General features: G+C 61.3%; 104 protein-coding genes, 2 pseudogenes and 1 riboswitch (1 of these 107 cut by a window edge). Of the genes and pseudogenes, 63 read left to right on the top strand and 43 right to left on the bottom strand.

The annotated features are described in order from the left end of the window. Positions 1–186: 186 nt before the first annotated feature. Positions 187–1794 (bottom strand): fumarate hydratase, encoded by a 1608-nt coding sequence (locus RHE_RS12185; protein WP_020921459.1) that lies wholly within the window; start codon positions 1792–1794, stop codon positions 187–189. A gap of 256 nt (positions 1795–2050) precedes the next feature. Between RHE_RS12185 and RHE_RS12180 the strand changes: the two genes are divergently transcribed. Then, on the top strand, positions 2051–2878 hold the full coding sequence (locus RHE_RS12180) for a VCBS domain-containing protein (protein WP_011425643.1): 828 nt from the start codon (positions 2051–2053) through the stop codon (positions 2876–2878). 295 nt (positions 2879–3173) lie between these two features. Here RHE_RS12180 and fumC read toward each other — a convergent pair whose 3' ends face one another. Then, positions 3174–4565, bottom strand: a complete 1392-nt coding sequence (gene fumC, locus RHE_RS12175) for a class II fumarate hydratase (RefSeq protein WP_011425642.1) — start codon at positions 4563–4565, stop codon at positions 3174–3176. Between the two features lie 401 nt (positions 4566–4966). Here fumC and RHE_RS12170 point away from each other — a divergent pair, with 401 nt between their 5' ends. Next, positions 4967–6868: a L,D-transpeptidase family protein gene (locus RHE_RS12170; protein WP_011425641.1), complete on the top strand. Its 1902-nt coding sequence runs from the start codon at positions 4967–4969 to the stop codon at positions 6866–6868. Between the two features lie 287 nt (positions 6869–7155). Here RHE_RS12170 and RHE_RS12165 read toward each other — a convergent pair whose 3' ends face one another. Beyond that, positions 7156–7860 carry an HAD family hydrolase gene (locus RHE_RS12165; RefSeq protein ID WP_011425640.1) on the bottom strand — a complete coding sequence of 235 codons (705 nt, stop codon included), beginning with the start codon at positions 7858–7860 and terminating at the stop codon, positions 7156–7158. A gap of 246 nt (positions 7861–8106) precedes the next feature. Between RHE_RS12165 and rpiA the strand changes: the two genes are divergently transcribed. The 3 genes from rpiA (at position 8107) to RHE_RS12150 (ending at position 9775) form a co-directional block, all read left to right on the top strand. Further along, positions 8107–8805 (top strand): ribose-5-phosphate isomerase RpiA, encoded by a 699-nt coding sequence (rpiA, locus tag RHE_RS12160; protein WP_011425639.1) that lies wholly within the window; start codon positions 8107–8109, stop codon positions 8803–8805. 15 nt (positions 8806–8820) lie between these two features. After that, positions 8821–9396 (top strand): DUF2059 domain-containing protein, encoded by a 576-nt coding sequence (locus RHE_RS12155; protein WP_011425638.1) that lies wholly within the window; start codon positions 8821–8823, stop codon positions 9394–9396. Positions 9397–9490: 94 nt separating this feature from the next. Further along, positions 9491–9775, top strand: coding sequence for an acylphosphatase (locus RHE_RS12150; protein ID WP_011425637.1), 285 nt, complete (start codon positions 9491–9493; stop codon positions 9773–9775). A gap of 39 nt (positions 9776–9814) precedes the next feature. Here the strand turns inward: RHE_RS12150 and RHE_RS12145 are convergent, their stop codons facing one another. Then, a complete protein-coding gene (locus tag RHE_RS12145) occupies positions 9815–10033 on the bottom strand; it encodes a hypothetical protein (RefSeq protein ID WP_041678876.1) in 219 nt (72 codons plus the stop codon). 203 nt (positions 10034–10236) lie between these two features. Here RHE_RS12145 and gor point away from each other — a divergent pair, with 203 nt between their 5' ends. Continuing rightward, positions 10237–11622, top strand: coding sequence for a glutathione-disulfide reductase (gene gor, locus RHE_RS12140; RefSeq protein ID WP_011425636.1), 1386 nt, complete (start codon positions 10237–10239; stop codon positions 11620–11622). A 6-nt stretch (positions 11623–11628) separates the two neighbouring features. Here the strand turns inward: gor and RHE_RS12135 are convergent, their stop codons facing one another. Then, entirely contained in the window at positions 11629–12912 is a 1284-nt protein-coding gene (locus RHE_RS12135; RefSeq protein WP_011425635.1) for a pilus assembly protein TadG-related protein, read from the bottom strand. A gap of 188 nt (positions 12913–13100) precedes the next feature. Here RHE_RS12135 and RHE_RS12130 point away from each other — a divergent pair, with 188 nt between their 5' ends. Next, the gene (locus tag RHE_RS12130) at positions 13101–14474 is read left to right on the top strand and encodes a class II 3-deoxy-7-phosphoheptulonate synthase (protein ID WP_011425634.1); all 1374 of its coding nucleotides are present in this window, start codon (positions 13101–13103) and stop codon (positions 14472–14474) included. Between the two features lie 57 nt (positions 14475–14531). Here RHE_RS12130 and RHE_RS12125 read toward each other — a convergent pair whose 3' ends face one another. Continuing rightward, positions 14532–16370: an ABC transporter ATP-binding protein gene (locus RHE_RS12125; protein WP_011425633.1), complete on the bottom strand. Its 1839-nt coding sequence runs from the start codon at positions 16368–16370 to the stop codon at positions 14532–14534. Between the two features lie 276 nt (positions 16371–16646). Here RHE_RS12125 and RHE_RS12120 point away from each other — a divergent pair, with 276 nt between their 5' ends. Beyond that, complete coding sequence (locus tag RHE_RS12120) at positions 16647–17048, top strand: GFA family protein (RefSeq protein WP_011425632.1); 402 nt, start codon at positions 16647–16649, stop codon at positions 17046–17048. Positions 17049–17065: 17 nt separating this feature from the next. Here RHE_RS12120 and RHE_RS12115 read toward each other — a convergent pair whose 3' ends face one another. Next, entirely contained in the window at positions 17066–17596 is a 531-nt protein-coding gene (locus tag RHE_RS12115) for a DUF1003 domain-containing protein (protein WP_020921452.1), read from the bottom strand. A gap of 189 nt (positions 17597–17785) precedes the next feature. Between RHE_RS12115 and RHE_RS12110 the strand changes: the two genes are divergently transcribed. Next, on the top strand, positions 17786–19465 hold the full coding sequence (locus RHE_RS12110; protein ID WP_011425630.1) for an NAD+ synthase: 1680 nt from the start codon (positions 17786–17788) through the stop codon (positions 19463–19465). A 26-nt stretch (positions 19466–19491) separates the two neighbouring features. Then, complete coding sequence (locus tag RHE_RS12105) at positions 19492–20319, top strand: TolB family protein (RefSeq protein ID WP_011425629.1); 828 nt, start codon at positions 19492–19494, stop codon at positions 20317–20319. Here RHE_RS12105 and RHE_RS12100 read toward each other — a convergent pair. Beyond that, positions 20316–21380 (bottom strand): 3-deoxy-7-phosphoheptulonate synthase, encoded by a 1065-nt coding sequence (locus RHE_RS12100; protein ID WP_011425628.1) that lies wholly within the window; start codon positions 21378–21380, stop codon positions 20316–20318. The two genes, RHE_RS12105 and RHE_RS12100, sit on opposite strands and share 4 nt — an antisense overlap. Before the next feature lie 371 nt (positions 21381–21751). Next, positions 21752–21937, top strand: a riboswitch (cobalamin riboswitch). 42 nt (positions 21938–21979) lie between these two features. On the opposite strand from RHE_RS12100, the gene bluB reads away from it, so the two are divergent. Continuing rightward, positions 21980–22669 carry a 5,6-dimethylbenzimidazole synthase gene (bluB, locus tag RHE_RS12095; protein WP_011425627.1) on the top strand — a complete coding sequence of 230 codons (690 nt, stop codon included), beginning with the start codon at positions 21980–21982 and terminating at the stop codon, positions 22667–22669. Between the two features lie 3 nt (positions 22670–22672). Here bluB and RHE_RS12090 read toward each other — a convergent pair whose 3' ends face one another. Next, positions 22673–23770 (bottom strand): DUF2865 domain-containing protein, encoded by a 1098-nt coding sequence (locus tag RHE_RS12090; RefSeq protein ID WP_011425626.1) that lies wholly within the window; start codon positions 23768–23770, stop codon positions 22673–22675. Positions 23771–24049: 279 nt separating this feature from the next. Here RHE_RS12090 and RHE_RS12085 point away from each other — a divergent pair, with 279 nt between their 5' ends. The 4 genes from RHE_RS12085 (at position 24050) to RHE_RS12070 (ending at position 26796) form a co-directional block, all read left to right on the top strand. Further along, complete coding sequence (locus tag RHE_RS12085) at positions 24050–24412, top strand: YciI family protein (RefSeq protein ID WP_042118568.1); 363 nt, start codon at positions 24050–24052, stop codon at positions 24410–24412. Next, positions 24409–25647: an RNA polymerase sigma factor gene (locus RHE_RS12080; RefSeq protein WP_011425624.1), complete on the top strand. Its 1239-nt coding sequence runs from the start codon at positions 24409–24411 to the stop codon at positions 25645–25647. The genes RHE_RS12085 and RHE_RS12080 overlap by 4 nt, the downstream gene beginning before the upstream one ends. A 77-nt stretch (positions 25648–25724) precedes the next feature. Beyond that, the gene (locus RHE_RS12075) at positions 25725–26096 is read left to right on the top strand and encodes a VOC family protein (protein WP_011425623.1); all 372 of its coding nucleotides are present in this window, start codon (positions 25725–25727) and stop codon (positions 26094–26096) included. 166 nt (positions 26097–26262) lie between these two features. Further along, positions 26263–26796 carry a ribonuclease H family protein gene (locus tag RHE_RS12070; protein ID WP_042118566.1) on the top strand — a complete coding sequence of 178 codons (534 nt, stop codon included), beginning with the start codon at positions 26263–26265 and terminating at the stop codon, positions 26794–26796. A gap of 465 nt (positions 26797–27261) precedes the next feature. On the opposite strand, the gene RHE_RS12065 is transcribed toward RHE_RS12070, so the two are convergent. Further along, positions 27262–28257: a LacI family DNA-binding transcriptional regulator gene (locus RHE_RS12065; RefSeq protein ID WP_011425621.1), complete on the bottom strand. Its 996-nt coding sequence runs from the start codon at positions 28255–28257 to the stop codon at positions 27262–27264. A 178-nt stretch (positions 28258–28435) separates the two neighbouring features. Between RHE_RS12065 and RHE_RS12060 the strand changes: the two genes are divergently transcribed. The 6 genes from RHE_RS12060 to RHE_RS12035 all read left to right on the top strand — a co-directional run bounded on the left by RHE_RS12060 (position 28436) and on the right by RHE_RS12035 (position 33702). Next, the gene (locus tag RHE_RS12060) at positions 28436–29389 is read left to right on the top strand and encodes a sugar ABC transporter substrate-binding protein (RefSeq protein WP_011425620.1); all 954 of its coding nucleotides are present in this window, start codon (positions 28436–28438) and stop codon (positions 29387–29389) included. Positions 29390–29514: 125 nt separating this feature from the next. Beyond that, entirely contained in the window at positions 29515–30636 is a 1122-nt protein-coding gene (locus RHE_RS12055) for an ABC transporter permease (RefSeq protein WP_011425619.1), read from the top strand. Then, complete coding sequence (locus tag RHE_RS12050) at positions 30636–31424, top strand: ATP-binding cassette domain-containing protein (RefSeq protein WP_011425618.1); 789 nt, start codon at positions 30636–30638, stop codon at positions 31422–31424. The genes RHE_RS12055 and RHE_RS12050 overlap by 1 nt, the downstream gene beginning before the upstream one ends. An 87-nt stretch (positions 31425–31511) precedes the next feature. Next, entirely contained in the window at positions 31512–32306 is a 795-nt protein-coding gene (locus RHE_RS12045) for a TIM barrel protein (RefSeq protein WP_011425617.1), read from the top strand. A gap of 28 nt (positions 32307–32334) precedes the next feature. Beyond that, complete coding sequence (locus RHE_RS12040) at positions 32335–33354, top strand: Gfo/Idh/MocA family oxidoreductase (RefSeq protein WP_011425616.1); 1020 nt, start codon at positions 32335–32337, stop codon at positions 33352–33354. Between the two features lie 54 nt (positions 33355–33408). After that, positions 33409–33702, top strand: a complete 294-nt coding sequence (locus RHE_RS12035; protein WP_011425615.1) for a MurR/RpiR family transcriptional regulator — start codon at positions 33409–33411, stop codon at positions 33700–33702. A gap of 23 nt (positions 33703–33725) precedes the next feature. On the opposite strand, the gene RHE_RS12030 is transcribed toward RHE_RS12035, so the two are convergent. After that, complete coding sequence (locus RHE_RS12030; RefSeq protein WP_011425614.1) at positions 33726–36038, bottom strand: NADP-dependent malic enzyme; 2313 nt, start codon at positions 36036–36038, stop codon at positions 33726–33728. 439 nt (positions 36039–36477) lie between these two features. On the opposite strand from RHE_RS12030, the gene RHE_RS12025 reads away from it, so the two are divergent. Continuing rightward, positions 36478–37917 carry an FAD-binding oxidoreductase gene (locus RHE_RS12025; protein ID WP_011425613.1) on the top strand — a complete coding sequence of 480 codons (1440 nt, stop codon included), beginning with the start codon at positions 36478–36480 and terminating at the stop codon, positions 37915–37917. Between the two features lie 127 nt (positions 37918–38044). On the opposite strand, the gene RHE_RS12020 is transcribed toward RHE_RS12025, so the two are convergent. Then, on the bottom strand, positions 38045–38794 hold the full coding sequence (locus tag RHE_RS12020) for a histidine phosphatase family protein (protein WP_011425612.1): 750 nt from the start codon (positions 38792–38794) through the stop codon (positions 38045–38047). 192 nt (positions 38795–38986) lie between these two features. Between RHE_RS12020 and RHE_RS12015 the strand changes: the two genes are divergently transcribed. Beyond that, on the top strand, positions 38987–39829 hold the full coding sequence (locus RHE_RS12015; protein ID WP_042118563.1) for a UDP-2,3-diacylglucosamine diphosphatase: 843 nt from the start codon (positions 38987–38989) through the stop codon (positions 39827–39829). A gap of 163 nt (positions 39830–39992) precedes the next feature. Next, entirely contained in the window at positions 39993–41210 is a 1218-nt protein-coding gene (locus tag RHE_RS12010; protein ID WP_011425610.1) for an MFS transporter, read from the top strand. Here RHE_RS12010 and dgcA read toward each other — a convergent pair. Continuing rightward, positions 41162–42145 carry an N-acetyl-D-Glu racemase DgcA gene (gene dgcA, locus RHE_RS12005; RefSeq protein ID WP_011425609.1) on the bottom strand — a complete coding sequence of 328 codons (984 nt, stop codon included), beginning with the start codon at positions 42143–42145 and terminating at the stop codon, positions 41162–41164. The genes RHE_RS12010 and dgcA overlap by 49 nt on opposite strands. Before the next feature lie 100 nt (positions 42146–42245). Between dgcA and RHE_RS12000 the strand changes: the two genes are divergently transcribed. From RHE_RS12000 to RHE_RS11980, 5 genes are all read left to right on the top strand, one after another. After that, complete coding sequence (locus RHE_RS12000) at positions 42246–43415, top strand: MlaE family lipid ABC transporter permease subunit (RefSeq protein ID WP_011425608.1); 1170 nt, start codon at positions 42246–42248, stop codon at positions 43413–43415. A gap of 1 nt (position 43416) precedes the next feature. After that, positions 43417–44262, top strand: coding sequence for an ABC transporter ATP-binding protein (locus RHE_RS11995; protein WP_011425607.1), 846 nt, complete (start codon positions 43417–43419; stop codon positions 44260–44262). Positions 44263–44270: 8 nt separating this feature from the next. Then, positions 44271–45641 (top strand): MlaD family protein, encoded by a 1371-nt coding sequence (locus tag RHE_RS11990; protein WP_011425606.1) that lies wholly within the window; start codon positions 44271–44273, stop codon positions 45639–45641. A gap of 25 nt (positions 45642–45666) precedes the next feature. After that, positions 45667–46278: an ABC-type transport auxiliary lipoprotein family protein gene (locus RHE_RS11985; protein WP_011425605.1), complete on the top strand. Its 612-nt coding sequence runs from the start codon at positions 45667–45669 to the stop codon at positions 46276–46278. Between the two features lie 148 nt (positions 46279–46426). Continuing rightward, a complete protein-coding gene (locus RHE_RS11980; RefSeq protein WP_011425604.1) occupies positions 46427–47680 on the top strand; it encodes a sensor domain-containing diguanylate cyclase in 1254 nt (417 codons plus the stop codon). A 9-nt stretch (positions 47681–47689) separates the two neighbouring features. Here RHE_RS11980 and RHE_RS11975 read toward each other — a convergent pair whose 3' ends face one another. Continuing rightward, the gene (locus RHE_RS11975) at positions 47690–48562 is read right to left on the bottom strand and encodes a D-alanyl-D-alanine carboxypeptidase family protein (RefSeq protein WP_020921433.1); all 873 of its coding nucleotides are present in this window, start codon (positions 48560–48562) and stop codon (positions 47690–47692) included. Positions 48563–48869: 307 nt separating this feature from the next. Here RHE_RS11975 and RHE_RS11970 point away from each other — a divergent pair. Together RHE_RS11970 and RHE_RS11965 are read left to right on the top strand one after the other, a co-directional pair. Continuing rightward, a pseudogene (locus tag RHE_RS11970) lies at positions 48870–49197 on the top strand (aminoacyl--tRNA ligase-related protein); the annotation flags it as partial. Between the two features lie 141 nt (positions 49198–49338). After that, positions 49339–49855: pseudogene (locus RHE_RS11965) on the top strand (AAA family ATPase). A gap of 20 nt (positions 49856–49875) precedes the next feature. On the opposite strand, the gene RHE_RS11960 reads toward RHE_RS11965, so the two are convergent. Then, positions 49876–50436: a cysteine hydrolase family protein gene (locus RHE_RS11960; RefSeq protein ID WP_011425600.1), complete on the bottom strand. Its 561-nt coding sequence runs from the start codon at positions 50434–50436 to the stop codon at positions 49876–49878. 101 nt (positions 50437–50537) lie between these two features. Further along, positions 50538–57512 (bottom strand): apolipoprotein A-IV repeat region-like domain-containing protein, encoded by a 6975-nt coding sequence (locus RHE_RS11955; protein WP_011425599.1) that lies wholly within the window; start codon positions 57510–57512, stop codon positions 50538–50540. Positions 57513–57976: 464 nt separating this feature from the next. Between RHE_RS11955 and RHE_RS11950 the strand changes: the two genes are divergently transcribed. Then, positions 57977–58360: an Hpt domain-containing protein gene (locus RHE_RS11950; protein WP_011425598.1), complete on the top strand. Its 384-nt coding sequence runs from the start codon at positions 57977–57979 to the stop codon at positions 58358–58360. A gap of 205 nt (positions 58361–58565) precedes the next feature. Continuing rightward, positions 58566–58886 carry a 2Fe-2S iron-sulfur cluster-binding protein gene (locus RHE_RS11945; RefSeq protein WP_011425597.1) on the top strand — a complete coding sequence of 107 codons (321 nt, stop codon included), beginning with the start codon at positions 58566–58568 and terminating at the stop codon, positions 58884–58886. 357 nt (positions 58887–59243) lie between these two features. Here the strand turns inward: RHE_RS11945 and RHE_RS11940 are convergent, their stop codons facing one another. Next, entirely contained in the window at positions 59244–59870 is a 627-nt protein-coding gene (locus tag RHE_RS11940) for a DUF922 domain-containing Zn-dependent protease (RefSeq protein ID WP_020921428.1), read from the bottom strand. Between the two features lie 102 nt (positions 59871–59972). Here RHE_RS11940 and folP point away from each other — a divergent pair, with 102 nt between their 5' ends. From folP to folK, 3 genes are read left to right on the top strand one after another with little or no spacing between them, the layout of a single operon-like run. Then, the gene (gene folP, locus RHE_RS11935; protein WP_041678874.1) at positions 59973–60842 is read left to right on the top strand and encodes a dihydropteroate synthase; all 870 of its coding nucleotides are present in this window, start codon (positions 59973–59975) and stop codon (positions 60840–60842) included. Beyond that, positions 60839–61204, top strand: a complete 366-nt coding sequence (gene folB / locus RHE_RS11930; RefSeq protein WP_008525873.1) for a dihydroneopterin aldolase — start codon at positions 60839–60841, stop codon at positions 61202–61204. The genes folP and folB overlap by 4 nt, the downstream gene beginning before the upstream one ends. Then, positions 61197–61715 (top strand): 2-amino-4-hydroxy-6-hydroxymethyldihydropteridine diphosphokinase, encoded by a 519-nt coding sequence (folK, locus tag RHE_RS11925; RefSeq protein ID WP_011425594.1) that lies wholly within the window; start codon positions 61197–61199, stop codon positions 61713–61715. The genes folB and folK overlap by 8 nt, the downstream gene beginning before the upstream one ends. 62 nt (positions 61716–61777) lie before the next feature. On the opposite strand, the gene RHE_RS11920 is transcribed toward folK, so the two are convergent. The 4 genes from RHE_RS11920 to RHE_RS11905 form a co-directional block, all read right to left on the bottom strand. After that, positions 61778–62329 (bottom strand): hypothetical protein, encoded by a 552-nt coding sequence (locus RHE_RS11920; RefSeq protein WP_011425593.1) that lies wholly within the window; start codon positions 62327–62329, stop codon positions 61778–61780. Between the two features lie 209 nt (positions 62330–62538). Then, entirely contained in the window at positions 62539–63618 is a 1080-nt protein-coding gene (locus RHE_RS11915; RefSeq protein WP_011425592.1) for a YcjF family protein, read from the bottom strand. Beyond that, complete coding sequence (locus RHE_RS11910) at positions 63615–65087, bottom strand: YcjX family GTP-binding protein (RefSeq protein WP_011425591.1); 1473 nt, start codon at positions 65085–65087, stop codon at positions 63615–63617. Before RHE_RS11910 ends, RHE_RS11915 begins: the two co-directional genes overlap by 4 nt. 75 nt (positions 65088–65162) lie before the next feature. Then, positions 65163–65657, bottom strand: coding sequence for a SixA phosphatase family protein (locus RHE_RS11905; RefSeq protein WP_011425590.1), 495 nt, complete (start codon positions 65655–65657; stop codon positions 65163–65165). Between the two features lie 275 nt (positions 65658–65932). Here RHE_RS11905 and dksA point away from each other — a divergent pair, with 275 nt between their 5' ends. Then, a complete protein-coding gene (gene dksA / locus RHE_RS11900; RefSeq protein ID WP_008525884.1) occupies positions 65933–66352 on the top strand; it encodes an RNA polymerase-binding protein DksA in 420 nt (139 codons plus the stop codon). A 91-nt stretch (positions 66353–66443) separates the two neighbouring features. Here the strand turns inward: dksA and RHE_RS11895 are convergent, their stop codons facing one another. Further along, the gene (locus RHE_RS11895) at positions 66444–67079 is read right to left on the bottom strand and encodes a DUF1062 domain-containing protein (protein WP_042118554.1); all 636 of its coding nucleotides are present in this window, start codon (positions 67077–67079) and stop codon (positions 66444–66446) included. Between the two features lie 405 nt (positions 67080–67484). Continuing rightward, on the bottom strand, positions 67485–68510 hold the full coding sequence (locus RHE_RS11890; RefSeq protein WP_011425587.1) for a flagellar biosynthetic protein FliO: 1026 nt from the start codon (positions 68508–68510) through the stop codon (positions 67485–67487). Between the two features lie 306 nt (positions 68511–68816). On the opposite strand from RHE_RS11890, the gene cckA reads away from it, so the two are divergent. Further along, complete coding sequence (gene cckA, locus RHE_RS11885; protein ID WP_011425586.1) at positions 68817–71420, top strand: cell cycle histidine kinase CckA; 2604 nt, start codon at positions 68817–68819, stop codon at positions 71418–71420. A 138-nt stretch (positions 71421–71558) separates the two neighbouring features. Here cckA and RHE_RS11880 read toward each other — a convergent pair whose 3' ends face one another. Together RHE_RS11880 and RHE_RS11875 are read right to left on the bottom strand one after the other, a co-directional pair. Continuing rightward, positions 71559–72485, bottom strand: coding sequence for a pseudouridine-5'-phosphate glycosidase (locus RHE_RS11880; RefSeq protein WP_011425585.1), 927 nt, complete (start codon positions 72483–72485; stop codon positions 71559–71561). An 89-nt stretch (positions 72486–72574) separates the two neighbouring features. Next, on the bottom strand, positions 72575–73534 hold the full coding sequence (locus RHE_RS11875; RefSeq protein WP_011425584.1) for a carbohydrate kinase family protein: 960 nt from the start codon (positions 73532–73534) through the stop codon (positions 72575–72577). Between the two features lie 214 nt (positions 73535–73748). Between RHE_RS11875 and recA the strand changes: the two genes are divergently transcribed. From recA to RHE_RS11860, 3 genes are all read left to right on the top strand, one after another. Continuing rightward, complete coding sequence (gene recA, locus RHE_RS11870; protein WP_011425583.1) at positions 73749–74837, top strand: recombinase RecA; 1089 nt, start codon at positions 73749–73751, stop codon at positions 74835–74837. 155 nt (positions 74838–74992) lie between these two features. Next, positions 74993–77647, top strand: a complete 2655-nt coding sequence (gene alaS / locus RHE_RS11865; RefSeq protein WP_042118550.1) for an alanine--tRNA ligase — start codon at positions 74993–74995, stop codon at positions 77645–77647. Between the two features lie 378 nt (positions 77648–78025). Beyond that, on the top strand, positions 78026–78877 hold the full coding sequence (locus RHE_RS11860) for an AraC family transcriptional regulator (protein ID WP_020921417.1): 852 nt from the start codon (positions 78026–78028) through the stop codon (positions 78875–78877). A 52-nt stretch (positions 78878–78929) separates the two neighbouring features. Here RHE_RS11860 and RHE_RS11855 read toward each other — a convergent pair whose 3' ends face one another. The 3 genes from RHE_RS11855 to RHE_RS11845 form a co-directional block, all read right to left on the bottom strand. Then, entirely contained in the window at positions 78930–79556 is a 627-nt protein-coding gene (locus RHE_RS11855; RefSeq protein ID WP_011425580.1) for a glutathione S-transferase family protein, read from the bottom strand. A gap of 88 nt (positions 79557–79644) precedes the next feature. Beyond that, complete coding sequence (locus RHE_RS11850) at positions 79645–80091, bottom strand: GNAT family N-acetyltransferase (RefSeq protein ID WP_011425579.1); 447 nt, start codon at positions 80089–80091, stop codon at positions 79645–79647. 70 nt (positions 80092–80161) lie between these two features. After that, positions 80162–81373 (bottom strand): NADP-dependent isocitrate dehydrogenase, encoded by a 1212-nt coding sequence (locus RHE_RS11845; RefSeq protein ID WP_020921416.1) that lies wholly within the window; start codon positions 81371–81373, stop codon positions 80162–80164. A gap of 192 nt (positions 81374–81565) precedes the next feature. On the opposite strand from RHE_RS11845, the gene RHE_RS11840 reads away from it, so the two are divergent. The 10 genes from RHE_RS11840 (at position 81566) to RHE_RS11795 (ending at position 92000) form a co-directional block, all read left to right on the top strand. Beyond that, on the top strand, positions 81566–82108 hold the full coding sequence (locus RHE_RS11840) for a hypothetical protein (RefSeq protein WP_011425577.1): 543 nt from the start codon (positions 81566–81568) through the stop codon (positions 82106–82108). A gap of 90 nt (positions 82109–82198) precedes the next feature. Then, positions 82199–84238 carry an FUSC family protein gene (locus RHE_RS11835; RefSeq protein WP_011425576.1) on the top strand — a complete coding sequence of 680 codons (2040 nt, stop codon included), beginning with the start codon at positions 82199–82201 and terminating at the stop codon, positions 84236–84238. Positions 84239–84242: 4 nt separating this feature from the next. After that, positions 84243–85073: an RNA methyltransferase gene (locus RHE_RS11830; protein WP_011425575.1), complete on the top strand. Its 831-nt coding sequence runs from the start codon at positions 84243–84245 to the stop codon at positions 85071–85073. After that, a complete protein-coding gene (gene murI / locus RHE_RS11825; RefSeq protein ID WP_011425574.1) occupies positions 85054–85854 on the top strand; it encodes a glutamate racemase in 801 nt (266 codons plus the stop codon). The genes RHE_RS11830 and murI overlap by 20 nt, the downstream gene beginning before the upstream one ends. A 128-nt stretch (positions 85855–85982) precedes the next feature. After that, positions 85983–87494 (top strand): ATP-binding protein, encoded by a 1512-nt coding sequence (locus tag RHE_RS11820; RefSeq protein WP_042118546.1) that lies wholly within the window; start codon positions 85983–85985, stop codon positions 87492–87494. A gap of 225 nt (positions 87495–87719) precedes the next feature. Then, positions 87720–88337, top strand: coding sequence for a 30S ribosomal protein S4 (gene rpsD / locus RHE_RS11815; RefSeq protein ID WP_011425572.1), 618 nt, complete (start codon positions 87720–87722; stop codon positions 88335–88337). 72 nt (positions 88338–88409) lie between these two features. Continuing rightward, on the top strand, positions 88410–89339 hold the full coding sequence (locus RHE_RS11810) for a glutaminase (protein ID WP_011425571.1): 930 nt from the start codon (positions 88410–88412) through the stop codon (positions 89337–89339). A 58-nt stretch (positions 89340–89397) separates the two neighbouring features. Further along, entirely contained in the window at positions 89398–90270 is an 873-nt protein-coding gene (ttcA, locus tag RHE_RS11805; RefSeq protein WP_011425570.1) for a tRNA 2-thiocytidine(32) synthetase TtcA, read from the top strand. A gap of 44 nt (positions 90271–90314) precedes the next feature. After that, on the top strand, positions 90315–91142 hold the full coding sequence (locus tag RHE_RS11800; RefSeq protein WP_011425569.1) for an inositol monophosphatase family protein: 828 nt from the start codon (positions 90315–90317) through the stop codon (positions 91140–91142). A 33-nt stretch (positions 91143–91175) separates the two neighbouring features. Beyond that, entirely contained in the window at positions 91176–92000 is an 825-nt protein-coding gene (locus RHE_RS11795; RefSeq protein ID WP_011425568.1) for an inositol monophosphatase family protein, read from the top strand. 398 nt (positions 92001–92398) lie between these two features. On the opposite strand, the gene RHE_RS11790 is transcribed toward RHE_RS11795, so the two are convergent. From RHE_RS11790 to RHE_RS11770, 5 genes are all read right to left on the bottom strand, one after another. Further along, on the bottom strand, positions 92399–92872 hold the full coding sequence (locus RHE_RS11790; protein WP_011425567.1) for a GNAT family N-acetyltransferase: 474 nt from the start codon (positions 92870–92872) through the stop codon (positions 92399–92401). Between the two features lie 34 nt (positions 92873–92906). After that, complete coding sequence (locus RHE_RS11785; RefSeq protein ID WP_011425566.1) at positions 92907–94187, bottom strand: multidrug effflux MFS transporter; 1281 nt, start codon at positions 94185–94187, stop codon at positions 92907–92909. Positions 94188–94222: 35 nt separating this feature from the next. Further along, positions 94223–95428 (bottom strand): multidrug effflux MFS transporter, encoded by a 1206-nt coding sequence (locus tag RHE_RS11780; protein WP_011425565.1) that lies wholly within the window; start codon positions 95426–95428, stop codon positions 94223–94225. Positions 95429–95565: 137 nt separating this feature from the next. Further along, positions 95566–95901, bottom strand: coding sequence for a Grx4 family monothiol glutaredoxin (gene grxD / locus RHE_RS11775; RefSeq protein WP_011425564.1), 336 nt, complete (start codon positions 95899–95901; stop codon positions 95566–95568). A 166-nt stretch (positions 95902–96067) separates the two neighbouring features. Beyond that, positions 96068–96298 (bottom strand): hypothetical protein, encoded by a 231-nt coding sequence (locus tag RHE_RS11770; protein WP_042118542.1) that lies wholly within the window; start codon positions 96296–96298, stop codon positions 96068–96070. A gap of 164 nt (positions 96299–96462) precedes the next feature. Here RHE_RS11770 and RHE_RS11765 point away from each other — a divergent pair, with 164 nt between their 5' ends. Further along, positions 96463–97653: a hypothetical protein gene (locus RHE_RS11765; protein ID WP_011425562.1), complete on the top strand. Its 1191-nt coding sequence runs from the start codon at positions 96463–96465 to the stop codon at positions 97651–97653. A 96-nt stretch (positions 97654–97749) separates the two neighbouring features. On the opposite strand, the gene RHE_RS11760 is transcribed toward RHE_RS11765, so the two are convergent. The 4 genes from RHE_RS11760 to RHE_RS11745 are packed head-to-tail and all read right to left on the bottom strand — an operon-like array spanning position 97750 to position 100951. Next, on the bottom strand, positions 97750–98469 hold the full coding sequence (locus RHE_RS11760) for a transporter substrate-binding domain-containing protein (RefSeq protein ID WP_011425561.1): 720 nt from the start codon (positions 98467–98469) through the stop codon (positions 97750–97752). A 12-nt stretch (positions 98470–98481) separates the two neighbouring features. Next, positions 98482–99246, bottom strand: a complete 765-nt coding sequence (gene hpaI, locus RHE_RS11755) for a 4-hydroxy-2-oxoheptanedioate aldolase (protein ID WP_011425560.1) — start codon at positions 99244–99246, stop codon at positions 98482–98484. Positions 99247–99253: 7 nt separating this feature from the next. Beyond that, positions 99254–100036, bottom strand: coding sequence for a 2-oxo-hept-4-ene-1,7-dioate hydratase (hpaH, locus tag RHE_RS11750; RefSeq protein ID WP_011425559.1), 783 nt, complete (start codon positions 100034–100036; stop codon positions 99254–99256). A gap of 21 nt (positions 100037–100057) precedes the next feature. Continuing rightward, positions 100058–100951, bottom strand: a complete 894-nt coding sequence (locus tag RHE_RS11745; protein ID WP_011425558.1) for an intradiol ring-cleavage dioxygenase — start codon at positions 100949–100951, stop codon at positions 100058–100060. A 253-nt stretch (positions 100952–101204) separates the two neighbouring features. Here RHE_RS11745 and RHE_RS11740 point away from each other — a divergent pair, with 253 nt between their 5' ends. Genes RHE_RS11740 through RHE_RS11695 form a run of 10 tightly spaced genes read left to right on the top strand, consistent with a single transcriptional unit; the run spans position 101205 to position 108572 of the window. Further along, a complete protein-coding gene (locus tag RHE_RS11740; RefSeq protein WP_011425557.1) occupies positions 101205–101939 on the top strand; it encodes a GntR family transcriptional regulator in 735 nt (244 codons plus the stop codon). After that, positions 101939–102760 (top strand): sugar phosphate isomerase/epimerase family protein, encoded by an 822-nt coding sequence (locus RHE_RS11735; RefSeq protein ID WP_011425556.1) that lies wholly within the window; start codon positions 101939–101941, stop codon positions 102758–102760. The genes RHE_RS11740 and RHE_RS11735 overlap by 1 nt, the downstream gene beginning before the upstream one ends. A gap of 48 nt (positions 102761–102808) precedes the next feature. Further along, positions 102809–103477 carry an amino acid ABC transporter permease gene (locus tag RHE_RS11730; RefSeq protein WP_011425555.1) on the top strand — a complete coding sequence of 223 codons (669 nt, stop codon included), beginning with the start codon at positions 102809–102811 and terminating at the stop codon, positions 103475–103477. Positions 103478–103486: 9 nt separating this feature from the next. Beyond that, a complete protein-coding gene (locus RHE_RS11725) occupies positions 103487–104137 on the top strand; it encodes an amino acid ABC transporter permease (RefSeq protein WP_011425554.1) in 651 nt (216 codons plus the stop codon). A gap of 44 nt (positions 104138–104181) precedes the next feature. After that, the gene (locus RHE_RS11720) at positions 104182–105006 is read left to right on the top strand and encodes a transporter substrate-binding domain-containing protein (protein WP_011425553.1); all 825 of its coding nucleotides are present in this window, start codon (positions 104182–104184) and stop codon (positions 105004–105006) included. A 7-nt stretch (positions 105007–105013) separates the two neighbouring features. Next, positions 105014–105787, top strand: coding sequence for an amino acid ABC transporter ATP-binding protein (locus RHE_RS11715; RefSeq protein WP_011425552.1), 774 nt, complete (start codon positions 105014–105016; stop codon positions 105785–105787). An 18-nt stretch (positions 105788–105805) separates the two neighbouring features. Then, positions 105806–106666, top strand: a complete 861-nt coding sequence (locus RHE_RS11710) for a shikimate dehydrogenase (RefSeq protein ID WP_011425551.1) — start codon at positions 105806–105808, stop codon at positions 106664–106666. Between the two features lie 15 nt (positions 106667–106681). Further along, positions 106682–107050 (top strand): 5-carboxymethyl-2-hydroxymuconate Delta-isomerase, encoded by a 369-nt coding sequence (locus tag RHE_RS11705; RefSeq protein WP_011425550.1) that lies wholly within the window; start codon positions 106682–106684, stop codon positions 107048–107050. 31 nt (positions 107051–107081) lie between these two features. After that, positions 107082–107531, top strand: coding sequence for a type II 3-dehydroquinate dehydratase (gene aroQ / locus RHE_RS11700; RefSeq protein WP_011425549.1), 450 nt, complete (start codon positions 107082–107084; stop codon positions 107529–107531). Between the two features lie 3 nt (positions 107532–107534). Further along, complete coding sequence (locus tag RHE_RS11695) at positions 107535–108572, top strand: Gfo/Idh/MocA family protein (RefSeq protein ID WP_011425548.1); 1038 nt, start codon at positions 107535–107537, stop codon at positions 108570–108572. Positions 108573–108707: 135 nt separating this feature from the next. On the opposite strand, the gene RHE_RS11690 is transcribed toward RHE_RS11695, so the two are convergent. The 4 genes from RHE_RS11690 to RHE_RS11675 all read right to left on the bottom strand — a co-directional run bounded on the left by RHE_RS11690 (position 108708) and on the right by RHE_RS11675 (position 113483). Beyond that, entirely contained in the window at positions 108708–108941 is a 234-nt protein-coding gene (locus RHE_RS11690; RefSeq protein WP_011425547.1) for a BolA/IbaG family iron-sulfur metabolism protein, read from the bottom strand. Positions 108942–108960: 19 nt separating this feature from the next. Beyond that, positions 108961–111192 carry a phosphoribosylformylglycinamidine synthase subunit PurL gene (gene purL / locus RHE_RS11685; RefSeq protein ID WP_011425546.1) on the bottom strand — a complete coding sequence of 744 codons (2232 nt, stop codon included), beginning with the start codon at positions 111190–111192 and terminating at the stop codon, positions 108961–108963. A gap of 171 nt (positions 111193–111363) precedes the next feature. Continuing rightward, complete coding sequence (locus RHE_RS11680) at positions 111364–111942, bottom strand: acyloxyacyl hydrolase (protein WP_011425545.1); 579 nt, start codon at positions 111940–111942, stop codon at positions 111364–111366. Between the two features lie 122 nt (positions 111943–112064). Continuing rightward, positions 112065–113483 carry an aminotransferase-like domain-containing protein gene (locus tag RHE_RS11675; RefSeq protein WP_011425544.1) on the bottom strand — a complete coding sequence of 473 codons (1419 nt, stop codon included), beginning with the start codon at positions 113481–113483 and terminating at the stop codon, positions 112065–112067. An 81-nt stretch (positions 113484–113564) separates the two neighbouring features. Between RHE_RS11675 and RHE_RS11670 the strand changes: the two genes are divergently transcribed. Next, positions 113565–113819, top strand: a complete 255-nt coding sequence (locus RHE_RS11670; protein ID WP_011425543.1) for a DUF1127 domain-containing protein — start codon at positions 113565–113567, stop codon at positions 113817–113819. A gap of 21 nt (positions 113820–113840) precedes the next feature. Here RHE_RS11670 and RHE_RS11665 read toward each other — a convergent pair whose 3' ends face one another. Together RHE_RS11665 and purQ are read right to left on the bottom strand one after the other, a co-directional pair. Continuing rightward, on the bottom strand, positions 113841–114239 hold the full coding sequence (locus tag RHE_RS11665) for a hypothetical protein (protein WP_011425542.1): 399 nt from the start codon (positions 114237–114239) through the stop codon (positions 113841–113843). Between the two features lie 88 nt (positions 114240–114327). Beyond that, a protein-coding gene (gene purQ, locus RHE_RS11660; RefSeq protein ID WP_011425541.1) for a phosphoribosylformylglycinamidine synthase subunit PurQ crosses the window boundary here: on the bottom strand, positions 114328–114865 show its 3' portion. The gene runs 134 nt beyond the window's last position; 538 of the gene's 672 nt are visible here — the last part of the coding sequence; its start codon lies beyond the right edge, outside the window; it ends in the stop codon at positions 114328–114330.

Raw genomic sequence — 114865 nt, 5'->3', positions numbered from 1 at the left:
CACATTTCGGACGGAGATTCTGGCGCGGGTGGATAACGGAGATGTGACAAGCGCTGCAGAGGTTCAGTAAGGGCGAAAATATCGGAAGGGCGCGCCGTGCGGCGCCTTCTCCGGCAGGCGGATAAGGGGGCTTTACGGCAAGCCGTCAGTTGCCCTTCACCTGCCTCCAAAGACCAAGCCAGATAATCATCCCAAATTCAACTCTTGGAAGAAATCATTGCCCTTGTCGTCGATGACGATGAAGGCGGGAAAGTCTTCGACCTCGATCTTCCAGACTGCTTCCATGCCGAGCTCGGGGTATTCGAGTACTTCGACCTTGCGGATGCAGTCCTTGGCGAGACGGGCGGCGGGGCCGCCGATCGAACCTAGGTAGAAGCCGCCATGTTTCTTGCAGGCTTCGCGCACGGCGCGCGAGCGGTTGCCCTTGGCGAGCATCACCATCGAGCCGCCGAAGGACTGGAACTGGTCGACGTAACTGTCCATGCGGCCGGCCGTCGTCGGGCCGAAGGAGCCGGAGGCATAACCCGCCGGCGTCTTGGCGGGGCCGGCATAATAGACCGGGTGATTTTTCAGGTAGTCGGGCATACCTTCGCCCTTTTCCAGCCGTTCGCGGATCTTGGCATGGGCGAGGTCGCGGGCGACGATAATGGTGCCGGTCAGCGAGAGGCGCGTCTTGACCGGATGCCGTGAGAGTTCGGCGAGCACTTCGGCCATCGGCTTGTTGAGATCGATATGCACGGTCGATTCCGACAGTTTCGCCTCGTCGATCTCGGGCATGTATTTCGACGGATCGATTTCGAGCTGCTCGATGAAAATCCCGTCGCGGGTGATTTTGCCCTTGGCCTGGCGATCGGCGGAACAGGAGACGCCGAGGCCGATCGGCAGCGATGCGCCATGGCGGGGCAGGCGGATGACGCGTACGTCATGACAGAAATACTTGCCGCCGAACTGGGCCCCGACGCCCATCTGCTGCGTCAGCTTGTGGATTTCCTTTTCCATATCGACGTCGCGGAAGGCATGGCCGCTCTCCGAACCTTCGGTCGGCAGCTCGTCGAGATAACGGGTCGAGGCAAGCTTGACCGTTTTCAGGTTCATCTCCGCCGAGGTGCCGCCGATGACGATCGCCAGATGGTAGGGAGGACAGGCTGCCGTCCCCAACGTCAGGATCTTCTCCTTAAGGAAATCGATCATCCGGTCGTGGGTCAAAAGCGAAGGCGTACCCTGATAGAGGAAGGTCTTGTTGGCCGAGCCGCCGCCCTTGGCGACGAAGAGGAATTCGTAGGCGTCAGTGCCTTCCTCGTAAATGTCGATCTGGGCCGGCAGGTTGTTCCTGGTGTTCTTCTCCTCGAACATCTTGACCGGCGCGAGCTGCGAATAACGCAGGTTCTTCTTCTCGTAGGCGTCCATGACGCCGCGGGCGAGCGCGGCCGTATCCCCGCCCTCGGTCCAGACCCTGCGGCCCTTCTTGCCCATGATGATTGCCGTGCCGGTATCCTGGCACATGGGCAGCACCCCGCCAGCGGCAATATTAGCATTCTTCAAGAGGTCGTAAGCGACGAAGCGGTCGTTGTCCGTAGCCTCCGGGTCGTCAAGGATCGAGGCGAGCTGCTTCAGATGGCCGGGGCGCAGCAGGTGATTGATGTCGGCAAAGGCGGTTTCGGCAAGCAGCCGGATGCCCTCCGGCTCCACGGTCAGGATCTCCTGGCCCTTGAAAGTATCGACCGAGACATAATCGCTGCTGATCTTGCGATAAGGGGTGGTGTCTTTGCCGAGCGGGAAGAGATCGTCAGCCATCAATGTGACCTTTCTGGTGGGCGCGTCGCTAAATTGGAACCGATCTAAATGCCCTGTCGGGCAAAAGCAATCTGCATGCGGCGGAGTTTGACCGTTGCGGTCATGTCGTGCCGCATTTTGCCGTCGGCAGGCCACACGTGATAGGCGAGCAAAAGAAAGGGAGTGCCAGACATTTGGCGCAAAAAGACCGACTTCAGGTTGCTTTCAGTTCAAGCCCGGTTCATATTCCCGCAGCGTTAACCTGCCGGGGCTTCCAATGACAAATGCAAAGCCAACTGCTGTCGACGACCTTCTCGTTTTTTTCGAACATGACTGGATCAGGGGCGATCTGCTGCGCCTCGCCAGCGATCCCGAGGGAGCGGACATGTATGTTCGCTTCGTGAACGGCATCCGTATCGACGCCAAACATGGGCCTGACCATGAAACGATCATTGAGGGCAAGTACGGAACCTTCAAGGTGAAACCTGACGGTCACTTCACATATGAGCTGGATTACACGCTCGACGTGGTGAAGAAATTAGGGAAGTCTGATCAGCTCATCGAAAAGCTGAGCTACAAGATGTCGGACGGCTCGGGGGGCACGGACCTCGGCGTGCTGACGCTTGCGATCGACGGCGTCAACGAAGACGAAAAATACCACGAGGTCCTGGATTTCGATGATATGGGGGTTTTATCGAGGGCAGACAGTTTCTCTCTGCCCAATTACCGGGGCTTTGCTCTTTCCGTGAACGGCAGCCACGATGTGACGCTTCTGAACGGCATCGTCTATGATAGCATCCCGGGCGTCGACGCCATTACCGAGGACGGTTTTAGCGATACCGTTCTATCCCCGGGTTCTGCGCCTGTAAGCTTGAAATTACTCGATGGCGGGGAATTCACCTTTCAGAGCGTTTCGATCGCCGAACTGTCGGCATCGCCCTTTCACCTGACACTCACAGCCCTGAACGACGGCCAGATCGTCTATCAGCACGAGCTTGAGGTCACCGGCCCCAGTCTCGAGCTCAATATCGAAGACATCGAAGAAATCCGTTTCGATTTCATGGGGAATTCTGTCGTGCTGGACAATTTTTCGTTGTGGGTTTGAGGCTGCCGGATGTGACCCCGTCCGGTGCCGGGAGGCGGCGGGGGTTTGACCGCGATGGCAGGAAATAGGGGGGCCCACTCACCCTTCCTTATTCTTGTGCTCGTCACAGGAATCCGGTGCGTCCAAGTCCTTGGGCGCGACAGACTCTTTTCCTTGAAGTACGGATTCATTCACGGGGCGGACGCGCCGTGGCTGGATTCCTGTGACAGGCATAGGAATGAGGGAGCAAGTGGCAAGCTTGTCCGCTCCCTCTTGCTTCGGCCGTGGAGAAGTGAGGCAGACCTCCTCAACCCTCCTATTTCGGCCCGAGCATCGTTTCCGGGCGGACGATCGCGTCGTAATCCTCAGCCGAGACCAGACCGCTGGCAAGCGCCTCTTCCTTCAGGGTCGTGCCGTTTTTATGGGCGGTTTTGGCGATCTTGGCGGCGGCGTCGTAGCCAATCTTGGGTGCGAGGGCGGTGACCAGCATCAGCGAGCGTTCGAGGCCGGCCTTGATGTTGTCCTCGCGCGCCTCGATGCCGACGACGCAATTGTCGGTGAAGGAGACGGCGGCGTCGGCAAGCAGCTGCACAGACTGCAGGAAATTATAGGCCATCATCGGATTGTAGACGTTGAGCTCAAAATGGCCCTGGCTGTCGGCGAAGGTCAGGGCGGCGTGGTTGCCGAAGATGTGGATGCAGACCTGGGTCAGGGCTTCGCATTGGGTGGGGTTGACCTTACCGGGCATGATCGAGGAGCCCGGCTCGTTTTCCGGCAGCGCCAGTTCGCCGAGCCCGGCGCGGGGGCCGGAGCCGAGCAGGCGGATGTCGTTGGCGATCTTGAAGAGAGCGGCAGCCGCCGCATTGATGGCTCCATGCGAAAAGACCATGCTGTCATGCGAGGCGAGCGCCTCGAACTTGTTCGGCGCGGTGACGAAGGGCATGTCCGTGATGGCGGCGATCTCTTCCGCCACCTTTTCGGCAAAACCTACTGGCGCATTGAGGCCGGTGCCGACGGCGGTGCCGCCCTGGGCGAGTTCGCAGAGGCCGGGCAGTGTCATCTCGATGCGCTTGATGGCCGAGCCGAGCTGGGCGGCGTAGCCGGAAAATTCCTGGCCGAGCGTCAACGGTGTGGCGTCCTGGGTATGGGTGCGGCCGATCTTGATGATGTGGCTGAACTCGGTGACCTTCATATCCAGGGCGGCATGCAGGTGCTTCAGCGATGGTAGCAAGTGATGGGCGATCCGTTCGGCGCAGGCAATGTGCATGGCCGTCGGATAGGTGTCGTTCGACGACTGGCTCATATTGACGTGATCGTTCGGATGCACCGGCTTCTTGGAACCCATGACGCCGCCGAGCATTTCTATGGCACGATTGGAGATCACCTCGTTGGCATTCATGTTGGACTGTGTGCCGGAACCGGTCTGCCAGACGACCAGCGGAAAGTGCTCGTCGAGCTTGCCGTCGATCACTTCCTGGGCGGCGTCGACGATGGCTTTGCCCAACGCCGGATCGAGTTGCCCGAGCGACATGTTGGCGCGGGCGGCCGCCTGTTTGACGATGCCGAGTGCGCGGACGATCGACAGCGGCTGCTTTTCCCAGCCGATCTTGAAATTGCCGAGCGAACGCTGCGCCTGGGCGCCCCAATATCGGTCGGCGGCTACGTCGATGGGGCCAAAAGTATCGGTTTCGGTGCGGGTCGCGGTCATGAGCATTGCCTTCCTGTCACATGCTGTTTTCTGGCATCTTCGAAAGATGTGGTCTTATAGGTTGGAAACCAGGGCAAGAAAACCGCATGCTGTGCGAAATATTGATGATCACAGTCATGTTTGCGCCCGCCGGCGGCGTGCTTTTTCGGCCACGTTGGAAATTTTATGCATCGGCACGTTCTTGCCGTACTGGTTCGGCGGCGAAAATTCGGTAAAAAATTAACTAATAATTTCATAATTTTGTGTGAACTGCTGTGCGGCGGCGCGCAGGATTCCTCTCACATGAAATGAGTCCGCCGGCGCTGGCGGCGAAGGCCGGTTTCTGATCAATTAGGCCCCACGCTGCTTGAGTTTCGCGGGATTTGAGCTGAGAACAGCATGACATCGGGACTGGAATATATATGACGTTCGTTTTGAAAAGCGCGGTATCCGCATTGGCAGTTTCTTGCGGCCTGGCAATGATGGCCGCTCCCGCGCATGCCTATACGCTGATGGATATGCTGCGCGGCGACAGGCAGCGGACCCAGAGCACCATTTTCATGGATCAGATGCCGCCCGGGCGTGTGGCGCCGCGTGGCGGCGAAGGCGGACCGCTTGGCGGGCTTGACCCGGAGGCGCCGCTGCCGAAGGTCAGCGGTCCGCGTTATTACACCTACAGGACCGAAGCCCTGCAGTTCGTCGATACCAGCAAGTTCGCCGATCCCATCGTCACGGGTGCGGTTGCTGAGGTTTCGCCTGGGAGCGATTCCGAACCGGTGGTGCAGCGCCGCTTCCTGGCGCAGGCCAAGGTTCGCGCCAATGCCGACGTCGCCAAGGCGCTGGAAACCTATTACAGCGATAGCCGCAATCCGCTCGTCTGGGTCGACGGCAACCAGATCAACGAGCGCGCCCAGTCGGCAATGGCGGCGCTGGCCGATGCGGCTTCCGTGGGCCTCGACCCTGCCGATTACGCCGTGCAGGCGCCGGCGGTCGATCCGGCCAATCCCGATCCTGCCGCGCGCGACCGAGCGCTGACGCAGTTCGAGCTGGAACTTTCGGCCAAGGTGCTTGCCTTCGTGCAGGACACGGTCCGCGGCCGCATCGATCCGAACAAGATTTCTGGCTATCACGATTTCCAGCGCAAGGTCGTCAATCTGGCACCGGTGCTGAAGCTTGCGCGCATGAGCCCGAATGCCGGCGCCTATATCGCCAGCCGTTCGCCCGATAGCCCGCAGTTCGAGGCGCTGAAGGCGGAGCTTGCCAAGCTTCGCGCCGCCGACAGCAATGAGGAGCAGATCGTCATTTCGCTCCAAGGGCTGCTCAAACCCGGCGAGAGCTCGTCCGAGATCGCCAATATCGTCAAGGCGCTGCAGAAGCACGGGTCCGAGACGCTGAAGACGGATCATGCGGCGACGTTTGCAGCCTACGCGGGCAGCAGCGACTATTCGCCCGACATCGTCTCGCTCGTCGAGGACTTCCAGAAAGAGCACGGCCTGAAGCCGGATGGCGTCATCGGCCAGGCGACGGTGCGCGCCATGACCGGCGGCGACACCAATACCTCGAAGATCGACAAGCTCGTCGTTGCCATGGAACAGGTGCGCTGGCTGCCGGAAGATCTGGGTTCCCGCTATGTCATGATCAATCAGCCGGCCTACATGGCCTACTACCACAATGACGGTAAGGAACAGCTGTCGATGCGCGTGGTGGTCGGCGGCAAGAACAACCAGACCTATTTCTTCAACGATGAGATCGAGACGGTGGAGTTCAACCCGTTCTGGGGCGTGCCGCAGTCGATCATCATCAACGAAATGCTGCCGAAGCTGCGCTCGGATCCCAATTACCTCGATCAGCTTGGTTACGAGGTTGAGGTGAATGGCCATGCCGTCGCCTCATCCAGCGTCGACTGGTACGGCTCGACCGCGAATGTTTCGGTGCGCCAGCCGCCAAGCAGCGATAACGCCCTCGGAGAACTGAAGATCCTGTTCCCGAACAGCCACGCGATCTACATGCACGATACGCCCTCGAAGAGCTTCTTCAAACGCGACATGCGGGCACTGAGCCACGGCTGCGTGCGCCTTGCCAATCCGCGCGCGATGGCAGCCGCGGTGCTCGGCACGACGGCTGACGATGTCGCCAGGCAGATCGCGAGCGGCCAGAATCATGCGGTGAAGGTGCCGCAGAAGATTCCGGTCTACGTCTCCTATTTCACCGCCTGGCCGAACAAGGATGGCGTGGTGGAGTATTTCGACGATGTCTACGGTCGCGACGCCTATGTCGACAAGGCTTTCGATGCGACGACCAAGGCGCGTGGGGCGCAGATCTGATAATAGGATTTGATTGTTATACGGGCGGGCGGTCTTGGGCCGCCCGTTTTGTTTTTGGCGTGGTGGTGTCTCAGAGAGTACTGGCCGTGTGGCCCCCTGATCCGACCCTACGGGCCATCTTCTCTCCCCGGTGGGAAGAGAGAGCAAGCGGCAGGGCTATAACCATATGAAAAAAGCCTAGATTGGGGAGCGAGGCTTCGCGGTAACGTCCTTCTACCCCAGCGGGGAGGTGTCGGCAGGCGGATGGGGGGCAGCGACCGTAAAGGCATCGGCTTGATCGCCACGCCTCAGACAGCAACCTTGGCCGCAGAACCCTTCAGCAAACCTTCCACCAGTTCCGGCGTCAGTTCATCATAATGGGTGATGATGACATCCGGATCGAGGCTTGAAACCGGCACATCCGAATAGCCGAAGGGAACGGCGATCGATGGTACGGCGGCGTTTCTGGCCACGGCGATATCGTTGATGCTGTCGCCGATCATCACGGTTCGGGAAATATCGCCGCTGGCGCGCTCGATGGTGCCGGTGAGGTGGCGGGCGTCGGGTTTGCGGTATTGGAAGGTGTCGCCGCCGGTGATTGCTTCGAAATAGCTGACAAGGTCGAGCTTGTCGAGCAGACCGACCGCGAGGCTCTCCATCTTGTTGGTGCAGACGGCGAGGCGGTAGCCAGTGGATTTCAGGCGGTTCATCGCGGCGACCAGACCGGGGTAGGGTTCAGTATGGCCGGGCATATTGCCTGCATAATGGGCGACGAAGCGTTCCACCAGTAGCGGCAGGCCGTCTTCCGCGAGGGAATGGCCGCGCAGCCGGCAGGCGCGCTCGATCATCACCCGCGCCCCCTGGCCGACGAGATGGGTGAGGTCGTCATAACTGACCGGTTCGAGGCCGAGGGCTGCGATCGTATGGTTCAGGCTTTCGACGAGATCGGCATGGGTGTCGAGAAGGGTGCCGTCGAGATCGAAGACGACGAGCGGGGCGGGGGCAGGGGTCAAGGATTTGCCTCTTGGTGCGATGGGCGTCTTGCGAGCGGCGTCGATGGAGTGACGCGTCGTTCCCGGGAATGATGATATCGTTCCTGAGGTAGGCGATCGTGGGGCGGAAAGCAACGGTCTGACGATTACCGGGAAGCCGCAGGCGTTTGTTTCGGCTTTTCATTTTCCGTGATGATTTTGACTTTCGTTTGCCAGGCGAGCCGTGTAAACAGCACATCCAATGCAATAATTCGGAGCTGGCGGCGCATGGATGCGCGCGAAATGAAGATCAAGGCCGCCGAGGCCGCGCTCGCCCACGTCGAAAGCGGGATGCGTCTCGGCATCGGAACTGGGAGTACAGCGGAGGAATTCGTCCGCCTGCTGGCGGAGAAGGTCGCGGGCGGCTTCCAGGTCGAAGGTGTTCCGACGTCCGAACGAACGGCGCGGCTCTGTGTCGAGCTCGGTGTTCCGCTGAAGTCGCTTGACGAGCTGCCGGCACTCGATCTGACGGTTGACGGCGCCGACGAGGTCGATCCGGCGCTCAGGCTGATCAAGGGCGGCGGCGGTGCGCTGCTGCGCGAAAAGATCGTCGCCGCCGCTTCGCAGAGGATGATCGTCATCGCCGACGAGAGCAAGCTGGTCGAAACACTCGGCGCCTTCGCGCTGCCGATCGAGGTCAATCCGTTCGGTCTCGTCTCGACGCGGATCGCCATCGAAAAGGTTGCCGCCCGGCTCGGCCTTTCCGGCGAACTCAACCTGCGCCAGTCCGGTGACGGAGAGTTTACCACGGACGGCGGCCATCACATCATCGATGCATCTTTTGGCCGCATTCCTGATGCAGAGGCGCTTTCGAGCGAGCTGAATTCCATACCCGGCGTCGTTGAACACGGGCTCTTTATCAATATGGCGGCACTTGCGATCATCGCCGGTCCTGCGGGTGCGCGCACACTGCAGGCGAACAGATAACAGGAGCATACACTCATGATGAACATTGCAGGTCTTGGCCGTTTTGCCGCTGCGACGATTGTTCTTTCCGGGCTTGCCTTCGGCCCCGCCGTCAAGGCGCAGGAAGTTTCCGAAGAGCAGCTGAAAGCTGCGCGCGCGGCGATCGACGCGATCGGTGCTACGGCCCAGTTCGACAACATCCTGCCCGGCCTTGCCGAGCGCCTGAAAGCCGGCCTGATCCAGGATTCCCCGAACTACCAGGACGTTATCTCGTCGACGGTCGACGCGCAGGCGCTGAAGCTGGCGCCGCGGCGCGGAGATCTGGAAAAGGAGGCGGCGCTCACCTATGCCAAGGCCTTCACGGTCGACGAGCTGAAGGCGATTGCGGATTTCTATAATTCCGACGTCGGCAAGAAGCTGCTGCGCGATGGTCCGGTCGCCTCCCGCGAAACGGCCAAGGCTGCCGACATCTGGGCGCAGGGCATTTCGCGAGACCTGGAAAAGCAGAGCAATGCCGAGCTGTCCAAGGTCATCAAGGCGCCACCGCCGGCAACCGACAGCCCAGTGGCTCCGGCACCCGCTCCGGCGCCGGCCCCGGCTGCCCAGAAGTAAGGGCTGCCTCCGCAGATTTGCAAAAGCCCGGCATCGTCCGGGCTTTTTTGTTATGATCTATCCGGCAACGGCGGCGAGGTTTTGGTGAGGCGATATGTCCGATCATAACGAGGCGGTGCGAGTGCGGATATCAGGCAGGGTCCAAGGTGTCGGTTTTCGCATGTGGACACGCGATGAGGCGCTGCGGCTCGGCGTAACGGGTTGGGTGCGCAACGAAGCGGACGGATCCGTGTCCGCCTTGATCGCTGGAGCGGATAGCGCGATTTCGGCAATGATCGAGCGTTTGAGGCGCGGACCTGCAGGGGCATCGGTTTCAGGTGTCGAGACGGAAGTGGCTCAGCTCGAGAATATGCCGAGGGATTTCCGCATTACCGGCTGAGAGCGGCAACTCCTCGAGAAGGAATTACGCCACAGGCGATCAGCCCCAATCCTTCGAACTCTTGGCCAGCTGCCATACGCCAGTCTCATCCGGCTCGACGCGCTTGTTGCCGCGGTAGAAGATCGGCAGCCCTGTTTTCTTGTCCATCGCAAATCGGCTTGGCGTGAATTTCTCGCCCTCATGGCCCTGGATGGCAAGGTTGAGAGCTTCCTTGAACTTGCCGGCCCTGCACAGGTTGGCGAAGAGAGTTTGATCCATCTTTTGCTCCGGCATCCTTTCAGTTTCGTGCATTGCCTGCCAGCCTCAGCCGACGGGGTCAACCATAAACGGTGACCGGAGCAACTTCCGATCAAGATTCGGCTATGGAGCACGGGAAGACGCAGGAGCGGGGCTTTTGTTTTCATGATGATCGCCCCTATATCAGGAACGTCCTTCCTGCGATTCCCCTTCCGGAGCTTCTCATGTCTTCCTATGACTACGACCTTTTCGTCATCGGCGGTGGTTCCGGAGGTGTGCGCGCTGCGCGCGTCGCTGCCTCGCTCGGCAAGAAGGTGGCGATCGCCGAGGAATATCGCTATGGCGGGACATGCGTCATCCGCGGTTGCGTGCCGAAGAAGCTGTTCGTCTATGCTTCGCAGTTCCACGAGCATTTCGAGGATGCAGCGGGTTTCGGCTGGACGGTCGGCCGAAGCAGCTTCGACTGGAAGAAGCTGGTGGCCGCCAAGGATGCGGAGATCGCGCGACTGGAAGGCCTCTACAAGAAGGGGCTCGCCGGCGCCAATGCCGAGATCCTGGAAACGCGCGCCGAGCTCGTCGATGCCCATACGGTGCGGCTCGTGAAAACAGGGCAGACGGTGACGGCCAAGACGATCGTGATCGCGACCGGCGGACGCCCGAACCCGCATGTCGCGCTTCCCGGTCACGAGCTTTGCATTTCCTCCAACGACGCCTTTCATCTCGAAGAACTGCCAAAATCGATCGTGATCGCAGGCGGCGGTTACATCGCCGTCGAATTCGCCAATATCTTCCATGGCCTCGGCGTGGCGACAACGCTGATCTATCGCGGCGCCGAAATCCTGTCTCGCTTCGACGAGGATCTGAGGCGGGGCCTGCACGAGGCAATGGTCGCCAAGGGCATCCGCATTCTCTGCCATGACGCGCTGCAACAGGTTTCGAACGCCGAGGACGGGCTCGTGCTGGAGACGCTGAACAATGGCACGCTACAGGCCGGTGTCGTCATGCTGGCGCTCGGGCGCGATCCGAATACGGAAGGCCTCGGCCTTGAGGCAGCCGGCGTCGCCATGGACGAGCGCGGCGCCGTCATCGTCGACGATTATTCCCGTACCAATGTCGAAAATATCTATGCCCTCGGGGATGTCACCAATCGGGTGCAGCTGACGCCGGTGGCAATTCACGAGGCGATGTGCTTCATCGAGACCGAGTACAAGAACAATCCGACCCGGCCGGACCATGAACTGATCCCCACCGCCGTCTTCTCACAGCCCGAGATCGGCACGGTCGGCCTGTCGGAAGAGGAGGCGGGCAAGCGGTACAGTGAGCTCGAAGTATACCGCGCCCAGTTCCGACCGCTGAAAGCGACGCTTTCCGGCCGGCCCGAGCGAATGATCATGAAACTGATTGTCGAATCTGCGAGCCGCAAGGTGGTGGGGGCTCATATCCTCGGGCACGATGCCGGCGAGATGGCGCAGCTACTCGGCGTCACGCTGAAGGCCGGCTGCACCAAGGACGATTTCGATCGGACGATGGCGCTGCACCCGACCGCGGCCGAAGAGCTCGTCACCATGTATGCGCCGAGCTACCGTATCCGTGATGGGCAGCGCCTCTGAGCCCTGTCAACTGGTGATGCGCGGCGCGCGGATGACTTTGAGGAAAAGCGCCTTCATCGCATCGGCAATGCCGTCGGTCGGCGTGACTTCGAAATAAAGGCCGGGCGAGGCACAGGCCTGCATTTTCGTCGGTATCTCGTTCTGGAAGGGCTTGATCCAGGTGTTATACCAGCTGTTGCTGGGCAGCGGCAGGTAAGTCGTATAGAGCACGGCGATCTTAACGCCGCGGTCCTTCAGCGGCTTGCAGAAAGTCGTGTCGATCGGCTCCTGGCAGCGACCGCCGGTCGTCTTCTTGGTACATGTCGAGGGCTTGTAGCTGTCGCCGACGCCGTCGGCGACGAAAAACAGGATTTTTTCCGGACTAATATTCGAGGTTCCGTCGCCCGCCGGGTCTATGATCGTGTTGATCTGCGTCATCGCGCTGTCGAAGCTCGTGAGCTGGTCACTGTTGTAATTCTGGTAAGGAATTGTCATCAGATCGACCGCGTTGGTATAATTCTTGACCTTTGTCAGGTCGGAGGTGAGGCCGGAAATCGTCGTCAGCTTCGCGTCCTCGGCCTTGGTGCCGAAAGTGTAGACACCCATCCGAAACTGATCGCTGCTGACGCGCTCGGCCTTGGCCGTATCGGTCAGCGCCTGGGTAGCCTGGCGAACCACGTCGATGCGCATGGTGACGCCGAGGCTCTTGGCTATGGTGTAGTTGTTGGTGCTCTGGTCCATCTGGTGACAGGCGAAAGCACAGCCGGTCTTGGCTTGCAGCTTCGAAACGTCGCTTGCGGTCGCGCCGACGCCCATGGACGGCGTGTTGTCGAGCAGGATGTAGAAATCCATGAAGGCGGCAGTCTGGTATTCGGCTGTCGCCGTGCCGGAGATGATGATCGAATCCCGGCCAAAAATGCGCATGAAGGTCGTCGGCACGGTCGCGGTGAAGGAAACCTGCGAGTTCAGCTTATTGGCGGTCTTGGTGACGTCGATGCCGAGATCGATATGAATGTCGGTCAGCTCACCCGACGTCTGAGACATGAAGATGTTGCGGGCGTCGGTCTTGCCAAGCGAGACCGTGCCGTTGCCGTTCATTGTCATTGCGGCGGCGACCGCGCCCGATTTTTCGGCGATCGAACCGACGGCCGCAGCATCGGCGGCGGCGTAGAGCTGGGTTCTCAGGCTCAGTGCGTGGGCCACATCCACCGCCATGCCGGCCGCACCCATGAGCGGCACCATCAGCAATGCCGTCATGATGCCGAAATTGCCCGATCGGTTCGATATGAAGCCGGGCGGAAGGATCGCCATGACATGTCCCCGATGTTGAAACTCCGTCAGTTTCTACATGCAAAGTCTGAAATATGGGGAAATCGACATGGTATATGCTGGTTTAAAGCTTCCGGTGATTGGCCTTTGCAAGCTTGATCTAAAGGTCTATAAGCCGCCGGATATTAAGACAGGGCATCCGAGGAATGGATGTGAGTGAGGTTAGTGAAATGGCAGAGAACTGGACCCCGAGCAGCTGGCGGCAGAAACCGATCCTGCAGGTTCCCGAATATCCCGATGCAGCTGCTTTGGCGGCAACGGAGGCCACGCTCGCCAGCTATCCGCCGCTCGTCTTCGCAGGCGAGGCGCGCCGCCTGAAGAAGCATCTCGCCAATGTCGCCGAGGGTAACGGCTTCCTACTGCAGGGCGGCGACTGCGCCGAGAGCTTTGCCGAACACGGCGCCGACAATATTCGCGATTTCTTCCGCGCCTTCCTGCAGATGGCTGTGGTGCTGACCTTCGGCGCGCAGCTTCCGGTCGTCAAGGTCGGCCGCATCGCCGGCCAGTTCGCCAAGCCGCGCTCATCCAACGTCGAGAAGCAGGGCGACGTGACGCTGCCCGCCTATCGCGGTGACATCATCAACGGCATCGAATTCACTGAGGAGTCGCGCATTCCGAACCCGGAACGCCAAGCCATGGCCTATCGCCAGTCGGCCGCGACGCTGAACCTTCTGCGCGCCTTTGCGATGGGCGGCTACGCTAATCTCGAAAACGTGCATCAGTGGATGCTCGGTTTCGTCAAGGACAGCCCTCAAGGCGAGCGTTACCGCAAGCTTGCCGACCGCATCAGCGAAACCATGGATTTCATGAAGGCGATCGGCATCACCTCGGAAAACCATCCGAGCCTGCGCGAGACCGATTTCTTCACCAGCCATGAAGCGCTGCTGCTCGGCTACGAGGAGGCACTGACACGCATCGATTCCACCTCCGGCGACTGGTATGCCACGTCAGGCCACATGATCTGGATCGGCGACCGCACGCGCCAGGCCGACCATGCGCATGTCGAATATTGCCGCGGCATCAAGAACCCGATCGGCCTGAAATGCGGCCCATCGCTGCAGGCCGACGATTTGCTGCAGCTGATCGACATTCTGAATCCGGGGAATGAAGCCGGGCGCCTGACTCTGATCTGCCGCTTCGGCCACGAAAAAGTCGCCGAAAATCTGCCGCGTCTCATTCGCGCTGTCGAGCGTGAAGGCCGCAAGGTCGTCTGGTCCTGCGATCCCATGCACGGCAACACGATCACGCTCAACAACTACAAGACCCGTCCCTTCGAACGGATTCTGTCGGAAGTCGAAAGCTTCTTCCAGATCCACCGCGCGGAAGGCACGCATCCCGGCGGCATCCATGTCGAAATGACCGGCAAGGACGTGACGGAATGTACCGGCGGCGCCCGCGCCGTCACCGCCGACGACCTGCAGGACCGCTACCACACGCACTGCGATCCGCGCCTCAACTCCGACCAGGCGCTCGAGCTCGCCTTCCTGCTTGCCGAGCGCATGAAGGGCGGCCGCGACGAGAAGCGCATGGTCGCCAACGGCTGAGGACAGGCCGAAACGGGTGACAAAAACCCGGAGTGACGCCGGGTTTTTTATTGCTTTTCAGATACTCGCCTGAACGCTGTGCAGGTTGGCGTAGACGCCGCCTCGCGCCATGAGCGCGTCATGTGTTCCCTCTTCAACGATGCCATCGCCCGTAAGGACCAGGATGCGGTCGGCGTGGCGGACCGTCGAGAGGCGGTGGGCGATGACCAGGGTGGTGCGGCCGTTCGCCAAGCTCAGGAGCGCCTGCTGCACCGCCCGTTCGCTCTCGTTATCGAGCGCGCTGGTCGCTTCGTCGAAGATCAGGATTTTCGGATCTTTGAGGAAGGCGCGGGCGATGGTGATGCGCTGGCGCTGGCCACCGGAGAGCTTGACGCCGCGCTGGCCGATATCGGTGTCATAGCCATCGGGCAGGCCCATGATGAAATCATGCGCATTGGCGGCGCGGGCCGCCGCTTCGAGCTCGGCATCGGTAGCATCCGGCCTGCCGTAGCGCAGGTTTTCCGCAACAGTACCGGCAAAGAGATAGACATCCTGCTGCACCACCCCGACATGGCGCCGCAGTGAGGCGAGCGTGAGGTCGCGGATATCGCTTCCGTCGATGCGGATTGCGCCCGCCTCGACATCGTAGAAACGTGGTATGAGCGCGCAAAGCGTGCTCTTGCCTACTCCCGAAGGGCCGACCAGGGCGACAAACTCTCCGGGGGCGATGGTGAGGGAAAGCCGCTCCAGCACCCTGGGACCATCGGCTTCGTAGCCGAAGGCGACGTTGGAAAAACTGATCTCGCCTCTCGGTACTGGCATCAGACGCGCGTTCGGCCGATCGGTGATATCGGGATCGATCTCGAGGATTTCCATGGCCCTGATGAAGCCGGTGTAACCCTCCTGCCAGAGGCGCACAAAATTCGCGAGCCGCTGCACCGGATCGACCAGCACGCCGACGCAGAGCAGGAAGGTCAGCATATCCGGGACGGTCAGGTCCGCCGTCAGGATGCGCAGGCCTCCTGCGATGATCACCAATATGGTGACGAGCTGGGCGAAGGTTTCGGTGCCGACCGAAAACCAGGCCTCGCTGCGGTAGCCGTCGGCGCGGCTTTGCAGGAAACGTTGGTTCTGGGCAGCGAAGCGTTGCCGTTCCAGCGCCTCGTTAGCAAAGGACTGGACGACGCGGATTCCCGCCAGCGCATCCTCGACGCGCTCGTTGACGGCGGCGATCTGCCGTTTGCTGTCTTCGAGTGCGCGGTTCATGCGCCGGTTGAAATAGAGTGCGTAGACCACCGCCACCGGAGTGAGCAGCAGGATGAGGGTCGCCAGCAGCGGGTCGATGAAAAACAAGACCAGCATGGCGCCGCCATATTTCAGAACGGCAATGGAGAGATCCTCGGGGCCGTGGTGAAAGAGCTCGCCCAGCCAGAGGGAGTCATTGGTGATGCGGCTCATCAATTGCCCCGTGCGCTGGCGATCGTAGAAGCTGAAGGACAGCTTCTGGCAATGCTCGAAGAGTTCCTGCCGCACCGTCGCTTCGATGCGGGCGCCCATGACATGGCCGCGATAATCGACGAAGAAAATCGCCGCTATCTGGACCGTGAGAACGGCCAGCATCACACCGCCCATGGCAACGATCTGAGCGAATGCTTGGGGGGCATCGGGCAGAGCGAGAAGACGGCTCGTGACGATATTGGCGCAGAGGGGCAATGCCACGGCGGTGCCGGCCACGAGTATGGCGCAAAGCAGATCCGCCAGCAGCAAAGGCAGATGCGGGCGGTAATAGGAGATGAACTTGCGCATGCGCAACCAGCGCCGTTCGCGTTCAGCGGCGTTTGAATAGTCGCGGAAGAAGTTCAGGAAGAGGTTATGGCGTCGCGAGCTTTTCCTCGCGCGGGAGAATGGCGTGTGCATGAAGCAGAATGTCCTTGTGGGCGATGTTTCCTTTCTGTCTGGACAGGGTCGCTCTCATGTCAGCCTCCCGGCGGTTGCATAAATTGAGCCTATAGTATCACCGATAACAGTGTCCGGTTCAACGCAGTGACGAGAGGAGATCGGCGGGTGTTGTCAACGGGCAACAACCGGCGGCCCGTGAACGCTTCAAGATTTCTGATCATTCGTTCAGGGGAATGGATTTGACGACGAGGTCTCGTGGCCGCAAGTTTCTCCAGGAGCGAGGGGAGAGCGATCATGAGCGAACAACATACAGGCGGCTGTCTTTGCGGCGCCGTGCGATTTTCAATTCGGGCAAAGCCCGGGCCTGTCGTCGGTTGCCACTGTTCCCAATGCCGCCGGCAGACAGGACTCTATTATGCTGCGGTCAACGTGCCCCGCGCGGCGCTTTCGGTGGAGGATCCCGGCGCAGTCCGTTGGTATCGGTCGAGCGGCGAGGCGAAACGCGGCTTCTGCGCCAATTGCGGCTCCGCGCTGTTTTGGCAGGGGGATGACTCGCCGGAGGTTTCGGTCCTGGCCGGAGCTTTCGACGAACCGAGCGGCCTTGCCTTCAGCCATCACATCTATTGCATCGACAAGGGGGACTTCTACGACATAACAGATGGTCTGCCGCAATATGACAGGTATCCGCCCCGTTGATTTGAGGATGCCCCGCGTCAGGTCTTGGCTGCGAGCGCCGCGCTGAGACGAGCGACGTCTTCGCGCAGCGCCGTCAGCTCGGTCAGGACGCGCATATCGATCTTCTGGTGCAAGGAGAGCACTTCGAGTTCGGCTTTGAGATTGACTTCGTAATCCTTGGCCGCCGCGAAGCGGTCGCGCTCAGCCTGACGATTCTGCGACATCATGATGATCGGCGCCTGGATGGCGGCGAGCATCGACAAGATCAGGTTCAGGAAGACGAAGGGATAGGGATCGAAGGCGCCACTCGCCAAAACGATGGTGTTGATTATCGTCCAGACGACGAGGAAGGCCAGGAAGCCGAGGATGAAGGACCATGAGCCGCCGACACGAGCGATGCTGTCGGCGATACGTTCTCCAAAAGAGGCCTCGGCAGAAAAGGCGGCGTTGACATCGGTCGAGATGATCTTGCGCTCGTGCGCTTTCGCCAGCACGCGCTTTTCCGTGTCGCCGAGTTCGTCGGCCGGTTTGTCGAAATGATGGTGCACGAAGTTCGAAAAGTTATTCATGGCCTGTTTCCGATGACCGTTATCGATGCTGCCGCTTTCATGCGTCAGTATTCCGCTCCGCCGGTAAATTGCAATCCATCGGTGCCGTAAGCCTCCAGCGCGCCTGTTCACGAAAAATTCGTGAGCTCGATGCAACGCTTTGGTCGCGAACGTGTTGCGGTAACGGGAGCCGCAGGCTAAATAAATGACATGACACAGGAAAACGCTCTCTCCGATATCTTCCGCATCGCTATCGGCCAGCTCAATCCCACGGTCGGTGATGTCGCCGGCAATCTTGCCAAGGCACGTGAAGCACGCGCTGATGCAGGCCGAGAGGGCGCGCATCTGCTCGTGTTGACCGAGCTTTTCATCTCCGGCTATCCGCCGGAAGACCTGGTGCTGAAGCCGGCCTTCATCCGTGCCTGCTGGAAGGCGGTGGAAAGCCTTGCGGCCGATACCGCCGATGGCGGGCCGGGCGTCGTCATAGGTTTCCCGCGGCAGGATCAGACCGGACGCTATAATTCTGTCGCCGTGCTTGACGGCGGCAAGGTCGTCGCGGTTCGCGACAAGGTCGATCTACCGAATTACGGCGAGTTCGACGAGAAGCGGGTTTTCGTGCAGGGGGCCATGCCGGGGCCGGTGAATTTCCGCGGCGTGCGGCTCGGCATTCCAATCTGCGAAGATATCTGGGGTGATCTCGGCGTTTGCGAGACGCTGGCCGAAAGCGGGGCGGAGATCCTGCTGTCGCCGAACGGGTCCCCCTATTATCGCGGCAAGGTCGATATCCGTCACCAGGTGGTACTGAAGCAGGTGATCGAGACCGGCCTGCCGCTGATTTATGCCGCCCAGCTCGGGGGGCAGGACGAGCTCGTGTTCGATGGGGCGAGCTTCGCCTTCAACGCCGACAAATCGCTCGCCTTTCAGATGAGCCAGTTCGAGACAGCGCTTGCGGTGACGACATGGAAACGTGGGGAAGCGGGCTGGCACTGCGCCGAAGGACCGATGGCGCGTATCCCCGAGGACGAGGAGGCCGATTATCGCGCCTGCCTGCTCGGCTTCCGCGACTACGTCAACAAAAATGGTTTCAAGACCGTCGTTCTCGGCCTTTCCGGCGGCATCGACTCGGCGATCTGCACAGCGATCGCGGTCGACGCTCTCGGAGAGGAGCGGGTGCGAACGGTCATGCTGCCCTATCGTTACACCTCGGAAGATTCACTGAAGGATGCAGCCGACTGCGCCAAGGCGCTCGGCTGCCGCTATGACATCGTGCCGATCGAACAGCCGGTAACCGGCTTCAGCAGCGCGCTGTCCAACCTCTTCGAGGGTACGGAGAGCGGAATCACCGAGGAGAACTTGCAGAGCCGCGCGCGCGGCGTCATCCTGATGGCGATCTCCAACAAATTCGGCGCGATGGTGGTGACGACGGGCAACAAGTCGGAAATGTCGGTCGGCTACGCCACGCTGTATGGCGACATGAACGGCGGCTTCAATCCGATCAAAGACCTCTACAAGATGCAGGTCTATGCGCTGGCCCGCTGGCGCAACGAGAATGTGCCGCCGGGCGCGCTAGGCCCGTCGGGTGAAGTGATTCCGCAAAATATCATCGACAAGGCACCATCGGCCGAGCTGCGTCCCGATCAAAAGGATCAGGATTCGCTGCCGCCTTATCCCGTTCTCGACGATATTCTCGAGTGCTTGGTCGAGAAGGAAATGGCTGTCGAGGAGATCGTCGCGCGCGGCCATGACGTAGCGACCGTTCACCGGGTCGAGCATCTGCTCTATCTCGCCGAATATAAGCGCCGGCAATCGGCGCCGGGCGTGAAGATCACCAAGAAGAACTTCGGCCGCGACCGGCGCTATCCGATCACCAATCGATTCCGCGATCGCTGACGCAATCGACATATCAGTGAGGCAACATGCGCAGCTCGGTCGAGATCTACAATGTCGGGACGGGCAGGGCTCGCGAGGTCTGGCAAACGGACAGGCTGGTGGAAGCGCCGAATTTTTCTCCCGACGGCTCCTATCTCCTGCTGAACGGCGACGGGCTGCTCTTCCGGCTGCCGCTCGATGGCGGCGAGGTGGTCAGGGTCGATACCGGCTTTGCCGTCAATTGCAACAATGATCACGGCATTTCGCCCGACGGCACCGAGATCGTCATCTCGGACAAGAGCGAGTTCGGCAAGTCGGCGATCTATATACTGCCGATCGAAGGCGGAACGCCGCGGCTCGTCACCCGGAACCAGCCCTCCTACTGGCATGGCTGGTCGCCTGATGGCCGCCAGCTCGCCTATTGCGGCATCCGCGACGACCTCTTCGATATCTATACGATCTCCGTCGACGGCGGCGCCGAAACGCGGCTGACGCATGGCGAAGGCCGCAATGACGGGCCGGACTATTCCGCCGACGGGCAATGGATCTATTTCAATTCCAGCCGCACCGGGCTGATGCAGATTTGGCGTATCCACCCCGACGGCACGGGCCTCGAGCAGGTAACGTCGGACAATCAGGGCAACTGGTTCGCCCATCCGTCGCCGAGAAATGACAAGGTGCTGATCCTGTCCTATGACCCCTCGGTTTTCGATCACCCGCGCGATCTCGATGTGCGGCTGCGGCTGATGGACATGGATGGCGGCAACCTGAAAACGCTGTTCGAGCTTTTCGGCGGGCAGGGCACGATCAATGTGCCCTGCTGGTCTCCTGACGGCGAAGAATTCGCCTATGTGCGTTATTTCCCGGCTGGTTAAGCCGCCGCCGCTTTGCGCCGCGCGCCAGCGGCTTTCGCCAGGTCTTCCAATACTGCTACCGACATGTCCCAGTCGATGCAGCCATCGGTGATCGACTGGCCGTAGACCAGCGGTTTGCCGGGGACGAGATCCTGGCGGCCGGCGACGAGGTTGCTCTCGATCATCATACCCTTGATGTGGCGGTTGCCGGCGGCGATCTGCGAGGCCACGGATTTGACGACGCGCGGCTGGTTCATCGGATCCTTGCGGCTGTTGGCATGGCTGGCATCGATCAGGATGCGCGGGGTCACGCCTAGCTTGACGGCCTCGCCGACCACAGCTTCGACATCGTCCGCTTCATAGTTCGGCTGTTTGCCGCCGCGCAGGATGATGTGGCAGTCCTCGTTGCCCTTCGTCGAGGCAATGGCGGCCTGCCCGTCCTTGGTGACGGCGGGGAAGTGATGCGGCTGCGAGGCGGCCAGGATGGCGTCGAGCGCCACACGGACGCCGCCGTCGGTGCCGTTCTTGAAGCCGATCGGGCAGGAGAGGCCGGAGGCGAGCTGGCGATGGATCTGGCTTTCGGTCGTACGCGCGCCGATCGCGCCCCAGCTAACAAGGTCGGCGATGTATTGCGGCGTGATCGTCTCGAGGAATTCGACGCCAGCGGGCAGGCCCATTGCGTTGATGTCGAGCAGCAGGCGCCTGGCAATGCGAAGCCCTTCCTCGATGCGGTAGCTGCCGTCGAGATGCGGGTCGTTCATCAGACCCTTCCAGCCGACCGTGGTGCGGGGCTTTTCGAAATAGACGCGCATGACGATTTCCAGATCGCTGGAGAGGCGCTGCCGCTGTTCCGCCAAGCGCTCGGCATATTCGCGTGCTGCAGCAGGATCGTGGATGGAGCAGGGGCCGATGACGACGATCAGGCGGTCGTCTTCTCCCTCAAGGATCTGATGGATCGCATGACGGTTGCTGGTCACCGTCTCGCTGACGGCAACGGTGCGGGGGATTTCCGCGATGATATCGGCGGGTTTGGTCAGCGGGGTGATCTCGAGGATACGCAGATCATCGATGGTATCGGGCACGGCATGGCTCCTGTTTGGTCATACCGTGCGGAACAAAAAAGCCGCCAGGTAGACTAGCGGCTGTTCGGGTGGTCGTCGCGTCGAATTCAGTTACGCACGGGCCCGCATCCGCTGGGAGCAGCGGTACCAATAAAATCGCGAGGCGTAGACAGAAGTGATCGACATGCGGCGTGTTTAGCGTGGCGGCCTTCCGTTGTCACGCAGAATCTGCGGCCTGAAAGAGGGCTTGGGCGTGCAGCAGTCTCCAATGCATCGAGCGTGGTCGTGACCAGCGGCCGCCTGTTTACCGGCACGTCAGGCGGAAAAATCGCTGTTTGCCTAACGGCCTCATCGGACTCGGCTGCCTCCGCTTGCCCGCGAAGCGCTTTCCTGAAATAGATACCTCGTCAGGTGCCCGCTTTCACGCGGGAGAATCGGGAATCCGGTGCAAGACCGGAACGTGCCCAACGCTGTAAGGCCGACGCCCGCCGCTTCATCATGCCACTGGGTTTTGCCGGGAAGGCTGCGGCAGACGGATGACGCCAAGTCAGAAGACCGGCCTGGCAAGATAGACCCAACCCGCGCGGACGGCGGGCGGTTGCGTTGTTGGGGATTTGACGATGCGACCCTTTGTTGAGGATGCCCTGTCGGAGGCATCCGGTTTTTCTCCGGCCGAACGCGAGGCCGTGTATCACGTGATCATGACCCGACGCGACGTGCGCAGCCAGTTCCTGCCCGATCCGTTGCCGGACGATGTCGTGGCGCGGCTTCTGACGGCCGCCCATCACGCTCCCTCCGTCGGCTTCATGCAGCCGTGGAACTTCATCCTGGTGAAAAGCGAATCCGTGCGCGCGCGTGTCCGGGACGCTTTTGCAAAGGCCAACGAAGAGGCGGCACTGATGTTCGACGGCGAACGGCGGCAGGCGTACCGCTCCCTCAAGCTCGAAGGCATCGTGGAGGCGCCGCTCGGCATATGCGTGACCTGCGATCCCACCCGCGGCGGCAGCGTGGTGCTGGGACGGACGCACAATCCGCGGATGGATTCCTATTCGACCGTTTGCGCAATCCAGAATCTCTGGCTTGCAGCCCGCGCCGAAGGGGTCGGCATCGGCTGGGTCAGCATCTTTCGTGAAGGCGACCTGAAAACAATCCTCGGCATACCCGAGCATATCGAGGTGGTCGCGTGGCTCTGTGCCGGCTTTGTCGACCGGCTTTATGACGAACCGGAACTCTCGGTCAAAGGTTGGCGGCAGCGGCTACCGCTCGAGGAACTCGTTTTCCATGATGGATGGGGACGCAACGACCCTTAGCAATTACTGCTGTTGTGGTTGCGGGCCCGGCGTTGCCGGATTGGCAAGGTCGATCGAGCCCTGGTCGCCGGCAAGGAATTGCGGGCCGACCTGACGGACCTTGTTCTGCGTGGGGTCGTAGGGACGTTCGGGAACGGATGGCTGCGGCGGGACTGATGCTGCCGCGGTATCTCTCGCCGGCGGATTGGTGCGGACCGTCGTGATCGAGCCCTGCTGCGGCGGTTCGCTCAGGGCCTGCTTGCCGCGCATCTCCTCGTAATAGGCGGTGAGATTGCAGGCGCAGGAATTTTTCTCACCAGGCGCGCGGTTCTTGTAGGCAAAGGCGTTCTTCATGGCGCTATAGGGCGCGCCCGTTGCGGCCGAGATCATGTTCGAGGCGTCGGTGCTGGTCACGTCGCGATAGAAGAGCTCCGTCTCGATGCCGGGGCACATCTTGGCACAGGTCTGGGCATCGCGGCCGAAATCGACCGAGGTGGTGTTCGAGCTGATCGGGAAGAAACCGCCGTCGCAGCTGCGAACGCAGATGGTGCTGACCGGCGAAAGCATTTCGGCCCTCGGCAGGCCGTAACGCGGATCGGCCTCTTCACCGCCGCCGAGCGGAATGAAAGTGTCGGTGCGCATCGCCTGTTCCTCGACGCTTGGGGCGGGCTCGCTGGCGCTGCGCTCTGTCGGGGCATAGAAATTTTCGCTGTTGCAGCCATTGCGTTCGAGTGCCGCCGTCAATTCTCGGCGCGCGTCGTCATCGCCGGCCTGGCTGCGCAGCTCGTTGCGGCGGTCCTGGAGATAGCGGATATTGTCGATCATCCGGGCTTCGGCGTCAGAAAGCTCGGCGCAAAAATCGGCATTCTCACCGCCGATCACGACCATGCTGCCTGAGGTGCAGCCATAGCTGCGCAGATCGTTGCGGACTTTGCGCAATTCGAGGTTTTGCTCGGCGATTGCGCTGGCATATTGGCGCGCTTCCGGACCGTTATTGTTGCCGATCGATCGTGGTAGGTCGGCAAGGCGACCGCGCAAGTCGTTGCAAATAGCGCTACTCTGTGCGGCGGCCGGCGATGCCAGCGCAAGCACAAGAGCAAGAGACAGGTGTCGGCGTTTCACGGCGTTGTCCGGGAATGAGAAAGTGTCGATCGGTCAAAGGTGGCGTCCATCCGCCGTACCTTGTCTCTTAACGTGTTTCTCTTAATAAGCTTGGATCAATTCCTAGCGCATTTTCGAGATTTTATCCAGAAGATGCAGGTAAATCCGTCAGGTAAGTCGGCACAGCCTTGCACCCGGAGGCGGACACTGCAGCCGTCAACAGCAGTTCCCTTCTTCATACGAATTGTTATTCTCGGCGCTCGTTCCTGTGGGGAATTGGCTTTCACTGAGGATGAAGCAATGCGCTACATGCTGATGCTGCATGCGGACGAAACTGCCGGGAGCTCCATAGCGCCCGAGGACATGGCGCGCTTCATCGGGCAGATGTATGCCTATCAACAAGCGCTGGAGAAGGCGGCTGCGTTCGTCTCGAGCAATGCGCTCGTCAACTCCTCTGAGGCCAGTCTCGTTCGTGTTCAAGGAAACGAGGTCAGCGTTCTGGACGGCCCTTATGCCGATGTTCGCGAACAGTTCGGTGGGTACTTTATCATCGACGTCGCCGATATGGACGAGGCCAACAAATGGGCGGCACGCTGCCCTGCCGCGACCTGGGGAACCGTTGAGGTTCGTCGCATCAGGGACGCGTCGGAATATGCGGGATGACGGTTTCTGGTTCCAGCGTTGCCCGAGGTGTAGCAGAGCGGGTGGCGCGCGAGAGCTACGGCCGACTCGTCGCTTATCTTGGCGGGCGCTTGGGTGATATCGCGTCCGCCGAGGATGCGCTCGCGACGGCTTTCCTCACGGCTCTCGAAAAATGGCCTGTCGATGGCGTGCCCGACAACCCTGATGCCTGGCTGTTGACCATCGCCCGCAGGCGCAAGCTCGATGACTGGCGCAGGGACAAAGTGAAGGCGAAGAGCGCCGATCATCTTGCCCTCATTGCTGAGGAACTCTCGACCGCGGCGGAAATGGAAGAAGAGATTGCGGACAGGCGACTGGCGCTCATGTTTGCCTGCGCACATCCCGGCATCGATGTCTCGGCGCGAACGCCGCTGATCCTCCAGACCGTGCTGGGCTTGACCGCTGCAGATATCGGCGCACGGTTTCTCGTCTCTCCTGGGGCCATGGGGCAGAGGCTTGTAAGAGCCAAGGCGAGGATCAGAGATGAGAAAATTCCGTTCCTTGTGCCGGAGAAGGAGGAACTGTCGCACCGCTTGCCACCTGTACTCGCCTCTATCTATGCCGCCTATACCAGCGGGTGGATGGACCTCGACGGGGCGGAAGCGCTTGGACAAGAGGCAATCTGGCTCGCAAGCGTGGTCGTATCCCTGCTTCCGCAAGAGCCGGAACCGAAAGGTCTTCTCGCGTTGATGCTTTATACGGAGGCGCGGCGATCGTCTCGCAGAGGCCCCGACGGCGCATTCGTACCGCTGGATAGCCAGGATGTCGGACTTTGGGATCGCAGGCAATTGCGCCTCGCCGAAGGACTCCTCAGAGAAGCAAATGCAAACGGTCCGACCGGCCGCTACCAGATCGAGGCGGCCATCCAATCTGCTCATGTCGCGCGCCGTTTGAGCGGTATCTCAAACTGGCAGGCCGTCGTTTCTCTCTACGACGTACTGGGCAGGATTGCCCCGTCGCCTGTCGTGACACTCAATCGGTGCGTGGCCCTCATGCGGATAGGGCAGGTGGACGCGGCTCTTGATGACATACATGCGCTTGCCCGCGATCCGCGAATGGCCGACTACCTGCCGTATTGGACGGCCCGCGCGCAGATTTGCGCCGATCTAGGCAGGCATGTCGAGGCGGCGGAAGCTTTCACGATCGCTATCGGATTGTGTTGGTCGGAGGCAGAACGACGCCACCTCGAAGGACAGCGCTCAAAAATTTTGTGTTGATGCGAGCATTTTTTGCGCGGCCTGTCGAAATCGAGAACTCCTCCACGACATCCATTTGTCCAACCAAGGAGTACGATATGACCACCACTTCAATAACTGTCCAGAGCATCTTCGCCTCCGCCGCCGTTTCCAACTTTGACGAGGCGCTCATCTGGTATGAGAAGCTCATGGGACGTCCCGCAGATAGCAAACCGATACCGGGCATGGCTCAGTGGCGTAATATGAGCGGAGCCGGCCTGCAGGTCTGGAAGGATGACGAACGTGCCGGCAACGGGATCATAACGATCGTCGTCCCCGAGCTCGAGGTTGAGCTCGAAAGGCTTTCGCGTCAGGGCTTGCAACTCGCCAACAAAATCGAAGGCGACTTTGGGCGCGTGGCTCAGATATTCGACTGTGAGGGCAACCGGATCAACCTGGCCGAGCCTCCCAAACGATCTGCGAACAGCTGACGTCGCCGTCTCCAGGCCGTTCAGCCTTTGGCCCAGAGCAATGCCTGCTTTGGGCCAAGGCCAGAAGCGGCTGCCAGACCATCGGCGCCGCTGACATCAGTAGTTGACACAGCGGAAGGTACAATTCCAATGTCCGCTTGGGGCAACGGGCTTAGCGAAGGCGAAAATGGCAGTCATTTCCAACGAGCTATGCTCCCCCGCAATGACAGCCGGGGTGCCGGAAGCTCAACACGGGCTCCACGTCTTCGTGGACGGTTGTTATGACCCCTGTTCCGGGCACGGAGGCTGGGCCTTTGTCGTCTATCGCGAGGCGGCGGAAATCGCGTCCAGCTTCGGCGGTGTGCGTGATTCCGCCAATAATTCGATGGAATTGACCGCCGTCTTGCAGGCAGTCATGTGGATCAATAGCGAAGCAACGGGCGAAGCCGCGACCATCTGGTCGGATTCGATCTATGCCGTCAAAGGCTGCAACGACAGGCGGCACATTTGGAAGAATAACGGCTGGAAGAAAAGCGGTGGGAATGGGAACGCCCGAAGCCGGACCATCGCTAATACGGAACTCTGGAAAGCGGTCGATCTTCAACTATCACAGAATGCCCTGGTAACCATTGCCTGGTGCAAGGGCCATTCCGGCATAGCCGGCAACGAACGCGCGGATGAGCTTGCTGATGGAGGGCGGCTGTCGGCAAGGGGCACGTGATCCGGGATTTGAACGGGCTGCTGATGCTTGGGACATCCCTATGGCTGTCTGGCTCGGGCCCAGCGGCTGCACCTTACCCTGATCCTTGCCGGGGTCGAGCCACTGGTCTCGACCCATCCTGCGGACCCCGCAAACGGGGCGACGGACGTGCCCTGCTGGGAACGGAGAGGTTCGGCATGGTTCCTTCGCCCGTTTAGGTCCAGCATCAGCTGACGGCGTCATTGGAGCCAATCAAGCTTGAAAATGTGCCTGCGCGTCAGCTTCGTTCATGCGGGCGCGACGACTGATCCTTCTTCTTGGCCAAGGTGTTTCTCCTGGCAAGCTCGGATACCCGGATGCGATCATTGGGCGAAGGTCCCGCCGATATGATTGAAGGCATGCAGCACCGTTACTTTGGAAGGCGTGAATGCGGCATCTCGTGGAAACTTCGAGTGATCGAGGGCCAATCGGCGTTGAGATCGGGGATCATGTGGAGCCCCGGATGACGAGCTTGCCGGGCAGGGAAACGGTCTCCGCATCGACGCGTCCCGTTATCATCCCGACGATCAGTTCGACCATCTGGTGTCGCGGCTGCTCGTATGTGGTGAGGCTATAGGCGGAGGATCCGCCGAGTTCGTAGTTGTCGAAGCCGACGATCGCCATGTCTTCCGGCACTCTCAGGCCGTACTTCCCTCGCATTTCATCCATTGCCCCGATCGCAAGAATGTCGTTCTCGCACATCAGGACATCGACGCGGTCGGTCGCGTTCGTACTGTTCAGATACTGGCGAACCGCCTCTGCTCCCGCCTGCGCGCTGTATCTTTCCGCTGACAGAACCGCGATGTCGCGCACGCCCTTTTCCTCCCAGAACTCGGCGAAGTGCTGCCGGCGTCTGAGCGCGGTCGAAAGCACGGTTGCCCCGGTCATGAAGCCCGGCCGCCGATAGCCGCGTTCATGCAGGTGATCCACGATGTCCTTGAGCGCCCGTTCGGCATCGCAGACCACTGCCGGGACCCCATCGATCTGGCTGTCGCGCGCCAAAACGAACATGGGCGGCATGCCGCGTCCGAGCTGATGATCCGTCAACGTTTCATTGCGAAACGCCGTACCGAACAGGATGATGGCATCCACCTGTCGTTGGTCGGCATGGAGCAGGGCATGAACATGGTCGAAATGATTGTTGATATTGATGAGCATGACGACCAATCCGGCCGCCTGCAGCCGTTCGGTGAGCGTCTCCAGAAATGGTAGCTTTTGCGGGTTGGCAAAATCGTCGACGAAGACGGCAACCTGGTGCGTTGCGTTGGTGGCAAGACTGCGGGCAAGAAGGTTCGGCGTATAGTTGAGTGCCGCCGCTGTTTCCAAGACCTTACGTTTGCTTTCCTCAGTTATCGACGCGCCGGGTGTGAAGGCTCGGATAACAGTCCATTTCGAAACGCCGGCCGCTTCCGCCACCTGCTTTGCAGTCGCCCGCTTGCGCATTACGCCTCCCGAAGCAAATGGAACAAAAATTCCATTTGCGGATTCTAGTGAAATGATTGCTTGATTTTAATTCATTCGCGAATATCATGCACCTGTTTGCACCCGGTAGCAAACATTTTGCACCCGGTAGCAATCGTTTTAGCCGCACGTTGGAGTGGGCGATGTGGAGGAGGACAACATGAAGTCTATTTTGAAGAAGCTTGCCTATAGCATGGTTGTGGTCGGAATCGCGGCCTCGTGGTCCGTCGGCGCGAACGCACAGGAACAGCCGAGCATTATCGCCGTTACGCACGGCCAGGCTTCCGATCCGTTCTGGTCGATCGTCAAGAATGGCATGATGCAGGCGGGCAAGGACAGCAATGTGAAGGTGGACTACCGCGCGCCGGAGACCTTTGACATGGTGGCGATGGCGCAGCTCATCGAGGCTGCGGTGAACCAGAGCCCGGCCGGCATCATTGTCTCCAATCCTGATCCGGATGCTCTTGGCCCGGCAATCGAGAAGGCAGTCGCAGCCGGCATTCCTGTCATCTCGATGAACTCCGGCATCTCCGCTGCCGAAAAACTCGGCATCAAGCTGCATGTTGGCCAGGACGAGCTGCCAGCGGGCATCAAAGTCGGAGCAAAGCTGAAATCGCTCGGGCTCAAGCATGTCCTCTGCGTCAACCAGGAGGTCGGCAATGCGGCGCTCGACCAGCGTTGCGCCGGCACGGAGAAGGGATTCGAAGGCGGTAAGGTAACCGTTCTGCCGACCACCGCCGATCCCGCCGAGATCGAATCCAAGATTCAGGCGGCACTCACCTCCGATCCCTCGGTCGATGTTGTGCTCGGCCTTTCCGCTCCGCTCGTCGGGGAGCGTGCCGTCGCGGTCGTCGACAGAATGGGCGCTGCCGACAAGGTGAAAGTTGCTTCCTACGACCTCTCGGCGGGCTTCCTCAAGGCGGTCGCCGACGGCAAGGCCTTGTTCGCGGTTGATCAGCAGCCCTACCTGCAGGGTTACCTGCCCGTGACATTCCTCGCGCTCAGCGCCCGCTATGGCACGATCCCGGCAGGAAACGTCGCCTCCGGCCCGAGCTTCGTCGAGAAGGACACGGCCGCGCAGGTCATCGAAAAATCCTCCCAGGGTATCCGATAAGCAGAGCCCACGGCAGCCCCTGACCTGGGGGCTGCCACCATCACTGCAGGCCGGCACACGCGTGACGACACTGTCCGCCTGATGACCGGTTCGTATGGACAACAAATAATTCAGAGGAAACAACCATGACGCTGGCGAACGAGCAGAACGGGGCTGCGACCCGATCCGATGAGCGCCTGAAAAAGGTTTCGGCGGTGACCGCGCTGCTGCGGCGGCCCGAACTTGGCGCGGTCGCCGGTCTGGTGCTTGTAACCATCTTCTTCTTTTTCACCGCCAATCCGGCGATGTTCACGCTGGCGGGGGTGATCAATTTTATGGCTCCGGCCGCCCAGCTTGGAATCCTTGCCATCGGAGCGGCTTTGCTGATGATCGGAGGGGAATTCGACCTTTCGATCGGATCGATGGTGGCTTTTGCCGGCCTCGTCTTCGGCACCGCGCTTGTCGTGCTGCACCTTCCTTTGAGCGTCGCAATCCTTATCGCGATGGGTTTTGCCGCGGTGATCGGCGTAAGCAACGCCCAGATCACGATGCGTACCGGGCTTCCGTCGTTCATCGTCACGCTTGCCTTTCTCTTCATTCTTCGCGGCCTGACCCTTGTTGGCCTCAAGTGGGCGAGCGGCGGCGCCACGCAGCTGCGCGGGATGAAGGAGGCCGCGGTCGGTAGTCCTCTCGCGCCGATCTTCTCGGGCGATGCCTTCACCGGCTTTTTCACCTGGCTCGGCAGCCGCGGCATCATAGAGACCTTCCCGAACGGGCTTCCGAAGGTGGCGGGCATACCGGTCGAGATCCTGTGGTTTATCGCAATCGCCTTCGTTGCGACCTGGGTGCTGCTGAGGACACGTTTCGGCAACTGGATCTTCGCCGCCGGCGGCGATCCGCGGGCAGCCCGGAAGTCGGGCGTTCCGGTGGCCCGCGTGAAAACCACCCTTTTTATCATAACAGCGCTCTGCGCGACGCTGGTTGCCATCCTCACCGTGCTGGATGCCGGTTCCACCGATGCTCGCCGCGGCTTTCAGAAGGAATTCGAGGCGATCATCGCCGCGGTCATCGGCGGATGCCTGCTGACCGGCGGTTACGGCTCGGCGATCGGCGCCTTCTTCGGTTCCATCGTTTTCGGCATGGTTCTGATCGGGCTGACTTACACGTCGATCGACCAGGATTGGTATCTCGTGTTCCTCGGCGGAATGCTGCTGATTGCGGTCATCTTCAACAACGTCATTCGTAAACGCGTCACGGGAGAACGCTGATGAGCATGTTTCAGACGCCACTCGTCGAGGTCAGAAACCTCGTCAAACATTTCGGATCGGTCATCGCCCTCAACGGCGTCTCCATGAGCGTGAACGCAAACGAAGTGCTTTGTCTGCTCGGCGATAATGGCGCCGGCAAGTCCACCCTCATCAATACGCTGGCCGGCGTGCATAAGCCAACCTCCGGTGATTTTCTGGTTGAAGGCCAGCCCCGGCTGTTTTCCGGTCCGCGAGAAGCTCTCGATGCCGGAATTGCGACCGTCTATCAGGACCTTGCGATGATCCCCTTAATGTCGGTGACGCGAAATTTCTTCATGGGACGGGAGCCGCTGAAGGGATTTGGCCCTTTCAAGAGAATGGATATGGAGCTGGCCGACAACGTAACGCGCGACGAGATGCATCGGATCGGTATCGACGTGCGTGACCCCCAGCAGGCGGTCGGCACGCTCTCCGGCGGCGAACGCCAATGTGTGGCAATCGCACGTGCGGTCTATTTCGGCGCCAAGGTTCTGATCCTCGACGAGCCAACTTCCGCACTCGGCGTCGCACAGACATCGATGGTTCTCAAATATGTCAGCCAGGTACGCAGCAGGGGGCTCGGCGTGATCTTGATCACCCATAACGTCCGCCATGCATATGCGGTCGGTGATCGCTTCACCGTGCTCAATCGGGGCAAGACGCTCGGCACCTATGCGAAAAGCGAGATCGGCATCGAAGCGCTGCAGAATCTGATGGCCGGCGGCAAAGAACTGCAGTCGCTGTCGGAGGAACTCGGCGGAACCATCTGAGCGCCCCCTCCGGACGCACTTCATTCGGTGCGGCGCCCCGGTGCCGCGCCACCAAAACTCATACCCGAAACACAGGGAAACATCTGCATGACGACTGCCAGGAACTCTTCCTTCCCGCTAGCAGCCTGCGCTGAAATGCTGTGGCGCGACAAACCGATCGAGTGGCGCGCGTCTCGCCTCAAGGAAATGGGCTTCGGTGTCGGTCTCTGGAACTGGCCGGAGCACGACCTGAACAAGCTCGAGGCGACCGGTGCGACCTTCACGATCATGAATGGTTATCTGACCGGCCGGTTGACAGACGATGAAGGCGCCGACGAACTTCTCAGGACGGCGCGAGAAACGGCGCAGGTCGGAAAGCGGCTCGGCGTTCAACGGCTCAATCTGCATGGCACGGGGCTCGGAAATCGAGGACTGCCGCTTCAGCCGGTCGAAGTCGTTACGGGGGCAATGTGGCTGAAGGCACGCGACACGCTCTGCCGCATCGTCGACATGGCCGAAGAAGAGCGCGTCACGTTTACGCTCGAAAACCTCAATCTGCCGGTGGACCATCCTGGCGTGCCGTTCGGCCGCGCCGAGGACACGCTGGCGCTGGTCTCGAGCGTCGATCATCCGCGGCTCCGGCTTAACCTCGACCTCTATCATGCTCAGATCGGCGAGGGGAATTTGATCGAGCTTTGCCGGAAATGCCTGCCCTGGATCGGCGAGATTCAGGTCGCCGACGTACCAGGCCGATGCGAACCGGGAACGGGCGAGGTGAACTGGAACGGCATCGCCAAGGCACTGAGTGCCATGGGTTATTCCGGCCCGGTGGGCATGGAGGCCTGGGCCGCCGGCGATGCGGACTCCGCGCTCGAAGCCTTCCGCGCTGTATTCACCCTCTGATCAATCACAATCACACTGGACCCATCAGATGCCCAAGACCAAATCCATCAATATCGGCCTCATCGGTGCCGGCCGCATAGGCTCCTTTCATGGCGAAACCATTGCCCGCCGCCTCGTCGATGCCGAGCTCGTTGCCATTTCAGATCCGGCACCGGGTGCCGCCGGCAGGCTGGCCGAGACGCTCGACGTCGACGCAGCCTACAGCGGTGTCGCCGAGTTTCTGTCGCATCCCGGCCTCGACGCGGTGATCATCGCGACACCGGCACGGTTCCACACGAATGTTGTCGTGCAGGCTGCGGAAGCAGGCAAGGCTATCTTCTGCGAAAAACCAATGGCATTGACGCTCGAGGATGCTGATCGGGCAATCGCTGCGGCACGCGCGGCTGAGGTTCCGCTTCAGGTAGGCTTCAACCGACGCTGGGATCAGTCCTTCGCGGAGGGACGCGCCGCCATTGATGCCGGCAAGGTGGGCGCGCCGCAGCTTGTCCGCTCCCTCACGCGCGATCCCGGTCCCTTCGGGGCCGATCCCGACCGCATCCCGCCATGGACCATCTTCTATGAAACGCTCATCCACGACTTCGACACCTTGCTCTGGCTCAATGCGGGGGCAAAACCAGTCGAGGTTTTTGCCGTCGCGGATGCGCTCATTCGCCCGGACGCCAAGGAGAAAGGCTTCCTCGATACGGCCGTCGTGACCATTCGTTTCGACAACGGCTCCATCGCGGTTGCCGAAGCCAACTTCTCGGCGCTTTATGGCTACGATATCCGCGGTGAGGTGTTTGGCTCCGCCGGCATGGTGACGATGGGCGACGTCAGGCGTTCCAGCATGACCCTGTTCGATCAAAGCGGTGTATTCAGCGATACCTGGCGGCGCGATACCGACCATTTCATCCATGGCTATACGGCGCAGCTCGCCTCGTTCGTACAATCCGTTCGCAAGGGCAAACTGACCCAAGGACCGACCGGAAGCGATGCGCGCAATGCGCTGGCGATTGCGATCGCCAGTATAGAGTCGGTCTCCCGGAAACAACCTGTGATCATCGCCTGAGCACGTGGATGCGCCGCTTTTGCGGCGCATCTCATTCCAAAGCGGAGCACGTCAATGGATCTGAACAGCACGGTGAAGAGGCCAAGCGACATCGGTGAACTGAAGAGCATGATCGTCGCCGCCGGTCTGCGGCTTCCGGAGCAGCAGGAGCGGGTCGCACGGATCGCTCTCGTCCGACCTGAAATGATCGCCTTCGGAACCATAAGCTCCGTCGCCATCGAGTGTCACGTTTCTCCCTCGACGGTTGCGCGTGTCGCCACCTCCCTCGGCTTCGACAGCTTCAAGGAGTTCAAGGCGTGCTTCCGCCAGCACTTGCGAAACATCTCCGCGAGTGCTGGTTATCCGTGATTCCTCTTGGTCGCAAAGCCGGCTTATGCCGGCTGCGATGCCTCGACGACAGCGAGTGCGGCCATGTTGACGACGCCGCGCGAGGTGACCGAGGGAGCGAGAATGTGAGCGGGCAGGGCGGCGCCGAGCAGGATCGGGCCGACATGCAGTCCATCGGTCATCGACTTCACTACGCCGAAGGTGATGTTGGCGGCGTCAAGGTTCGGGAAGACGAGCAAGTTCGCCTCGTCATGCAGCGTGGTATCCGGCATGACCCGCTTGCGCAGCGCTTCGGTGATGGCGCTTTCGCCGTGCATTTCGCCGTCGACTTCGAGATCGGGCGCGGTTTCGCGAACGAGATGCAGCGCGTTGCGCATCTTGGTCGCACTTTCGGATTCGCGTGAGCCGAAGTTGGAGTGCGAGACGAGGGCGGCGCGCGGAGTGATGCCGAAGCGGCGAATTTCCTCCGCCGCGAGCACGGTTGCCTCGGCAACTTCCTCTGCGCTCGGGTTGAAGGTCACGTAAGTGTCGGTGAAGAAGGTGGCGCCGCGCTGCGAGATCATCAGGCTGAGGGCGGAGAAATCGCGGACATCCTTGCGCTTGCCGATGATCTGGCGGACGTCGCGCAAGTGCTTTTCGTAGCGGCCTTCCAGGCCGCAGATCAGCGCATCGGCCTCACCGCGCCTCAGCGCCAGCGCGCCAATGACGGTCGTATTTGTGCGCACGATGGTGCGGGCAGCTTCCGGGATGACGCCGCGGCGGCCGACGAGGGAGAAATAGAGATCGACATATTCGCGGAAGCGCGGATCGTCTTCCGGATTGATGACCTCGAAATCCTGCAGCGGGCGAATGCGCAGGCCGTAACGCTTGAGGCGCGTCTCGATGACCTGCGGGCGGCCGATCAAGATCGGTTTGGCCAAGCCTTCCTCCAGCAGCACCTGGGCGGCGCGCAGCACGCGCTCATCCTCGCCTTCGGAGAAGATGACGCGCTTGCGCTCGGCGGTCTTTGCCGCAGTGAAGATCGGCTTCATGACGAAGCCGGAGCGGAAGACGAAACGATTCAGCTGATCGAGATAGGCGTCGAAATCCTGGATCGGGCGGCGCGCCACGCCGCTCTGTTCGGCGGCTTTGGCGACTGCAGGGGCGATGCGCAGGATGAGACGCGGATCGAAGGGGGAAGGGATCAGATAGTCGGGGCCGAAGACCGGGGTCTCGCCGGAATAGGCGCGGGCGGCTACATCGGAGGGTTCTTCGCGAGCAAGTGCTGCGATGGCGCGCACGGCAGCCATCTTCATTTCCTCATCGATCGTCTCGGCGCCGCAATCGAGCGCGCCGCGGAAAATGTAGGGGAAGCAGAGAACGTTGTTGACCTGGTTGGCGAAGTCCGAGCGGCCGGTGCAGATCATTGCGTCGGGGCGGGCGGCGCGCGCGAGATCCGGCATGATCTCCGGCGTCGGATTAGCAAGGGCCATGATCAGCGGCTTGTCCGCCATCTGCGCCAGCAGCTCCGGTTTCAGGACGCCGGCGGCCGAGAGACCGAGGAAGACATCGGCGCCACCGATATTTTCGGCGAGAGTGCGCGTGTCGCTCTTCTGCGCATAGACGGACTTCCATTCGTCCATCAGTTCGGTGCGGCCCTCGTAGACGAGGCCTTCAATATCGTGGACCCAGATGTTTTCGCGTTTAGCGCCGAGCGTCACCAGCAGATTGAGGCAGGCAAGGGCGGCCGCTCCTGCGCCCGAGGCGACGATCTTGACGTTCTCGATCGCTTTACCGGCAAGTTCCAGCCCGTTCAGGATTGCGGCGGCGACGATGATCGCGGTGCCGTGCTGGTCGTCGTGGAAGACCGGAATTTTCATCTTCTCGCGTAGGCGCCGCTCGACCTCGAAACATTCCGGCGCCTTGATGTCTTCGAGGTTGATGCCGCCGAAGGTCGGTTCCAGCGATGAAACGGTCGAGACCATCTGCTCGACGCTTGCCGCGTCGATCTCGATGTCGAAGACATCAATGCCGGCGAATTTCTTGAAGAGAACGGCCTTGCCCTCCATGACCGGCTTCGAAGCCAGCGGGCCGATATTGCCAAGTCCGAGCACGGCAGTGCCGTTGGAAATCACAGCGACAAGATTGGCGCGCGAGGTATAATCGGCCGCTGTCTCCGGATTGTCACGGATGGCAAGGCAGGGGGCGGCAACGCCGGGTGAATAGGCAAGCGCCAGATCGCGCTGGTTGCCGAGCGGCTTGGTCGCCTGAATCTCCAGCTTGCCGGGACGGGGATAGCGATGGAAGAAGAGCGCCTGCTCGTCGAGATCGCCGCCCGGCAGGTTCTTGTCCGCCTTGGATTTATCCTGATGATCCATTGCCGCCTCCGTGCACGTCTTTTTCTGGAGTTCCCTCCATACATCAATCGGATACGGGCGACAGTATGGAAATGGGGAATGAGGAAAGTTTTCGCGTTGGAGGGGCGGTATGAGGCGTGATTGCAGGCTGGACCGTCCACGTCTTCATCCTGCGGGAATGATGCCTGACCTGAAGGAGGCGCAGAGACTCCGCGACGCTTCTTCCTCAGAAAGTTCTTTCGCACAGCGCAACGAGCGCCGCCGCCTACAACTTATGGGCTAATTCACGGGGATTGCTGCATGGCGGAGTTCGGATCAAATTCGAATGTCAATTCAACATCAAACCACAGGTTTCTTCAGCCGCGCCGGAGCTAATCCTTTTCGAAACTTGTTTGCGGCTGTTGGCAAGCGCAAAATGCCTGCCGCGACGGTGCGGGGCGCCGGTCGCAGGGAGGAAATCATGGACAATTTGAACCTGACGACCCTGCAAAAGGGGCAGACAATGGTCGATGACGTGGCCATGGATGCTTTTGCCAGTGGATTTCGCGGCAATCTCCTGACCAGCGGCGATACGAACTACAATGAGGCGCGGGCGATCTGGAATGCGATGATCGACCGCCGGCCGGGCCTTATCGCGCGTTGCGCGGGTGCTGCCGATGTGGTGCGTGCGGTGCGGTTTGCACGCGACAATAATCTGCTCGTCTCGGTGCGCGGCGGTGGCCATGGCATTGCCGGCAACGCCGTCTGCGAGGGTGGTGTCGTCATCGACCTGTCGGCGATGAAATCGGTCCGGGTCGATCCCGAGATACGACGCGCCAGGATCGAGCCGGGTGCCACACTTGGCGACATCGACAAGGAAACGCTGGCCTTTGGGCTGGTACTGCCGACTGGCATCAATTCGACGACCGGCATCGCCGGGTTGACGCTCGGCGGTGGTTTCGGCTGGCTCACCCGTAAGTTCGGGCTGACCCTCGATAATCTGGTTTCGGTCGATGTGGTGACGGCCGCTGGCGAACTGGTCAAGGCGAGCGAGACGGAAAGACCGGATCTCTTCTGGGCACTACGTGGCGGCGGTGGTAATTTCGGCGTCGTCACCTCCTTCGAATTCCAGCTCAACCCGCTGCATTCCGAAGTGCTCGCGGGGCTGGTGGTGCATCCCTTCGACGATGCGGAGAACGTTCTGCGGGAATATCGTGAGGCCCTGGATGCGGCCCCCGATGAACTGACCTGTTGGGTGGTGATGCGCCAGGCTCCGCCGCTGCCGTTCCTTCCAGCGGAATGGCATGGCAAGGAGATCGTAGTGCTCGCCATGTGCTATTGCGGCGACATTGCAGCCGGTGAACCCGCAACGGCGCGATTGCGGGCGATCGGGAAGCCGATCGCCGACGTCGTGGGTCCCGTGCCATTTACCGGCTGGCAGCAGGCCTTCGATCCGCTTCTGACACCGGGGGCGCGCAATTACTGGAAGAGCCAGGATTTCGCCGCACTTTCGGATGCGGCGATCGATGTTCTCCTCAGCGCCGTGCGTAAGTTACCGGGACCGGAATGCGAAATATTCATCGGCCATGTCGGCGGCGCGGCTGGCCGTGTTCCGACTGAAGCCACGGCGTTTCCGCAGCGCAGCTCGCATTTCGTCATGAATGTTCATGCACGCTGGCGGGAAGGCTCGATGGACGGAAGTTGCATCGGCTGGGCGCGCGAGCTGTTCGACGCGACCAAACCGCATGCGGTCGGTACTGCCTATATCAATTTCATGCCGGAGGACGAGACGGATCGGGTTGAGATGGCTTACGGCGCCAATTATGCGCGTCTCGCTGAAATCAAGCTGCGCTACGATCCGAACAATCTGTTCCGCATGAACCAGAATGTGAAGCCGATGGCGGCTGTGCGGGCCGCCTGATCGATAAGGCTCGGCGACTGCAAAAATCCTTCCCCCACTAAGGGGGAGGGAGCAAGTCGTGGTGCGCCAACTGGAGCAGACACCGAAACGATGAAATGGATCCGAGCCTCATCTTTGCTGTGCAGGATCAGCCACCAAGTCTCGGGGTGATCGTCACGTCGGCACCATGGGCATCGCGCAGCTCGCCTTCCTCTCCAGGCAGCCGGTCGGCCGCACGGTGCAGCAGGATTGACGCATAGCCTTGCGAGCGCGTGCCCTCGATCAGCGTAACGTCGGCATTTCCGGGATTGTCGGAGCGCTCGAACCATTCGACAGGGCGGTGCAGAAAGTTCATTTCGACCGCCCGATTGGTAACGCCGTGGCCGACAATGGCGATGTTCTGGTCGTCGTTCTCGCCGTCGCGCATGACCGTCTGGAGGAAGAGGCGAACCCGTTGGGCAACATCCGCCCGGCTTTCGCCATCGGGTGGACGCGCATAAAACTTGCCGCTATTGCTGCGTAGCCGCGCCCATTTTTCGAATTCTTCCGGGAACTTCTGTTTTCTTTCGGCCTGGTCATAGATTTCGGTGAAGAGGCCGAAATCCTGTTCGCGCAGCAGATAATCTTCCCTGACATCGCTGACGAAATCTTCCGGAAGGGCTTCGAGCAACGCATCCTTGCTCTGTCGTGTTCTCAGAAACGGGGAGTACCAGATGCGCAGCTTCTGAAATCCGTCATCCGGCAATCCCCGCAGATAGGATGTGATCACGCAGCCGGCCTCCAAAGCCTGCCGATAGCCCCATTGCGTCAGGGGCACGCTGTGATCGCCGAACTGGCGATAGGCCCGTTCGTCGATGTTGCCGAGGGATTCGCCGTGGCGAACGAGAAAAAGGCGCATCAGCCTCCCCGCATTGCGGACGTGGAATCGCCGCATCATGAACGCGAGCGATGCGCAGGGCAACATTGCGGGAAGGCAATTTGCGCCGCGACGATAAGCTTATTCCACTTGGGATAACCAGCTTCGCAGGGCTTTTCCCCAGCTTGTCATCTTCCTGAAACACGAGTCTGGTTTTGGAAGGCTAGATGAAAGATGGGGCATGAGCGGCAGCTCGTGATAGACATGATGGAACCCAGACATTTCCGCACGCTCTTCATTTCCGATGTCCATCTCGGCTCGAAGGCCGCGAAGGCTGATTTCCTGCTGGATTTCCTGCGCTACCACGAGGCGGACACGATCGTGCTCGTCGGCGACATCGTCGACGGCTGGCGCCTGAAGCGCAACTGGTATTGGCCGCAGGTCTGCAACGACGTCGTCCAGAAGCTGTTGCGCAAGGCGCGCAAGGGGACCCGCGTCGTTTATATCCCAGGCAATCATGACGAATTTCTACGCGACTTCCCGGGCATGCATTTCGGCGGCATCGAGGTCGTCGAGCGTATGATGCATGTCGGCGCGGACGGCAAGAAATACCTGATCCTGCACGGCGACGAGTTCGACGTCGTCGTCCGTAACGCCCGCCTGCTCGCCTATCTCGGCGACTGGGCCTATGATACGGCGATCCGGATCAACATTCTGCTCGCGGCCGTACGCCGCCGCCTCGGCATGCCCTATTGGTCGTTCTCCGCCTGGGCGAAGCTGCAGGTCAAGCATGCGGTCAATTTCATCGGCGAGTTCGAGCGCGTCGTGGCCGAAGAGGCCCGCAAGAGCGGCGCCGACGGCGTGATCTGCGGTCACATCCACCACGCCATCATCCAGGACATGGACGGCATTCGCTACATCAACACGGGTGACTGGGTGGAAAGCTGCACGGCGGTTGCCGAACATGCCGACGGCACCTTCGAACTGATCACCTGGCGGGCGCTTGCCATCGCCGTACCGGCGCTTACCGCCGTTGAGCGTCCCGAAGAGGCGGAACTCGCCCCGCAGGCGGCGTGATTTTAGCGCCGCCGCAATCGTGACGGCTCTCCAGCAATTTAGCCGTTACTGCGAGGTGACAGGCCAATTTATTTCTTAAAACGTTTCCGGACGGCTATTTCTCGCAATAGTCGCCTCCCGGGTGGTGTGTTAGGACAACGTCCAGTTTCCTTCAGGTCCACCCATGATTCCCGCTCAACATTTCCCGGGTGAGGGAGCGCCGCCGCGCTTCCGGCTGCTCAGCGCGCTATCCTATTGCGCGCCGCTTCTCGTCAATGGCGTTGTGCTGCCATTCTTCCCGGTATGGCTGGAAACCCACAGTTTCAGCGACCATGAAATCGGCATCATCCTTGCCATACCCATGGTCGTTCGCGTCCTGGTGGCGCCTGTCGTCGCCATGATCGCCGACCGCATGAAGGAGCGCGCCGACGTGTTGCTCTGGTCGAGCGCCCTGTCGCTGCTGACGGCAATCGCGCTTTATTGGACAACGAGCTTCTGGCCGGTGACGATCGTCTTCGCCCTGCAGGGCGCTACCTTTGCGCCTTATCTGCCGGTCGTCGAATCGATCGTGATTTCGGGCGTGCGCCGCTGGGGACTCGACTATGGGGCAATGCGGGTGTGGGGGTCGATCGCCTTCATCATCTCGACGCTCCTCGGCGGTCAGCTGATAAGTCGGTGGGGCGGCAGCATGGTGCTCATCGTCATGGTGTTCGGCTTCACGATGACGGTGGTGATGGCGATCTTCTGTCCGCGGATCGGGCCGACGCGGCGGCGCGGCCAGCCGATCGACCTTCCGGCGGCCACAGGTCGCGGCCTGCGCGAACCGCATTTGCTGCTGCTTCTGATCGGGGTCGCCATCCAGCAGTCGAGCCATGCGGTGCTCAATGCCTTTTCCTCGATCTATTGGCATCAGCTCGGCTTTTCCGGCGCGCAGGTCGGTTTGCTCTGGAGCGCCGGCGTTGCCTCCGAGGTGATGGTGTTCTTCCTGTCGAAGCGTCTCAATCGACGCTTCAACGCCTGGACGCTGATCCGCTTCGGCTGCGCTGTCAGCGTCTGCCGCTGGATCCTATTTCCCATGAATGCCGGCTTTGCCGGCTTCTTCCTGCTGCAATGCTTCCACGGCTTCACCTATGCCTTCGTGCATACTGGCGTGCAGCGGCGGATCGTGGCGACGGTGCAGGAAACGCAGGAGGCCTCGGCGCAGGGCGCCTATTTCTTTTATGTCGGCATGGCGATGGGCTTGATGACCGTCGCTTCGGGCTATCTCTACGCCTGGCTCGGCCTCGTCAGCTATTACGTCATGGCGCTCGTCGCGCTTTCCGGCCTCGGGCTCGTCATCTCAGCCTATTATCTTCAGCCCCAGAGGGCGCTTTCCGGTGGAAAGACCAGAGAAGCGGCGTAGCGCAGGCCGTGTTCGCGGTCGCGTGCAAGCAGCAGCGGTCCGTCGAGATCGACGAAATCGGCATTCTGCGCGAGCAGCACGGCCGGTGCCATGGCGAGCGAGGTGCCGACCATGCAGCCGATCATGATCGAAAAGCCGAGTCTCTCGGCTTCGGCCTTCATCGCCAAGGCCTCCGTAAGGCCGCCTGTTTTGTCGAGCTTGATGTTGATCGCATCGTAACGGTCGGCAAGGCTTGCGAGGTCTCCGGTGTGATGCACACTCTCGTCGGCGCAGACCAGCAGCGGGCGGCGGATTTCGGCAAGCAGCGCATCGTGGCCCGCCGGCAGCGGTTGCTCTACGAGGGCGACACCGGCCTCGGCGGCAACATGGAGATGCCGTTCAAGATCGGCCTCAGGCCAGCCCTCGTTGGCATCGAGAATGATTGCAGCATTGGGTGCGGCTACGCGGACGGCGCGGATGCGGCTTTCGTCGTCGCCAGTGCCGACCTTGACCTTGAGCAGAGCGCGACCGGCATGTTCGCGCGCCTGCGCGGCCATCACTTCAGGCTCACCGAGCGAGATGGTGTAGGCTGTCGTGAGCGGTTTGAGCGCCGCAAGGCCGAGGCGGGTGGCGACCGTTTGGCCCGTCCGTTTTGCTTCGAGATCCCAGAGCGCGCAATCAACGGCGTTGCGTGCCGCACCCGGCGGCATCGCCGACAAGAGATCGTCGCTCGCAATGCCGGATTCGACCAGCGGGCGCGCTGCATCGATCTGGGCGAAGACGCTCTCCATGGTCTCGCCGTAGCGGCGGTAGGGCACGCATTCGCCGTGCCCTTGCACGCCTTCTTCCGTGACTGTGCAGGTAATGACCTCGGCCTTTGTCTTTGCGCCGCGCGAGATGGTGAAGGTCCCGGCAATCGGAAAGGAATTCATCTGGATATCCAGGGTGCGCGGCATTATTGCTATCCTGCGAGCATGGAAATTGGACGTTGCTTCTGTATATTGACGCGCCGGCGGCGATGATCCGCTTCGCGAGTCGGCAATGTCGCCGTAAGCCTTGAAAGACACAAGTATCTTGAACGCCGAGAATCGCAACGCCGCCTCACTGCAAGTGGACGACCGGTCAGATGGTTCGGGGCAGCATGTTCGTCTCAGCGGCAACTGGCGCAGCGCCTATGTGCATCTTGTGCTGCACGAGTTCGAAAAGCTTCAGCGAGAGAAGACCGGCAATCTGACGCTCGATCTCTCCGATGTATCGGACATCGATACCGCCGGTATCTGGCTTCTGTGCCGGTTGAAGAAGCAGGAGGAAGCGGCCGGCCGCACGGTGCGCTTCGTCGGTACCAATCCTCATATCGACGAGATGCTGGAGATGTTTTCCGAGGAACCGGCCAAACCGGAGCCGGAACAGAAGGAAAAGGTCTCGCTTGCCGCGCGTATCTTGGCGCCGCTGGGCAAGATGACCTACGACATCTGGGACAATCTGGCCGCCTCGATGTATATCCTTGGCTCGGCGGTCCGCGGGGCACAGATGAAGCTCGGCCGCGGCAGTGGCGTTTCGCCGGCCTCGATCGTCAACCAGATCGATCACATGGGTGTGCGCGCCGTTCCGATTATCCTGCTGATGTCGTTTCTGATCGGAGCGATCATCGCCCAGCAGGGCGCCTTCCAGCTGCGTTATTTCGGGGCAGAGGTGTTCGTCGTCGATCTCGTCGGCATTCTGCAGCTGCGCGAAATCGGCGTGCTGCTGACCTCGATCATGATCGCCGGCCGCTCCGGCAGCGCGATCACTGCTGAAATCGGCTCGATGAAGATGCGCGAGGAGATCGACGCGCTGAAAGTAATGGGGCTGAACCCGATCGGCGTACTGATTTTCCCGCGGCTGGTGGCGCTGACCATTGCGTTGCCGCTTCTGACGGTGTTGGCGAACTTTGCCTCGCTGGCGGGGGCTGCGGTCGTCGCCTGGGGCTATTCCGGCATCACCTTCGCCAATTTCCTGGCGCGGCTGCACGAGGCGATTACGCTGTCGACCGTGCTGTCGGGCATGATCAAGGCGCCGTTCATGGCGCTCGTCATCGGTATCGTCGCTGCAGTCGAAGGCTTGAAGGTCGGCGGCAGTGCGGAGTCGCTCGGTCAGCACGTGACGGCCTCGGTGGTGAAGGCGATTTTCGTCGTCATCCTGATGGACGGGCTTTTTGCGATGTTCTATGCAGCGATCGATTTCTAGCATGGCGGGAAGCGTGGACGAGCAACCGATCGAAAGCGAAGGACAAGGCAGGGATGTCGTGCTTTCGGCGCGCGACGTCACTGTCGCCTTTGGCTCCAAGGTGGTGCTCGACAATCTGAACCTCGATATCTATCGCGGCGAGATCCTCGGCTTCGTCGGTGCGTCGGGCACCGGCAAATCGGTGCTGATGCGCACGGTGCTGCGGCTGCTGCCGCGCCGCTCAGGCACGATCAAGATCCTCGGCCAGGACTTCGACGAGCTCAATGAGCCGCAGCGCAACGCGCTCGACATGCGCCTCGGCGTGCTGTTCCAGCAGGGCGCATTGTTTTCGTCGCTGACCGTCAAGGAAAACATCCAGGTGCCGATGCGCGAATATCTCGATCTGCCGCGCTCGCTGATGGATGAGCTGGCGCATCTGAAGATCCGCATGGTGGGGCTTGCGGCCGACGCCGCCGACAAATATCCGTCCGAGCTTTCGGGCGGCATGATCAAGCGCGCCGCGCTTGCCCGCGCCTTGGCGCTCGATCCCGAGCTCGTCTTTCTGGACGAACCGACTTCAGGTCTCGATCCGATCGGAGCGGCCGAGTTCGACGAACTCATCGCCAATCTGCGCGATAGTCTCGGACTGACCGTCTATATGGTGACGCACGACCTCGACAGCCTGTTTTCGGTTTGTGACCGTATTGCCGTGCTCGGAAAGAAGCGGGTAATGGTGGAAGGCACGATCGACGACATGCTGGCCTATGACGATCCGTGGGTGCGGGCCTATTTCAAAGGTAAGCGAGCACGGTCGATCGTGCCGCAGGACAATGGCGCGCGGCCCGGCAACGGCAGCGGCGGGAAGTGACCGGATAGATGGAAACCAAAGCCAATTATACGATTGTCGGTTTTTTCACGGTGCTGGTGATCGCGGCCGCCTTCGGCTTCGTCTACTGGATGGCCGAATATGGCCGTGGCGGCCCGATGACGGAGTTGATCGTACGTATTCCCGGCTCGGCGAACGGGCTCAGCGTCGGCTCGCCGGTGCGCTTCAACGGTATCCAGGTGGGCTCGGTGCAGACGCTGTCGATCGATGCCGACGATCCGCAATATTCGTTGGCCTTCACCCAGGTGCGCACGGACGCACCGATCTACCCCTCCACCAAAGCCGCCCTTGAAATTCAGGGCCTGACGGGGGCCGCCTATATCGAACTATCGGGCGGCCGCAAGGGTGAGGAGAGTATCCTTAAACATGCGATCGAAAACGGCAAACGCGCCGTCATCGTTGCCGACCAGTCGAGCGTCACCAATCTTCTGGCGACCGCCGACAAGATCCTTGATCGCGCCAATGACGCGGTCGGCGAACTTCAGGGTTTCATCGAAGATTCGCGTGCTCCGCTGACCCAGACGTTCAAGAATGCCGAAACCTTCTCGGATGCGCTGGCCAAGAATTCCGACAATATCGACGCCTTCCTGCAGAGCGTCGGCGAGCTCTCCAACACGGTGAAGGCGGTTTCCGGGCGTGTGGATTCGACGCTTCAGGCCGTGGAATCGCTGGTCAGGGCCGTCGACGCTCAGAAGATCGACAATATCGTCTCCAATGCCGAGAAGATCACTGCCAATGTCGCCGACGCCTCGGGCGATCTGAAGGGCGCGATCCAGAAGTTCGACGAGACGGCCACCACCTTCAACGATTTCGGCAAGCAGGCGCAGGCAACGCTCGACCGCGTCGATACGCTCGTCGCCCAGATCGACCCGGCGAAAATCAAGGGGTCGGTCGACGATATCTCGCAGGCCACAAAGGATGCGCGTGTGGCAGTCGCCTCGATTCGCGACGTCGCCAACACGGTTTCGTTGCGCCAGAAAGATATCGACCAGACGATCCAGGACGTGTCGCAGCTTGCCAACAAGCTGAATTCGGCCTCGACACGCGTCGACGGCATTCTCATCAAGGTCGATGCGCTGCTTGGAACCGACAACACGCAATCGCTGTTCGCTGAGGCGCGCGAAACGCTGGAATCCTTCAAGAAGGTTGCCGACAATCTGAATTCGCGAATCGGTCCGATCGCGGATAACCTGCAGAAATTCTCGAGCGCCGGCTTGCGCGACGTGCAGACTCTCATCAATGACATGCGCGGGACCGTGAGCAATCTCAACGATACGATCAGCAACTTCGACCGCAATCCGCAACGCCTGATCTTCGGCGGAGACACGGTCAAGCAGTACGACGGCCGGACGCGGCGTTAACAGGGGAAGTCAGGGGTAGCCTAATATGGTCGCATCGCATCTGTTGTCGCGCCGTTCGTGGATCAGGGGAACGGTGATCGCGCTGCCGCTGACGGCGTTGATTCTTTCGGGATGCGGAACCGCGGCCAAGAACGACACCTATGACTTGTCGGGCGCCGTCGACGGCGACGGACCCGCGGCCAAATCCCGCCAGATCCTGATTGCCGGCCCGACGGCGTTGCGGGCGCTCGACAGCGAGCAGATCGTCATCCGCGTTTCGCCTTCGGAAATCCAATATCTTTCGCGGGCGCAGTGGGGCGACAAGCTGCCGCGCATCGTGCAATCGAAACTGGTCGAAGCCTTCGAGAATTCCGGCAAGCTCGGCGGCGTCGGCATGCCGGGGCAGGGGCTGGCGATCGACTACCAGATCGTCACCGACATCCGCTCGTTCGAGATTGATGCTTCGAACGGCAATCAAGCGGTGGTCGAAATCTCCGCCAAGATTCTCAACGACCGCAACGGCTCGGTGCGCGCTCAGAAGGTGTTCCGCGCCATGGCACCGGCTGGCGGCGACAATGTCGGTTTCGTCAAGGGTCTCGATCGCGCTTTCGCCGCGGTTGTATCCGAGATCGTCAGCTGGACGCTGCGCTCAATCTGAGACGGCGTTTGGCGATCGCTGCCGCGATATCAAGAGTTGCTGATTCTGAAAAAATCTGGCCCCCTCGGGGCTTAGGGCCGCGATCGTACTCAAATTTTTCACGAATTTGTGGAACCCATCATGTTAACGCTATCAGGAGGCACGCTGCATGGTGGTCGCACGAGTGTTCGGAAAGTCGTCGCCCGAGGCGAGCCAGCGCGAAAACGACCGTTTGGCTGCGCTGCAGCAGCTTGATCTGCTCGATACGCCGAGAGACGAAGGCTTCGAGCGGATTGTCCGCCTGATAAAGCAGATCTTCTCCATCGACATCGGCATCATATCCCTGATTGATGGCCATCGGCAGTGGTACAAGGCCTGTTCCGGCTTGTCGGCCGATGAGGTGCCGCTGGACGACACGTTCTGCCGCTGCGTGGTCGATTGCGACGAGCCGGTCATCGTGCAGGATGCCACGACGGATGCACGCTTCCTGAAGCACCCCGCGGTGACAGGCGAGGATCATATCCGCTTCTATGCCGGTGTGCCGTTGAGAACGAAACTCGGGCATATGATCGGGACGGTGTGCGCGATCGATCGCCGGCCAAGATCATTCAGCAGCAGAGACCTTGTCATTCTCGAGGAACTGGCGGGGGCGGCGATGGACCGCCTCGAGCTCATGCAGTCGGCAGCCACCGACAGCCTGACCGAGGCGATGACGCGACGCGCTTTCAAGCAGGAGGCCGAGCAGCTGATTGCGCTCGCTTTGCGGCACCAGCACGACCTGTCGTGCATTGTATTCGATATCGACCATTTCAAACAGGTGAACGACAGGCATGGACATGCCGCCGGAGACGCTGTCCTCAAGGCGGTGGCGTCCGCCTGCAAGGCGACCCTTCGCGCCGGTGATTTGTTCGGACGGATCGGCGGCGAGGAGTTCGCGGTTGTCCTGCCGCATGTTGACCGGGATGGGGCAGTCGCGGTCGCCGAAAAGATCAGAGCCGCCATCGCCTCGCAGCCCGTCCGCAGCGATCATGGTGTCCTGCATGTCACCGCGAGTTTGGGCAGCTCGGCACTCTCTATCGTCAGCAAGGAGATCGAGACCCTGCTGGCGCAGGCGGATGCCGCAATGTACCAGGCCAAAAACGGCGGCCGCAACCGCTGCGTCTCATGGAGCTCCATTCACGCCGATCACGCGATCAGCGCTCGCCGGCGGGTACTGAAAGCAGGTTCGATCCTGTTCAACGAGCGGCGTTCGACGATCGACTGCACCGTTAAATCTCTCGGCGCGGAGAGTGCGGGCATTTCGGTCTCCAATACGAGAGGCATTCCTCCGGAATTCATTCTTGCCATCAAGGGAGAAGGCTTCGAAACCAATTGCCGAGTGATTGCGCAAGACCGGCAGCACCTGGAAGTGGCTTTCAGATAGAATGGCGGCTTATTTCGTCGGCTGCGCATCCGTCATTGTCGCGCCTGGCTGTTTGCCTGGCGTTGTTGAGGCTGTGGCGGTCGATGGCGACGGCAGCGCGCCGTCCAGCAGGCTCGCCATCCTGTCGTCGCGCAGGCTTGCTGTCTTTTCGCCCATGACGACGCCGACGAGGCGGCGGCCATCCTTCAGCGCCGACGTCACGACGTTATAGCCGGATGCATCGGTATAGCCGGTCTTGATGCCGTCGACGCCGTCATACCGATACATCAGGTTGTTGTGGCCGCGAAACTTCATGCCGCGGAACTTAAAGCCGCGCATCGAGAAAAGCTTGAACTCCTCGGGGAAGTCGCGCATCAGCGAGACGCCGAGGGTCGCCATATCACGCGCCGTGGTGACCTGCTCCGGATCGGGGAGGCCCGAAGGATTTTTGAAGACTGTATCCTTCATGCCAAGCTGGTGCGCCTTGTCCGTCATCGTTCTGGCGAAAGTCTGTTCGGAGCCGCCGAGCTGTTCGGCGATCGCCACGGCAGAGTCGTTGGCCGACAGGACAATGATGCTTTCTACAGCTTCGCGCAGCGTCACCTGGCGGCCGGCGCCGATGGCGAGCTTGAAGGGCTCCTTGCTCTCGGCATTTTCAGACATGGTGAGCTTCTGGTCCCAGGTAAGGCGTCCCTCGTGCAGAGCCTCGAAAGCGAGATAGAGCGTCATCATCTTGGTCAGCGAAGCCGGATAGTTCAGGTCGTCCTGATTGGAAGCTTCAAGAACTTGCCCGGACTGCGCATCGACGACGAAGCTTGCCTGGCCAGCTTCAGCCTGAGCGAACGCGCACATCAGCAAGGCGGACGAGAGCGCGGTGGCGCGGAGGCGGGACGTCTTGGTCATCGGTGTTATTGTCTCTGTCTCTAAACGGCTGGGTGAGCCTTTGGCTAAACGCAAGCCGATCGAGAAAGTTTGTGACGAAATGAAGGACAGGCGGCAACAAAAGCCCTCTATCCACAGCTGGCTGCTTTCGCCCCGCGGTCTTCGGTTTTGACAAGGGCGCGCAAGGGCACATAGAAAATTCGTCATGAGCATGAAACGCGCGCCTTTTTTCCACGACATCAGTACCTGCCTGCAGGTTGCGATGGTGGCGGACGAGGTCTTCGCGTCCTGCTGTGACGTCGGGGCAGCTACGGGCGTCCGGCGCGTTGCCTTAACCGCCGCCAGCGGCAATGATTATCACGCCGCCTGCCTCGAACCGGTGCGCCGTATGGTCGCCTCGCTGATCCATCTGCCGACGCGGGTCGTGCCCTCCGACCGGCTGCCGGCTTATTCCGAGGTGACGATGGATATCGAAGTCGACAATGGTGACAACTGGATGGAGGTCTGCTCGGTCTCACGTCGCACGGACTTTCCGCAGCGCTACCGGACACAGCCGAAGAAGGGAGCGGCCGTCGACCACGATGTCCTCGTGCTGGAAATTCGCCATCGGTCTCGACCGGTGCGTTTACAATTGGGGCATGGGAGCCGATCGATAGGATAGGGGCGGGGCCGCAAAGGCGACAGTAGGCTGTGGAAGACTACTTCTGCTTGCCTTGCGATGCATCTCCTCTACAAAGACGTGATGGACGAGGCCGGACAAGTCGATCCGGCTTCGCTGCCGCATATGGTGAGAGGCCATGCTGGTGATCTTCGGCGGCTTGCCGGGTAGTGGAAAGCGACTATTTCGCTCGCCCTCGCGAGACGCCTCGGAGCCGTGCACGTGAGGGTCGATAGGATCGAACAGGCAATCAGAACGTCGGTTGACCCTTCGAATGACATCAGCCCGGCAGGTTATGTTGTGGCCTATGGCATTGCAGAGGATAATCTGACGCTAGGCAGGGTCGTGATCGCAGGTTCCGTCAACCCCCTGATGACAACCCGCGAGGCATGGCTGGCGGTCGCCGCGCACTCCGGTGTGATGGCGGCCGAGGTCGAGGTGATCTGTTCCGACGAGACCGAACATCGCCGCCGGGTCGAGACGCGGGAAACGGATGTGGAAGGTCTGGTCAAACCGACGTGGCAGGAAGTCGTCGAGCGAATATACGACGACTGGGGCAGAGGCCGATCACTGTCGATACGGCTGGGAGGGATGTGCCAGAGATCGTCGAGGCGCTGATCGTCAGGCTGAGGACCGAGCGCCTGCTCCCGATTTGATATCGTTGCTCCTGCCGAATTCATGAAAAGGCGATATCGGCCGCGGGGCGGATTTCCACCGCCGCCTTGCCAGCGTCGAACCCCTCGAGCGTTTCGTTGTGGTGGGCGATAATTTCGGAGAAGGTGAGGGTCGCCGTATCGCCTGTGGTATGGCCATCCGCCACCAGCGTCACATCATAGCCGAGCGAAATGGCACGCCTGACGGTCGTGTCGACGCAGAATTGCGACATGCAGCCGCCGACGACGAGATGGGTGACCGCCCGTTCATCCAGGCGTTCGGCGAGATCGGTCTCGAAGAAGGAGTCGGCGCTTTGCTTGCGGACGACGACCTCGCCTTCTCGCGGCGCAATCTCCCGGCGCAATGCCCATCCCACCGTGCCGACCGCCAATCGATGGCCGCTGTCTCCGTCATGTTGGACTAGGACGACCGGCGCGCCTGCCTGTCTCGCCTGCTCCTGCAGCGATGCGAGGCGAGCGACTGTTTGATCCAGTGCGGCATCGACGAGAGGCTGCCGCTCCGGCTTGGCCTTGCCGGAGAGAATTGCATTCTGCACATCGATGATCAGCAGGGCCTTGGTCATTTGGTTCGCGGTTCCATGGCGGAGAAGAAGATCAACCCGCCTCAAAAGTGAAAGCCGCTTGAGACGATCAAGCGGCTTCCGATCACTGTTATCGGCCAGGCCTAGCGGAGCCTGCCCGCTGCATGGGCGAGCATGGTGTAGACCTTGCCCGTATCCGAGGTGAGGTATGACTGGGTGACAGTCTGGTTCGGGTCGGTGCGGGCGACGTCGGCGAGCAGCTTTTCGAAATCGCCGATGTAGCGATCGACGGCGGTGCGGAATTCCGGTTCGCGGTCGTATTTGCGCTTGATCTCGTCGAAGGTCTGCTGGCCCTTCAGCGTGTAGAGGCGGCGGGTGAAGACGTCGCGCTCGCCGCGCTGGTAGCGGCGCCAGAGATCGACCGACGCATCGTGATCGATGGCGCGGGCGATATCGACGGAGAGCGAATTCAGCGATTCCACGACATGGCGCGGATTGCGGCTGTCGTTGCTGCGTGCGGCCGGTGCGGCGGTTTCCGCCGAGCGGGCGGGAACACGGGCCGGCGCCGCGTCCGCGGCCTCTTCGCGGGATGCTCCTCGCAGAAGATCGCTGATCCAGCCGCCGCTTTCCCGCGGCGGTTCCTGCCGGCCCAACTCCTGGCGAGTGGGGACTGGCTGCTGAACGGCCCGCTGAGGAGTGGCGGCCGGAGCGGACGGCGCAATCGTCCCGCGCAGACCCGCCGCTTCGATCGGCGGAGGCGCTGCCGGCTGCGGCGGCTGGGCTGCGATTGGCGGGGTCGGGCGCGGGGTCGGCTGCGCCTGGGCAAGCGAGCGGGCGGTGGGCTCGGAGATTTCGAGCTGCTGGCTGGAGCGGCCGACAAGCTGCGAGATATCCTGCAGGGCCTTGATCTGTTCGGCGACGGCGCGGCGCATGGCCGAGGCGCTTTCCTTGGCTTCCTCGGGCAGGTCGAAGGCGCCGCGCTTCAGTTCGGCGCGGGTGGCGTCGAGTTCGTTGCGGATGTCGGCAGCGGAGCGGCGGATGTCCTCGGTGGCGCCGGAGAAGCGACCGACGGCATCCTCGATCGCCTCACGCAACGATTCCCGCATGTGCTGGGCGGCACCGTCGGAGGCGCGGCCGGCTTCGCCGAGCATGCGCTCGACTTCCGACAGCGAGGCGGTGAGGCCGCCGCGAATACGGTTGGAGAGATCGCCGGAACGGCGCTCGACATTGGCGAAGGTGCTGTCGATCGTCGTATTGGCCTCGTCGCCGGCGCGGGTGATCGCCTCGCGCATCGTTTCGGCCGCTTCCTGAGCGCGCTTCTCGGTTTCCGTCAGAATGCGGCCGATATCGGCAAAGGAGGACTGTACACCTTGGCGCAGGTTGCCGGTGACCTGGTTGGAGCGCTGCTCGGCCCGCTCGAACACGGTCTCGATCATGCCGCCGAGCCCGCGCATGGTCTTTTCGATCTCGTCGGAGCGTTGGACCAGGCTGACGGAGAGGGCCTGCAGCGCGCCTTCACGCTCCTCGAGCGTCGAGGCGAGGTTGGACTGGGCGGCACCCAGAAGCTGCGAGGCCTGGGTCAGAACCTTGGAGTGTTCGTCGAAGCGGCCGATGATGCTGCCGACCTGGGCCAGCGTCTGGCCGGAGATGTCGGAGAGGCGGTCGACCTTGCCTTCGAGAAGTCTGGTCGAGGCGTTGACCATTTCGGCAGCCTTGGTGGCGGAGTCGGCAAAGCGGGTCGTGGTTTCGCCGAGACGCTCGTCGACGCTCGTCAGCTGCTCGGCGGCGCGGTTCATCATCATCGCCATCGCCGCGCTGCTTTCCGACATGCGCTGAACCAGACCGTTGACGTTGCCGACCAGGCTGTTCTCGATGGCGCTGACGGCGTTAGCGACATTCTCGGTGCGGGCGGCGACGGCGCTGGCGAGCGCTTCATTCTCGGCGCGCAGGCGATCGGCGCTGAGGTTGGCTGCCGCGGTGATGCGGGCAGCGGCCTGTTCGCCGGCATCGGTGTAGCGATCGATGATCGGGCGGGCCGTTTCGTCGAGGATACGGGTCAATTCGACAGAGCGGCCTGATAGCATCGAGTTGAGGTCGCGGGTGCGTTCCTCAAGCGTCGAGCGGATCGAGTTGCCACGCGCTTCGAGCGCCCGGTCGACGTCGGAGAGGGAGGTATCGATCTCGCGGGCACGTTCTTCGAGATTGGAGCGGATGGCGCTGCTGCGGGCCTCGAGCGCCCGCTCGACATCCGCCATGGTGGCGGAGATCTCGCTGCCGGCCCCCGACAGCGTCGTGCGGATGGCATTGCCGCGCGCCTCGAGAGACTGGCCGGCCTCCGACAACGCCCTGGAAATGGCATTGACCTGCGTGCCGACAACCGTCTCGGCCTCGGCGACCTTGTTGACGATGGCATTGCCGGCTTCCGAGAAGGTCTGGGCGACAGCAGCGGCCTGGGTTGCCAGGCGGTTCTGAGCTTCGGCAACCCGCGTGACGATCTGCGACGAGCGCTCATCCATGGTGCGGGTGAATTCGTCGCTTTTCGCATTGAGATCCTGGGCGAACTGTTGGCCGGTCTTGCCGAGCAGTTCAGTCGTTCTCGTCGCTTCGCCTTCCATTCCCTGGGCTGCTTCGGCCACCGCGCTACGCAGCGTCGAGGCGAGGCCGGCGGCCTTGCCCTCGATGGTCCGGTTGACAGCGTCGAGGCCGACGGTCAACGCGCGATCCATGGTGGAGAGGCGTTCCTCGATGCGTTCGTTGCCGCGGTCAAGGGTTTCGCCGAGACTTGCCGTACGGCCTTCGATGGCGCCTGCGAGCGTGGTCGTGCGGCTGTCCAGCGTCTCGGCCAGATTGGCGGTGCGGCTGTCGATTGCCTGCGTAAGATTGGCGGCGCTGCCTTCGAGCGTCGTCGAGATGCGTTGGGTGGCCTCGTCACCGAGCGCGCCGAGCCGGGAAATGCCGTCGGTAAGCACGCCGGAGAGTTGACTGGTGGCGGCTTCGACCTTTTCGGCAACGCCGCCGACGCCGTCACGGATGCGGGTCTCGATCGCCGTAAGACCGGCCTCCATGCGAGAACCGGTTTCTTCAAGACGTCCCGCAAGGTTCTCGACTGACTGGTCGAGATGGGCGGATAGGTTCTGGGCGGAGCTCGAAATCGTGTTCGCCGCCTCCTGGAAGCGGCCGGCAATCTGACCAGCGCCGGCACGCATACGATCTTCCAGTGTCTGGGCACCGGCATCGATCGCCTGGCGAATTGAGGCTTCACGGTCTTCCAGCGACATTTCAAGCATGCTGACGCTTGTCGCCACCGAAGTGCCGATGCTGGTCGCCTGTTCGGTCAGCGTATCGCTGATCTGCGCATGCGCCTGGCTCAGCGACAGCTCGATGGCATTGCCGCGATCCTCAAGCGTCGTGCGGATGCGCTCATGGGCAGAAGCGAGCCCGCCTTCAATGCGCGCCGCGGCCTCCTCGGCCATGCTCCCGAGCCGCGCATGGGCATCGCTGAGGCGGCCTTCGATGCGCCCGGTCAAGCCGCCGACGAGATCCTCGAAGCGGGCACCGCCCGCATCGAGAACGCCCGAAAGCGCCGCGCTGTGCTCGGAGAGGGCGGATTCAAGCCGCCGCTGATTGTCGGCATAGGCGTTGTGGATGGCGTCTGTCTTGTCGGCAAAGGCGCCGGCGACGCGGGCCTCTGCACTGGTGACGGCCTCCATGATTGCATTGCTGCGGGCTTCGAGGGCGCTGTCGAAGCGGCTCTGGTTGTCATCGAGCGAAATGGCGAGCGCCATGGTCTTTTCATCGAGCGTATCGGTGAGCCGGTCATGGCTTGCCGTTACGGCACCGACGAGCGCGGCGGCGCGGTGTCCCAGGGCTTCCTCGAGGCGGACCTGCCCTTCGTTCAGCGAGGCGGCCAGGGCGCTGGCCTTCTGGTCGAGCACGCCGTTCAGACGTTCATGTGTGCCGGAGACCGCATTGGTGATCGCGTCGGCACCTGATGTCAGCGTCTCCTCGAGGCGGCTCTGGCTCTCGTTCAGCGAAATGGCAAGGGCCATCGCTCGATCGTCGAGCGTCTCGGACAGGCGGTCATGGGTGGCCGAAACCGCATTCAGGAAGGATTCCGAGCGGCTCTCCAGCGTGTCCTGCAGGCGGCTCTGGCCTTCGTTCAAGGAGGCGGTAAGTGCCGATGCCTTCTCGTCAAGGGTTTCGGCGATACGCTCATGCGCACCGGAGACCGCCTTGAGGAAAGCTTCGGAGCGAGCTTCCAGCGTGTCTTCGATCCGCGTCTGGTTCTCGTTGAGAGAGATTGCGAGCGCCATCGCCTTCTCGTCCAGTGTTTCCGACAGCCGGTCATGAGTGCCGGAAACGGCATTCAGCAGCGCCGCCGACCGGGTCTGCAGCGTGTCCTCGATGCGAGCCTGACCTTCGGTCAGTGAGATGGCAAGCGCCATCGCCTTTTCATCCAGGGTCTCGGAGAGACGGTCATGGGTGCCGGATACTGCATTCAGCAGGGCTGCGGAACGGGTTTCGAGCGTATCTTCGATGCGTGCCTGCGTCTCGTTCAGCGAGTTGGCAAAAGCTGCCGCCTTATCTTGCAGCGTCTCAGCAAACCGGTCATGGGTGCCGGAGACGGCGTTCAGCAGGCCTGCGGAACCGTTTTCCAGCGTTTCCTCGATCCGGGCCTGGCTTTCGTTCAAGGAAATGGCAAGCGCCATCACCTTTTCATCAAGGGTTTCGGCAAGCCGGTCGCTCGTGCCGGACACGCTGTTCAACAATGCTTCGGCGCGGGTTCCGAGCGCGTCCTCGATCCGGGCATGGCGCTCGTCCAACGAGGTCGTCAGGGCCGCTGCCTTGGTATCCAGCGTTTCCGACAGCCGCTCATGCGTGCCCGAGACGGCGTTGAGGAAGGCTGCGGAACGGGTCTCCAGCGTGTCTTCGATGCGGCTCTGGCTTTCGTTCAACGAGATGGCGAGCGCCATTGCCTTTTCGTCGAGCGTTTCGGAGAGGCGGTCATGAGTGCCGGAAACGGCGTTGATGATGGCGTCGGAGCGGGTCGTCAGCGCTTCCTCGAAGCGGCCGTGATGGGTGGTCAGCGCATCGATCAGCGCTCCGCCGCGCTCCGCCATGACGCTGTCGATACGCTCATGGGCTGTGCCAACCGCGTCCCGGATTTCTGCGGCGCGCGCTGTCAATACGCTGGTCAGTTCCTCGGCGCGGCCGCCGAAGGCCGTCGTGACCTGCTCGGTGCCGGCGGCAACGGCGGCGGTCAAATCAGTGGTGGTTGTGCGCAGCGTATCGCGGAATTCGGCCGAGCGGGCCTGAAGATTGTTGTGCAGGTCGGAGGTGCCTGATGCAAGCGCCAGCGCGATGTCCGACGTGGCGCTCTGCAGAGCCGAGGTCAGCTCGCCGGTGCGGCTGGTGAGTGCGGTGGTGATTTCTTCGGTGTGGCTATTTAGCGTGCTCTCCAGCACTTCATGACCGGTTGCGAGCGCTGTCGCGAGCGCCAGTGACTGGTCGGTCATCGAGGAGCCGAGCCGGTCGATGCTGGAGCTCAAAATGCCCTCGATCGAATCCGAACCGCCGCTCAGCGTTTCGTTGATGCGGGCAAGGCTCTCCATCAGCTTGGTGTCGAGCGAGCCGGTGCGCTTGTCGAAAGCGCTGGTGAATTCGGCGACACGCTCGTCGAAGGCGGTCGACAGCTGGGCAACGGTCGTCTGCAGGCGCTCTTCGAAGAAGCCGGAGCGCAGATCAAGATCCATGACGGCGTCGTCGGCAGTGTTCTGCAGGCTCTGGCGGAAGGTTGCGCCCTTCTCATCGAGCGCGCTGTTCAGCTTTGAGAGCACATCGTCGAGCGTCCCGCTGATGGTGCGTTCGCCAGATGTCAGGCTCTCGTTGATCTCGCGGGTGCGGGCGATCAGGATCTCGTTCAGCTGATGCGTACGCTCGTTCAGCGCCGCGTTCAGCTTCTCGGTGCTGCTGTCCATGGTCGAAGCGCGCGTCTCGAACTGGCTGAGAAGTCTTTCGCCGTGTTCGTTGAGGTTGACGGAAAGCGCTTCGAGGCGGTTGTCGAATTCGGTGGCGAGCGCAAAGCCGGAGGCGTTGAGCGTCTGGAGCAGGCTGTCGGTCTTGGCGGCAAGCAGGCTGCCCATCGACTGCAGGGCGCTGTCCGATTTCTCCAGGATCGTCGCCGCGCGCGTGTCGATCAACGAGGCGAAGGCTTCGCCCGATGTGGCGAGTCGCACGGCGATCTCTTCGGTCGCCAGCGACAGTTCTTCCTTCAGCTGGTCGTGGACGCTGCCGATCGAGGTGCGGATGCGGTCGGCATGATTGACGATCGCCTCTCGCTCCGAACCGAGTTCATGGACAAGACCGCGCACACGCAACTCGTTGTCGGCATAGGAGCGTTCGAGAGCGTTGACTTCGGAATGAACCAGCGTTTCCAGCTCGGAAGCGCGCGCGATGGTGCGCTCGATGCCTTCGTTCATCGCCGAGACCTCGCGGCGCACCGCCTGGCCAACGGTCATGATGCGTTCGGAGGCGATGGTTTCCGGCTCCGCCAGGCGCAATGCCACCTCTGCCATGGAGCGGGCGGCGTTGCGCATGTCCTGAGCGCGGGAGATCATGATGGCGAAAGCATAGAACATCATCACCGGAATGATGATGCCGACCAGGCCGGCAATGACGCCGGGCAGGGCGACGAGATCGGCGATCGAGCGGATCTGCCAGATCTGCGGCGCATAAAGCAGCGACATCAGGCCGAGGCCCGCCATGACCCAAAGCACGGAAAACAGGGTGGCGGTGCGCATGGCCGAGCGGCTGGAAGCGCCGTCGAAGGATTTCAGGATCGACGCGGGCGTGTTGCGGCTGGCATCATTGGCGGGCGCGAAGGCCGAAGCCCTGGAAGCCTGCTCGGCCCCGGCGCCGCGGCGGCTGCGGCGCTGCGCTTCTTCCTGGCCCTGCTGATTGCGCGCATTCGATGGATCAGACACATTACCCTCCGGCGCCTGCGGCGCGTCGCCGCGGCGAGACGGCACGTTATCCTTGCCGAAGTCGATCTGGAGCGCCTCGTCCAACGCCTTGAACGCTTTGTCCTCGATCGACTCGCTATATTTGTTATTCGCCATTCGGTTACGCCTCGTTACTGTCGGCCGGCCCGGCAGCACATCCCCGGCTTCCACCTTGTCCGGGAACAACTTTGCCGTAACGGCCATCCATCCCAACCGCGGACGGATAAGCATGTCATTTCAGAGTAGATAGCCGCTTTTTCAAACGGAAGGTATCAAAACACTACCATTATCCACTCACTCGGCAAAGGCGCGTACCATAAACCCGCTCCACCAGTATCGTAGTGACACATCTGGGCTCTGCACACAATTAATGAAGGCTTGAGATTTGTGGCTCGTTAACTCGTTGTTAACACCTTTAAATCCGATGCCCCGCTTAAAAACCAATAATTTAGGGATATTTAACGGATGTTAACCATACCGTGAGATTTCCGCGCCCGATGTGCCGGAATTTAACGCGATGGCCACCCTCGTGACGCAGAACTGTAGCAAGTGCGGACGATCTGAGACGGGAGAAATGGCAAATGGCGGCCCAGCTGGCAGCATTGAAGATCGTATTCGAAGCGCCTGATAATGCAAAGGGGGCGTGCCCCTCTAAGGTCCGGCCGATTGATCTCGTCCATCTCGCAAAGCAGACGATGGGCGACAAGTCCCTGGAAATCGAAGTCCTTCAGATGTTTGCGCGTCAGGCGCGGGCGTGTCTCCAGGATATGGCGAGCGGTGAGACCGTGCGTGTCGGCGCGGCCGCGCATCGGCTGAAAGGTGCGGCGAGTTCGGTCGGCGCATTCCGCGTGTCGCAAACGGCTGAGGTCGTCGAAGAGACCGGCGGCGATGCCAGCGCGTTGGCGGCGCTCGGCGCGGCCGTCCTCGACGCCGAGAATTTCATTCTCAAGCTTTGCCGCGGCTGACCTCCAAATCTTCTTTCTTTGATCGAACGAGGCCGTTGTTTCATTGCGGAACCACGGGTCTTTTTGCGACGTCCCAGATGACGCTTTGAAGACGGCGGTCGAAGGCCCGATCTGCGAGGTTAGGGCGGATTTCCGAATGTTGACTGACGCGTCGAATTGTCGGAAGAAACTCCGCCCACCCATTTGAAGACCGGAAATAGTTCTGATGCCCAAACTTACCATCGTCGCCTTCGACGGCACGCGCTTCGACCTCGACGTCGACCAAGGCTCCACCGTGATGGAGAATGCCGTGCGCAATTCGGTGCCCGGCATCGAGGCCGAATGCGGCGGCGCCTGCGCCTGCGCCACCTGTCACGTCTATGTCGACGAGGAATGGACGGAAAAGGTCGGCCAGCCGGAAGCGATGGAAGAGGATATGCTCGACTTCGCCTTCGACGTGCGCCCGACCTCGCGGCTCTCCTGTCAGATCCGGATGAAGGCCGCTTATGACGGGCTCGTCGTGCACGTGCCCGAACGCCAAGCCTGAGGCGCTCTGCGTTTCGCGCCAGCGCATCGGCCCGAAAATCGGAATCGATTTTCGGAGGCGAACATCCGACATCATCACCACAAAAAAGACGCCTCGCGCGCTGGTGCGAGCGAGGCGAGGCGGGCGCATTACCAACGGATGAGGGAGGAACATCCGCGGCTTAGGAACGCGCCAGGAGAACCCAACGAGGAAAGTCCAGATGCCGTAGCTGAACTTTCGAATGTGTTCATATTAACGCGTTCCGGTTGAGTCTGCCAGGATGAAAAATGACCATTAAAACGCTGGGGAAGGGGCAAGTTTCCCACAAGTTTCGTTGCGCAGCTAAGTTTTTTCCCTCGTAACCAGCCTGGAAAAGCCTTATTTTCCGCCGGCCCGACCGTTGATTCGATTTTTCAGCAATCTCAGCATGCGCTTCTGGAAGTTGACCGCCTCAACCCGGTCGAATCGCGCCTGCAGCCGATCGTGCTCCTCTATACCGCGAGCTGATTCATTGGAGACGAGCTCCTGCATGGCCTCGCAGCTGCGCTGCTGCGGCAATGCGCGAATGGCGCGCTCCATGGCGCGCGCCTGATCTCTGGCGATCTCGGCATGGCGCTCCTCATGGCGCTTGATGTCGCTCGACAGTGCGTCCCATATCATCGACAGCTCCTTGTTGGCGCCTCTGCGGCTGTTCCAGCGCGGCAGGATGATCTGGGTGTGAACCGTGACCTTGACATTGCCAACGCGGCATCGGCCATTATCCTGGATATAGGTGGCCTCGCCGCCGAAGCGAATCTTGGTGGCGCCGGGATGGCGTGCCGACGAACCGCTCGCCGTCGGGCCGCGCCGGCCGAGTTCCCGGTCGAGCTCATCGGCGGTTTTGCCGCGGATGTCGAAATAGGAATAACTTTTCGATGCGATCACTTCGGCTGCCGCTGGACTGCTGAGGGAAAGAGCAATGGAAAAGGCGACAGGAAGGTACATATAACGCATTGCAAGCGGCATTCTGAACGCAACCCATGTTGAAATCGGCAGGAGCTTGGGGCATAGCCACCGTAAGCGCAATATCGGATGGCGGCTTTTTTCGTCATCAATAGGACAAGTCTGGTGACAGGGCTCGAAGGCAGTTTCTGGCGTGTCGGCCATGGCCGGGAAATCGAACTCGGCCGTCGTTCTCTCATCATGGCGATCATAAATGTGACGCCGGACTCCTTCTCCGACGGCGGACGTTTTGAAACCGTCGATGCCGCCGTCGAACACGCATTGCAGGCGGTCAGCGACGGTGCTGCGATCGTCGACATCGGTGGTGAATCGACCCGGCCGGGTGCGGCGTCGGTCAGCCCTTCGGAAGAGCAGGCGCGTGTGTTGCCCGTGATTGAGGCGCTGCGCGGTCGCACCGAGGCGCTGATCTCGATCGACACCTATCGCGCCGAGACGGCCCGGCTTGCCGTCGGCGCCGGCGCCCATATTGTCAACGACGTCTTCGGACTGCAGAAAGATGCAGGTATCGCGGATCTGGCCGCGGCCACCGGGGCGGGGCTCTGCATCATGCATACCGGCCGTGACAGGGTCAAACTTGCCGATGTGATCGCCGATCAGGCGCATTTCCTCGAACGGTCGCTGGCGATCGCCGCCGCGGCCGGAGTCAACAGCGACCGGATCGTGCTCGATCCGGGTTTCGGCTTCGCCAAGGAGACGGCGGAGGAGAACCTGGAGCTGATGGCGCGGTTTTCCGAACTTTCGCGCTTCGGCCTGCCGCTGCTTGCCGGCACGTCACGCAAGCGCTTCCTCGGCGCTGTGACGGGGCGCGAGGCGCCGGAGAGGGATGCGGCGACGGCCGCATCAAGCGCGCTGCTCAGGCTTCAAGGGGCTGCGGTTTTCCGGGTGCACAATGTCGCAATCAACAGGGATGCGCTTGCTATCGCCGATGCTATGCTCAATGCGCGCCAGGAATTCGAGAGGAAGCGGCCGACATGACTACCTACACGATCACGCTGCAGAACTGCGCCTTCTTCGCGCGCCATGGCGTGCATGACGAGGAGGAATTCCTCGGCCAGCGCTTCTTCGTCGACGCCGAGCTCGATGTCGTCGCCGGCGAGGCGCTGGAAAGCGATTCGATCAACGACACCGTCAATTACGGCATTGCCTTCACGGTGATCGAGGAGATCGTCACCGGCAAGCGACGCTACCTCATCGAAGCCCTGGCGCTCGATATCGCCAAGGGCCTCTGTCAGACATTCCCGCAGGTGCGCCGGGCGAAGATCACGGTGCGCAAGCCGAATGCGCCGGTGCCCGGCGTGCTCGATTTCGTGCAGGTGAGTGTTGAGCATTTTGCCTGAGGCTACATCGCAATCAGCCACACTCGGCCTCGGCGGCAATATCGGCGATCCGGTAAAGGCGATGGCCGCGGCGCTGCAGAGACTGGACGAGCGCGACGACTGTCGTGTCACCGCCGTGTCGCGGCTCTATCGCACGCCGCCATGGGGCAAGACGGACCAATCGTTCTTCTTCAATGCCTGCGCCGCGGTCGCAACCCGGCTCCCTCCAGAGGCGCTGCTCGATGTCTGCCTTTCGATCGAGCGTGAGATGAAACGCGAGCGTGTCGAGCGCTGGGGACCGCGCACACTCGATATCGACGTTCTGACCTATGGCAACGTCGTCCAGCAGGCGCCGCGGCTGGAGTTGCCGCATCCCCGTATGACCGATCGCGGTTTCGTCCTGATGCCGCTTGCCGATATCGCCCCAGGCCTTCTCGTCAGGGGCCGGCCGGTCAGCGACTGGCTGCTCGACGCCGACGTGACCGGCATCGAGGTCGCCGATGACAGCGGCGACTGGTGGCGGAGCGCCTGAGGCACTAAAACGCTAAACGGCGGGAAACCCGCCGCTTCGGAAAAACCCGTCATGCAGTCCGTCTATTGGATGGAGCCGACGGCCATTTCGTCGACCTGACGAGTCAATGTCAAGCCGATAACCGGGATCATCTGGCTTTCGACCTTGACCGACACTGTGACGTTCATCGTCTTATCGTCACGCACGCGGGCGATCATGGCGCCATTCAGCTTGGCGCGGTTGATGCCGACCACGACGGTGTCCTCGGTGACGGCGCCGGAGACGACGTCAAGACCCTTGCCGGCGGCGCCGTCGAGGAACTTGCCCTTATAGGTGGAGCCCGACTGCGAGATGACGGCGCTCATCGGCTGCTTGAACACACCGACGCGGCAAGTGCCGTCGAGCTTGATGCCGGCAGTGCTGTCGCCGGTGGGTTCACCGGTCAGGTTGCAGGTGAATTTGGTGCCCTTGTACTTGCCGGCGACGATCTCGCCGGGGCCTTTCCAGGAACCGGTGACGGATTCGAAGAAGGCCTTGTCGCGGGTTGCGGCAGTGGCTGCCGGAGCGACGTCTGCGACAGGAGACAATGCCGCGGCGGCGAGGCCGCATAAGAAGAGGAACTGGCGCGAATACATGGATTTTCCTTGGCAAACACCACTCACGAACTGGAGCCAAGTTTTGCCGAAGAATGGTTAATCCTTCCTTTCGATTGTGCCGAATTGCGAAGGATTGGATTTCTGTCGCGCCGCGCGGATCGTAGGATCCGTAGGCTACGATGTTGAATCTGCTTAACTTCGCCAACTTCACCTACGGGAAGGTGAGAGCTACGGAATCGCCTCGTCGGTTAAGGATTGTTGCCGCGCGGCGACATTGAAGGTGTGAGATCGCCGATAAAATCGCCGATCCCCGGTCGCTTCACCGCACGAAAGGCAAGCGGGCGACAGAGATCCATCGCCGCGATTCCGATGCGAGCGGTCATCAGGCCGTTGATCACGCCTTCGCCGAGTCGGGCCGATAGCTTCGAGGCCAGCCCATGGCCGAGCACCTGCTGGACGAGACTGTCGCCGACAGCGATCGAGCCGGTGACGGCGAGATGGGCCAGCACGTCACGCAGCAGGCGGAACATGCCGAGCGTGCCGGGGCGGCCGCCATAGAGCTCGGCCATGGCGCGGATCAGGCGCACGGACTCGTAGAGCACGTAAAGCAGATCGACGATCGCGCGCGGGCTGACGGCGGTGACGATCGACACGCGCTTGGAGGCGTTGACGATGAGGGCCCGCGCTTTGCGATCCAGCGGAGCGAGCAGTTCTCGTTCGGCCAAGGCGATCAGATGCGGGGGGTCGATGACCTCGCCCTCGGTCGCCTTCAGCGTTGCCCGGCCCTTCGATGTTTCCGGATTGGCCGCAAGAAGCGTAGTGAGGCGGCTAACGACGGCGCGAGCCTTCGCCGGCCGTGTTTCGAGGATCGCCGCCTCTGCTTCTGCCTTGATCGTCTGAACCGCGGCAAGGCGCATCATGCCCGCGGCCTCGCGGATGACGAGGGCGAGCACGGCGAGGATGCCGATCGCCAGCACGCCAAGAGCTGCATAGCCCAGCCAATCGGCGCGGCTGAAGAGATCGCGGATCAGCCGGTCGGTCCAGAGACCAATGCCGAGCGACAGCAGGATCCCGAACGCGGCTAGTGCGATCTTGCCGAAGGAGGTGCGCCGCTTGCGCGGCGTTGCCACCGCCACTGCGCTCGGATCCCTGTCGGGATTGATGAAGGGATCCTCCTCGTCGGGCGTCAGGACGATGTCTTCCGAGAAGCTTTCTGGTCTGCGTCGGCCTTGCTGTTGCCGACCATTGTCGCCCGGCTCGGCAGCCTCATCCTCATAGGCGAAGGCGGCGGGTGGGCGACGCGGTAAATCGGACGGGGGCTTACTCATGCGAGACGGTCTCCGAACAGGAACTGCATGGCGCGGTCAAGGCGGATATGCGGCACCGACAGCTTGATGCCGCCGGTCTCCTCGAGATGGGGCGGCCGGAATCTGACGACGTTAACGTCGGACAGGGTATCGGCGGTCTCGCCAGAGGCGATGCGGTCGAACAGGCTTCCCGGATCGAGCGGCAGGTCTCCCGGGAAGATCGCGGTCTTTCTCTGGCCATCGAATCGCTCGCCGGCAATGGTTTCGCCCTCCATCGGCGTGCCGACGATGACAGGCAGTTCATGGCCGTCGCGTTTGACCGATGCCTCGCGCGTGGCGCGCACGGAAGCGAGCGCCATCACGTCTATGCCGGCTCCGGCCATGCCGATGCGGGCGATGGCGCGATCGACGAGGCGGCGGGTCAGCGCATCGAGCCGATCATGGCTCTCATGATGGAGATGGTCGGCCTTGGTTGCGGCGACCAGCACGCGGTCGATGCGGCGCCCCAGCAGCGACGAGAGCAGCGAGTTGGTGCCGGGGCGGAAGCAGGCGAGTACGTCGGTCAGCGCGCGCTCCAGATCCTGGAGGGCTTCGGGGCCGCGGTTCATGGCCTGCAGCGCGTCGACCAGCACGATCTGCCGGTCGAGACGGGCGAAATGCTCGCGGAAGAACGGTTTGACGACCACGGATTTATAGGCCTCGTAACGCCGCTCCATCATCGCCCAGAGAGAGCCGCGATCGGGACGTGCGCCCGGCGACAGGACGAGCGGGGCGAAAGTCAGTGCCGGCGAGCCATCGAGATCGCCGGGCAGAAGTAGGCGCCCGGGCGGCAAGGTGGAGAGCGAGCGTTCGTCGGCCTTGCAGGCCTTGAGGTAACCCGCAAAGGCGGTGGCAAGCTCGCGGGCTGCCATCTCGTCGGCGCCGGCATTTATATCGGCGGCACGTGTCAGCGCCAACCATTCCTGCGACAGCTCGGAGCGCACCCCAATTTGCGCAAGCGCGATCGTTTCCTCGCTGAAGGTGCGGTAATCCTTGCCGAGCAGCGGCAGGTCGAGCAGCCATTCGCCTGGATAATCGACGATATCGATTGACAGCCGGCCGGGCGAGAACAGGCGGTTCCAGCCGCTGGCGCTCTGATAATCGAGCGTGATACGCAGTTCGGAAATGGCGCGAGTGGAATCCGGCCAGACGCGGTTCTTCACCAGCGCCCGGATATGATCCTCATATTGGAAACGGGGCACGGCATCATCCGGCTGAGGCTCCAGCCGCACGGCTGAAACGCGGCCCGACTGCACCGGCTCGAACAGCGGCAGCCGGCCGCCATGCAGGAGATTGTGGACAAGCGAGGAGATGAAGACCGTCTTGCCGGAACGGGAGAGGCCGGTGACGCCGAGCCGCACGGTCGGATTGACGAGGCCGCTTGCCCTGTCGGCGAGATTGTCAAACGCGATGCGGGCGTCGTCGGCGAGGGATGTCAGGCGTGGCGGCAAGGCGCAATTCCGGTTGATGACTGCCGGCAATATAGGAAGACTGCGCTGCTCGCAAAAGAAGCGGAGCGAAAGACTTCAGACGACGAGGAAATCGATAAGCCGCCAGCCGGTGGCGGAAGCGTCGAAATCGACAACGGCAAGGCCTGCCGTCGGAAAGCCGGCGGGAAGTGCGTTCACCATGGCCTCGTGGCCGATCAGCGCCTCGAGCGCCTGCTCGATCGTCGGGTTGTGGCCGACCAGCATGACGGCGGCCTTGTCCTGCGCATCGACGATTTCGACATAGGTATCGACCGTGGCGTTGTAGAGCGCGTCGATGTAACTCACGTCCAATGCCACACCCATCGCCCGGTGGACGGCATCGGCGGTGTCGCGGCAGCGCAGCGCCGTCGAACTGATCAGGAGATCGGGACGGTAGCCCTTATCGGCGGCTTTGTCGGCGATAACCTCGGCATCGCCGTAACCTTTTTCGTTGAGCGGCCGGTCGAAATCGCGCTGGCCGGGTTCGGCCCAGGCGGCCTCGGCATGACGCAGGAGATAGATGCGATTGGGCGGAGGCAGCGGTACGGTCATGGGCAAATCCAGGATCGGCGGGTCTTTTCAGTAGCGGTAGCGATCATCCGCCGTCAACCGCCAGCCATGCCGCAATGGCCCAAAACGTGGCCGACAACACGGCGTTTTGAAGACGAAACGAAAATTGCGAACGCGAATAATCATGAGAAAATAGCCCGTTAGCCTAAAATTGTAACAGATTTAAAAATCTGTTTGGCTGTCGTATTTGGCTTGAATCGCGGCTAGCGCTTGGGATATACACCCCGCCAGATGAGATGTTCTTCAGGAGAATCGCGTTGAGTGAGAAGATCGATCTTAGCAATTACGTTCCCTCGGAAGAGGAAGAATTCATGAACGTAAACCAGCGTGCCTACTTCCGGGCAAAGCTGGTGGCCTGGAAAAACGATATCCTTAGAGAAGCGCGCGAAACACTCGACCATCTGGCCGAGGAAAGCGCAAACCATCCCGATCTCGCCGACAGGGCGTCGTCGGAGACCGACAGGGCGATCGAACTTCGCGCCCGCGACCGGCAAAGAAAATTGATCTCCAAGATCGACGCGGCGCTGCAGCGCATCGAAGATGGCACCTACGGCTATTGCGAGGAAACCGGCGAACCGATCGGTCTCAAGCGTCTCGACGCCCGTCCGATCGCGACGCTGTCGATCGAGGCGCAGGAGCGCCACGAACGTCGCGAAAAGGTCTACCGCGACGAATGACCATTCCCATGCAGAGATGAGACACAGTCAGCGCCGCGATCTAATCGCGGCGCTTTTTGTTGAGCCATCTCCCAGCGTGTCGCAGAGGAGGTTACGGGAAAGCGTCGGTCGCCAGAGCTTTCCAGAATGGTTCCCGTTCCGCCTCCGTGGCGAGATCGATCGTCACGAGGGTGCCATTCATGATCCGCCGCCGCATGATGTCGGCCCGCTCGGGCTTCGTTCGACAGGGGCCCCGATCGTGAAGAACCTGCAGACGGGAGCGTGACATCTTCAACTCGCCGGCCAGCAACCGATCCAGGCGTATGCTTGTTGGAAACGGTGCCGTCAGTTCGATTTCCAGGCTCGTCCAGCCTGCGGTCTCGTGCCGTATCTCCTTGGCGAAGTCGAATTCGGCGAACTCGTCCACGCGCTGTGACTTGCGCCGCAGGGCATCAAGATTGAACGTCTCTGCCCGAATCCAGTCCGGGTCGTTGGACTGCAGCGCGTCGAGAATCATCGGATCGACGTCTCGGATATTCCGGCGTTCGAAGATTGGCCGGTTCCACGTCCTTTCGCAGATCAGGCATTTGTAGATCAGCCAGGCGTCGAGCTTGCGACCGTTGGCATTGAGCCGGATCTTGCCGCTGGATCGGAAAGCTCTGAGGCCCCCGCATCCGCCGCAGGCAATCCATGGCTGGGGCGCCGTCTTGGGAGTGATGGTCCATCGGACCCGAAGTGTCTTGCACATATCGTGTTGGCCTTCCGTTCGGAAGTCCACCAAGATGGTGCATGAGAAAACCCTTGCGGGCGCGGTGTGGCGATGTCTTGGGCGGCTGAAGAGCTGAGACAGCGGAGCTGCACATGGCACATTGTAACAATGCCAAACCGGTCTCTCGCCACCACCCGATGAACATGTTCGCATGCCGCCAGCGCGTCGCTTGCGACAATACGGGTGAAACTGGGGTGAGACCGGTATTTACTTAGGCAAAGTCTACCTCGAATGCGCCAATGCTCTTCAGCCTGATCGATAGCAAATGATCAGGGTGATAGGGAGTCCCCCGAGGCATCGGAAACGTGAAAGCCGCAGCATTGCGGCTTTTATGCAACTTCATGACGAAGGCTGAGCGAGAGCAACCGGATGTAAGCGTTTGTCTTACTTGTCGCGATTGACGCTCATTTCGCCGAAGATGCGGGCAACTTCTTTCTGCAGGTCGGTGTCGGCACCGGTGATGGGGGCAAGCTCGGGATCGCGGCGCGGCAGGTTGGCCGGCTGCGGTGCGGCCTGGCGAGGGGCCTGATTTGCCGGGGCCGGCGCGATGCGCTCGGCCGTCAGATTGTTCGACATTTCCTCTTCCAGCACCCGTTGGAAATCACGGCGGATCGCTGCTGCCGATTGCGCAGCCGCATCGTCCTCGGCGGTAGCGGCTGCGGCGCGGGGCGCCGGCATGTCCGGGGCGGAGACCTCGGGCTCGATGCGCTGCTGCGGCAGCACGCGCTGGCGGGCGGCATCCAGGATTTCGGCAGCGCTCGCGGTATCGCGGAACGATGCCGGTTGCGCGCCGGCGAGAGCAGAGGGACGCTCCGAGGCGCGCGGCTGGGGCGGGACAGCGCGTAGGGGTTGGTCGCGTTCCGGCGTTGGAGGCGCCGCCGCCGGTTCTGGCGGAAGAGGGCTGGTGGCCACCGGCGGCGGCACGGTGGGCGGGGCCGATGGTTCGGGGCGCGGGCGCGGCTCCGACGCGGCCTCAGCGAAGGAGGGCTCGGCGGCCGGCTCGGCGCGGGGGATGACCGGCGCACGGGCGGTGGAAACAGGCGGTGTTTCCGGCCGCGGGACTGCTATCGGCCGCTCGGCGGCCGGCTCCGGGCGATAGAGGCTTTCCCGCTGTTCAGCCGTCTCCGGCAGGATGCGGCTTTCGATGACGATATCGGTCGGCCCGCCGATCATGATAAGATGCTCGACATCATCTCGGCGCACGAGCACCAGCCGGCGGCGGGCATCGACGGCTGCCGCATCCAGCACCTGCAGGCGGGGCTGACGGTTGCGGCCGCCGCGTACGAAGGGCGACGGGGCGCGGCCTCGCATCAGCCAGAGTGCTAGAATGAGCAGGAGGAGCGCCAGGCCGACGCCACCGGCCGCAAGCAGGAAACGGCTGCCATAGGCTGCGACAAGATCATCGAACATAGTCACTCACTCCATTTCACTTTCGGCACATATTGACGACTTTTCCGTTCCTTAGGCAAGGGCAACCGGTCCTGTCCAGCCAAGCACGAAGGCGATTTCGTGTTATGCCGAATTGCAGCTGCGGGCTTCGCGCGCAGGCAGCTGCCGCAGGCATCAGCCGCAGATGGCGCTCTTGCCTGTGAATTCAAGCGGTCTTGCCGGCGACCGGTGTTTTTGCCGGCGTGGCAAATTGCTAAGAAGGAAAGAGCGCCTGATTCCCGCTTCTTGTTCGTGCTACGAGGTGGGAGGGGCTTATGCGAGGAATATATGACGAAACCGCGTCAGGTCGACGACTATAACGCACCGCTTGTGGATCGTGGGGGGCGTTCTGGCACGGTTTTGCGCATTCTTCTCCTGGCGCTCGTGTTGATCGCGGCCGCCGGGGCTTTTGTCGTCTTCAAGCGATCGCTCGACAACGAGATGGTGCTCGGCGGTCTCGGCGTTCTCGCCATGGTCGGCATCTTCTTCCTGGTATCCTCGGTCATCGGCTTCATTGAAGTGATGCCGCAGCGCCAGTCTGACAGCCTGGCGCGCGCCTTCCTCAACAGCCACCCCGACGGCACGCTGATCACCGACGAAAAGGGCCGGATCATCTATGCCAACGTCGCCTATGGCGCGCTCACCGGCGCGCGCAAGGCGACCGAAGTGCAGACGCTGGAAACGCTGCTGTCGCGGCACCGTGAATCCAACGAGGCGCTCTACCGGCTGGTCAATGGTCTGCGCGAGGGCAAGGAGGGCCGGGAGGAATTCCGCCTGCTGCGCGCCGTCGGGCCCGGCAGCAACAGCTCGGGTGCGCATTGGTACCGGCTGAAGGTGCGGCTGCTGCAGCCGGAGGATGATGGCGGCAAGCCGCTGCAGATCTGGCAGATCACCGACATCACCGCCGAACGCGACGATCAGGAGCGCTTCTTCAAGGAGCTGCAGAATGCGATCGACTATCTCGACCACGCGCCGGCCGGCTTCTTCTCCGCCGGCAGGAAGGGCGAGATCTTCTATCTGAACGCGACGCTTGCCGAGTGGCTGGGCCTGGACCTGACCAAGTTCCTGCCGGGCTCGATGTCGATCCGCGACCTGGTGGCGGGCGAGGGGCTGGCGCTGATCCAATCGGTGCAGGCCGAGCCCGGCCTGAAAAAAACAGTGACGCTGGATCTCGATCTGCGCAAGGCCAACGGCCAGAGCCTGCCGGTGCAGATCATCCACAGCGTTACCTCGATGCGCGACGGCGCCCCAGGCGAAAGCCGAACGATCGTGCTGGCGCGCGAAAAGAGCAGCGAGAGCGGCCAGTCCGCTTCGGCTGCCGCCATGCGCTTCACCCGCTTTTTCAACAATACCCCGATGGCGATCGCCTCGGTCGACGGCGACGGACGCATCCTGCGCACCAACGCTCCGTTCCTGAAGCTGTTCTCCGGCATCGTCTCGCGCGACGACCTGGAAAAGGCGCCGTATCTCGAAACCATCGTGCAGGAGAGCGACCGGCCGCAACTGGCCGCGGCGCTGACGGCCGCCAAGGACCGGCAGGGTGACATCCCGCCACTCGACACCCGCACGCCGACCGACGAGGCGCGCTATTTCCGTTTCTATGTCAACGCCGTCATCGATCAGAGCGACGAGGCGCCGGAAGAAGCGGCGATCGTCTATGCCGTCGAGGTGACCGAGCAGAAGGCGCTGGAAGCGCAGATGGCGCAGACGCAGAAGATGAACGCTGTCGGAACGCTCGCCGGCGGTATTGCCCATGACTTCAACAACGTCCTGACGGCGATCCTGCTTTCTTCCGATCATCTGCTGCTGCAGGCGCGTCCTTCCGATGCAAGCTTCGCCGATCTGATGGAGATCAAACGCAACGCCAACCGTGCCGCGGTGCTGGTGCGCCAGCTGCTCGCCTTCTCGCGCAAGCAGACGATGCGGCCCTCGGTGCTGAACCTCACCGACGTCGTCGGCGACCTGCGCATGCTGGTCGACCGGCTGCTCTCGGGCACCAATGTCAAGCTCGATGTGCAATATGGCCGCGATCTCTGGCCCGTCAAAACGGACCTTTCGCAGTTCGAACAGGTGCTGATCAATCTCTGCGTCAATGCGCGCGACGCCATGCCCGACGGCGGCACGCTGACGCTGCGCACCCGCAATCTGACCGCAGCCGATGTCGCGACGTTCAACTATTCATACATGCCGGCCGAGGACATGGTGCTGGTCGAAGTCGCCGATACCGGTACAGGCATCGCGCCCGAGATCATGGACAAGATTTTCGAGCCCTTCTTCACCACCAAGGATGTCGGCAAGGGCACCGGGCTTGGCCTCGCCATGGTCTACGGCATCGTCAAGCAGTCGGGCGGCTACATCCAGCCGGAATCCGAAGTCGGCAAAGGCACGACCTTCCGGGTCTTCCTGCCGCGCTATGTCCCAGAGCCGGCGATTGCCGCGGAGGCGGGTTCGATCGATAGTGCCATCAATGAAGTCCCAGCTGCGCCCGAGGCGCTGGCGGCTCAGCAGCCGGAGGATCTGACCGGCTCGGCCGTCGTCCTTCTCGTCGAAGACGAGGAGGCGGTGCGCCGCGGCGGCAAGCGCATGCTGGAAACGCGGGGCTACACCGTGCATGAGGCGGGCTCGGGTGTCGAGGCGCTGAGCATCATGGAGGAGCTTGAGGGCAAGGTCGACATCGTCGTTTCCGACGTGGTGATGCCTGAAATGGATGGCCCGACGCTGCTGCGCGAACTGCGAAAGAACTATCCCGACCTGAAATTCATCTTCGTCTCCGGCTATGCCGAGGACGCCTTCGCCCGCAATCTGCCGCCGGATGCAAAATTCGGATTTTTGCCGAAACCGTTCTCGCTGAAGCAGCTTGCTGTGGTGGTGAAGGAAACCTTGGATAGCTAATTACGGCTTTGATAGTTTCCGGAGAGGGCACGCTGTCCAGCCAATCTCCCCACCTGTGGGGGAGATGTCCGGAAGGGCAGAGGGGGTGCCCCACGGCACTATCTATCTGCATGGCGGGACCAGCCCGCCCGTCAAAAATTACTCACCAAGCGCCACGGCAATCTCCGCCGCAAGCCGCGCATTGTTCTCCACCAGCGCGATATTCGTCTTCAGGCTCTGGCCATCCGTCAGGTCGAAGATGGTCGACAGCAGATAGGGGGTCACCGCCTTGCCGGTGATTTCGTCGCGTTCGGCGCTATCAAGCGCCCGCTCGATATAGATCTCCATCTCCTCACGGGCGATTTCATCGGCTTCCGGCACCGGATTGGCGACGAGCATGCCGCCGTCGATACCGAGCTGTTCGCGCACCGTCTGGAAATTGGCGATGGCCGCTGGGCTGTTCAGCGACAGCGGACTGCGGATGCCTGAGGAGCGCGACCAGAAGGCGGGGAATTCTTCGCTCTCATAGGTGACCACAGGCACGCCGCGGGTCTCCAGCACTTCGAGAGTTTTCGGAATGTCGAGGATCGCCTTGGCGCCGGCGCAGACGACGATAACGCCGGTGCGGGCCAGTTCCTCGAGATCGGCTGATATATCGAAGCTTTCCTCGGCACCGCGATGCACGCCGCCGATGCCGCCTGTGGCAAAGACACGAATGCCGGCGCGGGCCGCCGCGATCATCGTCGCCGCGACCGTGGTGGCGCCGGTGCGCCGTTCGGCGATCGCGAAGGCGAGATCGGCCCGCGACACCTTCATCACCTCGGTTGCCTTGGCAAGCTGCTCCAGTTGCGCGGCTTCAAGGCCGATATGCAGCGTGCCGTGGATGACTGCGATCGTCGCCGGCACCGCGCCCTGTTCGCGAATGATCGTTTCAACGCTGCGCGCCATTTCGATGTTGCCGGGATAGGGCATGCCATGAGTGATGATGGTCGATTCCAGCGCCACCAGCGGCGCGCCGCGCTGCTTGGCGCTGGCGACCTCCTTCGAATAGGCGATCGGCAGAAGAGGGGAGATGGGCTTGGTCATGATCTTGTCCTGTGATCGGCGGAGCATGATACCGAAAAGCGTGGGCGGTTTTCGAATAGCTTCATGCTCAACTCTATAATTCAGTCGCTTCAATGTAGAATTCTGACCTCGGGAACAAGGGCAAGTGCCTCATTCAAGAGAGCCGGCGTTAGATTTTCGTTGACGGCGTGCGGTGACTGCACCGTGAGCGCTGCCGCCGCCGCGCCGTGGCGAACGGCCTCCTCCAGCGGCAGACCCGATATCAAGGCGGCAAGCGTGCCGGCGGCAAGGGAGTCGCCGGCGCCCGTAACATCGGCGACGGTATCGGCGATTGGCGGCTGCAGCGCCACGGCGCGGTCTTTGCAAATCGCAACGAGTTCGCGCCGGCCGCGCGTGACGACGGCGTTTCTGATGCCGATCTCGTTCAGGAGCGGCGGCCAACCGCCCGAATCCTCCGGCTGCACGCCGGTAACGGCAGCGGCTTCGGCCTCGTTAAGGAACAGATAGTCGATATCCCCAATGCAGGGTCTCAGCCGGACCACCTTGGCCGGCGAGATAGCGATGGCCGCGACGGGTTTGGCCAGGAAGTTCGCCTTGGCGACGATCGCCGCGATCGTCTCTTCCGGCAGATTGGCGTCGACGAGAATGAAATCATGCGCGGCGAAGGCCTCGCGCACCCAGCGGATGGATAGGCGCCGCGGCACGAAGAAACGGTAGAGATCCATGTCGGCAAGGGCGATCACGAGGTCGCCGTTCTTTTCGATGATCGCCGTATAGCTCGGCGTCTTGCGATCGAGGAAGACGAAGGGGCGGTCGTCGATGCCGGCGAAATCGGCAGCGTCGCCGACCATTTTGCCAGTGGCGTCGCCGCCGCGCGGCGAGATCATCGTCACGTGAAAACCCAGTCTTGCAAGGTTGCGCGCCGCGTTGAAACCGCCGCCGCCCGGCTCCTCGAACCAGGTGCCGGGATTGCTGGCGCCTGGCGCCGTTTCGCCGGAGATGCGGCCGCGCCGGTCGATATGGGCACCGCCGAGAACAAGAATCTTTTTCATTAACTTATCCACTCTCATAGCGCGCGAAAGGCGAATCGATGCATTCCGCCTTGCTGCGACAAAGCTGGCGCGTAGTGCCTAAGCCGTTGCTTTGCATCGATAAAACAAATGTAGAACACGGACCGTTTTACCTTTTTCTTTCAAATGTTTGTACGCCTATTGCGGGAATGGAACAAATGGGGTACAAACTCGACATTGCTTGAGCGGCTTCAATAACCTAAAGGTGGATCGGATGTCTCAGAATTCATTGCGGCTGGTAGAGGACAAATCGGTGGACAAAAGCAAGGCGCTCGAAGCGGCACTCTCACAGATAGAGCGGTCGTTCGGCAAGGGCTCGATCATGAAACTCGGTTCCAACGAGAACGTTGTCGAGATCGAGACGGTTTCGACGGGCTCGCTTGGTCTCGATATCGCGCTCGGCATTGGCGGCCTGCCGAAGGGCCGTATCATTGAAATCTATGGGCCGGAAAGCTCGGGCAAAACAACGCTTGCGCTGCAGACCATTGCGGAATCGCAGAAGAAGGGGGGTATCTGCGCCTTCGTCGATGCCGAACACGCGCTCGATCCTGTCTATGCCCGTAAGCTTGGCGTCGATCTGCAGAACCTCCTGATCTCGCAGCCAGACACCGGCGAGCAGGCGCTCGAAATCACCGACACGCTGGTGCGCTCCGGCGCCGTCGACGTTCTCGTCGTCGACTCGGTCGCCGCGCTGACGCCGCGCGCCGAAATCGAAGGCGAGATGGGCGACAGCCTGCCGGGTATGCAGGCCCGCCTGATGAGCCAGGCGCTGCGCAAGCTGACCGCTTCGATCTCCAAGTCGAACTGCATGGTGATCTTCATCAACCAGATCCGCATGAAGATCGGCGTCATGTTCGGTTCGCCGGAAACGACGACCGGCGGCAATGCGCTGAAATTCTATGCCTCCGTGCGCCTCGATATTCGCCGCATCGGCTCGGTCAAGGAGCGCGAAGAAGTGGTCGGCAACCAGACGCGCGTCAAGGTCGTCAAGAACAAGATGGCGCCTCCCTTTAAGCAGGTCGAGTTCGACATCATGTATGGCGAAGGCGTGTCGAAGACGGGCGAACTCGTCGATCTCGGCGTCAAGGCCGGTATCGTCGAGAAGTCGGGCGCCTGGTTCTCCTATAACAGCCAGCGTCTTGGTCAGGGCCGCGAAAACGCCAAAACCTTCCTGCGCGACAATCCGGATCTCGCTCGCGAGATCGAGCTGGCGCTGCGCCAGAATGCCGGCCTGATCGCCGACCGGTTCCTGCAGAATGGCGGTCCGGATGCCGATGACGGCGATGCTGCCGCGGAAATGTAATTTTCGCGCTTGAACTTGATCTGATATGTCAGCCGGCCGCCTTCCCTCATCAGAATGCGGCCGGTTTTGTTTGTCGGCTGGACAGTGGCGGAGGCGAACGTTAAAAGCCGATGGATTTGAATTTATCTGCCTCCGGCAGCATTGAAGGGCATAGAATGAGCGGCGTGAACGATATCCGGTCGACCTTCCTCGACTATTTCAAGAAGAACGGCCACGAGATCGTTCCGTCCAGTCCGCTCGTGCCGCGCAACGACCCGACGCTGATGTTCACCAATGCCGGCATGGTACAGTTCAAGAACGTCTTCACCGGCCTTGAAAAGCGTCCTTATGCCACGGCGACAACCTCGCAGAAATGCGTGCGCGCCGGCGGCAAGCACAACGACCTCGACAATGTCGGTTATACCGCGCGTCACCTGACCTTCTTCGAAATGCTCGGCAATTTCTCCTTTGGCGATTATTTCAAGGAGAATGCGATCGAGCTTGCCTGGAAGCTGGTGACCGAAGGGTTCGGCCTGCCGAAGCATCGTCTGCTGGTGACCGTCTATTCCGAAGACGAGGAAGCCGCGGCTTTGTGGAAGAAGATCGCCGGTTTCTCCGACGACAAGATCATCCGCATCCCGACCTCCGACAATTTCTGGCAGATGGGCGATACCGGCCCCTGCGGCCCGTGCTCGGAAATCTTCATCGACCAGGGCGAGAATGTCTGGGGCGGCCCTCCCGGTTCGCCCGAGGAAGACGGCGACCGGTTCCTGGAATTCTGGAACCTGGTTTTCATGCAGTTCGAGCAGACCGAGCCGGGTGTTCGCAATCCGCTGCCGCGTCCGTCGATCGACACCGGCATGGGTCTGGAGCGCATGGCCTGCATCCTCCAGGGCGTTCAGAGCGTGTTCGATACCGATCTTTTCCGCACGCTGACCGGCACCATCGAGGATACGATAGGAGTCAAGGCGGAAGGCAGCGCCAGCCACCGCGTCATCGCCGACCATCTGCGCTCCTCGGCCTTCCTGATTGCCGACGGCGTACTGCCGTCGAATGAGGGCCGTGGCTATGTGCTGCGCCGTATCATGCGTCGTGCCATGCGCCATGCCCAGCTTCTCGGCGCCAAGGAGCCGCTGATGTACAAGCTGCTGCCAACGCTAGTGCAGGAGATGGGCCGCGCCTATCCGGAACTCGCGCGCGCGGAGGCGCTGATCTCGGAGACGCTGAAGCTCGAAGAAGGCCGCTTTCGCAAGACGCTGGAGCGTGGCCTGTCGCTGCTCTCGGATGCGACCGCTGATCTCGACAAGGGCGACATGCTGGATGGCGAGACCGCCTTCAAGCTTTACGACACCTACGGCTTCCCGCTCGACCTGACGCAAGACGCCCTGCGCGCTCGCGAGATCGGTGTCGACATCGCCGGCTTCACCGATGCCATGCAGCGCCAGAAGGCCGAAGCCCGCTCGCACTGGGCCGGCTCCGGCGAAAAGGCGACGGAAACCATCTGGTTCGAGCTTAGGGAAAAGCATGGCGCAACCGAGTTCCTCGGTTACGACACTGAAGCCGCCGAAGGCGTGGTGCAGGCGATCGTTAGGGACGGCGCCGTTGCTGCGGAGGCCAAGGCCGGCGATAAGGTGCAGATCGTCGTCAACCAGACGCCGTTCTACGGCGAATCCGGTGGCCAGATGGGCGATGCCGGCGTGATCTCGTCCGACCACGGCAAGATCGAGATTTCGGACACGCAGAAGAGGGGCGAAGGCCTGTTCGTGCATCTGGGCACTGTCATCGAAGGCGTGGTCAGGGATGGTGATGCTGTCGCGATGACGGTCGATCACGCCCGCCGTTCGCGACTGCGCGCCAATCATTCGGCGACGCACCTGCTGCATGAGGCGCTGCGCGAAGTGCTGGGTACCCACGTCGCTCAAAAGGGTTCGCTGGTTGCGCCCGAGCGTCTACGCTTCGACGTTTCGCATCCGAAGCCGATGACGCCTGAAGAGCTGAAGATCGTCGAGGATATGGCAAACGAAATCGTGCTGCAGAATTCGCCGGTCACCACGCGGTTGATGAGCGTCGACGATGCGATCGCCGAAGGCGCGATGGCGCTGTTCGGCGAGAAATACGGCGATGAGGTGCGGGTCGTCTCGATGGGCACAGGCCTTCATGGCGCAAAGAGCAACAAGCCTTACTCGGTCGAGCTTTGCGGCGGCACGCATGTGTCGGCGACCGGCCAGATCGGCCTCGTACGCATCCTCGGCGAAAGCGCCGTCGGCGCCGGCGTTCGCCGCCTCGAAGCGGTGACCGGCGAATCGGCGCGCGAGTATCTCGCCGAACAGGATGATCGTGTGAAGACGCTCGCGGCCTCGTTGAAAGTTCAGCCCTCGGAAGTTCTTTCGCGCGTCGAGGCGCTGATCGACGAGCGCCGCAAGCTGGAAAAGGAATTGGCCGATGCCAAGCGCAAACTCGCCATGGGCGGCGGGCAGGGCGGCTCGGGCGATGCCGTGCGCGAGGTCGCCGGCGTGAAATTCCTCGGCAAGTCGATATCGGGTGTCGATCCCAAGGACCTGAAGGGGCTCGCCGATGAGGGCAAAACCAGCATCGGCTCCGGCGTCGTCGCCCTCATCGGTGTATCCGAAGACGGCAAGGCGAGCGCCGTCGTCGCGGTGACGCCGGATCTCGTCGAGCGCTACAGCGCCGTCGATCTCGTCCGCATCGCCTCGGTAGCCCTCGGCGGCAAGGGCGGCGGCGGCCGCCCCGATATGGCGCAGGCCGGCGGTCCTGATGGATCGAAGGCCGACGAGGCGATCGAAGCCGTGGCTCTGGCGCTCGCCGGCTGAGTTGACGGTTCATTCCTAAGCCGTAAGGTCGGCTTCCGCCTTAGCTTGGTGGTGAACGTTCTTGATTCGGCGTTCTCCCAGACCTCTCTCATTCCTGTGTCCTCAGGGATTCGCCAGAGGGATGTCACAGGAATCCAGTGCGCCCAAGTCTTTGGGCGTGAAAGAGTTTTTCTTTAGATACTGATTCATTCGCGGCGCGGACGCGCCGTGGCTGGATTTCCTGTGATGGGCACAGGAATGAGAAGGTGAAGCAGCGTAGTAGGCAATAGCGATGCTTCTCCTGCCGCGTAGCGTTGGGATCCGGAGCCGGCAGCTCAGCAGGATTTGTCAAATCGAGTTATGGTTCTCTGCAGCCGATCGATTTGCATGAGGTTTGACATGAATGGCGAAACGGCATGGGCGCTCTATGAAAGCCGTCTGAGACGGGTTTCTGCCTATATTCACGACCACCTCGACGAGGAGCTGGATATGGAGCGCCTCGCTGAGATCGCCTGCCTGTCGAGCTATCACTGGCACAGGATCTACCGGGCGATTTATGGCGAGACGCTGGCGGCCACCGTCAAGCGGCTGAGGTTGCATCGCGCGGCGGGCGAGATCGTCGGCACGGAGCTTGTCGTCAGTGAGATTGCGAAACGATCAGGCTATCCCAATCTCCAATCCTTCAATCGCATTTTCAAGTCGGTCTACGGCATGCCGCCGGCCCGCTATCGAAAAGAGGGAAGCCACACAGCCTTTAAACCCTCACCTAACGGAAAGACCCAAATCATGTTCGACGTTACCATACGTGAGATCGCACCAACCGAGCTGATCGGCGTCGCCCATACCGGCTCTTATATGCAGATCGGCAAAGCCTTCGAGACATTGTTCGGTACGCTTTACGCCCGCGGCCTCGCCAGGCCCGACATGAGGATGATCGGTGTCTATCTCGACGATCCCGATATCGTGCCGGCCGAACAGTTGCGCTCGATCGCCTGTGTAACCGGCTCCGCCGACGTTCCGGCCGAAGCGCCGTTCGAGCGACGCAGGATCGACGGCGGCACCTATGCCGTGCTGCGTCACAAAGGTCCCTATGCCGACATGCACACGGCTTATCAGTGGCTTTATGGGGAGTGGCTGCCCAAATCAGGACGGCAGTTGAAGGACAGCGTTATGTTCGAGGAATATCTCAACAACCCACGCGACGTGCCGCCAACCGAGCTGCTGACAGAAATCCACATGCCGCTTGCCTGAGCTCGCGCGAGGACGCGGCGGAGTTGCCGCGTCGTCAATCGTGCCTGAACGCTCAGGCGGCCTGCATCGTCTTGCCGGCCTCGTCGTCCAGTGCATTGGCGCGCTTATAGGCGTCACGCTGGCTGATGCGGCCGAAGTAATCGACGAACGCCTGGCGTTTTTCGATGGAACCGAAGCCGAGGCCCCAGCCGATATGCGCGCCGACATAGACGTCGGCGGCGGTGAAGCGCTCGCCGGTGACATAAGTCGAGCCGGAAACGGCCATTTCGAGCGTGTTCATGACGTCGCCGAAACCGCCGCAGCCGGCCATGCGCAGGCGCTCCGTCGGAATTTCGAAACCGAGCGCCTTCATCGTCACCGCCGATTCCAGTGGACCGGCAGCAAAGAACATCCAGCGGTAATAGCGGGCGCGCTCCTCCGGTCTTGGGGCCAGCCCCTTTTCCGGGAAGGTCTCGGCGAGGTAGGCGCAGATTGCCGCGCATTCAGTGACCACGGTGTTGCCGTGGCGGATTGCCGGCACCTTGCCCATCGGATTGACACGGAGATATTCCGGCGCCTTCATGCTTTCACCGAAGGTCAGGAGTTCGGTGCGATAGGGCCGGCCGATCTCCTCCAGCATCCAGCGCGCGATGCGGCCGCGCGACATCGGGTTCGTGTAGAATACCAATTCTTCGGCCATGACATTCCTCCTCCTGTTGTCGTGCTGGTCAGGCATTGCCGTCGCCCGGAATCAATAGCGCGGTGAGGTCTTTGTGCAAGTCCGATCGTCAGAGAGCTTTGCGATACTGGATGAAGCCTGAGCGTTCGGCGATCCGGTCGTACAGCCGCCGCGCCGTGGCATTCGTTTCGTGCGTCATCCAGTAGAGCCGGCCTGCGCCGTTTGCGCGCGCAAGAGCGGCGACCGCATCGATCAGTGCGGCACCGGTGCCGAGGCCGCGCTGGCTATCGGCGACATAGAGATCCTGCAGATAGCAGGTCCATTGCGGCAGCCAGCAGGAGCGGTGAAAAATCGCATGCACGATGCCGACGAGGCGGCCGTCTTCATCAAAGGCGCCGAGCGCGTGCATCGGTTCGTCAGGATCGTGGAAGCGGGCCCAGGTGAGATCCGTGGTGTCGGCAGAGATGACCACCTCGTAGAAGCGCTGATACGCCTTCCATAATGGCTCCCAAGCGGTACGGTCAGAGGGTTCGAGCGGGCGCACGGTCGCCGTCATTTGCGGTTCTCCCAAAATGAAAACGGCGGGGAAATCCCCGCCGTTTCAATGCTATCCCGAAACGGCCGGCTTACGCCATCGCCTTCTGCAGGTTCTGATCGATCTTGTCGAGGAAGGCGGTGGTCGAGAGCCACGGCTGATCGGGGCCGATGAGCAGCGCCAAGTCCTTGGTCATGAAGCCGGATTCAACGGTGTCGACGCAGACCTTTTCCAGCGTCGAGGCGAACTTGGCAAGTTCGGCATTGTCGTCGAGCTTGGCGCGGTGGGCGAGACCACGGGTCCAGGCGAAGATCGATGCAATCGAGTTCGTCGAGGTTTCCTGACCCTTCTGATGCTGACGATAGTGGCGGGTCACCGTACCATGAGCGGCTTCGGCTTCGACCGTCTTGCCATCGGGCGTCAGCAGAACCGAGGTCATCAGCCCGAGCGAGCCGAAGCCTTGCGCGACGGTATCGGACTGGACGTCGCCGTCGTAGTTCTTGCAGGCCCAGACGTAGCCTCCGGACCACTTCAGGGCCGAGGCGACCATGTCGTCGATCAGACGGTGTTCGTAGGTGATCCCGGCTTCCTTGAACTGATCCTTGAATTCGGTCTCGTAGACTTCCTCGAAGATGTCCTTGAAGCGGCCGTCATAGGCCTTGAGGATGGTGTTCTTGGTCGACAGGTAGACCGGCCATTTGCGCATCAGGCCGTACATCATCGAGGCGCGGGCGAATTCGCGGATCGATTCGTCGAGGTTGTACATGGCCATGGCAACGCCGGCGCCCGGCGCGTTGAAGACCTCCTTCTCGATGACGGTGCCGTCTTCACCGACGAACTTGATCGTCAGCTTGCCCTTGCCGGGGAACTTGAAGTCGGTTGCGCGGTACTGGTCGCCGAAAGCGTGACGGCCGACGACGATCGGCTGCGTCCAGCCGGGAACGAGGCGCGGAACGTTGCGGCAGATGATCGGCTCGCGGAAGATGACGCCGCCGAGAATGTTTCGGATCGTGCCGTTCGGGCTCTTCCACATTTCCTTGAGATTGAATTCCTTGACGCGGGCTTCATCAGGCGTGATCGTTGCGCACTTGATACCGACGCCGTATTTCTTGATGGCGTTGGCGGCGTCGACCGTCACCTGGTCGTTGGTGGCGTCGCGATTTTCGACCGAGAGGTCGTAATAGTCGATATCGAGGTCGAGATACGGATGGATCAGCTTATCCTTGATGAGCTGCCAGATGATGCGTGTCATTTCATCGCCGTCGAGATCGGCGACGGGATTGGCGACCTTGATCTTCTTCATGTATCTGCCTCGTTAAGCTTGGAAGGGGATATTGTCCCGGCTGGGTGATGTAATCCGGAGCGCTATAGCATTGTGAGCCGGGAACGCAAAGCTGCAACGGGCAGGGACATCACGTTTTTGCCGCCATTGCCAAGTGGCGGAAAATGGCTAACCTCCGCGGCATAAGCCCGCCCGAGTCCCGGACATTTTGCCATGAAGAAGATCGCCGTTCTGTTCGCCGGCCTTATTGCCGCCGTGCCTGTCGCACCTGGGCTTTTGCTTGCAGCCGATGCGACCGAGCCGGTCAAGGAAATCATGAAGGACACGCAGGCGAACTGGGCGAGCGACGTCAGCGACTGGATCGATATTTTCGAGGAAAGCGTACTCGGCCGGCTCTACAGCAAGGACTTCGGCGACAAATACAAAGTAGCCGCCCGGAACCCGGCGGCCGACGAGGATGGCATTTCGCCCTTCGACTATGACGTGATCGTCAACGGCCAGGATGCCTGTCCGCTGCAGGACCTTTCCATCGAAAGCGGCCAGCCGGCAAACGGCACGACAGAGGTGACCGTGAAATTCAAGGCGGCGACCTGCATGGAAGGCGCCCCCTACAAAGATGACGTCACGACTGTGCGCTTCGAGGTGATTGAGGAGAACGGCAAATCCGTCATCGATGACATCATGGTTCAGGGTGAAGAGGGGCAGCGGCCGACCTCGCTCAAGGAAACCATGACGCTGATCGCCAAGGGCCAGTAAGCGGGCGACATCCGATCGCATGGGGCGCGTCAGCGGTTTGATTTCCGCTCCCGCGGCGGTATCTATCGATGCTTCATGGCATGAGGGCTCATGCATTTGTTTTCCCGCTTTCAGTTCCGCGACTGGCTGCTTGCCAATGATCCGGCGCTTTCGCGCCTGCGCATGGCCTCGCGGGTGACGCTGACCATCCTCCTCGTATTCCTGATCCTGCTTGCCATAGAGGCTTTCATCTTGCCGCTGCCGACGGCGGCCTTCGGCCTCGGCATCGTACTGTCGATCGAAGGTGGGGTGGCGGTGCGCGACAAGGGTAATGCGCGCCAGCTGGTGACGCGGCTGTTCGGCTGTGCCGTAAGCCTTGTTGTCGTCGCCATTGCCGCAGGGCTCGAGGATCAGCGCGTTCTCTCCGATCTCGTTTTTCTCGTCATCATCTTGCTCGCATCGGCAGGCCGGGTGTTCGGGCCGCGCGGCTTTGCAATCGGCATGTTCGCCTTCACCTCCTATTTCATGGGGGCCTATTTCCAGCCGCCGCTTGCCGAACTGCCTGAGGTGGCGATCGGGCCGGTCGTTTCCGTGCTTGTCGGCCATATGGTAAGGGCGGTGCTTCTACCTGATGACTGGCGGCGCGATCTGCTGCGCTCGCTCGAAAGTGTCAGCGGGCGGATCAATCAGATCCTCTTCAAGCTCGCTGCCCTTGCCGCCAGTGGCGACATCGGCGAGGCCGACCGGCAGGAACTGCGCCAGCTGGAAGACCGGCTGAAGGAAGTGGTGTTGATGGCCGAGACCTTCATCCCGCGCCCATCAGCGGGCGTCTTCGACGGCGCTTCCAATCCCGCTGCGGAGCTGGCGATCCGGCTCTTCGATGCGCATCTTGCCGCCGAAAGCGCTATCGTGCTGAGCTTCCAGAGCCCGCCGCCCTTTGCACTCGTTCACGCGGTGATCGGGGCCGATGCGGCAGAACTCAAGAGATATGAGGGAATGATCGAGGCCAGCAAGGATCAGCCGCAGGGCGAAACCGTACGGGCGCTGCTCTGGCTGGGCGAAGCGCGGCGGCAACTGACCGAGGCGATCAACAGGGGAGGCGCATGCGGTTTCTCCGGCGTTGATGCGGCCAAGGACACAGCGCAAGCGCAGGCGATCGATTTTTCGCTGGCCAATCCGCTGCTGCGTTCAGCGCTGCAGATCACGCTCGCCTCGGCGATCGCCATGGGCTTCGGTCTGCTCTTGTCGCGCGAGCGCTGGTTTTGGGCGGTGCTTGCCTCTTTCCTTGTCTTTACCAACACCAATTCGCGCGGCGACACAGCCATGAAAGCTTTATCGCGTTCGCTCGGCACGGTGTTCGGCATCGCCATGGGCCTCGTCCTGGCGACCTTGATTTCGGGCGAGCCTGATATCGCTATCCCGGTTATGGCCATATGCATCTTTCTCGCTTTCTACTTCCTGCAGGTTTCGTACGCGACGATGACCTTCTTCATTTCGATCGTGCTCTGTCTGGTCTACGGCATGACCGGCGTATTGACGCTTGATCTGCTCAAACTGCGCATCGGGGAGACCGTGATTGGCGCGGCGGCCGGAACGGCAGTTGCTTTCGTCGTTTTCCCGGCGCGCACGCGCGGCGCGCTCGATGCTGCGCTCGCCCGTTGGTTCCAGGCGCTGCGCGAGCTGCTGGGCGCAATCGGCGAGGGCAAGAGCGGTTTCGAATTGATCGCATTGTCGCAGAAGATCGATGCCTGCTACCGCGACGTGACGGTGGCGGCCCGCCCGCTTGGCTCCTCCTGGTCGGTTGTGACGCGGCCCGGTCAGATCCGCCAGACATTGGCGATCTTTCTTTCCTGCACCTATTGGGCACGCGTCCTGGCGAGGAGCTATGAAGCACCGCCTGCCGACGATGATCAGAGGAGGTTGATCACGGCGGATCTGGCGCTGGTCGATGATGCGGCGTCACGCGGTTCTGCTTGTTTCTTTATCAAGCGCAAGGCGTCGCGAACCGCAGGGCGGCATTTGCCAGTGTCGCGAGAGGGCGCCCGGGTGGGGCTCGAGATGGTCGGTTCGGCGCTGGAAAGGCTCTATCCGCAGGCCGACACCTTGCCGTTTGCGTCGGGCGAGGCTATTGCGCGCTCGAAACAGGGATAAGACCATGGCAGGCACGAACAGCGAGCGTCAACTTCTGGCCGAAGGGCCGGCCATCATTCTGGTCGAGCCGCAGATGGGCGAGAATATCGGTATGGTGGCGCGCGCCATGGCGAATTTCGGCCTGGCCGAACTGCGTCTCGTCAATCCGCGCGACGGTTGGCCGAACGAGAAAGCGCAGGCGACGGCCTCCAAGGCGGACCACGTGATCGAGGGCACCAAAGTCTATGACACGTTGGAGCAGGCAATTGCCGATCTCAATTTCGTTTACGCCACGACGGCGCGCAGCCGCGACAACTATAAACCGGTGCGCTCCCCGGTCTTTGCCGCGCAAACGCTGCGCACAAGGTTCCGGGCGGGCGAGGCAACGGGCATTCTCTTCGGCCGCGAGCGTTGGGGGCTGACCAATGAGGAAGTGGCGCTGGCGGACGAGATCGTGACCTTTCCGGTCAATCCCGCCTTCGCCTCGCTGAATATTGCTCAGGCCGTGCTTCTGATGTCCTATGAATGGATGAAGTCCGGCATGGAGGATCTGGAAGCGGTGCCGTTCCAGGCGCTCGAGCAGCGGCCTTCCACCAAGGAGCAGCTCTTCGGCCTGTTCGACCAGCTGGAAGAAGCGCTCGATTCACGCAACTATTTCCATCCGCCCTCGAAAAAGCCGAAAATGGTGGACAACCTTCGCGCTGTTCTCTCCCGCCGGGCCTTCACGGAACAGGAAATCAGCGTGCTGCGCGGCGTCATCTCCTCCCTCGATCGCTTTTCGCGTAACAGTCCGCGCAAAGGCGGTTTCACCAGATCCGGCAAGGAAGCGCCAACCGATGACAGCGCCGACCAATGAGCTGAAACCCGTCCTCGTCTTCGATTCAGGCATAGGCGGGCTGACCGTGCTGCGCGAGGCGCGCGTGCTGATGCCGGAGCGCGGCTTCGTCTATGTCGCCGACGATGCCGGATTCCCTTATGGTGGTTGGGAAGAGCAGGCGCTGAAGGAGCGCATCATCGGGCTCTTCGGCAAGCTGCTTCAGGATTACCATCCCGAAGTCTGCATCATCGCCTGCAATACCGCCTTCACGCTTGTCGGCGCCGACCTGCGCGCGGCCTTTCCCCAAATGACCTTCGTCGGCACCGTGCCGGCGATCAAGCCGGCGGCGGAGCGCACGCGTTCGGGCCTGGTCTCGGTGCTGGCGACGCCGGGTACCGTGAAGCGAGCCTATACGCGCGATCTCATCCAGTCCTTCGCGCAGCAATGCCACGTGCGGCTTGTCGGGTCGGAAAACCTTGCGCGCATGGCCGAAGCCTATATTCGCGGCGACGCCGTCTCCGACGAGGCCGTGCTTGCCGAGATCGACCAGTGCTTCGTCGAGAAAGAGGGTTACAAGACCGATATCGTGGTGCTTGCCTGCACGCACTATCCGTTCATGGCCAATCTCTTCCGCCGTCTTGCGCCCTGGCCGGTCGACTGGCTCGATCCGGCCGAGGCAATCGCGCGGCGCGCCCGCACGCTGGTGCCGCTGGTTGCCGATGCGGTGCATCCGGACAATTTCGACTTTGCAGTCTTCACATCAGGCAATCCCGATTTTGCCACGCGACGATTGATGCAGGGATTCGGCTTGAGAGCGTAAGCGGAATTGTCCTGTGGGTTGGCGAAATCCGGTCCTGAAAAACTGCGCATTCTTTGATAGACGGGGCTTTGCCGTTTCGGAAGAATGGCACTTCATTCATGTGAGTCTCTTCGCCGCGAGGATCAGCATTGCAGGTTGGCATCGATATGGGATTGGCGTCCGGCGCTCCGGCGACGCTCGATATCGAGGAGCTGCTGGCGACGCGCCTGCTCGTGCAGGGCAATTCCGGGTCGGGCAAGTCGCATCTCCTGCGCCGCTTGCTCGAGCAGTCTGCACAATGGGTGCAACAGGTCATCATCGATCCCGAGGGTGATTTCGTCACGCTTTCCGACAGGTTCGGTCACATCGTCGTCGACGGCGAGCGGACCGAGGCGGAGCTGGCAGGCATTGCCAACCGCATTCGCCAGCATCGCGTGTCCTGCGTGCTGACGCTCGAAGGTCTCGATATCGAGCAGCAGATGCGCGCTGCCGCCGCCTTCCTCAACGGCATGTTCGATGCCGATCGCGAATATTGGTATCCCGTCCTTGTCGTCGTCGATGAGGCGCAGATGTTTGCCCCCTCCGTCGGCGGTGACGTTTCGGAAGATGCGCGCAAGATGTCGTTGGGCGCGATGACGAACCTGATGTGCCGCGGCCGCAAGCGCGGTCTTGCCGGGGTGATCGCGACGCAGCGGCTTGCCAAACTTGCCAAGAACGTCGCGGCCGAAGCCTCGAACTTCCTGATGGGCCGCACCTTCCTCGATATCGACATGGCGCGCGCCGCCGATCTGCTCGGCATGGACCGGCGCCAAGCGGAGATGTTCCGCGATCTGAAGCGCGGCAATTTCGTCGCTCTCGGTCCCGCGCTGTCGCGCCGGCCGCTGCCGATCCAGATCGGCGCAGTGGAAACGTCGGCGCGCTCCTCCAGCCCGAAACTGATGCCGCTGCCGGATGCGCCCCAGGATGTCGAAGATCTGATCTTCACCCCCGATCCCGAGGAGTTCCAGCGCCCGCTGGTGCGCCGCACGCCGCCGGCGCCGCGGCCGACGACCGATATCCTGGCGGAGCTCTCACGCTCGACGCCGGCGGCGTCGCCTGCACCTGTCGAGGCGCGGGCGAGCCAAGTGGAGATTTCGGCCGAGGAACGGGAAGAGCGCCTTGCCGGCGTGTTTGCCGAAATACTCGACGATCCCGCCTCCGCCTTCCGCACCGATTCGGTGCTCTACCAGGATTTTCTCGTGCGGCTGCGCATGCGCCGCGTCCCGGGACCGCCGATTTCGCTGCCGGATTTCCGCCGGCGCGTGGCGATCTCCCGCTCCGGCGTCGATGCCGCGACAGCCGCGAGCGACGAGTGGGCGACGGCGCTATCGTTGTCATCAAGTGTCACCGACGACCTGCAGGGTGTTTTCCTGATGCTCGCCAAGGCCGCCGTCTGCGGCGAACCGTGCCCTTCGGACGCCCGCATCGCCCGCGCCTACGGAACCCACTCGGCGCGGCGCGCCCGCCGTCTGCTCGGTTATTTCGAGGAGCAGGGGATCGTCGTTGTGCATACGGATTTCTCGGGCAAGCGCATCGTGGCTTTCCCCGACATGAATTGCCAGACCGCGCCGGGCGACGCCAACGCGCCCGATACCGGCGATCAGCCCTTGGCTGCGGAATAGTAGCGCTTTCGGGCTTTGGCGCAGTTGACATTTTCATGACGGGCCTCTAAAGACCGCGCCAAGCACCGGGCAGCAATGTCCGGTGTTTCATTTGACATGTCCCGTGGATCGTTTCTGTTCGCGTAACCGAAACATCCTGTCAGGTCTCGGCAGAGGTCAGAGGAGGGCGTGTTTCCTTCGCGCGGTTTGGCAACAGGCCGCCATAAACTTTTGAAAGGAAATACGATGAGCAAGCGCGAATCGTCCAAGTACAAAATTGACCGCCGTATGGGCGAAAACATCTGGGGTCGTCCGAAGTCCCCGGTGAACCGCCGCGAATACGGCCCGGGCCAGCACGGCCAGCGCCGCAAGGGCAAGCTTTCGGACTTCGGTGTGCAGCTGCGCGCCAAGCAGAAGCTCAAGGGTTACTACGGTGACCTGCGCGAGAAGCAGTTCCGCGCCATCTTCGCAGAAGCTGCCCGCCGCAAGGGCGACACCTCGGAAAACCTGATCGGTCTGCTGGAATCGCGCCTCGACGCGATCGTCTATCGCGCCAAGTTCGTTCCGACGGTCTTTGCTGCCCGTCAGTTCGTCAACCATGGCCACGTCACCGTTAACGGCGTGCGCGTCAACATCGGTTCCTATCGCTGCAAGGCTGGCGACGTCATCGAAGTTCGCGAGAAGTCGAAGCAGCTGGTGACCGTTCTGGAAGCCGTCAGCCTCGCCGAGCGTGACGTCCCCGACTATATCGAAGTCGATCACAACAAGATGGTTGCTACCTTCGGCCGCGTCCCGACGCTCAGCGATGTTCCGTTCCCAGTTGTCATGGAACCGCATCTGGTCGTCGAATTCTATTCGCGTTAAGAAGCACCAGGCGTTTTCGCTTATGGAAAAGCCGCTCTTTCGGGCGGCTTTTTTGTTATTCGGAGAGAAGCGATGGCGGATTTGCAGGCGACCCTCGACAGCATCTACACCGATATCCTGCCGCGCATCGGCGAGGGCAAGGTCGCCGACTATATACCCGAGCTCGCCAAGATCGATCCGCGGCAGTTCGGCATGGCGATCGTCACCGTCGACGGCCAGGTCTTTCGGGTCGGCGATGCCGATATCGCCTTTTCGATCCAGAGCATATCCAAGGTCTTCATGCTGACCTTGGCGCTCGGCAAGGTCGGCGAGGGACTGTGGAAGCGGGTCGGGCGCGAGCCATCGGGATCGGCCTTCAATTCGATCGTCCAGCTCGAACACGAGAGCGGCATTCCTCGCAATCCCTTCATCAATGCCGGCGCGATCGCCGTCACCGACGTCGTCATGGCGGGCCATGCGCCGCGCGAGGCGATCGGCGAGCTGCTGCGTTTCGTGCGGTATCTCGCCGACGACGAGTCGATCACCATTGACGACAAAGTGGCGCGTTCCGAAACGCAGACGGGATACCGCAACGTCGCACTTGCCAATTTCATGCGCGCCTATCGCAATCTCGACCATCCCGTCGATCACGTGCTCGGCGTCTATTTCCATCAATGCGCGCTCGCGATGAGCTGCGAGCAGTTGGCCAGGGCTGGGTTGTTCCTGGCGGCGCGGGGCAGCAATCCGATGACCGGTCATTCCGTGGTCTCGCCGAAGCGGGCGCGGCGTATCAATGCGCTGATGCTGACCTGCGGCCATTATGACGGCTCGGGCGACTTTGCCTATCATGTCGGTCTGCCCGGCAAGAGCGGCGTCGGCGGCGGCATTTTTGCAGTAGCGCCCGGCATTGCCTCGATCGCGGTCTGGTCGCCGGGGCTGAACAAGGTCGGCAATTCGCAGCTTGGCGCCGTGGCGCTTGAGATGCTTGCGGCCCGCACCGGCTGGTCGGTTTTCGGCGATTGAGGCTGTGTTGCCGTATGACTTTCTGCTAAGGCAGGCAGATCTTCGATAGGACGGAGCAATGAATATCGCAGCCAACATCGCTGATGATCCGGAAACTGGCGACATCGACGACGGTGCCGGTCCGGCACTCTTTGCCGATGCGCCACGTTCGGTCTCCTTCAACAAGCTGCGCAAGCGCCTGCTCAGGCAGGTACGCCAGGCTTTCGATGACTTCGACATGCTGAAGGGGCAGAAACGCTGGCTGGTCGGCCTTTCCGGCGGCAAGGATTCCTACGGTCTGTTGGCGCTGCTGCTCGATCTTAAATGGCGCGGCCTGCTGTCGGTGGAGCTCATTGCCTGCAATCTCGACCAGGGGCAGCCGAACTTTCCAAAGCATGTGTTGCCGGATTATCTGACGAAGATCGGCGTCCGGCATCGGATCGAATATCGCGACACCTATTCGATCGTGAAAGAAAAAGTGCCCGAAGGCGCCACCTATTGCTCGCTCTGTTCGCGGCTGCGGCGCGGCAATCTCTATCGCATCGCCCGGGAGGAGGGCTGCGACGCCTTGGTGCTCGGCCATCACCGTGAGGACATTCTCGAAACCTTCTTCATGAATTTCTTTCACGGCGGGCGGCTTGCCTCTATGCCGGCAAAGCTTCTGAACGACGAGGGCGACCTGATGGTGCTGCGGCCGCTCGCCTATGCCGCCGAGGACGACCTTGCCAGGTTCGCCGCCGCCATGCAGTTTCCGATCATTCCCTGCGATCTCTGCGGCTCCCAAGACGGGCTGCAGCGCAATGCGATGAAGGACATGCTCGCCGATATCGAACGGCGCATGCCTGGACGCAAGGACACGATGCTGCGGGCGCTTTCGCATGTGAACCCGTCGCATCTGCTCGATCCGAAACTCTTCGACTTTTCCAGCCTTGGTGTCACCGATCCTTCATGAAAGGCCGGCTAAGCAGGCTGGCTCTTTGAAGGACAGCAATTCGCATGACTATTTCAGATCAGGATATTCTCTTTCTCGGCGAATGTGTAAAGGACGCGGCGCGTGCGGAAATCATGCCGCGTTTCCGCAACCTCGGCGATACGGATGTTTCGGAAAAAACCTCGGCAACCGATTTGGTGACGCAGGCGGATCTGCTTGCCGAACACCGGATCACCGCGGCCCTGAAAGAGCGCTTTCCCTCGGCACTCGTCGTCGGCGAGGAAGCCTATGACGCCGATAAATCGGTGGTGCCGGCGCTTGCCGATGCCGAGCTTGCCTTTGTCATCGATCCTGTCGACGGCACGTTCAATTTCGCCGCCGGACTTCCCGTCTTCGGAACGATGCTTGCGGTTACCGTCAGGGGCGAGACCGTCGCCGGCATCATTCACGATCCCGCTCTCGGCGACACGGTGACGGCGATCAAGGGGGCGGGCGCCTTTCTGTTGCGCCGGGATGGACAATCGAGCAGGCTGAGCGTGGCTGAGCCTGCCGCCTTGAACCAGATGGTCGGCGGCATGTCATGGGGCCATATGGAAGAGCCCGATCGCTCGCGCATCTGCGCCAACATGGCAAAGGCGCGAATGACCTTCGCTTTCAACTGCTCGGCCTATGAATATTGGATGGTCGCATCCGGCAAGATGCATTTCATTGGTCATGCGAAGCTGATGCCCTGGGATCACCTGGCCGGCGTGCTCGCGCACCAGGAGGCGGGCGGCCACACGGCGAAATTCGATGGCACACCCTACCGTCCGGGCGAGACGACCGGCGGCATCATTTCTGCGCCTGATAGGGAAAGCTGGCAGCTGATCCGGCGCGAGATCGTCGGCATTTGATATGAGGCCTCGGCCGAAGTGAGAGGATTTGATATGACAACAAGCGTTGACGTGACCGTTCTCGCCGATCTCCTGCGCCGCGCGGCAAAGGCCGAGATCCTGCCGCGCTTCCGCCGGCTCGGCCGCGATGAAGTGCGCGCCAAGAGCGAGGCGACCGATCTTGTCACCGAGGCCGACGAGCAGGCCGAGCGGATGATCAAGGCGGAAGCGCAACAGCTCTGGCCGGACGCGCTGTTCCTCGGGGAAGAGTCGGTGGCGGCCGACCCGACGCTGCTTGGCAGGCTTGCCGGTGCCGATCTCGCGATCGTGGTCGATCCGGTCGACGGAACGTTTAACTTCGCCGCCGGCATTCCGGCCTTCGGCGTCATGGCCTCTGTCATTTCAGGCGGCGAAACCATTGCCGGCATCATCTACGATCCGATGGGCGACGACTGGGTGATGGCGGAGAAGGGCGGTGGCGCCTGGCTTCGCAGGCCGGATGGCGAGGTGCAGCGACTGCAGGCCGCCGAACCTGTTGCGCTTGATCAGATGGTCGGCATGGCTTCGACCGGCTATTTACCGGTGGAGAAGCGCGCCGAGGTCCTGGGCAATCTCGCCAAGGTGCGGTTCCTTACCAACTACCGCTGCGCCGCTCACGAATACCGCACTCTTGCCGGCGGGCACGTTCATTACCTGATGTACAACAAGCTGATGCCTTGGGATCATCTTGCCGGCACGCTGATCTCGCAGGAGGCCGGCGCCTATGCGGCCCGCTTCGATGGCTCGCCCTACCTGCCGCAGCATCTCGACGGCGGACTGCTGATTGCGCCCGACAAGGCATCGTGGGACACGCTGCGGCGTGAGGTCGTTACCATCTAGAGCTTTTCCGGGTTAGATTGAAGCATTCTGTTGGTTCAAACGGAGTCGGATGGTCGACCGGCCGGCGCGCGTCGTAGCCCAGCTCTACGGCCAAGTCGGCCGGTCGATCAGCCGGCCCGTTTCAGCCAACCCTCCCGCAGATTTGCCTGGCAAATCTGCAAGACTTTGGAATCGCCGGACGCACTTGTCGCTTCGCCGTGGCGAAGCGGTGCGGCCGGTGGGCCGGGCATGTTTCCGCCAGGATCAGAGGCGATCGGCTCGGACGTACCTGGAGGTATGCCCATCGCCAATCGCCTCTGCCCTGACGAAAACCTGCTCCGGCAGAATGCTTCAAGCTAACCCGGAAAAGCTCTAAACCTATGCGACCGGCCGTCGCAAAGCCGGTCGTAAATGACAATTTAGGTGTAGAACTTTTCCATCAGGAAGTTTTCCAGGCCCTGTCCGCGCTTCTCGACGATTTGCAGGGTTACCACGCGAAATCCTTTGCGTTCAAAGAACCGACGAGCAGTTCTGCTGGCTTCCGTATATATTCGGCGGAACCCCAGCCTGAGAGCCTCTTCATCGACCCTGCCCAGTAGGCGGGTTGCTACACCGAGCCCTTGAAAGTCAGGGTGGACGAACATCATGTCGAGGCACCCGTCGCTGGTGAGATCCGAAAAACCCGCGGGGTTTCCGGCGATCTCTGCTATCCATGCCGGCCTGCTCATCCTTCGTTCCGCCCACAGGCCGCGATCCTCCACCTTTGCCCAAGCTTCGATCTCGGCGGAGGAATAGTCTTTTGACGAGACTTCTCGGATGGAGCGTAGAAAAATCTCGATCGTGGCGTCCACGTCACCCGGCGCATAAGGCCTGATCAGAATTCGCTCGTCCACCAAGACCTCCTTGAATTAATCCGGTTCACCTGCCTCAGAAATGGGCGGCGCCCGGATCGACTTGCGGGCTGTCGCCGGGATGGGTGAAGAGCTTGCCGTTCTCAGCCCAGAGCGTGGCGGCGATCGTCAGCAGGCCGAAGAGCGCGAAGCCGCCGAAAAGCGGCTGCACCGTGCCGTTGAACATCTGGCCGACCAGACCGCCTAAGATGGCGCCGAAGGTTGTCGAGACAAAGCCGGTAATGGCGGTCGCCGTACCTGCGAGATTGCCCATTGGTTCGAGGCTGATGGCGGTGAAATTGGTGGCGATCACCGCAAACATCATCAGAACGATAGTGAAGATGCTGTAGGCGGTGGCGAAGTCCGGCTTGCCCGCCAAGGCGATTACGAAGCCGACAGCTGACAGCGCCGTGAAGATCAGCAGCGCCGCGTGCGAGATGCGGCGCATGCCGAATTTGCGGACGAAGAAGCCGTTGGCGAAATTGGCGACGGCAATGCCGCCGGCGGTCGCCGCAAAGGCGATCGGCAGCCGGTCGCCAAGGCCATAGACTTCACCGAAAACCTGCTGCACGGAAATCACATAGGCGCTGATGACGCCGGTGAACATGGTCAGACCGATCATGTAGCCGCAGGTGATGCGGTTGGTGAGCACGGTCTTGAAGCCGTCGGCGACGGAGCCGACCGACAGCGGCAGGCGTTCTGCCGGAGGCAGCGATTCCTTCAGCCGCAGAAGAGCCCAGACGAACAGAATGGTGGCGACGGCGCCGAGCAGGATGAAGATCCAGTGCCAGTTGGCATAGAGGACGATAAGCTGGCCGACCGAAGGGGCAACGATGGGCACGATCATGAAAACGATCATGACATAGGACATGACGCGGGCCATTTCGCGGCCGCCGAAGCAGTCGCGGACGATGGCCATGGTGGTGATGCGCACGGCCGCGCCGCCCACCCCCTGAACGAAGCGCATGAGGAGCAGCATTTCGAAGCTGCCCGTTGCGGCAGCGGCAAACATCGCGACCACATAGCAGGCAAGGCCGCCAAGCAGGATGTTGCGGCGGCCGAAGGTGTCGGAAAGGCTGCCGAAGAATATCTGCGAGACTCCGAAGCCGAGGAAGAACACGCCTATGATAAGCTGCGCGTCGTTGGTGTTGGTGACGCCGAGGGAATGGCCAATATTGGGTAATGCCGGCAGCATGCTGTCGATTGCCATGGCAATGCTGGCGGTCATGATGGCGATGGTGACGACGAATTCGCCGAAACCCATGCCGATACGGCGGGAGCCCTGGTTTTCCTGGTGCGGCTTATGCGGCGGCGTCATGCGGTGAAATCCTGGATGCGGAAGCGACCGGCCGTTCAAATGGCCGGATTATGCTGATGGAAGAGGCGGCCCTTCTCGGCGATCAGCACGAAGATGAGACCGATGATCGAGACGATGAAATAACCGGCGACCATCGGCAGCGCAGTGCCGTCGAAAGCCTGCCCGATGCCGGCGCCGATAAGGGCGCCGCCGACCGTGCTCATGAAGCCGAGAACGGAGGAGGCAGTGCCGGCGACATGTCCGAGCGGCTCCATGGCAAGCGAGTTGAAGTTCGAGCCGATCCAGCCGAACTGGAACATCGCCAAGCCGAAGAAGGAGATAAACAGCGCAAACGGCATCGGCTCGGAGCTTGCCGTCTGGACGATCAGCCAGATGGTGTTGATGGCGATAAAGCCGAGGAGAGAACCGTGTGACAGACGGCGCATGCCGAGCTTACCGACGAAGCGGGAATTGAAGAAGGACGACAGCGACATGAAGATCGCCACGCCGGCAAAGGCGAAGGGGAAATAGACGCCGAGGCCGTAGATGCCGACATAAATCTGCTGGGCGGAATTGATGAAGCCGAACAGCGCGCCGAAGATGAAGGTGCTGGCGATCGTGTAGCAGAGCGCCACGCGGTTGGTCAGCACCAGCTTGAAGGCGCCGAAGATCGAGCGGGCGGTGAAGGGGCGGATATTCTGCGGATGCAGCGTTTCCGGTAGGCGGACATAAGCCCAGACGCCGATTGCCGTTGCCATTGTGGCGATGAAGAGGAAGATCAGGTGCCAGTTGCCGAAGAACATGACGATCTGGCCGGTGCCGGGCGCAATCACGGGCACGATCATGAAGACCATCATGATGAGCGACATGACCTCCGCCATCTGCCGGCCGCCATAGATGTCGCGGACGATGGAGATGGTGATGACGCGGGTGGCGGCCGAGCCGACGCCCTGGATGAAGCGCAGCACCAGCAGCCCGGCGAAGGAGGGAACGAAAACGATTCCGATGGCGGAGGTGATATAGACGACGAGGCCGATCAACAGCGGCGTGCGGCGGCCGAAGCGGTCGGAGAGCGGACCGTAGAAAAGCTGGGCGCAGCCGAAACCGAGCAGATAAGAGGAGACGACGAACTGCCGGTGATTTTCGCTTTCGACGCCGAGGCTCGCGCCGATCTGCTGCAGCGCCGGGAGCATGATGTCGATGGCAAGCGAGTTGATGGCCATCAGAAAGGCGGCAAGCGCGATGAACTCACGCTTGCCCATGGGCAGGCGGCCCGCGGACACGGCTTGTGATGAATCTGTCACAATGAAATTCCCATAAACGGGCCAAGGCGCTGCTCACCGCAGCGCCTCGGACTCGAGAAACAGATGTGGAAACCGGGCGGACGTCCGGTGACCGGTCAGGCGGCGCCGCGAACGGTGACGCCGTTTTCCTGGAGATGCTGCTGCAGTTCACCGGCCTGGAACATTTCCCGGACGATGTCGCAACCGCCGATGAACTCGCCCTTGATGTAAAGCTGCGGGATCGTCGGCCAATTGGAATAGTCCTTGATGCCCTGGCGGATTTCCGAATCGGCGAGCACATTGATGCCCTTGTAGTCGACGCCGATGTAATCCAGAATCTGCACGACCTGGCCGGAGAACCCGCACTGCGGAAACTGCGGGGTGCCCTTCATGAAGAGGACGACGTCGTTGCTCTTGATTTCGTTGTCGATGAATTCGTGAATGCCGCTCATGGGATCTGATCCTTTCAACAGGCGAGTTAAAGGCCCGCCGTTTCAATCGTTGCCTTTAGATAGCATGCGACGGCAGGAATTCCAGCCGCCCAAACCAAAAAAAGACCAATCTGGTCAGACCGCTTCGAGATTGTTGCCCTCGCGGTAAAGGGCAAGAGGCTATGCTTCAGCTGCGACGATGACGGCTGCGACCGGCGGCGGTGCGGCGCTTGCTGATCTGCTTGCGGGCGGGTTTGCGCTTGGCGGAGGTTGTTTTCCGTGCAGCTGCGGTCGTTGCGGCGGCACGTGTTTTGCGCCTACTGCGCTTCGTCCTCGTGCGGCGGGTCGTTTTCTTCAGGATTTCCTTCAGCACGCTGTCGACGACGCCGGATATCAATTCTTTTACGAGATCGGCCACAAAATCCCTCCGTTGACGGTGGAAACGACATGGCCGCTATTGAATTCCGGAAGAGTTCCGTTAGCAAGGCGGCCCAGACATCTAACTTGCGTTTTCGCCAATATAAGCGACCAGCAGCCGGATCGCAGCAACAAGCCGGCTGATTGCCCGGCCGGAAAAACGGAATGAAACTGATCGAGAAGCGGGTCGTCCTGCATTTTCCGGGCTTCGAGCCGCTTGACGGTCTTGCCCACAGGGCGCGCTATGAGCGCTCGGCAAGGCAAAGTGCCGCCGTCTGGAACTATTCTGTCGAAATCGGTGTGCCGGAAGCGGGGAGCGACCCGATCAGCTTTATGGTGACGACAGCGGCACAGGCAGCCGGCGAGGCGACGCCCGGGGCAGAGCCCGGTCCCTCCGGATGGCAGACGAAGAGCCGGATCCACCTGGTCGACCACGATGGGTTCGTGCGCAGGCTGCGCGGCGGCAACACACTGAGCCAGATAATCGCAGGCTTTCGAAGCTGCGCTCAGATCATGCTGGAAGGTGGCGTGCGGGGATATTTCCGCCACGCCTGGCGCTTCGGTCTGTTCTTCCTCTTCCCGTTCCTGCTGACGGCACTGGCGATCGCGCTAACGGTACAGATCGCCCTCATGCCCTATAGCCTTGGCTTTTCGCTATGGCACATGCTTTGGAGCGGACCGCTGGCGCTGTGCTTCTTCGCATTCGTCTTCCTGCCGTTTTCCGAGCGCTTCCACACCCTGCATCTCTTTGCCGATTGGGAAATGGCGGTGGCGCTCGGCCGCATGGACCGGGCCGAGTTCAATGACTGGCTGGAAGAGCGGGCGACTGCCGTGCGCCAGGCATTCACTGAAGAAGCCGATGAGTATGTGATCTCTTCGCACAGCATGGGATCGAGTGTCGCCGCCCATGTCATCGGCGTATTGCTTGAAAGGGAGCCGGAGATTTTCAGGGGCAAGCGCGTGGTGTTTGCCACGCTCGGCAGCGCCATTCTGCAATGCGCGCTTCTATCGTCGGCAAGCCTGCTTCGCGCCCGCGTCGGCCTGATCGCCCGCTGTCCGGAGATCTTCTGGCTCGACGTGCAATGCCTGACGGATTCGATCAATTTCTACAAGGTGCCTGTTGTTGCCGTCTCCGGCCATGCAGATGCGCCTCCGGCAAAGATTCTTCTTATCCGCGTCAAGCAGATGCTGACGAGCGAACATTACCGGAAGATCCGCAAGGACCAGCTGCGGGTCCATCGGCAATATGTGCTCGGCCCCGATCTCAAGGCGCCCTTTGACTTCACGCTGATGACGTCAGGACCGATGCCGGCCTCGGTCTTTGCCTCTCAGGAGCAGAACAAGCTGCCGGCTTGAAGGCTGGGCTCCTGCGGTGTTGACTGGTTACGATGCCGTTCTGATCCCGCCAAGGCCAGCATGCGCCCAAGAGCCGAGGATATTACGTTACGCCGCTCAAAATGGGGTGAGTGCGGCACCGTGGCCGGCCACGTCATGGTATCCTCCAGCACTTGCGTTCAGACGGCGTACGAAATCCGCAAAGAAGGCTGAGGCATGAATGGATCTTCGGTGCACGGCGATCGTCTGGGGAATTTCAGAGAACGCTCCCTCCACCAGCCGGAAGCCGGAAGTTCGCTTCGACCTCTGAACGAGGAACTCGGTCAATCCTGCAGCCGCGTCGCACCGCGACCCGACAAGAAGATCGATTGCAGCTGCCGGGCTGTCAGTATGCGAGACAGTGGCTTTTTCAAGAATACGCTCGAGCTGTTTCGTATAGGCGGCGCTTCTTGCGGAGGCTATCCGCACTCCTTCAGCATCGACGTCTCCGACCGTTCGAAACGCTGAACCCTCCGGCACCAAATAGGTCGCTCTGACGGAGATGTAGGGAGGTGAAAAGGAAAACCGGTCGGCTCTTGAGGGGTCCGAGGCAATAAAAGCAATGTCCCACTCGCCACGATCCGAAGCGGCGAGGATGTCCGCGGCTGAGCCGTATTGGATCAGCAACAGGCCGCGATCCAGTTGCTCGCCAATTTTGTGACCGATCTGAGCGCTTGGACCGACCAGGGCGCCGGCCTGATCATCCCAACGGACCAACGCCGCATTCGACATGTTGACGGCGGCCCGGATTACGCCCGCCGGCGCTATCTCGGACAGAACTTTCTCTCGGGTAGACATCGGCGCGAACTTCTAAGTTGCAAATCGGGCTGCGAGCGCCTCGGATCCTCTCGCGAGGAGGGCGATGTCTACGCCAACGGCGGTGAACGACGTCCCGAGCGAAATACAGCGGGCTGCAAACGTCTCGTCCGGCGTGAGGATGCCTGCCGGCTTTCCAAGAATTTTCAGGCGCCCGATCGCGTCTTCGATCGCCGCGACCACCTCGGGATGCCCCGGTTGACCGGGATGACCGAAGCTAGCTGCCAGATCGGCGGGGCCGATGAAGACGCCGTCGACGCCTTCGACCGTTGCGATGGCCTCTAGCCGACCGAGCGCCTCTCTGGTCTCGATCTGCAGAAGCAGGCAGATCTCCTGTTCGGCAATCCGCGCGTAGTTCGGTACCCGCCCGAAGCGGGTGGCGCGCGTCAAGGCGGAGACCCCGCGAACCCCGTGCGGCGGATACCGTATGGCGGCGACCGCTGCCTTCGCTTCCTCTTCGTTCTGCACATAGGGAACGAGGAGCGTCTGGACGCCAATATCCAAAAAGCGTTTGATCAGCACGGGATCGTTGCTTGCCGGGCGTACGACCGGAGAAACGTCGTAAGGCGCGACCGCCTGCAACTGCGGTAGGACGGTGAGGACGTCGCTTGGAGAGTGCTCGGTATCGAACAGCACCCAGTCGAAGCCCGCCGGCGCGACGATTTCTGCCGCGTAGCTTCCGGGAAGGCCGCACCAGAGACCGATCTGGCTTTTACCGGCTCTGAGTTTCCGTTTGAAGTGATTGACGGGAAGTTCCATCGGCGCCTCACACGAACGAGACGCCGATGGAGCCGACCGGACCATAGTCGGCTTGGATGACATCGCCCTTGACGATGTCCACGGGGCGGGTGAACGAGCCGGCAAGCACGATCTGGCCCTTCTTCAAGCCGCCTCCGACGGCATGGAGCTTGTTCACGAGCCAGGCGATACCCGCGGCCGGATGCCCCATTATAGCTGCGGAAACACCCGATTCCTCGATGATGCCGTTTTTCGAAAGCGTCGCGCCGACCCAGCGGATGTCAATATCCATGGGCCGGATAATGCGGCCGCCCACGACGATCGCTCCAAAGGCGGCGTTGTCGGCGATAGTATCGGTGATCGCTCTGGGCACCTCGGTTCGGTAGTCGATGATCTCAAGCGCAGGAACGACAAATTCAGTCGCGCGCATGACATCATAGATCCGAGCGCTTGGCCCCTCGAGATCTTCGCCCATTACGAAGGCGAGCTCGACTTCCAGACGAGGCTTGATGAAGAGCTCCGCCCTGATCTGCGCTCCGTCGTTATAGAGAGCGTCGTCGAGGATCACGCCGTAATCGGGCTCCGTCATTTTCGAGGCCATCTGCATCGCTCGCGATGTCAGTCCAATTTTATGACCCGCGATCCGTGCGCCGTTTGCAATCCGTGCCTGCGCCCAGAGCGCTTGTATCTTATATGCGTCTTCAAGTTCCAAATGCGGATATGTCTTGCTTGGCTGGACGATGGGCCTGCGTTCGGTTTCTGCCTTCAGCAGCGCGTCGGCTGCCGCCTGGCGTTCCTTTTCGGTAATCATAATTTAGCTCTGCTGATTTCGTTACTTGATCGGGGGACGCGGCAGGGTGGCCTCGCCCGGCTCCATGACGTAGGTGTAGTCGAGTGAAAACCACGGGCCAGTGACGTCCGTGTTGGACGGGTGCGGCTCGTCATGACGGACAAAGTCGCCTGTCAAAGCCGCGGTGACGCCGAACTGCACATCGGAATCAATGTTCGGATCGCTCGGGTCGAAGACCTGGGAGATGAGGGTTTTGTATCCCTCTTTGAAGATCAGGGCGTGCAGATGCGCAGGTCGGTAAGGGTGGCGGCCTTGGGCTCGGAGAAGCCGACCTACGACTCCGTCGACAGGGATGGGATAGCCCACCATCTTGACCGTTCTAAACCAGAACCGACCCTCGTCATCGGTGGTGAACTTGCCACGCAGGTTCATTTCCGCCTGATCAGGATCCTGGTTCTCGTAAAGGCCGACAGGAGAGGCGTGCCATACGTCGATCTCGGCGCCCTGGATGGGCTTACCTGCCCGATCAACCACCTTCGCGTGGACGAACAAGGGTGTTCCCGGCGTTTCCGACCTGACGATGGTTCCGCCGTTCTCGACCCGCGGAGAATTGAGCCGCCAGAAGGGCCCGAGCAGCGACTGTGATGTCTCGGTCTGCCCGTTGTCGCCGTTGTTGAGCAGGCACACAAGCGACGAGACGCCAAGGGATCCGGCCATGAGCACGAATTCATTGTGGCTGTCCGTCTGCAATTGCCCAATTTCGTTGAGGATGGCGGTCGCTTCGCGAAACTCGACTTCCGACAGCCTGACCTCCCGCACGAATGCGTGGAGGTGCTTCACCATTGCAACGAGGATATTCCGCAGCCGTGGATCCGCAGTGCGGTTCATCGCGGCGAGAACGGCGGGTGTCAACTCGCTCTCGGTTCTAATTACCATAAGGCTACCTCCCTGACGGGGTTCGACTATAATAATAATCGATTATCTGTCAAGCGGAGACCGAGCGCTCAATGCTCTTGGCAGAGGAGGAAGCGTGATTGATTTTGATTTAACGTATTGTAATTACATCATAAAATAGTTTTTGTCAGGACGCAGACATAGATATCTAGCGACTTCTCACGTATTCAAGTTGACAACAATAATCGTTTATCATATCGATTATCGAAACTTTGCGATCGCTTTTGGAGGAAAGATGGACTCGGCCGACGACAGCTCACTTGGGCCGTTGACAGAAGACGCACCGTCAGCCGGCTTCCTCGACGATGGCAAGAACACCATCGGCAGTCAGCTCGCATGGCGCCTTCGGGAGGCGATCATCTCCGGTGAACTGGAAGCGGGCAGCAAGATCAATCTCGACAAGGCGCGGAAGATTTTCAATGTCAGCCTGAGCCCGTTGCGGGAGGGTCTGGCCCGGCTCATTTCAGACGGTCTGGTCGAGTTTCAGGACAATAGAGGCTATCGCGTCGCGCCGATCTCCCTGGCTAATCTCGAAGAGGTCACCAGCCTACGCGAAGAACTCGAAGTGTTCGCGCTGCGTGAATCCATGCGTCTCGGAGACGTCGATTGGGAGGGCAACGTCATGCGTGCGCTTCATCGTCTAAACCGTACGGAGCGCGACGCCGCGCATCCTGAAACGCTGGAGCACTGGGAGGCGCTTCACCGCGAGTTCCACCTGACGCTGATCTCGGGCTGCGGGAAACCTCTGCTACTTCATTTTTGCAGTCTTCTGCTCAATCTCAACGACCGATATCGCCGCGTCTTCCTGATCCGTACGTCGGGCGATCGCAACGTCGGGCAGGAGCATAGCGAGATTGCCCAGGGCGCAGTCGCGCGTGATGCCGACTATGCCTGCGACAAGCTCCGCCAGCACATTCATCGCACCGGCACCAATCTGCGCAACCATCTCGCGACGAAGGGAATCGTGTGATGGCCGCCGCAACATCGAAATCGGCGCCCCCGATTGGTGTCGCGCACTTTTCATCGATATTGCTGCCTCCCGTGGAGTTTGCGAAGGCCGCAGCGCGCGCGGGGTTCTCCAGGATCGGGCTCAGGCTGCATCCGGCGTTCCCTGGTGCGCCCTACTACGAGTTGCCTGTCGGTGGTCCGGCTGCAGGCGAGCTGAAATTCGTGCTTGCCGGTGAGGGCGTCGAGGTTTTCGATATCGAGTTTTTCGTAATCGACCCCTCGTTCGACGCGTCGTCGATGGAGGCCATAGTCGCCGCGGCTGCGAATATTGGAGCACGCCGGCTCAGTGTCTGCGGAGATGATCCGGATCAATCCAGATTGGTATCGAACTTTTCGGATCTCTGCGGCCTTGCGGACCGCTACGGCTTGGCTGTCGATGTCGAGAACATGGGTTGGCGGGTGACGAGAACCTTCCAAGACAGCGTCAGTATTGTGAAGTCGAGTGGCGCCCGCAATGCCGGCGCCCTCGTGGACGGAGTACATTTCTTCAGGAATGGCGGCACGCTCGCCACGCTGGCGACCGAGATCCGCTGGGTAAAGCACGTTCAGTTGTGCGATGTCGCTGGACCGGCGCCGGTGACGACAGAGGAAATGATCGCTGAAGCTAGAGGCGGGCGGTTCGCGCCGGGAGAGGGCGAACTGCCGTTAAAGGAACTCATCGCAGCGTTCGATGGCTGCGCTGCGATCTCGGTTGAGGTGCCGCTCACGGGGTCCGCCCCGCCTGAGGCGCATTTGAAGAATCTGTACGACAAGGCCGAAGGATTATTCGGGCCGGATTGCTGATCCGGCGCCGGCGAGGCGTGAGTCGCGCCGGAGGGAGGAAGTCAACATATGGGTTATACGTTCGATTTTGGTGCGGTCTTCGACCGCGCCCCGGAATTGTTTTGGGGTTCGCTTGGGACGCTCGGTCTCGCGGTTGCCGGAATGATCCTTGCGCTCGCCATCGGTATTCTCGGCGTTGCTGCAAGAACATCCAAGAACAAACTCGTTCAATCTCCGGTAATTGCCTTCGTCGAGATTGTCCGAAACACACCGTTCCTGGTGCAGATATTCTTCATCTACTTCGCACTTCCGCTCATGGGCATCCGATTGAACCCCACCGCTACCGCTATTATCGCGCTGGGGATCAATGGCGGCGCTTATGCGATCGAGATTATTCGAGGCGGCGTGGAAAGCGTGAACAAGGGACAGGTTGAGGCAGGTTTCGCGTTGGGCTTGCACAAGGCCGATGTGTTCCGGCTGATCGTTCTGAAGCCGGCTCTGCGGGCGATTTATCCGTCCCTGACCAGCCAGTTCGTGATGCTGACCTTGACGACTTCGGTCTGCACTTCGATCGCCGCCTACGAGTTGACCTCTGCGGCCCAACGAATCGAATCCGACACTTTCCGAAGCTTCGAGGTCTATTTCAGCGTGACCGCAATCTACCTCGTAATCTCGAGCCTGATGATGGGCATCTTCGCCCTTATCTCCCGTTCCTACTTCAACTACCCGACCCGATAGGAGGCGTTCATGGGTCCCATCGGCGAAAACGAGCTGTTCTTCCTCTTGCAGGGTTTGAAGTGGACCGTGCTGCTGGCCTTCATCGGCTTCGTCGGAGGAGGTGTATTCGGAATCCTGATCGCTCTGGTGCGCACGTCGAAGAACCGCTTCGCACGTTTCGTATCGTCGGGTTACATCGCGCTCTTCCAGGGCACGCCGCTCCTGATGCAGCTCTTCGTCGTCTACTACGGCGTCGCGCTATTGGGCGTCGACGTCAATGCATGGATCGCTGTGGCAATCGCGTTCACCCTGCATGCAAGCGCCTTCCTGGGCGAGATCTGGCGCGGTTCGATCGAAGCCGTTCCGAAGGGCCAGACCGAAGCCGCGAACGCACTCGGGCTGCATTACATCTCCCGAATGAAGGACGTTGTCCTGCCACAGGCGCTGAAGATTTCGATGCCCGCAACCATCGGATTTCTCGTTCAGCTCATCAAGGGCACATCGCTTGCAGCAATTGTCGGCTTTATCGAGCTGACCCGTGCCGGACAGATCATTTCGAACCAGACCTACCGCCCACTGCTCGTCTTCGGGATCGTCGGAATGGTCTACTTCATCATTTGTTGGCCTCTCTCCCACATCGGGAGCGGCCTCGAAAAACGGATGGCGAGAGCCGTCCGCTAACCTTGCTTCGCCCGAAGCAAAGACCACAGAGGAGGAGAATGGAAATGCATAACAATCGCAGACAATTTCTTGGAATGGCCCTGGCTACGGCCGCCTTCGCCACAGTAGGCGCCGCAGTGGCTTCCGCGGCGACCGTCGAGGAGATCAAGGCCAAGGGCACGATCGTCGTCGGCATTCAGGGCGACAACGCGCCATGGGGCTTCGTCGACTCGAGCGGCAAGCAGGACGGGTTCGACGCCGATGTCGCGACACTCTTCGCCAAGGAACTCGGAGTTAAGGTCCAGTTCCAGCCGCTCGCCGTCGCCAATCGCATTCCGGCCCTGACCACCGGCAAGGTCGATATCTTGTTCGCCACGATGGCAATGACGGAAGAGCGCGCCAAATCGATCCAGTACAGCAAGCCATACGCGGCAAACACGATCTCGCTTTATGCGGCAAAGGCCGATACCGCGAAAACGCCTGCCGATGTTGCCGGGTGGGAAATCGGCGTGCCGAAGTCCAGCTCGCAGGACAAGGCCATTACCGATGCTGTGGGATCGACGGCCACCGTCCGCCGCTTCGACGACGACGCCTCTACCATTCAGGCGCTGGTCTCCGGACAGGTCAAGGCCGTTGGAGGCAACATGTTCTACGGACAGCGGCTGGATGCCGCCAGCCCAGGCACCTACGAGCGCAAGATCGACTTCCTTACGACTTACAATGGCGTCGGGACGCGACTGGGCGAGAAGGACTGGAACGAGGCCGTCAATGCCTTCCTCGACAAGATCAAGGCTAACGGCGAACTTGCAGCCATCACCAAGAAGTGGATGAAGATCGATCTGCCGACGTTCCCGGAAACCATCGCCAACATCCCGTTCACCGTCAAGTAAAGCATCCATGGAGGGCGCCGTGCTCAGTTCCGCTAAAGATCAGTCGACATTGATATCCCTCGAAAAGGTTGGGAAATGGTACGGCTCCTTCCATGCGTTGAAAAACATCAGCCTGTCGGTTCGCAAAGGTGAAAAGATCGTCCTTTGCGGGCCATCGGGTTCCGGCAAGTCGACGTTGATCCGCTGCATCAACGCTCTCGAGTTGATCGAGGAAGGCAGGATCGTCGTCGACGGGCAGTCGCTCGACGGCACGAGCAAGGCGGTTGACGCCATTCGGCGCGAAGTCGGGATGGTGTTCCAGAACTTCAATTTGTTCCCGCACATGACCGTGCTGCAGAACTGCGCGCTTGCGCCCATGAGGGTCCGCGGAACCAGCCGGGCCGACGCCGAGAGGCTGGCGAGAAAATACCTCGAACGGGTTCGAATCCTTGATCAGGCGGAGAAGTATCCCGCGCAACTCAGCGGTGGGCAGCAGCAGCGTGTCGCCATTGCCAGAGCCCTTTGCATGGAGCCCAAGGCGATGCTGTTCGACGAACCGACATCGGCGCTCGATCCGGAAATGGTCAAGGAAGTGCTGGATACGATGATCGGTCTCGCACGCGACGGCATGACCATGATCTGCGTCACGCATGAAATGGGCTTCGCCCGTCAGGTTGCAGACAGGGTCATCTTCATGGCTTCCGGCGAGATCATCGAAGAGGCCGAGCCCGGGGTCTTTTTCAAGTCTCCGAAGCATGAGCGCACCAAGGCTTTCCTTGGCGAGATCCTCGCACATCATTGAGCTGATTGGGTTATCGAAATGGATAACAACAAATTCCTCGTCGGTCTCATCGGGGCCGACATCCAGATGTCGAAGTCGCCCGCCCTGCACGAAACCGAGGCGTGGCACTTGGAGCTGGATTACCATTACGAACTCGTCGATTTCGCCGAGCGCGGTTTGCCCGCTTCTGCCCTGCCTGAATTGCTCGTAGAACTCGAAGACCGCGGCTTCGCAGGAAGCAACATTACGCACCCGTGCAAGCAGGCTGTGATCGCTCATCTTAGCAGCCTGTCCGAGGACGCCGAGATGCTCGGAGCAGTCAACACCGTCGTGCTTCGGGACGGGAAGCGGATCGGGCACAATACGGACTGGTATGGCTTCTACAAGAACTTCGAGCGCGGTATGCCCGGTGTCGCTAAAACTCATGCCGTCCTGCTCGGCGCAGGCGGCGCAGGGGTCGCCGTCGCGCATGCGGCCATCAAGCTCGGTATCAGGATGCTCTCGATCTTCGACCAGGACACAAATCGCGCCGCCGCGCTTGCCGATCAGCTCAACCGACGCTTTTCAAGAACCTGCGCGCAACCGGTCAGGGAAGTCGGTGCGGCGCTCGCTTCGGCCGACGGGTTGATTCACGCTACGCCGACGGGCATGCGAAGTCATCCGGGTCTTCCGATCGAACCGGAATGGCTTCATCCACGTCACTGGGTCGCCGATATCGTCTACATGCCGCTGGTGACGGAACTTCTGGCCCTGGCAGAGAAGAAGGGGTGCAGGACCTTGCCGGGCGGCGGCATGACCGTGTTCCAGGCTGCGGCGGCCTTTGAGCTGTTCACGGGTGTAAAGCCGGATGCGGATCGTATGTCGCGTCACTTCGAAGAATTGTGCCGAGCTCCAGCCTGACCAGGAGGACATGCCTTGCCGCACATCATCATCGACTACAGCCGAGGTGCTGCCGAACGGGTGGCGATCGACGAATTGACCAGAGCGGTCCACTGCCGGGTGCGCGACGGAGGCGTGGTGAAGCCCACTGCCGTGCGGACCTTCGCCAGGGAGGCGACCTTCTCCTGCGTCGGCGACGAGCATCCGGAAAATCACTTCATCCAGATAATCGTGCGCATGGCGCCTGGCCGGCCGGCAGAAACGAAGCGGGAGTTGTTGAAGGGGGTCCTCGAAGCTGCGCGCGCTGTCGCAGCCACCGCGCTGCAAGCAGGCCGGCTGGGGCTGCGGGCCGATCTTTACGAGTCCGATCCGAGTTTCGCATTCCAGGAAATAGCGTTCGCCTAAGCTTGGCAACGCCCTCACAAGGAGAATCGCAATGAGCCTGATCTACGTTCTTAATGGCCCAAACCTCAATTTGCTCGGCAAGCGTCAGCCTCACATCTATGGTCACGAGACGCTGGCCGATGTCGAGGCAGACTGCCGGAAACTGGCCTCGGAACTCGGCCACGAGATCCGTTTCCACCAGAGCAACCGTGAATATGAAATCATTGACTGGATCCACGAAGCGCGCGAAGACGGATCCGGTATCGTCATCAATCCGGCCGCATTCACGCACACATCGCTTGCGATCCTCGACGCCTTGAACACGTTCGAAGGTCCCGTGATCGAGATCCATATCTCCAACATGTATAAGCGCGAAAGCTTCCGTCATCATTCCTTCGTTTCCCACCGCGCCGACGGCATCATCACCGGTCTTGGTACGGAGGGCTATCGGCTCGGAATCCGCCGCGTCGCGACGATGCTCACGGCGCCGAAGAAGGACTGACAAATGGCTCCTCCGGTCAAACTGGCGGTCCTCGGCGCGGGACTTATCGGGAAGCGCCACATCAAACACGTGCTGGACGAAACGACGGCGGAGCTTGTCGCTGTCGTCGACCCGAGCCCGGTTGGACAGGCGATCGCCAGCGAGGTTGGCGTCAAATGGTTTTCGAACTTCGCTGAGATGGTCGCCGCAGCGCGCCCTGACGGCGTCATCATCGCGACGCCTAACCAGATCCACGTCAGAAATGGGTTTGAGGCCGTAGAGGCTGGCATCCCGGCATTGATCGAGAAGCCAATCGTCGACGATATTGCCGCTGGCGAGAGGCTCGTTGGGATGGCCGAGGCCAAAGGCGTTCCGCTGCTGACCGGACATCATCGCCGACATAATCCGATGATGCAAAAAGCTAAACAGATCATCGAAAGCGGAAAGCTCGGGCGAATATTGATCGTGAATGCAATGTTCTGGCTGTTCAAGCCGGAGGAATACTTCGACACTCCCTGGCGCCGCGAACGCGGCGCGGGACCAGTCTTTCTCAATCTGATCCACGACATCGACAACCTTCGCTACTTATTCGGGGATATCACGGCGGTCCAGGCGATCGAATCCAACGCAGTTCGCGGAAACGCCGTTGAGGAGACCGCGGTGATCCTCATCGAGTTCAAGAACGGAATTCTCGGCACTGCTTCCGTTTCGGATTCCGTCGTCGCGCCATGGAGTTGGGAGATGACGACTGGCGAAAACCCCGCTTACCCTAAAACTGAGGAGGCTTGCTACATGATCGGCGGCACCCACGGGTCGCTGTCAGTGCCGTCACTCAACATGTGGAGCAATCCGGGCAAAAGGAGCTGGATGGAACCGTTCGAATGTTATAGCGCCGAAGTCGAGAACGAGGATCCACTAATCCTGCAGATACGCCAGTTTTGCAGGGTCATCAGAGGCGAGGAAGCACCGTTGGTCAGCGGACGTGAGGGACTAGAAACCTTAAAGGTTATCGACGCAGTGAAGCGATCCGCCGCAGCGGGCCAGCGTATCAGCCTGATCTAAATGGTTGCGCGCCAGCTCGTCCAACGAGTCCGACATTGTCATAGGGAACCGCTTTGAATGAAACTGCCCGGCAGGAAGGAATCCTACCGCCCGGGCCTCTTTATTTCAAAGCTTCAACCGGCCGAAACCGGCATGTCAATCCGGGGCGGAGGTCTGCAGAGCGAGAGCGTGCAATAGGCCGCCCATGTTGCCCTTCAGCGCCTCGTAGACCATCTGGTGCTGCTGTACGCGGCTCTTGCCGCGGAAAGCTTCGGCGACGACTTCGGCGGCGTAGTGGTCGCCGTCGCCCGCCAGATCGCGGATCGTCACCTTGGCACCGGGAATCCCAGCCTTGATCATGTCTTCGATATCGCCGGGTTTCATGGCCATGATCGTTACTCCTTGCGCATTATTCCGCGGCGAGTTCGCCGCGGCCTTCCATGAAATCAGGGAACCACGATTCATGGGTATCGCGCAATTGCTGAATCGGCAGCGCAATGAGATCGCCGACGACGAGTGCATCTCCACCGACCGTGCCGAGGCGGCGGAAGGGGACGCCCGCGCCTTCCGCATTGGCGCAGACGAAATCCGCCACATCGGCCGGCACCGTCAGCACATAACGCGCCTGATCCTCGCCGAAGAGCAGCGCATGCGGCGCACCCTTGCATTCGTCGAGATCGATCGTCAGCCCCTTGCCGGATGCCATGGCCATTTCGGCCAGCGCGACGGCAAGGCCGCCCGATGAAATGTCGTGGCAGGCGGTCGCCTGACCGTTGCGGATGACGGAGCGGACGAAATCGCCGTTGCGACGCTCGGCGAAGAGATCCACTTCGGGGGCGGGACCTTCGCGGCTGTCGAGCACATCCCTGAGATAGACGGACTGGCCGAGATGACTGCCGTCGAGGCCGATCATGATCACCTTGTCGCCGTCATTGGCACTGCCGATGCGGGCCATTTTGCGCCAGTCCGGCAGCAGGCCGACGCCTGCAATCGTCGGCGTCGGCAGGATGGCGACGCCGTTGGTCTCATTGTAGAGCGAGACGTTGCCTGACACGATCGGGAAGTCGAGTGCGCGGCAGGCCTCGCCGATGCCCTTCACCGCCTGAACGAACTGGCCCATGATCTCCGGCTTTTCGGGATTGCCGAAGTTGAGATTGTCGGTGGCGGCGAGCGGCTCTGCACCGGTCGCAGTGATGTTGCGCCAGCACTCGGCGACCGCCTGCTTGCCGCCTTCGAAGGGATCGGCCTCGACATAACGCGGTGTGACGTCGGAGGAGAAGGCAAGCGCCTTGCTCTTGTGGCCATCGACGCGCACGACGCCGGCGTCGCCGCCCGGAAGCTGCAGCGAATTGCCCTGGATCAGCGTGTCATATTGCTCATAGACCCAGCGCCGGCTCGACTGGTTGGCCGAGCCGACGAGTTGCAGCAGCGCCTGGCCGTAATTCTTGGGTGCGGCGACGAGATTGGCGGGCAGGGGCGCGGGCTTACCGCATTCGCGCCATGGGCGATCATATTCCGGCGCCTGGTCGCCGAGATCCTTGATCGGCAGATTGGCGACTTCTTCGCCCTGATGGACGACGCGAAAGCGCAGGTCGTCGGTCGTCTTGCCGACGATGGCGAAATCGAGGCCCCATTTGACGAAGATCGCCTTGGCCTGCTCTTCCTTCTCCGGCTGCAGCACCATGAGCATGCGCTCCTGACTTTCCGACAGCATCATCTCATAGGCGGTCATCCGCTCTTCGCGCACCGGCACCTTGTCGAGTTCCAGGAGAATGCCGAGATCGCCCTTGGCGCCCATTTCGACGGCCGAGCAGGTGAGGCCGGCAGCCCCCATGTCCTGGATGGCGATGACGGCGCCGGTCTGCATCAGCTCGAGGCAGGCTTCGAGCAGGCATTTTTCGGTGAAGGGATCGCCGACCTGAACGGTCGGGCGCTTTTCTTCGATCGATTCGTCGAATTCGGCCGAGGCCATCGTCGCGCCGCCGACGCCGTCGCGGCCGGTCTTGGCGCCGAGATAGACGACCGGAAGGCCGACGCCCTTGGCCTCGGAGAGGAAGATGGCGTTCGATTTCGCGATGCCGGCGGCAAAGGCGTTGACCAGGATATTGCCGTTGTAGCGGGCATCGAACTCGACTTCGCCCCCGACCGTCGGCACGCCGAAGGAATTGCCGTAGCCGCCGACGCCGGAGACGACGCCGGAGACGAGATGGCGGGTCTTCGGGTGATCCGGCTCACCGAAGCGCAGCGCGTTCATCGCGGCGATCGGCCGCGCGCCCATGGTGAAGACGTCGCGAAGGATGCCGCCGACACCGGTCGCGGCACCCTGGTAAGGCTCGATATAGGAGGGGTGGTTGTGGCTCTCCATCTTGAAGACGACGCAATCGCCGTCATCGATATCGACCACGCCGGCATTCTCGCCAGGCCCCTGGATGACGCGCGGCCCCTTTGTCGGCAGCGTGCGCAGCCATTTCTTCGAGGATTTGTAAGAGCAGTGCTCATTCCACATGGCCGAGAAGATGCCGAGCTCGGTGAAGGTCGGCTCGCGGCCGATCAAATCCAGAATGCGCTGGTACTCGTCCGGTTTCAGACCGTGGCCTGCAATGAGTTCCGGCGTGATCGGGATGGTGTTTGAAATGGTCATGAGCGGAAAGTCCCTGGCGCGTTTTGCGCTGTCTTTAGCTTATGTAGCGGCGGCGCGCGACAGAAAAAAGCCCACCGTCAACACACTGAACCGACCTCCGAAGTTGGACACCCAACTTCGGGGGTCAGTTCACAGGGGCGGGCAGGCTTTTCTCGTAAAGGCGGCAATCGCTCAGAACTTGTAGCCGATCTGGATGCCGGCGCGCGTCATGCCGTCGTTCGGGCCGTCGCAGAGATCGGCATGAGAGGAGTGGGCGATCTGGGCCATCACGTTCCAATTGCGGGTGAAACGGTAGCCGGCGCCGACATATTCGTGGAACAGGACGCGGCAGCCGAGTTCCGGGCCGTCATCATTGTCGTCCAGGTCGCCGGTATGGATGACGCCGCCAAAGCCGGCTTCGGCAAAGATCTTCTCGCTGAGATCGACCGTCCAGGTGAAGCCCGTGAAGAATTGCGTTGCTTCACCCGAGGTGCCGATCGAAGTGCCGAGATGGACGCGGGGATGCAACAGCTGTTGCTGCCAGCCGACAGCCTCTTCATATCCGAAAGGATCGAAGAGCGCGGTAATCTCCGGAAAGACGCCATCTTCGCCGGCACGGCCCGATTGCACCGAGGCAGAGGCCCCGAAACGCAATTCATCGAATATCCGCTCGCCCGCATTGGCCGAACCCGCCATCGAGGTGGCGGCTACGGCCGCCACTGATGCCAGCCCCAAGAAGCGTAACACGATCTTTCCGAACTCGACCCTCATCTGCCGTCCTTTGATTCGCACCAAGCGGGAATGACAAAGAGGTAGCACGGGGGTCGGAGCGGTAAAGCGCTCTCGTCAGGCGTGTGCGTTTTTTCGGAATTATGGCGTGTATTTGCAACAGGTCATATTTCGCCGTCATAGGCGGAACCGCCATTTTCCAGCAGCCGGCGCAGGATCATCAGGCCTGCGGTCAATTCCTGGCCCGTTTTGGGTGAGGAGAAGCCAATGCGAATGCGGTAGTAGGTTTTCTCGCTGCGAGCCGCCTTGAATTCGTCTTCGTCATCGACCAGCACGCCGTCGCGAAAGGCGGCATTCTTGAAGGTGCCGGACATCCAGGGCTCCGGCAGTTTCAGCCAGAGGAAGGGAGCATGCGGGTGCGACGCGAAGTCGAAACCCTGCAGATGCTCGCGGGCGAGGTGGGCACGCCGGGAGAGTTCCCCGATAACTTCCCTGCGGATCTCGTGCGCCCGGCCGCTTTCGACCAGGCGGGCACAGGTCTCTGCCAGGATGAAAGGCAGGCCGCCGGTGACCATCCTGTGCGTTACCTTGATGCGCTGGGCAAAATGCGGCGGGCAGGCGACCCAGCCGCCGCGCACGCCGGCGGCGACCGATTTCGACAGGCCGTTGACCAGGAAAGTGCGGTCAGGCGCAAGCGCGGCGATGAGCGGCGTTTCATCGTCGGCCATGCCGCCGTAGAGGTCGTCCTCGATCAGCCAGACGCTGTGCTTTCTGGCAATTGCGGCAATTGTTGCGCGCCGCTCATAGGGCATGACCGTCACTGTCGGATTATGGACGGTCGGCATCAGGAAGGCGATCTTCGGATGCTGCTGCTGGCAGAGCCGTTCGAAATCGTCGGGAAGGACGCCGAATTCGTCCGAATCGACCGTCACCGTGCGGCGGCCGAGAAGACGGGCGCTGCGGCTGACCTGGGTGTAGGTCAGATTTTCGAAGACGATCTTGTCGCCCGGCGCCGAGACAGCGGCAATAACGGCGACCGCCGCGGCATGGGCGCCGAGCGTCGGCACGATGTTTTCGACCTCCGGTGTCCAGCCGCTGCGGGCAAGCCAGCGGCGGCCGGCGTCGAACCAGTTCCGCGGAAAACTACGGGAATAGGAGGAAATCTCGGTGAGATGCTGTTCACCGATCTCGGCGAGGATGGCTGCTATGATTTTGCCCTGGCCGAGGTCGGGGGCGGCTGTCGTATCGAAACGGATCTTGTCGGCGGGTGCGTCCTGAAAGCGAGTGCCGCCGAGTGAGACGGCCAGTGGATCGGTTTGTTCGCCGGGCGGCGTCTCTGCTCGGTTCAGCACATAGGTGCCGCGGCCAACCTCGCCGGCAACCAGGCCGCGCTCGTGCACCAGCGCGTAGGCGCGGCCGATCGTGCCGATCGTCACGCCGATATCATAGGCAAGATTGCGCTGCGGCGGCAATTTGCTGCCGGCGGGCAGAGCGCCGCTCGCAATGGCGGATTCGATGCTGTCGGCAAGCCGGAGATAGACCGGCCCGGAGCCGCGGGAAAGATCTGGAAGCCAATTTGTCATGGTGACAATTGCTTATATTGTCACCATGACTCTGTCAATATTAAGAGTCTATTCCACGGACGAGCCGAGAGGATTCCTGGAATGTCTGCATTGCCTGAAATAAATACGCCAATTGTGCCGATTGTCTCTTACGAGGACAGGCGCGTCATCCTTCCGAGCCCGCCTGCCGAGGCGACGACGCATCTCGGACGGATCTGGGCCGCCATTCGTCTCTGGCATCAGAAGCGGGAGGGCCGGCGGGCGCTCAGGGAGCTTACGGCGGCGGGACTCAAGGATATCGGGGTATCGCAGTCCGAAGCCGCACGCGAAATCAGCAAGTCATTTTTCTGGGACTGACGCTGCGGATGAGCGCAGCGATCAATTGCAGGCCCTGTTGCCGCCCGACCAGCGATTCACGTCGGCGGCGATGCGGCCGGCGACAGGCTCCGACATCATCGGACCAAAGGCCTGCAGATGGGCAGGGCTTCCCTCGGCCTGGACCACGAGCAGCGGCCGGCTCTCCGGGCTGCCCTTGTGGACGAGCAGGATGCGCGGCCGACCGGAGAAGGAATTGAGTTCCGGAGCGAGCTTATAGGCTGCAAAGGCCGGATCGCCTGATTTGAACCAGCAGGCATTGGCGCCGAGCGCTACACGCTCCATCGTCGGCAATGCCGCCCGGTTTGGACCTGTTGCCGGTGCCGGCGATTGGCAGGCCGCCACAATGGTTGCCAGACCAGTCAACAAAGCGGCGTTTGCGACAGAGAGGCGTGGGCGCATTGATCTTGCTCCAGTGATCCGGATGAAGGTCTTCTCGGCTGCATGCCGTCGCCCGCGGTAGGCCTGGGGCGGCATGGCTGAGGTGGGGTCAGGCGGCGACGACGTCGAGCGCCGAGGCGAAGAGGCCCCGGCCATCCGAACCGCCATGGGCGGCCTCGATCAGGTTTTCGGGATGCGGCATCATGCCGAGCACATTGCCCTTTTCGTTCATCACGCCGGCAATGTCGTTGATCGAACCGTTCGGATTGGTGCCCTCGGCATAACGGAACAGCACCTGACCATTGCCCTCGATCTTCGCCAGCGTCGCTTCGTCGGCAAAATAATTGCCGTCGTGGTGGGCGACAGGGCAGCGGATGACCTGCCCTTGCGCATAGGCGCGGGTAAAATCCGTCTCGGCATTGACGACTTTGAGCTTGATCTCGCGGCAGACGAATTTCAGCGAGGCGTTACGCATCAGCGCGCCCGGCAGCAGGCCCGCTTCGACGAGGATCTGGAAGCCGTTGCAGACGCCGAGCACCTTCACGCCCTTTGCGGCCTTGTCGATGATCGCCTGCATGACCGGCATGCGGGCAGCGATCGCGCCGCAGCGCAGATAATCGCCATAGGAGAAGCCGCCGGGGATGACG

This window comes from Rhizobium etli CFN 42 (assembly GCF_000092045.1).
Lineage (GTDB): Bacteria > Pseudomonadota > Alphaproteobacteria > Rhizobiales > Rhizobiaceae > Rhizobium > Rhizobium etli.
This window is presented reverse-complemented; position numbering and strand designations above follow the sequence as displayed.

Excerpts from the sequence above, each read along its gene's own strand:
- RHE_RS12110 (WP_011425630.1), top strand. The coding sequence starts at position 17,786 with ATGACACAGGAAAACGCTCTCTCCGATATCTTCCGCATCGCTATCGGC.
- rpsD (WP_011425572.1), top strand. The coding sequence starts at position 87,720 with ATGAGCAAGCGCGAATCGTCCAAGTACAAAATTGACCGCCGTATGGGC.
- RHE_RS12125 (WP_011425633.1), bottom strand. The coding sequence starts at position 16,370 with ATGCACACGCCATTCTCCCGCGCGAGGAAAAGCTCGCGACGCCATAAC.
- RHE_RS11880 (WP_011425585.1), bottom strand. The coding sequence starts at position 72,485 with ATGACCAAGCCCATCTCCCCTCTTCTGCCGATCGCCTATTCGAAGGAG.
- RHE_RS11780 (WP_011425565.1), bottom strand. The coding sequence starts at position 95,428 with ATGGGCAAGCGTGAGTTCATCGCGCTTGCCGCCTTTCTGATGGCCATC.
- RHE_RS11845 (WP_020921416.1), bottom strand. The coding sequence starts at position 81,373 with ATGAAGAAGATCAAGGTCGCCAATCCCGTCGCCGATCTCGACGGCGAT.
- RHE_RS12055 (WP_011425619.1), top strand. The coding sequence starts at position 29,515 with ATGACGCTGGCGAACGAGCAGAACGGGGCTGCGACCCGATCCGATGAG.
- RHE_RS12180 (WP_011425643.1), top strand. The coding sequence starts at position 2,051 with ATGACAAATGCAAAGCCAACTGCTGTCGACGACCTTCTCGTTTTTTTC.
- grxD (WP_011425564.1), bottom strand. The coding sequence starts at position 95,901 with ATGAGCGGCATTCACGAATTCATCGACAACGAAATCAAGAGCAACGAC.
- RHE_RS12150 (WP_011425637.1), top strand. The coding sequence starts at position 9,491 with ATGTCCGATCATAACGAGGCGGTGCGAGTGCGGATATCAGGCAGGGTC.
- hpaI (WP_011425560.1), bottom strand. The coding sequence starts at position 99,246 with ATGGAACTTCCCGTCAATCACTTCAAACGGAAACTCAGAGCCGGTAAA.
- recA (WP_011425583.1), top strand. The coding sequence starts at position 73,749 with ATGTCTCAGAATTCATTGCGGCTGGTAGAGGACAAATCGGTGGACAAA.
- RHE_RS12020 (WP_011425612.1), bottom strand. The coding sequence starts at position 38,794 with ATGCGCCTTTTTCTCGTTCGCCACGGCGAATCCCTCGGCAACATCGAC.
- RHE_RS11960 (WP_011425600.1), bottom strand. The coding sequence starts at position 50,436 with ATGACCAAGGCCCTGCTGATCATCGATGTGCAGAATGCAATTCTCTCC.
- RHE_RS11915 (WP_011425592.1), bottom strand. The coding sequence starts at position 63,618 with ATGAGTAAGCCCCCGTCCGATTTACCGCGTCGCCCACCCGCCGCCTTC.
- RHE_RS11725 (WP_011425554.1), top strand. The coding sequence starts at position 103,487 with ATGGGTCCCATCGGCGAAAACGAGCTGTTCTTCCTCTTGCAGGGTTTG.
- gor (WP_011425636.1), top strand. The coding sequence starts at position 10,237 with ATGTCTTCCTATGACTACGACCTTTTCGTCATCGGCGGTGGTTCCGGA.
- fumC (WP_011425642.1), bottom strand. The coding sequence starts at position 4,565 with ATGACCGCGACCCGCACCGAAACCGATACTTTTGGCCCCATCGACGTA.
- RHE_RS11670 (WP_011425543.1), top strand. The coding sequence starts at position 113,565 with ATGTCTGCATTGCCTGAAATAAATACGCCAATTGTGCCGATTGTCTCT.
- alaS (WP_042118550.1), top strand. The coding sequence starts at position 74,993 with ATGAGCGGCGTGAACGATATCCGGTCGACCTTCCTCGACTATTTCAAG.
- RHE_RS11840 (WP_011425577.1), top strand. The coding sequence starts at position 81,566 with ATGAAGAAGATCGCCGTTCTGTTCGCCGGCCTTATTGCCGCCGTGCCT.
- RHE_RS11740 (WP_011425557.1), top strand. The coding sequence starts at position 101,205 with ATGGACTCGGCCGACGACAGCTCACTTGGGCCGTTGACAGAAGACGCA.
- RHE_RS12170 (WP_011425641.1), top strand. The coding sequence starts at position 4,967 with ATGACGTTCGTTTTGAAAAGCGCGGTATCCGCATTGGCAGTTTCTTGC.
- aroQ (WP_011425549.1), top strand. The coding sequence starts at position 107,082 with ATGAGCCTGATCTACGTTCTTAATGGCCCAAACCTCAATTTGCTCGGC.
- RHE_RS11860 (WP_020921417.1), top strand. The coding sequence starts at position 78,026 with ATGAATGGCGAAACGGCATGGGCGCTCTATGAAAGCCGTCTGAGACGG.
- RHE_RS12050 (WP_011425618.1), top strand. The coding sequence starts at position 30,636 with ATGAGCATGTTTCAGACGCCACTCGTCGAGGTCAGAAACCTCGTCAAA.
- ttcA (WP_011425570.1), top strand. The coding sequence starts at position 89,398 with ATGAATATCGCAGCCAACATCGCTGATGATCCGGAAACTGGCGACATC.
- RHE_RS11955 (WP_011425599.1), bottom strand. The coding sequence starts at position 57,512 with ATGGCGAATAACAAATATAGCGAGTCGATCGAGGACAAAGCGTTCAAG.
- RHE_RS12040 (WP_011425616.1), top strand. The coding sequence starts at position 32,335 with ATGCCCAAGACCAAATCCATCAATATCGGCCTCATCGGTGCCGGCCGC.
- RHE_RS12120 (WP_011425632.1), top strand. The coding sequence starts at position 16,647 with ATGAGCGAACAACATACAGGCGGCTGTCTTTGCGGCGCCGTGCGATTT.
- RHE_RS12155 (WP_011425638.1), top strand. The coding sequence starts at position 8,821 with ATGATGAACATTGCAGGTCTTGGCCGTTTTGCCGCTGCGACGATTGTT.
- RHE_RS12085 (WP_042118568.1), top strand. The coding sequence starts at position 24,050 with ATGCGCTACATGCTGATGCTGCATGCGGACGAAACTGCCGGGAGCTCC.
- RHE_RS12065 (WP_011425621.1), bottom strand. The coding sequence starts at position 28,257 with ATGCGCAAGCGGGCGACTGCAAAGCAGGTGGCGGAAGCGGCCGGCGTT.
- RHE_RS11760 (WP_011425561.1), bottom strand. The coding sequence starts at position 98,469 with ATGTCTACCCGAGAGAAAGTTCTGTCCGAGATAGCGCCGGCGGGCGTA.
- RHE_RS11895 (WP_042118554.1), bottom strand. The coding sequence starts at position 67,079 with ATGTGCAAGACACTTCGGGTCCGATGGACCATCACTCCCAAGACGGCG.
- RHE_RS11665 (WP_011425542.1), bottom strand. The coding sequence starts at position 114,239 with ATGCGCCCACGCCTCTCTGTCGCAAACGCCGCTTTGTTGACTGGTCTG.
- RHE_RS12015 (WP_042118563.1), top strand. The coding sequence starts at position 38,987 with ATGGGGCATGAGCGGCAGCTCGTGATAGACATGATGGAACCCAGACAT.
- purL (WP_011425546.1), bottom strand. The coding sequence starts at position 111,192 with ATGACCATTTCAAACACCATCCCGATCACGCCGGAACTCATTGCAGGC.
- RHE_RS12025 (WP_011425613.1), top strand. The coding sequence starts at position 36,478 with ATGGACAATTTGAACCTGACGACCCTGCAAAAGGGGCAGACAATGGTC.
- RHE_RS11830 (WP_011425575.1), top strand. The coding sequence starts at position 84,243 with ATGGCAGGCACGAACAGCGAGCGTCAACTTCTGGCCGAAGGGCCGGCC.
- RHE_RS11695 (WP_011425548.1), top strand. The coding sequence starts at position 107,535 with ATGGCTCCTCCGGTCAAACTGGCGGTCCTCGGCGCGGGACTTATCGGG.
- RHE_RS11980 (WP_011425604.1), top strand. The coding sequence starts at position 46,427 with ATGGTGGTCGCACGAGTGTTCGGAAAGTCGTCGCCCGAGGCGAGCCAG.
- bluB (WP_011425627.1), top strand. The coding sequence starts at position 21,980 with ATGCGACCCTTTGTTGAGGATGCCCTGTCGGAGGCATCCGGTTTTTCT.
- hpaH (WP_011425559.1), bottom strand. The coding sequence starts at position 100,036 with ATGATTACCGAAAAGGAACGCCAGGCGGCAGCCGACGCGCTGCTGAAG.
- folB (WP_008525873.1), top strand. The coding sequence starts at position 60,839 with ATGACTACCTACACGATCACGCTGCAGAACTGCGCCTTCTTCGCGCGC.
- RHE_RS11990 (WP_011425606.1), top strand. The coding sequence starts at position 44,271 with ATGGAAACCAAAGCCAATTATACGATTGTCGGTTTTTTCACGGTGCTG.
- RHE_RS11855 (WP_011425580.1), bottom strand. The coding sequence starts at position 79,556 with ATGGCCGAAGAATTGGTATTCTACACGAACCCGATGTCGCGCGGCCGC.
- RHE_RS12075 (WP_011425623.1), top strand. The coding sequence starts at position 25,725 with ATGACCACCACTTCAATAACTGTCCAGAGCATCTTCGCCTCCGCCGCC.
- RHE_RS11730 (WP_011425555.1), top strand. The coding sequence starts at position 102,809 with ATGGGTTATACGTTCGATTTTGGTGCGGTCTTCGACCGCGCCCCGGAA.
- RHE_RS11800 (WP_011425569.1), top strand. The coding sequence starts at position 90,315 with ATGACTATTTCAGATCAGGATATTCTCTTTCTCGGCGAATGTGTAAAG.
- RHE_RS12130 (WP_011425634.1), top strand. The coding sequence starts at position 13,101 with ATGGCAGAGAACTGGACCCCGAGCAGCTGGCGGCAGAAACCGATCCTG.
- RHE_RS11710 (WP_011425551.1), top strand. The coding sequence starts at position 105,806 with ATGGATAACAACAAATTCCTCGTCGGTCTCATCGGGGCCGACATCCAG.
- RHE_RS12105 (WP_011425629.1), top strand. The coding sequence starts at position 19,492 with ATGCGCAGCTCGGTCGAGATCTACAATGTCGGGACGGGCAGGGCTCGC.
- RHE_RS11735 (WP_011425556.1), top strand. The coding sequence starts at position 101,939 with ATGGCCGCCGCAACATCGAAATCGGCGCCCCCGATTGGTGTCGCGCAC.
- RHE_RS11890 (WP_011425587.1), bottom strand. The coding sequence starts at position 68,510 with ATGTTCGATGATCTTGTCGCAGCCTATGGCAGCCGTTTCCTGCTTGCG.
- RHE_RS12080 (WP_011425624.1), top strand. The coding sequence starts at position 24,409 with ATGACGGTTTCTGGTTCCAGCGTTGCCCGAGGTGTAGCAGAGCGGGTG.
- RHE_RS12070 (WP_042118566.1), top strand. The coding sequence starts at position 26,263 with ATGGCAGTCATTTCCAACGAGCTATGCTCCCCCGCAATGACAGCCGGG.
- RHE_RS11975 (WP_020921433.1), bottom strand. The coding sequence starts at position 48,562 with ATGACCAAGACGTCCCGCCTCCGCGCCACCGCGCTCTCGTCCGCCTTG.
- RHE_RS12010 (WP_011425610.1), top strand. The coding sequence starts at position 39,993 with ATGATTCCCGCTCAACATTTCCCGGGTGAGGGAGCGCCGCCGCGCTTC.
- RHE_RS11945 (WP_011425597.1), top strand. The coding sequence starts at position 58,566 with ATGCCCAAACTTACCATCGTCGCCTTCGACGGCACGCGCTTCGACCTC.
- RHE_RS11950 (WP_011425598.1), top strand. The coding sequence starts at position 57,977 with ATGGCGGCCCAGCTGGCAGCATTGAAGATCGTATTCGAAGCGCCTGAT.
- RHE_RS11850 (WP_011425579.1), bottom strand. The coding sequence starts at position 80,091 with ATGACGGCGACCGTGCGCCCGCTCGAACCCTCTGACCGTACCGCTTGG.
- RHE_RS12145 (WP_041678876.1), bottom strand. The coding sequence starts at position 10,033 with ATGGATCAAACTCTCTTCGCCAACCTGTGCAGGGCCGGCAAGTTCAAG.
- murI (WP_011425574.1), top strand. The coding sequence starts at position 85,054 with ATGACAGCGCCGACCAATGAGCTGAAACCCGTCCTCGTCTTCGATTCA.
- RHE_RS11675 (WP_011425544.1), bottom strand. The coding sequence starts at position 113,483 with ATGACAAATTGGCTTCCAGATCTTTCCCGCGGCTCCGGGCCGGTCTAT.
- RHE_RS11795 (WP_011425568.1), top strand. The coding sequence starts at position 91,176 with ATGACAACAAGCGTTGACGTGACCGTTCTCGCCGATCTCCTGCGCCGC.
- RHE_RS12115 (WP_020921452.1), bottom strand. The coding sequence starts at position 17,596 with ATGAATAACTTTTCGAACTTCGTGCACCATCATTTCGACAAACCGGCC.
- RHE_RS11745 (WP_011425558.1), bottom strand. The coding sequence starts at position 100,951 with ATGGTAATTAGAACCGAGAGCGAGTTGACACCCGCCGTTCTCGCCGCG.
- RHE_RS11985 (WP_011425605.1), top strand. The coding sequence starts at position 45,667 with ATGGTCGCATCGCATCTGTTGTCGCGCCGTTCGTGGATCAGGGGAACG.
- RHE_RS11920 (WP_011425593.1), bottom strand. The coding sequence starts at position 62,329 with ATGTATTCGCGCCAGTTCCTCTTCTTATGCGGCCTCGCCGCCGCGGCA.
- RHE_RS12185 (WP_020921459.1), bottom strand. The coding sequence starts at position 1,794 with ATGGCTGACGATCTCTTCCCGCTCGGCAAAGACACCACCCCTTATCGC.
- RHE_RS11810 (WP_011425571.1), top strand. The coding sequence starts at position 88,410 with ATGGCGGATTTGCAGGCGACCCTCGACAGCATCTACACCGATATCCTG.
- RHE_RS11995 (WP_011425607.1), top strand. The coding sequence starts at position 43,417 with ATGGCGGGAAGCGTGGACGAGCAACCGATCGAAAGCGAAGGACAAGGC.
- RHE_RS12135 (WP_011425635.1), bottom strand. The coding sequence starts at position 12,912 with ATGGCGATCCTTCCGCCCGGCTTCATATCGAACCGATCGGGCAATTTC.
- dgcA (WP_011425609.1), bottom strand. The coding sequence starts at position 42,145 with ATGCCGCGCACCCTGGATATCCAGATGAATTCCTTTCCGATTGCCGGG.
- RHE_RS11835 (WP_011425576.1), top strand. The coding sequence starts at position 82,199 with ATGCATTTGTTTTCCCGCTTTCAGTTCCGCGACTGGCTGCTTGCCAAT.
- RHE_RS11785 (WP_011425566.1), bottom strand. The coding sequence starts at position 94,187 with ATGACGCCGCCGCATAAGCCGCACCAGGAAAACCAGGGCTCCCGCCGT.
- RHE_RS12045 (WP_011425617.1), top strand. The coding sequence starts at position 31,512 with ATGACGACTGCCAGGAACTCTTCCTTCCCGCTAGCAGCCTGCGCTGAA.
- RHE_RS12030 (WP_011425614.1), bottom strand. The coding sequence starts at position 36,038 with ATGGATCATCAGGATAAATCCAAGGCGGACAAGAACCTGCCGGGCGGC.
- RHE_RS11940 (WP_020921428.1), bottom strand. The coding sequence starts at position 59,870 with ATGCCGCTTGCAATGCGTTATATGTACCTTCCTGTCGCCTTTTCCATT.
- RHE_RS11875 (WP_011425584.1), bottom strand. The coding sequence starts at position 73,534 with ATGAGAGTGGATAAGTTAATGAAAAAGATTCTTGTTCTCGGCGGTGCC.
- cckA (WP_011425586.1), top strand. The coding sequence starts at position 68,817 with ATGACGAAACCGCGTCAGGTCGACGACTATAACGCACCGCTTGTGGAT.
- RHE_RS11690 (WP_011425547.1), bottom strand. The coding sequence starts at position 108,941 with ATGGCCATGAAACCCGGCGATATCGAAGACATGATCAAGGCTGGGATT.
- RHE_RS12035 (WP_011425615.1), top strand. The coding sequence starts at position 33,409 with ATGGATCTGAACAGCACGGTGAAGAGGCCAAGCGACATCGGTGAACTG.
- rpiA (WP_011425639.1), top strand. The coding sequence starts at position 8,107 with ATGGATGCGCGCGAAATGAAGATCAAGGCCGCCGAGGCCGCGCTCGCC.
- RHE_RS11905 (WP_011425590.1), bottom strand. The coding sequence starts at position 65,657 with ATGACCGTACCGCTGCCTCCGCCCAATCGCATCTATCTCCTGCGTCAT.
- RHE_RS12060 (WP_011425620.1), top strand. The coding sequence starts at position 28,436 with ATGAAGTCTATTTTGAAGAAGCTTGCCTATAGCATGGTTGTGGTCGGA.
- RHE_RS11765 (WP_011425562.1), top strand. The coding sequence starts at position 96,463 with ATGAAACTGATCGAGAAGCGGGTCGTCCTGCATTTTCCGGGCTTCGAG.
- RHE_RS11680 (WP_011425545.1), bottom strand. The coding sequence starts at position 111,942 with ATGAGGGTCGAGTTCGGAAAGATCGTGTTACGCTTCTTGGGGCTGGCA.
- RHE_RS11720 (WP_011425553.1), top strand. The coding sequence starts at position 104,182 with ATGCATAACAATCGCAGACAATTTCTTGGAATGGCCCTGGCTACGGCC.
- RHE_RS11715 (WP_011425552.1), top strand. The coding sequence starts at position 105,014 with ATGGAGGGCGCCGTGCTCAGTTCCGCTAAAGATCAGTCGACATTGATA.